Source organism: Pseudomonas lactis (assembly GCF_001439845.1).
Classification (GTDB): domain Bacteria; phylum Pseudomonadota; class Gammaproteobacteria; order Pseudomonadales; family Pseudomonadaceae; genus Aquipseudomonas; species Aquipseudomonas lactis.
Window position 1 is genome coordinate 112,546 of the sequence record NZ_JYLO01000014.1, and the last position, 88,126, is coordinate 200,671.

Here is an 88,126-nt window from a genome sequence, read left to right on the forward strand (position 1 = left end):
TCGGCTGAAAAAGCGCTCTACCGCCGCATTCATCGCCTTGAGCTTGTTCATTGCGCCTCGTCCTTGAAAAAAGTAGAAATCCTAGCTCAACCCTCTATTGCCCGCCATGCTGCATCCGTTAGCGGAGGGCACCGCCGGGACTGGAACGGCCGTAAATACGAAGTAGCGGCATGATCAGGTCAGTTGCTCGATCGATAAATGAACGCCGGCCATCCACTGGCTTTGATTACTGAGCGCCAACACTTGGAACCCATAAAGTGCATGCAGTCGCTGCCTGAGCAATGAGCCAATCATGCTCACGCTTTGCGAAGGGTCGAGGCATCTCATAAGAGATCCGAAGCGCAAAGTTATAGGCGCCAATGACTTCGTTTCCAGTCGGTGTCGCTTCTTTCAATTTTGTGTTGGTTTTTAGCCCTTCTACGGCTCCGTGTAGGGCCAGTGCTTGTTTGGACGTGTCTGCACTTTCTTCCAAGATTTTTACCGCGATAAAGGCTGCATTAGAGCAGCGATCCATCTTTTCCCACTGCTTCAGCTGTGCCTCATCACCCAGCGCTACAGCGGAGGTGAGCAGCATCAGTGAGCCAATCCAAATACGCATAGTTTTGATCCTTCAAAAATTTCGGCATTAATACCCCAACCCTGACCAAATTGCCACCACCATTCACGTAGGACGGCACCTACCTGAGGTAAAAGAAAAAGAAAAAAGGGACAGATATATTTTCCAGAGACTCATTCGCTATATCTAAAAGGGCTCGTCAACCCTATAAATAAATCTGTCCCGTTTTTTGAAAGAACGCATGGGCATTGCTATCTTTGGCGTGCTGCTGAATGCGCTGCTGTTGATGCCTGACGATTTGATGTCTCCGATTCACGCGGGCTCTCCTTGTTCTAGCGGTGTGTGTTCGCAACTATCACCGTAGACCAAGGGCGGCCTTTTTTCTTTTTTTCTAATCAGATCAGCCGGTTAGCTGTTGAGTAAGTGCCATTCAAATCTGCCCCCTTTTTTGCGAATCTATCCGCTTGTCAATGGTTTGCACTATGATTTTTTATGCGCTCTAAGAACTCAGCCATAGCTAGTGGATCCCGCTCCACTAGCTCTTCAATTAAATCTTCTGCTGCCCAGTGCAAAATCATGTCTCCTTCATCTCGATCTTTGCAGAGAATGAGATCACTTGACAAAGAGGAGTCAAGAACATTGACCTCACTTTCACTGAGTGCCATCAACCCACCGTAACCATCATAGGGAATGACCCAGTAAAAGCGCTCGTTCCTTATCCAGTAAATCCCAAAAACCTGCACAGGCTCTTCTCGGCCAATTTCTCGAACAATCATGTCCACATCACTCAATAGTTCTTCCGGGCTGCAGCACAGGCGGCAGCTGCTGGGGCGTCGTGATTTTCATATCATATGCTTTATCGGTAACGGAGTTGTACTGATAGTGAACGGTTATATTTTCTCCGTTAAGCAGCCGCTGACTGGCTTCCATTTTTTTCCATCCTTCACTTCGCGGAAAATCTTTGTCGTCTGCTAATTTCGTATCACGACCAGCCGAGGGATTATCAATCACTCTATTCCACAACGTTTGCTCATTCAAATCTCGCGGCACAGTAGACTGATAGCTCTTTGCTGTTGAATGAGTTGCATAGTTAAGAAGGCCAGCTGAAAATTCATCGGCCGAGTTTCCCTTCCATAGCTATCTCGACTTACTTTAGACCTTTCAGTAACAGCGCTTGGGCTATATGGATCATCCACCACAGCTGGTTTACCGCCACTGAACTCACCCGCATTTCCATCTTTTGTACCGACTAATTATCGACTATGGGCAATACTCAACCATATAACTGCTCCCTAGTTCTTGCTGCATCGATTTGGCCAGTTCCTCTCCCTCTGCTTTATGCCGAAGCTCTGCCTCAGGCGTGGCAAAACAAGAATCGGGCGGGTAGTCGTTGTTGAACGTCGACTGATACTCACCGTCCCACTCACTGATTTTGACCATCAGCTCTGGACAAAGGGGTAAATCTTCAATATCAACGTGCCCCATTCTATCCGGATCTGGGCAGAATATCGGCCCAGCCAAATACTCACTCGTTAGTCTTAACCTGATCATGGCAATGGTTTCCAAGAACTGACCGGATTAGCTCGAACCACGAAGCCGTTTGAGCTAACCCCAACTGCGGTATTTTGCTCAACACCATTGTGCGTGATGCGATAAACATTAGCCGAACCATTGGTCCCGACAACTTTCCCACGCTCAAGAGCACTCATTACAACATTTGGAATGCCATCACGTGAGATGCCTTTGTTGACAAAGTCGGCTTCGTGTCGTTTGTAGATATGTTGCAATCCGGCAGCATCAGTACCCTTTTCCAGCCAGACTGTTCGGCCATCTGGCAACCTACGGATATCAACCACACTTCCTGGGGTGATTTTAGTGCCTACAGGCAATCCCGAAATCAATTCGTCCCTCGTCAGAGCGGACCCCGACACTCCTTTTGCACCAACTTACAAACTACTTAAACGCCAAGCGCCCTCAACAAAGTCGAAGCATCCTTTAATAGTTTGGGATCTTGGCTTAAATTCTTCACTTCGGCCAAAGCGCAAACGGCCTTTTGCGCCGCACTTGTATTTCTCTGCCAACACTCTGCACTCACACTCGCCAGAGCTGCAAGCAGCTCGCCGTCGTATCTCTCTCCTGCCAACACATCATCATGTAGTAATATCACAGCAAAGGGTAATAGCTCATTAACAAAAAGATTTTGCCTAATTGCGCGACATACATCTCCTACACTTAAGTGATCTAGTGGAGTATCGCATACCAAAAGATACCATTCGCTCAACGACGACGGGCTGTCTTCTGGTAACCAACTGATTTGAGTAAGTCTTTCCAATTCACGAAACGTCATATCCCGGCACCATTTAAAGCTGACTCAATACGATTGATAGTATCGACCGCTCGCTGACGTGCAGCTTGCGCTGACGGTTCATTCACCCCTTCAAGGTGTCCGCATGGTTCCGTAAACCTCGAAGAGTGTCGTTCATCTCTTTTAGGTGATCCCAATAACCACCGCCAGGCTTCGGAACAGGATTACCAGCCATATCCTTTAAGGTACCCGTAATATCACTATCCTTGAAATCATGAGAATATTGTCAATTTTTCCGACAACTCTTTTTTGGCCTTGACTCAGCGTAGCCAGAGTGTCTCCAGCCCCTTTTGCACCAACTAATCTTCGACAATTATATCTACAGCTTGCCCCTTGATAGCTACTCGCCCCCAGTCTCCGGTCAGTTCATAGCCATCATCACAACCAACAAAACTGTCTATATTCCCATAATCGAACTCGCCCGAAGCATCTGCATATGCCATAAACCTCCTATCAAGCCATTCGAAAGAATCTACATTTAGAAAGCGCAAAAAAATCTTTCTATAGCAATGTTTCTCTCCTTCTTGTGGCTTTTTATATTTTGGATGACTTTCAGTAAGAACTGCTTCTAACTCAAAGATTAGAGAGTCCTCCGCCTCACGAACAGATAAAACATAGCTATCTTCGAGATAGATATTTGAAAGCGAGGGAATTTCATAATAGTTCATATTTATCCTCACAAATCAAAGTCAATTGACGTGTGATTATCCGGACTTTTTCTTGTTACCGGATTACCAAAGGCGTCTGTTCTTTGACCTGTCGCGCTTTTAAACTCAACATGTGGATCAGCACTTCCTGGCGCCCGCGAACTGCCTTGTTTGATTGTCACACGAGGAATGCCATTCGCGTCAAGATATTTGAGAGTGCCACCACCAGTCTGTACAGGCTTCCAACCTTGAGCTTCCGCATATTGCTTCAACTCGCTAGCTTTTGGCGTTCGACCGGGTTCAAAAATCTTATTAATGCCTTTTGCACCATTAGCAAAAACCGTGCTCCCCGCCTTCACGCCTAAGGACTTAACTTCCCCAAGCACAGCATCCATCAAAAACTCAGTCGCTACAACATACTCATTTCCATGCAAAAGGTTATCAGGGTCGACTTTAGCCTCCTCATGAACCCCCTTCATAGTTTCAACAGTACGATCTGTCAGCTTTGCAGCGAGCTCGATAGCTTTAGATTCTTTGAACTCTCTGTACTGATCCCCCGCTACCGCTTCAGCTGCTGCATGTGCGACAACACTCACTACCAGCTTCATCGGCCCCATCATGGCCTGCACGCTAAGCATCGCAGCCTGAAACTGCTCTGCGGGCAGCTTCTGGGAAAGTTTGACTATATCAACGATGCCATCGAGCGCTGCTTCACCCCCGTTACGCGGTAAGTCATCAATGAGCACGGCCGGCAGCTCGTACCCTCAGCCAGTCTTCGGCTGGGTGGGAGGTGTGGCACGGCAACTGCCATCATCCATGCAGCCCTTGATTTTCTTATCGTAAATTGCCGCCTTTTCCGAAAAATCATTCAATGCGCTTATAACGTCCGCAGGGAGCGCATCCAGAGTCTCAACGAAAAAGGGGACAGATTTATTTTACAGAGACTCATCCGCTACTGTTCAAGACCTTCACAAAACCCAAACTTCAAAAATAAATCTGTCCCCTTTTCTCCAAGCATAGCCTTCAGTTATGCCTTGCGATGCGGCAGTACGGTGCCGATGAACAAAGCGGTGGGGTACCGAATTTACTCAGGTTGATCGCGAGGAAACGCGTCGGAAACCTGCCGGGACGGATTGAGCCTCGCGCCATAAAACGAAGGCCCAAGCCTTACCCGATGCTGATGCAAACGTGTTCAGCGGCAAGGGCCGAGGTCAGGAGAAATGGACATCCGAAGAAGGTTAAGTAAGCGCCATTCAAATCCGCCCCCTTTATCGCCTTTTTTTCGCCGCTCCCCCTTTTATCACACTTTTTTATACACCCTCACTTAAACGGGTCAAACAAAACAGCTTTACTTAAGCTTTGCGCCTTAAATAATAAACCTAGCATCTTTTTAACCAATTCTGAAATCGTAGGATTGATGTTCGCCACAGCAACCAATTCATCAGCAAGCGCACTAATCTGCGCCCCGAAAAATAGGTCATAATCGTCAAAACTCAAGCTGGAAAGCATTGGAAATTGCTCGACATCCAGCCGAAAGAAAAAACTCGCGACATCCAAAGGAATCTCGATACGATCAAGACAGCCATCTCGGCCGACGGCTGCTAAACCTGTATCCCACATCATTAAGTAATACATAATTCAGAACGTCTTCCCAGGAAATGTGTTCACCAAGTTGCCTTGTGAATCAGTAATTACCGTCATAAAACTAGTGGACTGTCCACCTGTTTTGGCATCAACACCAATAGGTCTTCCCATATCAACCGTTCGAATAAAATTACCAGACGTCGGTGATTGGTACGCAGGTGTCTTGACGACCTGGGGCGTTTGCAGAACGATCTTCAATTCGTCCTTTGAAATCGTGAACGCAGATTTATTTTCACCCCAAGCGCCACCGTGCTTTTTCCAAGCGTATTCAAGCCCACTTCCTGTAGAGCTCGCAGTGCCCGTCCGCACATTGACTCTCGAAGCAACAACGCCTTTCGCAGCATTGAGAGCATGATTAGTCTCTACCGCTTGTTTCCCTTTCGAATCATTAGCAAAAATCTTGCTGCCGCCCTTCACGGCTAAAGACTTTACCTCCCCAAGCACAGCATCCATCAAAAACTCAGTCGCTACAACATACTCATCTCCATGCAAAAGGTTATCAGAGTCAGCTTTAGCCTCCGCATGAAATTCCCTCATGGTTTCAACGGTACGGTCTGTCAGCTTTGCAGCGAGCTCGATAGCTTTAGATTCTTTGAACTCTCTGTACTGATCCCCCGCTACCGCTTCAGCTGCTGCATGTGCGACAACACTCACTACCAGCTTCATCGGCCCCATCATGGCCTGCACGCTAAGCATCGCAGCCTGAAACTGCTCTGCGGGCAGCTTCTGGGAAAGCTTGACTATATCAACGATGCCATCGAGCGCTGCTTCACCCCCGTTACGCGGTAAGTCATCAATGAGCACGGCCGGCAGCTCGTACCCTGAGCCAGTCTTCGGCTGGGTGGGAGGTGTGGCACGGCAACTGCCATCATCCATGCAGCCCTTGATTTTCTTATCGTAAATTGCCGCCTTTTCCGAAAAATCATTCAATGCGCTTATAACGTCCGCCGGGAGCGCATCCAGAGTCTCAGGGGCGATGCCCTTTCGCACCAGATTCTTCGAAATTGTCAGCGCCTGCTCATCGCCGAATTTTTTACGAATATTCGCTGAAACATCGTCAATGCTGACGCGCTGAGCCTGAATTGCACGAATTTCGCCCTTGATCTGTTCGAGCGCGCCGGCAACTGCTTCGATCTTTTTCTTTTGGTTGTCTTTGAAATTGACAACGTCTGCAACCAGATCTTTGGCGGCTTTCTCAGGATCCATCACAGCATCAATGGACGAACTACTCGCATACAAATCCGTTCGTTTTTCATCATCCTTGGTGATCTCATAGGCCTTACCCACATCCCGGTTCAACCCGGCCGTAGAGTCAGCCCCCGTCTCAGCATCCTTGCGTACAACGATTTCACCTGCCCCCACCGTGGCGCGGACAATCTGTTCACGTTCTTTCTCGTAGTTCCAACCCTCAACGCTCCAGCCGGTTTGACCTTCCTTGCCTTTTCCCGCCTGGCTGCTGTCTTGTACGGTGTTGCCTTTGCTTTCACTGCTCCCGGCTTTATAGGTACCACCTACGTTCAGGTAGTACCCATGCTCTTTGTCTTGCCCGGCGATATCGCTGAAGCCGAGGGTGCCGGTGTCCAGTTTCAGGTTGCCGTTGTCAGCGGCGATGACGGCTCCGTCGATCTGGGTATGGTTCTCTGTTCTGATATCGACGGCATTTTTGCCGGTGATACGGGTTTGCTCTTCGACCCAGTCCGTTTTGCCTGTGGTCTTGCCAAAGCCGACCGAGCCGCTGACACCCGCACCCGGGCCGATGGTGGCCGTAACGCTGATATCAAACTCTTTGCCCTTGACCTTGCCCGTATCAGCGACCGACGAAACCTTGAGGTCGCCGCCCACACGCCCTACCACTTCATCGCCTCTTAGATTTGCTCCGCCGATGGTGGTGTCTTTGCCACTGGCGAAACCCAGGCGGTCGCCGGCATAGAGGTAAGCCTCTTGTTGGCGTTGGCCTTCTCGCTCCAGGTTACCCTTGCCCATACTGACGCTGACGTAGACGCCAATACCTTCAGAGCCAAACGTCAGGCCTGCTTCCCCGCCGCCACTGTGGCGGTTGTTTTCGCTGTTGCTGTCGTTATGCGCCGAACGAATGTTCAAATCGTTGCCGGCATTCAGCTCGATATCCCGTTGGGCTTTAGCCTGCGCTCCAATCAAGTTCAGGTCATTGCTGGCCTTGAGGTTGATATCGCGACCGGCTTCCAGCTGTGAAGCCGTAGACGAGCCTTGGGAACTCTCGCCCGTAGCCGTGCCGAAGCTACCGCCAGCGCCCAACTTGATCCCGCCACTGGTGCCGCCATGAATGCCGCCCCAACTTTGGGTGTGGGTGGTTTCTTCACTAATCCCGCCCTTGGCCACGTCCAGCGTGACGTCACGTCCTTTGATATTGATGTCACGTCCGGCGTCCAGGTGGCTTCCCTTCACCAACACATCGTTGCCAGCGTTAAGGTGCAGATCGTTACCGGCGCTTAGCGTCGAAGAGCGATTGGTCTGCTCGATAACCTGCTGGCTGTTGGTCTGCTTACTGTTGCCGAACTTCCCGTCCAGCGTCGGCCCACCGACAAACTGACTGACCGAATCAACGGCTTTGAGCGTGCTTGAGCCCTTGCTGACATTGTCCTCGCCTTTCCCTGCTCCGCTGACAGCGTCCTTGGTATTGGCGTAGTTATGGTTGATCGAAACACCCAGGCCGTTGCTCTCTTTCTCGCGTATCTGCTCGGTGAGCACACTTTCACGCGCAGCATCGATATTGATATTTCTGCCCGCCGTCAGCTCGATATCATTGGCAGCGCCCACATCAGAGCCGCGCTGGTTGATATCACGCTTGGCGTTGATCGCCACATCTTGCCCGGCATTTATCTGGCTGCCGGAAGCGGTTTCGTGTTCGACACGGTTTTTCTCCGAACTGCCTTCGGTGCCGGCGAAGAGGCTGATGCCATTACCGTTACTGGAGATGCTGGAACCCGTCTGTTTTTTCTTCTCCCAGCTACGTTCGCTACTGGTGTCTTGAGCGGCGACCACATTGACGTCGCGCCCTGCATCCAGGTTTACATTGCGCCCTGCGCTGATGCCACTGCCAACCAGATTGATGTCGCGCTCAGCCTGCAAAGTTGCATCGCGCTCGGCACTTACATGGCTGCCCACGCTGGTGCTGCTCTGAGCTTCACGACCGGCCTTCTTAGCGGACGAAATGGCAACCGATGTTGGCCTTTCCGTGTAACCAAACTTCTTCTTGTGCTCTTCACTGCGGCTATAGGCCGTGTCGTTCGCAGCAATCAGGTTGATGTCACCCGTGCTATTGACCAGCCCGGAGCGCAGTTCAGTGTCGTTTTCAGCACTGATCTCACTAGCCCGCACCCGCACATCATTACCCGCAGCCACCACAACATCATTGCCCGCTTCCAACTCACTGCCCACTTGGCTCGCAGTGGTCTTCAACTGGCTCTTGCCACTTTTGGACAGCCCCAGGAACCCGGACTTGGTCTTCTTGCTGTAGGAGCCATGTTCCTCGACACCCGACAGCACCGCGATGTCACCGGTGGCCCCCAGCAGCATGTCGCCGCCTGCTTTCAACTGGCTGCCGATCACGGTGACGTCACGCCCGCCGTCGATGCTCATGCCGCCATCGGCTTGCTTGCTGGCGTTGACGGTCAGGTCTTTGCCGGCTTCGACGACGGAGGCCACGTTGGTGCTGTCGTAACTTTCCCGCTGCTGGCTTTTGCTACGACCGAACGAGCCTTTGCTCTTTTTCGAGTAGAACGAAGCGTCTTCATCCAGTGCCGACAGAATGCTCACATCGCGTTGTGCATCAAGGGCCACGTTGCCGCCCCCGGTAATCCGGCTGGCGGTGAGCTCGAGGTCTTTACCGGCATTGAGCGACACATCGCCGCCGGCCGTCAGTACGCTGGAAACCTGGCTGATGTGGTCCTTGGACTGGGTGACTTTCTTGGACTTGCTCGATGAATGCTGCTCGTCGGCGGCCGACGAAATGCTCAGGTTCTCAGTTGTCGTAATGCTCAAGTCACGCTTGGCATCGATGCGGCTGGCAATGGCGGTGAAGTCACGCCCTGCCGATACCTTGAGGTCACGACCAGTCTCCACACTGGCGCCGTTTTGCGTCACGGTTTCGGTACGCAGGCGGTTGCCCAGGTCCAAACCATTGCGTTGCTCAACGGCATCGATGTGCACATCGCGGCCAGCGACCAATGTGGTGTCACGCCCGCTTTGCAGCACGCCACCGGTATTGGCGATGTCACGGCCTGCATTCATCGTCAGGTCATTGGCAGCCTCGATGCGTGACGCACTGTCGAGATAATCGCGGCGTTCAGCAGTGCCGTTGCCGGTACGGGTTACTGCACGGTCGTTGATCACATCACCCTTGATCGCGGTGAGCGTCACATCGCGTCCGGCGATGATGCCACCGGACTTGTTGACGATGTTGTTACCCGCCAGCAGGTCCAGGCGGTTGCCGGCTTCGATCAAGCCGCTGTTGATCAGGTCGTTGCCCGCTTTGGCCGACAGGTTGTTGGTGGCGCGCAGGGTCCCGGCGTTTTCCAGGTTTTCACCGGCAATCAGGTTCAGGTCGTTACCGGCGATCAAGGCACCGTTGGGCGCGAGACGATTGTCGGCCTGGGCCATGTAAAGCACGGGCACCAGCACTTTTTCACCGTTCACTTCGTGCTGTTCGAGCCAGACGATGTCGTGGGTCAGCGCCGCGACCTGTTGCGAGGTCAAGGTAACGCCCACTGCCAGGTTCAGTTGCTGCTTGCTCTGGATCGCATTGTCCATCAGGTACTTGAACAGTTTTTCGTCGGTGTTCTGACCATCGATAAACCGCTGCCCTGTGCGTGCTTGCACGGCCTGCTGGATCAAGCGCTGTTCATACAACCCGTCACCCAGGCGCTTGGCACTTTCGTCCGGGTTGTAACCCAGCCCTGCGAGCAAGTAGTCGGAGCTCATGAACTGCTTGAGGTCCGTGAGCACCGGGTTGGTTTCGATCAGGTATTTATGCGGTTGCGACTTTGGCGCGGTAGGCGTGAAGCCTTGCACGCGGTTGATGGTCTGGCTGGCGACCGGAGTGGTTTGCGCCGTCGCATTGAGCGGCTGGGCAATCACGGCTGCGATCTGGGTTGGGCTGCTGCCCGCACCTTGTGCGACGGGAGTGTTCACTACCGGCTGCACGACTGGCATAACCGGCGTCACGCCTGGGATGTTCAACGTCGGCCGAGCGGGCTCGCCCGGAGTGGCGACCTGAACGTGTGTCTCCCTTTGGGTCAGCGCCAGGTCTGGGTGATTCGTAGGCCCTGTGACCTTCGCCACTGGCGGCGTTGAACCGCTAGACGGATCTTGGGCGTTGATACCGTCGCCCCGGGCGATTTCACCTGGGGTGATCTGGCTGGGCGTCCAGCCACTCTCATTGGCCACATCGCCGGCACCGGCAACGTTAAGCGTTCTGGTGGTGGCGGTGACACCACTGACCTGACGTGCAGTTGGGTCCACCTGACGCGTAGCTGCGCCCTGTTGAGTGACACTTTTGAAATCGAAGGTGCGCGTTTCAAGCGCCGGCTGTGCATCCTGGCGTTGGGCCAGACCGAGGGTCGCACCGCCCATGGTCCAGCTCTGTGGGCCACTGCTGGCTTGGGTGGCCTGGGTATTCTCACCCGCCCGGCTACTGAGGCGGAATAGACCGTGGGTGCCGGTGGGTAAGGTGAAGCCGCGTAGCGTTAAGGGGTTGACCTGTTGTTGGGCCAAGTCTGGTGGCAGCAGTGGCGCGAGTTGCACGACCACCGTTGTCGGGGCGCTGGCAACACCCGTGTCCTCATTGCGCGCAGCGCGCCCGGCCAAGGCGGTGAAGGATGTCTCGATGCTGTTGATCAAGGATTTGGTGGCCGTGATGTTCACGGTACCGGCTGCCTGGATGATCGCGGGTGCCAATGACGCGCCAGCGGTCGATACCAAAGTATCGCCAATCAGCCTGAAGGCTGACAACGCACTGACCGGCAGGCTTTTGGGGCCGGGTTGAGCGTTGTAGGGGTCCATGATGTTACGTTTGAAACGCCAGTAAGTACCATTGGATGATTCCATCCGCCAAGTACGGGTACGCGTTCCGGAGCCAGACGCAGCACCTTTGTTAGTCAGCGTATCAGCGGTGATATTCATGTCCGCGCCGGAAGCGATGACACTGTATTCATTGAGCACATTATTTGCGGCGACATCCATACGGCCGCCCGCCTGGATAGTCGAAGCGGCCGATGTTTTCAGCAGCTCACTTTGATAGTTCTCGGTGCCAATAAAATCGACGACAAAACTGCCCCCGCTACAGTCCCAGCAGATATTTGTAAGCGACCCGCCACTACCGGGTGTTTCTTTGGTCGAAAATTCATCCCGACGGTTAGTCAGGCTGGTAACCTTGAGGGACATGTCTCGGCTGGACTCAATGCTCCCCGATATGTTCTCCAGGCTGACCGCCTTACTCGTACCATCAAGACCGCTTACATCCAGGCGCCCTAGGCTGTAGATATCACCGTACTGGTTCGTGATTGTGTTGCTATGCAAGGTCATGTCGTTGCCGCTGAACAACAAACCATGATCGTTCAACAAGGCGGCACCGGTGACTGTCACATTTTGTGCGCCACCCAATGTCCCGTAGTTGTTCAGCGTACCTGCCGAGAGTTCGAGGTTGGTCGCAGAGGTTAGCCGTCCATAGTTGTTCAATTGACTATCAACGTTGACGTGGGTATCGCCACCGCCAGTAATTTTGGCGCTATTGCTCAGATCCAACTGACTCGCATGCAGGTTGAGCCCCCGCTGACTGGTGACTCGCCCATTACCGCTATAAGCGCCCGCGAGGTCGATATTTAAACTGCCATCACTGGCAATCAACCCATTATTCACCCAACTGCCACCGTTACCTTCCAGGTGCGTCGAAGCCAGCAACTGCCCTGTTTCGGTTTGGGTGAAGTTGTTGACGTTGACGTTCAAACGTCCTGCCTGAATAACGCTGGTATTGGTCCAGGTATCCGCGTTCAGGGTCAGGCCACCACGGGTGACAACGGTGCCGCCGGCGCCGGTAACGTTAGGCAATGAGATGTCGAATGTGCCCTCACCCACATGCAGCAACTGCCCGCCGTTGTTTTGGAAGCTGGCGGCTGCCAGGGTCAGGTCCTGGTTGGCGGTTTCCACCGCGCCGTTGCGGTTATCGAACACACCGCCGATCTGGAACTCGGTCTTGCCCAAGCGTCCCAAGGCGCGCAATTTGCCGCCCTGGTTATCGAGGGCATTGGCGGCCACAGTCAGGTTGTTGGTGCTTTCGATCAGGCCGTTGTGGTTGGTCAGTTGGCCATTGAGGCCGAATGCGATCTGGTCGCCGGCGATCTGCCCGGCGCTGTTATCCAGAGCGCTGCCATTGATGCGCATCAGGCCTTTGGCATACAAAGCACCCTGCTGGTTATTGAGGGTTGCAACCGTGAGCAATGCATTGCTGGTTTGCGCGCCAAGGTAACCGCCCTGGTTATCGAGCTGACCGGCATTGAGTAGTAGACGCTGGCCTTGAATCAAGCCGCCCTTGGGGTTGCCATTGAGGTCATGGCCATTGCGAAGCACTCCCACCACGCCGGCATCGATGGCGCCCTTGAGACTGGCGAGCACACCGCTACGGTTGTCGAAGTTCCCGGCCTTGAGGTGCACGTCACCGGTCTGGCTGATGATATTGCCGCCTTGGTTGTCGAGATCACCATTGACCTCGACCCGCAAGCCGTTTTGCCCCTGCACTTTGCCTTGGGCGTTGGTCAGGCCATAGGCGTTGATGTGCAGGTCGCCTTCCTGGCTGTAGATCAAGCCGTCAGCGTTGTTTTGAACGATGGCGCTGGCATCGATGCCCAGCGGACCTTTGGCCGCGACGGTGCCGCCTTGGCTGTTGTTCAGGCCGCCCATGGCCAATGACAGGCGTCCCTGGCTGGCCAGTTGACCGCCGCGGTTATCCACCTCGATGGCGCGCTGGAGTAGCAACGACCCAGTGCCTGCGATCTTGCCGTTGACGTTGCCAAGGTTGCCTTGCAGGTTGAGCACCAGATGGTCGTTACCCATCAGCGAGCCACCGGTGTTGAGCACGTTGCCGCCCAGGAAGTTCAGGTTGCGCAGGGCCGTGATATTACCGGCACTGTTGTCGAGGTCGGCCGCGCTCAGATCCAGCGTAGAGCCGCTGTCGATCAGCCCACCTTGGGTGTTGTTCAGCGCGCCAAGCACGCTCAGCGTCTGCTGCGCGCCGCTGGAGATTGCACCGCTGGCGCTGTTATCCAGGCTGGCGGCGCTGACCGTCAATCGCCCTTGGCTGGCCAACGCACCTTCGCCACTGTTGAGCAAGCTGCCATTGAGGCGCACATCAAGATCACCGTTGCGACTGGACAGCGTGCCTTTGTCGCGGTTATCCAAGTGAGTGCCGATCAGGTTGAGGCCCTGCCAACCCGAGATCAGGCCGCCGCGGTTGACCACGTCGCCCGCGTTGAGCGTGAGTAATTGTTGGCTGATAAGCGTACCGGCGCTGTTGTCCAGGTTGCGCCCCGTCAAGCTCAGGGCGTTTTGACTGGACAGTTCGCCGCCCTGGTTTTGCAGGTCGCGCATGCGTTGCAAGGTCAGCGGGCCTTTGGCGAAGATCAGGCCTTTGCGGTTATCCAGATCACCGTTTGCCAGGTCCACGCTCAGGCGCTGCTCACCTATCAACCTGCCGCCACGCAAGGCCATGGAAGTGAGTGTGAGGTCCATGTCCCCCTTGGCCGATACCTCGCCGCCGTCACTGGCGTCTAAACGCTGCGCATTAAGCTCCAGGCCGCCCTGGCTGTTGATCAGGCCTTTGGCGCTGTTGTCCACGGCCAACGCATTGAGCGTCAGCGCGCTGGTACCCAGCAGGCTGCCGCCCTGGTTATTGAAGTTGCCCGCATTGACTGTCAATGCTTGCGCGGCGTTGATCAAACCTTGTTGCCCGTTGCTCAGCAGCCCGGTGCTGGTCAACTCAAGGCCGCCGCGGCTGGTGAGCGTACCGCCGCTGTTATCGACCGCGGCCGCTTGCGCACTCAGGCTTGCACCTGCAACCAAACCCTTGACGTTAGTGAGTACCTGGTCGATTCGCAGGGTCAGGCCCTGGTTGCTGAGCAGGCGACCGTTGCTGTTATCCAGGTTGCGCGCAACGATATTGAACGCCTGAGCGCTGGAGACTTCACCGGCCTGATTGTTCACGCCGTTGAGGTGGTTGAGCACCAGCGGCCCATTCGCGTTGATCAGGCCTTGCTGGTTGTTAAGCTGGCCGTTGTTCAGGTCCAGCGTCAGCCCGGCGTTGCTGAACAGCTTGCCGCCTGGCTGATCAAGCCCGTCGACGCTGGCCGTCAGGACCTGGGCACTGCCGATGTTGCCGGCGCTGTTGTTCAGTAGCCCAGCCTTCAGCTCCAAGGTGTCGCCACTGGTGAGACGGCCCCCAGTGTTATCCAGCGCGCCAGTGGTTACACTGACCGCCCCTTTGCCACTGAGCACGCCCTTCTGGTTCCCCAGGCTAGCGCTGCGCAGTTGCAGCGTGCTGTCAGTCACGAGCTCACCGCCCTCGTTGTCCAGAGCCCCCTGCGAACCCAGCACCAACGCGTCGGCGCTGGAAATCCGCCCCTGACGGTTGACTACGCTCGCCGCATCGACGCTCAGGCGCCCTTCACTGTTGAGCACGCCTTGAGTGTTATTCAGCTCCCCTTTCAGCTCAAGTTGCAGAAGCTGCTGGGCGAGCAGTTTGCCGTTGCTGTTGTCCAGGTCCTGAGCGCTCAGCATCAGCCGCTGTGTGTTGAGCTGGCCTTGGTTGCGATTCAGCAGTTGGGTGAGCGCAAGGTTCAATGATTGCCCGGCCAATACACGACCCGCATCACTGTTATCCAGGGTTTGCCCGGTGACGGTCAGGTCGGCGTTGGTCGACAGTTCGCCACCACGGTTGTCGATGTGATCGACCCGCAGTTCCAGCGTTTTATCGGCGCCCACCAGGCCTTTGCGGTTGTCCAGGGACGCAGCGCGTATATCCACTGCTGTAGTGCTGATGAGTTGACCGCCGCGGTTATCGACCTGATCGACATCAGCAGTCACCAAGGCCTTGCCCGATACATCACCGCCACGGTTGTCGAGCCGAGCGGACGACAGCCCCATGGCACCGTCGGCAATCAGCGTGCCGCGCTGGTTATCCAGCGCCTGGGTGGCAGAGACTTGCATGACGCCACGACTGTTGAGCAGCCCATCCGTGTTGTCCAGGCGGGCACTGTTGGCGTTGAGCGAGGCGGCGCTGATCGCACCTTTGGCGTTGCCCAAGGCGTCTTGAATCTGCAGGGTCAGGCCTTGGTTACTGATCAGCTTGCCGCCGCCGTTATCCAGGTTGCGAGCCGCCAGCGTGAAAGCTTGCTGGCTGGAAATTTCGCCACGTTGGTTGTTCACCTCGGCCAGGTTTTTCAGCATCAGCAACGGGCTATTGATCAGGCCGCCCACGTTGCTCAATTGGCCGTGGTTGAGGTCCAGATCGAGCTGCGTGTTGCTGAACAGCTCACCGCCCTGCTGATTCAGGCCGGTGAGGATGGCAGTCAGGTTTTTGCTGCTGGCGATACGTCCACTGTTGTCCACCTGGGTGGCTGCCAGATCCAGGCGATCGGCGCTGGTGATACGGCCATTGTTGTTCAGCGTCCCGGTGGCCAGGGTCAGCTCACCACGGCTGTTGAGCAGGCCTTTGGGGCCGTTGTCCAGGCTTGCGCTGGTCAGGTCAAGGCTGGCATCGGTCTCGATGATGCCGCCCTGGTTGGTGATAGCACCGCTGGCAGCCAGTATGAGTGCGTGCGCCGAAGAGAGTGCACCCGCGTTGTTGTTGAGCGTCGTGCCGGCCAGTTGCAGGGTGCCCTCGCTGCTGATTGTGCCCAGCTGGTTATCCAGCCGGCCATCCAGTTCAGTGCCGGGAACGGCCACCAGCGACATGCTCAGCGATTGCTGGCCCGCAAAAGTGCCTTGGCCGTTATCCAGGCGCGCGCCGTTGAAGCGGTTGTCCCGGGCGAATACCAACCCTTGGGCCTGGTTGATCACATGGGCCACGGCCAGTTCCAATGCGGTACCGGCGATCAGTTTGCCCGCGCTGTTATCCAGGCGCTGCGCCTTGAAGTCGATGCTGCTGCGGCTGGAAATCTCGCCCGCACGGTTATCAACGGCGTCGACCGTGAGTTTCAGCGCTTTTGTGGCGCCTACCAGGCCGCCCTCGCGATTGTCCAGGGAGGTCCCGCTAAGGCTCAGCTCATCCTGGGCGACCAACTCACCGCCTTGTTGGGCCAGTACACCGATAGTTGCCTGCAGATCCGCCTGGCTGGCGATGCGGCCAGCCGCGTTTTCTACAGTGTCGGCCGTCAGCCGCAGGGGCCCCACGGCACTGACCAAGCCCTTCTGGTTGCGCAACTGTTGCCCCGCGAAGCCCAAGGCCGCCTTGCTGCTGAGCGAACCGTGTTGGTTGTCCAACTCACCCACATTGAGTTGAAGGTCCTTCTGGGAAAGGATCACGCCTGAGCGGTTGTCGACAGTCGCACTGTGCAGCGTCAACAGGTCCTGCCCGGTCAGTTGCCCTTCGCGGTTATCCAAACGACCGGCACGCAGTTCCATCGCGCCCTTGGCCAGCACCTGCCCTTTGGCCTGATTGTCGAGTAACCCATCAATCGTGGCCTTGAGTTGGCCGTCGCTGCCCAATTTGCCGGCCTGGCGGTTATCCAGACTAGCGGCGTGCACGTTCAACGAGGTGCCGGCCCCGAGTGTGCCGGCCTGATTATTCAGTGCGCCCTTGACCTTCACGTCCAGGCTGATATCACCGAGCACTTGCCCGGCAGTGTTATCCAAACTGGCCGAATTCAGCTGCGTGTGGCCTGCGCTGACGATTTCGCCCAGGGCGTTAAGCAGGTCCTCATTGACCGCCAGGCGCGCATCCAGAGTGCTGCTGACCTTGCCTTCGCGGTTGTCCAGGCGCGCGGCATCGAGCTCGACACCGGCGGCTGAAATCAGCCCTTTGACGTTAAGCAGCGCCTGTTCGATTTTGAGGGTCAAGCCTTGGTCGCTGAGTACGTTGCCGCCGCTGTTGTCCAGGGTGTCCGCACGCAAGGCAAAGGCCTTGGCGCTGGAGATTTCACCGTTACGGTTGTCGACGCTTTTGAGGTTTTTGAGCAACAACTGCCCTGGCGCGTTGATAAAGCCATCGGCGTTATTCAAGTGCCCCTGGTTCATGTCCAGGGTCAGTTCGCTGTTGCTGTAAAACTCACCGGCTCCACGCTGGTCAAGGCTGGTGAGGCTGGCGTTAAGCGCCTGGTCACTGGCAATGCGGCCCTCGAAGCGGTTGTCTACGTCGGTCGCTGTCAGGTTGAGGCGATCAGCGCTGGTGACACGGCCTTGATGTTGGTTAAGCAATACGCCTGTGGTCAGTTGCAGCGCACCGTCAGCAACAATGCGCCCCTGGCTGTTGTCGACACTGTCCGCCTTCACCGTCGCCGTATCAGCGCTGAGCACCTCGCCGTTCTGATTGGCAAGGCCATTGGCGGCGCTCAACAGTAACGCCCCGCCGCTGCTGATACGCCCGCCGTTGTTACCCAGGCTGGCGCCGCGCAGTTGCAAGGCGGCGTCGCTGCGCATGACGCCTTGGCTGTTGTCAGCCTGTTCGGCCAGGGTTATATCGAGGTTGCGCTTGGCATAGACACTGCCTTGGGCGCTGTTGTCCAGGCTGGCTGCCTTGAGGTTGACATCCTGTTGCGCAGAAATCAGGCCTTTGAGCTGGTTGTTCAGCCTGTCGAGCGTCAACTGCAGCGTGCTATTGGCCAGTACGCGACCGGCATTGCTGTTGTCCAGTTCGCGGCCCGTCATCGTCAGTTCGGTAACGCTGGAAACTTCACCCCCTCGGTTGTCCACTTTGCCAATGGACAGGTTCATGGCCTGGCCCGAGTTGAGCAGCCCGGCCTGACGGTTATCCAGCTCCTCACCCTTGACCCGCAACTGCCCGACCGAGGTGATGCTGCCACCGCGGTTATCCAGACTCCCCACCACCAGCTGCGCGTCCCCCTTGCTGGTCAGGCGGCCCTTGGACTGGTTGTCCAGGCTGGCGGCATTGACCATCAGCATCTGACCGGCAGCTAGCGTGCCTTTGTCATTGTTGACCGCGCCGTGGCTGGTCAAGGTCAAGCGGTTATCGCCCTGGATGCGCCCCTGACTGTTGTTCAGCGCAGCCACTTCGACTGTCGAGTGCTGACCCAGTAATTCACCGTTGCGGTTGTCCAGCACACCTTCTACGCCGAGGTTCAGGTCGGAAACGGCACTCAACTTGCCACCCTGGTTGCCCAGGCTTGCGCTGCTCACCTGCAAGGCCGCGGCAGAAATCAAGCCGCGTGTGTTGTCCAGCGCTTGGGCAATACGCAAGGTCAGGGCTTGCTGGCTGAGTACCTTGCCGTCCGCTGTGTTCAAGGCGGTTGCCGCCAGCTCAAACGCGTGGGCGCTGGAAATTTCACCGCCCTGGTTATCAACGCTGCCCAGTTGCTTGAGCAGCAATTGCCCCGGCGCGTTGATCAAACCACCGTTATTGTTGAGGTGACCACCTTGCATATCCAGGCTTACATCGGCTTGGCTTGCGACATGCCCGTTACGGCTGTTGTCCAGTGCGGTAACCGTCATACCCAACCGGGTCGCGCTGCTAAGGCGCCCGCCCTGGTTGCTCAGCTTGCCGGTCGTGATCTTCAGGTCGCTGGCACTGGATAGTGTTGCGTCATCATTGGTTAAACCGGAGGCATTGATGGTCAAACGATCATCGCTGCGCAGTGTGCCTTGGGCGTTGTTCAACTGGCCGCCGAGGGCCACACCCAATTGACCTTTGGCATACAAACTACCGCCTGCACTGTTATCCAACCCTTGCCCCGTGAGCAGTACCTGCTGAGAGGCAATGCGACCCTTGAGCGAGTTGTTCAGGTCGGTGGCATTGACCTGCATATCAGTGCCGGCACTCATAAGCCCCGCTTGGTTGAGCAGGCTGCCCGCAATACCTGCCGTCAGTGCACCGTCGCTGGTCAAGTTACCTGTGCGGTTATCCAGACTGGCGCTGTTGAGCGTCACGCTGTGCCCAGCGGCCAACGTGCCGGCCTGGTTGCTGACCGCGCCGCCCGCTTGGAGCAGCAACGTCGAATCACCCTGCACCAGGCCCTGGTCGTTATTGAGCGTCCCAACGCCAAGCACAAGGTGTTTGCCCAGAACCTTTGCACTGCGGTTATCGAGTTCGCCATCGACTTGCAAGTTGACGCTATCCACCGCAGCGAGTCGACCGGACTGGTTAATCAGTGTCCCAGCCCGTACATCCAAGGCCTTTGCGGTCAACGCACCTTGGGTGTTGCCCAGGGCGCGGGCAATGCGCACACTCAAGGCTTGCTCGCTGAGCAACTTGCCGGCGCTGTTATTGAGTTGATCCGCATTCAGATCGAAGGCTTGGGCGCTGGAGATTTCGCCGCCCTGGTTATCGACGCTGTTAAGTTGGGTCAGCAACAACTGGCCTGGGGAGTTGATCAAGCCACCCTGGTTGTTAAGGTGACCCCGATTGAGGTTCAGGCTCAAATCGCCTTGGCTGAAGAGTTGGCCGCCATTGCTGTTGTCCAGGCCTCCCACGGTCAACTGTGCGCCTGCGTCGGCACTGAAACTTCCGCTTTGATTGGCAAGCAAACCACCCACCCGGGCGTTAAGCCGATCACGGCTGTGAACTCGACCGCGTTGGTCGTTGATCAAACTGGCAACGTCAATATCCAGGCCGCTGGCTGTAATCAGCCCTGCACCGTTGTTGAGCGTCTGCACGATCTTCAGGCCCAAGGCCTGGTCGCTGAGCAGTTTGCCAGCGCGGTTGTCCAGGCTGTTGGCGGTGAGCGTGAACCCGTGAGCGCTGGAAATTTCGCCGCTGCGGTTGTCGACGCTATTGAGATTATTCAACGTCAGTTGGCCAGCGGCGTTGATCAAGCCCCCGTCGCGGTTGTCGAGGTGGCCGTTGCCCAGGTCCAGGACTGCATCGCTATTGCTGTAAAGGCGCCCCTGTTCATGCTGGTCGAGGCTGGTGACACGGGCAGTGAGGGCCTTGGCACTGGAAATGGATCCTCCTTGGCTGTTGATCACCGGGCCGGCCGTCAGCTCGAGGGTGCCACCGCTGGAGAGCACGCCATGTTGCTGGTTGTTGAAGTTGCCGGCGTTGACCTGTGCAGCGGCACCCGATTCGATGCGGCCCTGCTGTTGATTATCCAACGTGCCGGCAATATTCAGCCCAAGGTCGCCCTGGCTGGTCAGGATGCCTGACTGGCTATTGTCCAGTTGCCCCGCGTTGACCTGCACCATCTGCCCGGCCACCAGACGACCACTTTGATTGTTCACCGCCGCGCTGGCAGTCAAGCGCAGCGCCTGGCCCGCAGATATCAGGCCAGCGACGTTGTCCAGGCTGTCGACCTGCAAGGTGACGTCAGCAAGGCTTGAGAGCTCGCCCTTGCGATTGACCAACCGCCCGATGCGGCCGCTGAGCCCGCGGTCGCCCACCACCAGGCCTGCGTCAGCATTAAGCAACCGGGCGGCATTCACCTCAATGCCTGCGGCGCTCAATACGCGGCCTTGCTGTTGGTTATCCAGTGTTTCGGTCGCCACCTTCAGCTGGTTATGCGCGCTAAGGGTGCCGCTGCGGTTGTCGACAGTGCCATCCACATTGACGGTCAGGTCACGACTGGCGATGACGGTCTTGCCGTTGTTATTCAACTGGGCGGCAGTGACGTGGATATCGCCCTGAGCGTTGCGCGTCTGATCAGCATTGACGCCCGCTTCGATGACGCCGTTGTTGGTCAACACCCCACCGCTTTGCAGCGCCACGCGATCACGCGCAGCCAGGCTTTTTTGATTGAGCAAGTCGCCTTGCGTCTTCATCTCAAGCACGCTGCCCGCCGCGACCACGCCCTGGGCTTCCACGCTGCGGGCCTTCACGTTAATGGTGCCGGCCGCTGTTGTCTGGCCCATGACCACGTGGCCACCGGCATCGATCTGAATATCACCGCCGGCGACCATGTCCCCCGACAACTTCACGCCGACACCCGCCTCGGTCCCCACCAGTTTGACTGCGCCCACATACATGCCGCCCAGCGCCGACGAGTCAATCGCCAGATCCGGCGCCTGGCTGCCATCCGCTGCCCGCGCAGTAGCATTCAAGGTGCGTGCATCTACATCATTACGCCCGGCGACGACGGTGAGTTTTTTCGCCTGGATCTGCGCATTGATGGTGGTGGCGCGGGTGATGATTTCGAACTGATCGACGTTGCTGGCGTTCAGGCCGGCGCCTTCGATAGCAACACTGCCCTGGTCGACCTGGTAGCGATTGATCTGGCCGTTTTCGATCACGGCTTTACCGGTGGTGAGCGTCGCTTGCGGGGTGTTGATAAAGCCGCAACCGTTACAGCTGATGCCATAGGGGTTGGCAACGATCACATGGGCCGATTGCCCGGCCACTTCGGTGTAGCCGCGCAGTTGGCTGGGGCTGCCGCCGTTGACTTCGTTGAGAATGATATTGGCCGCGGTGCCATGGAGATTGGGGTTGCCGACAATGATGCCGCCCAGTTGTGTGGACTGGGTACGGTCGGTGGCGTTATTGAGGATGACCCCGTTGGCGCCGACGTTGTAGTCATGAAATTGGTTGTGCGAGAGGCCGTTGGCATTCGGCGTGGCGATGTTGACGATGGGCACGCCATTGCCTGCTTGCCCGAGCGTCGTACCGGGGGCATTCACCACAATGCCGTCTGCCTGGGCCAGCAACGGGTGCCAGAACATGGCGTTGGCCAGAATCAATGCCAATCCACGTTTAGGCAGCCCCAGGAAATGGGAGCGGCTTTTTACGGCAGCAGAAGGCTGGCGCGCGAGGAATGCGTACTGGCGAACGTCCATGTCATGTCTCGAAGCCCGAAGGCGGTCAAAAATTTAAAGGAAAAAGTCCAGGCGGAAATAGATCGGCGCTTCACGGTCCGTGATCGCTTCCGGTCGTTCCAACGAGTGTGCAAAGGCCACGCTGGCCGCGACATTCTTGCCGCGTGCGAACAACTCCACCGAGTTGCTGCTCATGCGCCCATGCTGCTCGGCGTTGTAGCGGCCATGGCTGATCACGCCCTGGTCGTAGCCCAGGCTGGTGCCGTATTCAATGAACACCGGCTGCATCCAGGCCCAGGTCACCGGCCGGCTCCAGCGCAGGTCGTTGCGCCAATAGCCGCCGCTGTCGCCGGCGAGCATTTGGTCTTTGTAGCCACGAACCGACGACTGCCCACCCAGGCTCATGCGCTGGGGGCTGAACAACACGTCTTCGCTGTGCTGGCCGGTCATCAAGCTGCTGAAGCTGAAGGACTCACCCCACAGTTTGAATGGATACAAATAGCTCACCGTAGCGGTGTACTTGCGATAGCGCGCATCCGGCTGCCCAGGCTTTGGATCGTGATTGGCCTGGGCGTCGAATGCGCCGATGCCGTTTTGCATGCCAAGGTCAATGTTGAGGAATGAACCGCCAATACGCCGACCATGGTTGATGCCCACTTGCGCTTCACTGAGGCGGTTGCTGCTCAAGGCAAGCTTGCTGTCTTCGATAAAGTTGTTGGTGCGAAGATAGGCGATGCCAGTGTTCAAGGACGTTTTGCTCAAAGCGTCACGATGGATCACCCGCTCCAGGCGCAACTGATGAGTCTGGCTGTCGCCGGTCTGCTTGAACTTGAAATTGTTAGCCTCGGCTCGCGAGCGGTATTCACTGTCGATATAGCTGTACGAGAGGTTCCACCAACCGAAAGGCAGGCTATAACTGAGCATCGAATTGCGCGAGGTTTTCTGGTGATCACTGACGGCATCGTGGCCGCCACGCAGCGAAAGTTGGTCGGCCAGGCCCAACGGATTGTCCCAGTCCAGACTGGCGCCCCACTGCTGCTCGCCGGTGCTGCGCTGGCCGCCGTTATGCCGCGACAGGCCGACACGCCAGGGCTTTTGCGCGGTGTTTTTGACCAGTACATCACTGCCCCCCACGGCCTTGCCCGGCGCCAGCTCCATTTGCGCCTGGTTCGACGGCAAGCGGTTCAACTGATCGACCATCTGCTCGATTTCGCGCAGATTGAGCAGTTCGCCCTGCTTGCCGGGGAAACTCATGGTCAATTGGCGGTCAGTGATTCCGCTGCCTTCGGCAGCCTTGAGGCTCTCCAGCTTACCTTCGACCACTTGAATCTTGAGATTGCCGCTGGAAAGGTCCTGCTGCAGCAAATACGCGCGACTGGTGACCAAGCCTTTGGCCAGATAACGGTCGGTGATCACCTTGAGCACTGCGTTGAGCTGCGGCACGCCGAGGCATTGGCCGATGTAGGGCTTGATCAGATGAGCTCGCTCGCCTTCAGTCAGCGCATCCGCACCGCCCAGCTCGATGGTTTTGATCGGGAAGCAGCGCGTGTCGACAGGCGTTGCCGATGTTGCCGGCGCGGCGGACTTGCCGGGCAGGTCTTTGAGTTCTTCAAGGCGCCGTTGCTGCTCTTCGAGCAGGCGGTCCTGGCGGTCACGGATCAGGTCGGTGATGCCGGGAGCGTTCTGCGGCGTAGCCGCTTGCGCCCATCCGGAGGTGCCCAGGCAAAAAAAAGCGGACAACAGGCTTAACCTGGTCCGACGCGGTAAACGCCACACTTTATAGATCCCTCTATATGGCTTTATGCCATCCAATGTGGCGATGATAAGATGTCATTTTGATGGCGTCAATTAAGCGTGCAAATTCGTTCAATCCTTTATGCAGAGCTGCGCGGGCTTGAAATGTAGAGTTTTTTGGGGGTTGAGCCCTACCGCTAAACAATGACGCTGCGTGTGGTATCGAGCCGTTGCGTTAATCAGCAAGCAATAAAAAACCCCACAGCATCAGAGACCCTGTGAGGTTTTTACCTTCCGTTTCGCAGGTGCCGTGTCAGACCACGCTGATCATCTCTGCACTCAACTGCGCCGCATTGAACCCCACCAGGGTGACACTGCTGTCCCCCGCCAGAATCACGCTGTCACTGCCATGCTGGGTCGTGGCACCAAGCACAGCATCGGCGCTGGCGAACAGCGACTTGGCGAATACCAGCAGGTCCTGCCCGTTCTGGTGAATGTTGAAGTCGCTGATCACGTCGTGGCCAAACCCGCGTTGATCGAAAACAAACAGGTCGCTGCCCACGCCACCGCTGAGTTGGTCATTGCCCAGCCCGCCGATCAAGACGTCATTGCCGCTGGCGCCATACAGCGCGTCGTTGCCCGTGCCGCCCAGCAGTGTGTCGTTGCCGTCGCCGCCGTGCAGCAGGTCGTTGCCAGCGCCACCGTCGAGCCGGTCATTGCCGTTCTGGCCGAATATCAGGTCGCGCGCGGCGGTGCCTTTGAGGGTGTCGGCCAATTGGCTGCCTTCGATGGATTTGGCATACGCCTTATCGGCGCCGAACAGGCCTTCGAAGTCGAGTTTGCCACTGGTCACCGTATAGGCCGGCGTGAGGACCTCGCCAATGCCACCGAAGAGCCCGCCGAACACGGGCACATGCCCGAGGCTGTTGGCCAGGCCGGTTTCGAACTCCACATGCTCTACGCCGTGCAATTCCTTCAGGCCGTATTGGCCGCTGCTGTCGTTCAGAAACAACGTGCCGTCGCTGAGTTTTACGGCTTCGTAGGAAGACGAGGTGCCTTTGAGGAAGACTTTGTCGTTACCTTCGCCGCCAGCGACGATATCGGTACCGGTACTCACGCGGAAACTGTCGTCGCCCTTGAACCCGTCGAGGAAGTCATCGCTGCGCCCGTCCTGCAGCTTGTCCGAACTGTCGGTGCCCAGCAGGAACGCCGGTGTGCCGTAGTGGTTGGAAGTGGCGGTCTGCTTGTCGCTGACCCAGGTAAAACTGCGGCTGATGGCGTCGAGGTTGCTGATGATGATGGTGCTGTCGCGTTCGATGTAATCGTAGAAAGTCGATTGGGCGATGCGCTGGATAGGATTGATGAAAATGCCTTCCAGGTGCGCGGCCCATCCTGACAGGTTGGCAATCGAGAACGGACCATTGGGCCAGGTAGGTAGCGCATAGATTGTGTCGAACAGCACGATGTTATCGGTGGTCGAGGTGTAACTGGCGTCACTGCCTTGAAGCGCATCGATGATGGCGCTGCCCACGTCGGTCTCTTGCCCCGTGAGACGGTGGACCACATCGTTTTCAAAGCCGAAGTTGAAGATTCCCTCGCTGTTGCTGGACTTGGGCGACTCCATGCCAAAGTAGTCCGAATCCTTGAAAAAACCGTCGGCCAAAGTGTCCTTGCCGATATACATGCTGTTGGTGACGGAGCCACCCTGGCTGTAGCCGGTTACCAGAACATCTTTGCCGCTCAGGTTGTGGTCGGTGGCGTAATCCTTGATTGAATTGAGCAGGTAGTCATAGCCGTTGATATAAGAGTTATCGATCATCGCCGGCCAACCCAGCAGATCAATTGGCGAGTTAGTGCCGGCAATGGAAAAGCCCATTTTGACTAATTGGCCGCTGTCATCGTATTGACCAAACACTCTGGCCTGGGAGCCGAACACGCCGTCGCCGGTAAAACTTCCTGTGATGTCGGTGTGGCTGCTATCAACCTGCAGTTCGCTCGCGCCGATCTCACGCCAGCCCTTGGGCAGTGCGAAGGTGTTGCCCTCGCCCAGCACAAGCCCCGGAATGTTGTAGAGCGCGCCTACGGTGGCAACACCGCTGGTGTAAGTGGCGAGGGTCCAGGCATCTGAAATCAGGACGCGGGCGTCTTGCCCCTTGTAATCGAATATAGCCATGTCAGTACTCCTTGAGCCCAGCGATCAACACCGAAAGTCAACGGTAATACCTGATGCGTCGGGCTAAACAATATGCATTGAAGTTGTTGTTGTGCATTCTGTTCAGGCTGCTTCGTTTCTTAATATCGAGGTTGACCATTAAGGAAGCTCGTCAACACTAGCCTAGAAGCGCCGCCGTAAAGTGACCGACTATCGGAAGGTAAGGGTATGTACTTAGGGATATAGACGACAAAAGCGCCATAAGCGCTGTTTGTCGAACAGGAAGGGAAGTTTTGCGTTGTTCGTGACTAATGAGTCAAAGAAAATTAAACCCTTATAGCAAGTTGTGAACTGCAATAAGAGTTCAAGAAGTTCAGGTTTCTCTGGCGTTCATGAAGAATAAACCTCAGCGCCTTGGCATACAGGCTGCTTGAACCTGGGCAATTGCTGCCGGGCCAGTTGCGCCTGCACCCCCGCCACCGCTTCAAGCACTCTTTGCGCCCAGTGCTCATCCTGCGGATCAACCACCACCACGCGAAAGCCGTGGTCGTTACCTTCAAGGCGCACGCCCTCGGAATCATCCACGTGCAAATCAATATCGAAGGCCGGCGGAAATTTCGACGGGGTGTTCGACAGCCCATGCACCGTGAGGGCGTGGTTATGCCGCTCGCTGTTGACCACGCCGTCGACACGAATGCCGTACAGCATCAGCCAACGTCTGATGTAGGAAGGCGCTCTACCCGATGAGGTATAGACCCAGATACTGCAACCCTGGCGCCGCAGCTCGCGCGTCAGCGAACGAGTGCCGATACGCAGCGGCTCTCCCCACCAACGATGAGCACAGGCCGGCAGCCAACTGCTCTCGACGTCAGCGTGGTCAAGCTGGCAAGCCAGTGTGTCGTCGATATCAAAGGAGATGCGTACGCGCGGGCGCTTGGCGGCACGCGTGAGGACCGCTTGCTGGACGGCTTGCACGGCTCGGCTGGCGAGTGTTGGATACCAGCGCATTAATGGCCTCCCTGATAGATAGGCTGTGGTATATCGCTCAAGAAAAACGCCTTGGGATCCGGGGCCTGTTCCTCCAGGAAGGCGGCGTATTTTTTCTTGATCTTGGGCAATTCATACAACGCCTTGACCCCATGTTTGGCCGAGTTGCGGATCACCGAGGAAGGATTGAAGTAACCCTCGGCATTTTCCAACGTCAGCACAAACGGTGGCAACCCGGCGCGCATCAGCAGATAGCTGACGATCAGCGAGCCACTGCGGTTGTTGCCTTCGATGAACAATTGCGGCTTGCTGAGGATGCGCACATACACACCGGCCGCACGCTTCCACACCGATTCACTGCGATACGCGCAGTACCAGTTGAACAAGTCCTTGATACCGCCTTCAACGTTGTTGAAGAAGTGCTCCTCGGTGGCGGCCAGGTGCTGCGCGTATTCCACGCGGCGCGCCGGGTCGCTACCGCAGAGCACGGTGGCGTTGATCTCCAGCATCAAGTCCAGATGATGAAGGTCAAACAGGTCAACGCCCCGTGCGACATAGTCGTCAACCAGCGCATAGCCTTCAAGCACGTTGTGCAGCACTTCGTCGGTCAAGGGGTCGCGCGGCTCGGTAAATTGCGTGCTGAGCTCGGCAAAGCGGCTCTGCACTTTACGGAGCGCGCGTTCAATCGCTGACAAATCAAGACGATGCGTTGCAGACATTGGCGTTCCTGGGCTGACGGTAGCGCACGTGTGGTTTCTATCGAACATGGAGTGACTCAGCTGAACTTGCCGCTGATGTAATCCTCGGTCATCTGCTCACGTGGGCTGCCAAAAATCTGCGCGGTCGGGCCCATTTCCACCAGGTAGCCGGTACGCGTGCCCTGGGAAATATCCACCGAGAAAAACGCTGTGGTGTCCGCCACGCGGATGGCCTGCTGCATGTTGTGGGTGACCAGGGCGATGGTGTAGTCCTTCTTCAGTTCCACCATCAGCTCCTCTACCCGGCGAGTCGCAATCGGGTCGAGTGCCGAGCAAGGCTCATCGAGCAACAGCACTTCCGGCTCGGTGGCGATAGCGCGGGCGATACACAACCGTTGCTGCTGGCCACCGGAGAGCGACAGGCCGCTGACCTTGAGCTTGTCCTTGACTTCATCCCACAGCGCAGCGCCTTGCAGGGCGTGCTTGACGCGATCGCCCAAGTCGCCTTTGTAGCGGTTCAGGCGCAGGCCGAAGGCGACGTTGTCGAAGATGCTCATGGAGAACGGGTTCGGCTGCTGGAATACCATGCCGATGTAACGGCGCACTACCACCGGGTCTACACCCTTGCCGTACACGTCCTGCCCCAGAAAATGCACGTGGCCCTCGAAGCGAAAGCCCTTCACCAAATCGTTCATGCGGTTGAGGCTGCGCAGTACCGTACTTTTGCCGCAGCCGGACGGGCCGATAAAACCGGTGATCTTGTTTTTCTCGATCGGCACATGGCTGTCACGCACCGCCATGAAGTTGCCGTAGAAAATCCGGTCCAGCTTGCAGTCCATGACCACAGGCGATTGGGTGACAAACGGAGCGGCTATTTGCGCAGTTGAGACGTTCAAGATTCAGATGCTCCCGTTCTTAATACTTAGGCTTGCCGAAGATACGGCTCACAATATTCACGACCAGCACGATCATCACCAACACCAACGAGGCCGCCCAGGCGAGCTCCAGCTGGTTGTCGAAGGGCATGCCGGAAAAGTTGTAGATCAACACGGCGAGGGAGGCCGTGGGGTTCATCACCGCCAGGTCGCCGTCGTGGTAGATCCAGTAGTTGCTGAACAGCGCGGTAAACAACAACGGCGCGGTTTCGCCTGCGGCACGTGCCACAGCAAGCATCACGCCGGTGAGGATCGCCGGTAGGCCGGTCGGCAAGATGATCTTCCAGATCACCTGCGAGCGGGTGCAGCCCATGCCGTAAGCCGCGTCCTTCATGATCTTGGGCACCATGCGCATCGACTCTTCCGCCGTCAGCACTACGATGGGCAGCATCAGTACCGCCAGGGCCACGCCGCCTGCCGGTGCCGAGTAGGTGCCGGTGGTCATCACCACCAAGGCATAGGCAAACACGCCGGCCAGGATCGAAGGCAAGCCGGTGAGCATCTTGGCGGCAAAGCGTGCAGCGTTGGCCAGTTTGCTGTCCGGCCCCAGTTCGGCCAGGAAGATCGCGGCCATGATGCCCACCGGCACTGCGATCGCCGCAGCGATACCGACCATCACAAAGGTGCCGGCCATGGCGTTGCCGAAACCACCGCCCGTTTCAAAGCCGGTGGGCGGCAACTCGGTGAACACCTCCAGGCTCAGGCGTGCGCCGCCACGGGTGATCAGCATGTAGAGCACCGAAATCAGCGGCACACTGGCCAGCAGCGCGCCCAGCCATACCAATGTGGTCAACACCAGGCTGCGCAGCGCCCGGCCTTCGAACTTGCGCTGCAGGCTCGGTACAGCGGTTATAGGGGATGTGAGATTAGTCATCATCGGTTACCCCGTTGGGCGTAGAGCATGATCATGGAACCGATGACATTCACCAGCAGCGTGATGAACATCAAGACGAGGGCGGCGTACATCAAGACCTCCACCTCGTTGGGCCCGGCTTCGGGGAAGTTCAGCGCCAACAAGGCTGCCAACGTGTTGGCCGGCGCGAACAGCGACAGGGAAATGTTGTTGGCGTTGCCCACCAGCATCGCCAGCGCCATGGTTTCGCCCAGCGCACGGCCGAGGCCGAGTACCAGGGAGCCAAAAATACCGGTGGCGGCAGACGGCACCATCACCTTGAGGATCGCCTCCCAATGGGTGGTGCCCATGCCGTAGGCGGCCTGCTTGGTTTTCATCGGCACGCTGGTGAGCGCGTCCTGGGACACGGCGGCAATCGTCGGCAGAATCATGATGGCCAATACCAGCGCCGCTGGCAGCAACCCCGGCCCGCTCAAGGACGTGCCGAAAAACGGGATCCAACCCAGTTCACTGTTCAACCAGGTAGTCAGTGGCCGGATCGCCGGGATCACCACGTAGATGCCCCACAGGCCATACACCACGCTGGGGATGGCCGCGAGCAGTTCAACGATGGTGCGAAACACCGCCGCCAGCTTGGCCGGCAGAAAGTCCTGAGTCAGGAAAATCGCCATGCTGACACCGAAAAAGCCCGCAATCAGCAGCGCGATAAAAGCGCTGTAGAGCGTGCCCCAAATGGCCGGCAGGATCCCGTACTTGCCCTGGTTAACGTCCCAGACACTGCCAAAAAGCACATCGAACCCGTGCTTTTCCATGCCCGGCAAGGCCTTGCGTCCCACCTCGAATACCAAGGCCGCGACCAACGCCAGAATCAGTACCACCCCGATTCGCGCGAGCCCACGGAAGGTGCGATCAACCAGGAAGTCCTTGGCGGAGGGAGGTTGGCAGGCAGAATCCCGGTTAACCGGTACGACGAAAGGTTTGTTCATTGGCTAATTCCGGAACAGGGGGGAAACGCCCCCGGCGCGGCAAACAGCCCACACCGAGAGCGGCCTCACGGGTGTTACTGAATGTTGGCGGAAGCTTTGCGAACCTGCTCTACCACCGATGGCGGCAGCGGGATGTAACCCATCGAGTCGGCGATTTTCTGCCCCTCGGTCAGGCTGTACTCAACCATTTCGCGCATGGCCTTGGCCTTGGCAGGGTTGCCGTTGTCCTTGCGGAAGATCATCCAGGTGTACGAGGTGATCGGGTAAGACTTGGCACCGTCCGGGTCCGGCAACCAGGCCACCAGGCTTTCCGGCATCTTCACGGCGGCCAGGGCCTCGGCGCCGCTTTCAGCGTTTGGCACCACGTACTGGCCGGCCTTGTTCTGCAACTGGGCGAAGTCAACCTTGGCCAGTTTGGCGAAGCCGTACTCGATGTAGCCAATTGCGCCTGGGGTCTGGCGTACGGTGGCGGTCACACCATCGTTCTTGGGCGACTTGATGAATTTGTCGCTGGCCGGCCAGTTGACGGTGTTGCCCTCCCCCAGCGCCGTTTTGAATTCAGGGTTGATGGTGGCCAGGTGTTTGGTGAAGACCGCTGTGGTGCCGCTGGAATCTGCACGCACAACCACCGTGATCGGCGTGTCGCTGAGCTTCAGGTCCGGGTTGGCGGCGACGATCTGTGGGTCGTTCCACTTGGTGATCTTGCCCAGGAAGATATTGGAGTAAACATCACGTGGCAGCTTGAGGCCCTTGGGATTGCCCGGCAGGTTATACGCCAGCACGATTTCACCGGCGGTCATTGGCAGCAACTGCACGCCTTCGGCGACCTTGGCGATGTCTTCGTCTTTCATGGCCGAGTCACTGGCGGCGAAGTCGACGGTTTTATTCAGGAAGTCCTGCACACCTGCGCCGCTGCCCTTGGATTGATAATCCACGGTGACGCCAGCGGTCTTCTTGCTGAAATCCTTGAACCAGGTGAGGTAGATAGGTGCAGGGAAGCTGGCGCCAGAGCCGGTGAGGCGCACGTTTTCGGCGGCGAAGGTCACGGAGGAGGCACACAGGGATACCGTAATGGCGAGTGCTGCGGACTTCATCAAGCTTTTCATTAAAAGGAACTCGTTGTGGTGACGGGCTCCCGAACTGTGAAGCAGGGTTGTTACATTTTTATGAAAATTGAATGGCGAGAGGGTGTTTTGTCCTGCTTTGCCGCCGCAGGGCTGAATTTTTAGGACATGGGTTAGTAACAAAATAAGACTAAGAACCTGCACGCGCCGCTTTTTTGGCGCCTTTTTTGGACAGCGTGAGGTGAGCTTGAAGACATACAGCTCACCTCGCCCTGTCACAATCGGGTTTAAACTTCAGAAGTGCCACTCAAGGTGGAACGTCGGCGCATGCGTATCGGTACCCGGTTTATTGATCGCGCCATACTTGTGTTTCCAGTACTCATAGCCCGGACCGACCAATAGGGTATTTTTGCGACCCCATGCCAGTTGCCCGACATCGACCATCAATGACGCGCGCACCAGGCTTTCCTCGGCCGTATCCTGCTTGAAGTAATCCTTGCCCTTCTCGGTCTTGTAGCTGGCAAAACCCTGGAATTTGAGGGGCACGCCGGCCACCTGGAACGGGATGCCCCAGACCATGTGCAACACATAGTACGGGTCGAACTGGATGTTTTCGGCCTGGCACGCATTCAACCCGCAGTGGTTCCATTCCATGGCATACAGCAGGCTGATATCCAGGTAACCGGGCACGTCGAACTTGAGCGTCGGACCGGCCACCAACATGCGCTTGCGGGTAGCGAACTCGGTGTTCTTGTAGTTGAGCTCAACTCCGCCGCTCAGGGCCACCTCCTTGACCGGACCAAAGGCCATCGACCGCTCGAACACCTGGCTGAGGAACAGTTGATGGCGGTACACCAGATAGGCCTCGGTCGCACCCGAATCGCTGTCTTTCTTTGGATCGTTACTGTCGGACTTGAGTACGTCCAGGTTGAAGAAATTGGAACCGGTCTCATTGCCGCTGGCATGGCCCAGTTGGTAGATCTCCTTCTGGACCTTGCCACGGATGCTGGGTTCGGTGAAGTCGGTACCGTAGCGAAAACCGATGAAGGTATCGCTCCAGTCCTTGGCCTGTGCCGGGCTTGAGATCAGACTCATTGCACCCGCGGTTATCAAAAGAGCCTTGCAATACGTTTTTTGTAATTGTTGTACGTACATGTTCAGCATTCCATCACGTCAAAGTTCCAGCCATCCCGGTTTCCAGGCATGCGCAAGCCTTGCCCGGACGACCACCAGGGCCGGGTTCAAGTTGCCAGGGGTGCTATGGCTTAGCGGACGTTAGCCATGGGTATGACGAGTGGATTGCCAGGCAATCATTTGCCAGCCGTTATTGCCCGCCTTCCACACGCTGATGTAGCGCGAGTTGAGGACCATGGGCTCGCCACGGATCACCACGTCCATATCGATCAGCCCGGTAACGACCACGCATTCCCCTACCCTGCGCATCTGCTCGTCATGGCTGGTGAAGCCGCGATAGCGCCAAACGCCCTCTCGCATGCCCTGCAGGTAGCTGCTCTTGCTGTCGCTCTTGCCGTCGGAGTGGCTGTAGGTCAAGTCTCGGGTATAGATACTTTCCAGGAAGTCCATATCGCCCTCGACCATGGCCTGGCGGCGGCGCAATTCCAGGGTTTGGATCTGTTGTTCTACGCGTTGCTCTGACATCGTTTGATACTCCAGTGTTGATCTCAAACTTCAGGAATCCGTGGTTTTCAGCGCCCCTCCCGCGCGAGCGGGCACATCTGACTCCACCTGGGGCATAAACAACAGCGTGACAGTGGCCAAGGCAAAAAAACCGGCGCACACCAACAGGCCCCACGCCAGGCTGTAGTGGGTGGCGATACCACTCAGCAGGAGCGGCGCAAAAGCCGCCAGGCCCCGGCCAAAGTTGAAGCAGAAGCCCGCGCCGAGAGTGCGTACCCGCGTGGGGTACAACGCACTGAAGTAGGAGGCAAACAAACTGGCAAAGGCATAGAAGAAGGCATAGATCGGCCCTAGCCAGAACAGAATGGCGTTATCGGTGGTGAGTGCATAAATCGATAACATCAGCGCGCTGCCGAGCAATGACAGGAGCGTGGCGTTGCGTTTACCGATGTGGTCAGCGATGAAGCCGAAGGCATTGATACCGATAAAGGCGCCGATGTTGAGGATCGCCATGAAGTTGGCCATCATCCCAATGTCCAGTCCGCGCTCCTTGATCAAGTAGGTGGGCAACCAAGTGCTCGCCCCCCAGAAGCCAATCACCGCAAAACTCGCCGCCAGGGTACCCAGCAGGGTCAGGCGCAGCAGTTCGGGGGAAAATATTTCGCGTATCGAGACATGCTTGTGCTGGCTGGGGCCGGCCATGTTGCGGATTTTCTGCGCGGTCCATTCCGGTGACTCAGGCACAAAGAAAAACAGATACGCCAGCGGGATCAAGGTGGAGATCCCCGCCACCATGAACAGGGTTTGCCAGTCTGGCAGGTAGCTGGCCGCCACCATTGCCGCGATGGCGGCGCCAATCGGGAATGAACTCAACACGAACCCGATCGCTCGTGCCCGTTGATGGGCAGGCCAGGTTTCCGTTACATAGGCTGAGACAATCCCCCACACCCCGCCCAAGCCCAGCCCGGACAGAAACCGCAGGAGCAGGAGCAAGCCCCAGTTGTGCGTGGTAGCGACCAGCGTGGTCAACACGCCGAACACGATCAACGAGATCAGCAGGGCTTTGCGTCGGCCGTAGTTGTCGCAATACCACCCCGTGGTAATGCCGCTCAAACCGATCCCCAGCAGGGTTGCCGAGGCGAGCATGCCAGCTTCATTGAACGTCAGGCCCAGGTCCTGGCGGATCACCGGGAGCGCAATGGTGAGTAGGATGATCTCCATGGCGTCAAACAGATACGCAAGGAAACCGCCGATAAGTACATGCCATTTGGATAGAGCTCGCATTGCAGGTTTTCCTTATTGTTGTTGTTTTGCCAGGCCGATCGACAGACGTGATGCATCGCAGCACGCTTGATCGGCCTGGAGGATTTACGGGTGCGGTCAGTCAGTTACAGCAGGGCGCAGGCCTCGTCGAAGCCCAGCCGCGGGTTACGGGCAAAGAGTTTTGCGGGGTCGCCATAGCCGAGGTTGCACAGGAAGTTCGTCTTGATCTTCATCCCGGCAAAGGCCTGCATGCCCTCGGTCCCTGGAGCAAAGAACGTCTGGTCGACCTGTGCGTGGTCAAACCCGGACATCGGCCCGCAGTCAAGGCCCAGAGCCCGGGCCGCGAGAATGAAGTAGCCGCCCTGCAGCGAACTGTTGCGAAACGCGGTGGACTCAAGCAAATCCGGCTGGTCGGCAAACCAGTCGCGTACTGTGGGGTTGTGCGCAAACAACCTGGGCAACTGCGTATGGAACTGCGTGTCGTAGCCAATGATTGCCGTCACCGGGGCGCCCAGGGTCTTCTCGACATTGCCGGCGCTCAGGGCTGGCAGCAAACGCTGCCGGGATTGGGCACTGCGTAAAAACACAATGCGCGCAGGGCAGCCGTTGGCGCTGGTCGGGCCCCAGCGCATCAGGTCGTAGAGTGCCTTGAGGGTTTGATCATCCACCGGTTTATCCAGCCAGCCGTTCTGGCTACGGGCCTGGCGAAACAACTTATCGAGCACCTGCTCGCTGATTACCTGACTCATGGCATCTGTCCTCAACTGCGTCGTTGACGGTCTGAAGTCGACCGGGGCAAGGTCTGTTCAGCGGCACACTCGCCGCCTAGGAAGAACTCCACCGACATCGGCGGGCCCCACTGGTAGAGGCTGGCGTCGCACGCCTGGGTGTAACCCGAGGGCGAGTCCTGGTTGAACAGGTCGCCATCGGTGAAGTGCTCGATAAGGTTGCCGGACGGGTCCCGCCAATAATCGAAGATCTGGCTGCCCAGCATGTGCCGGCCTACCCCCCAGAACGGCGACCAACCTTGCAGGGTCATCCACTCGTGGCCCAGGCACTGCGCGTCAAAATCCTGCACCTCGAAGGACACGTGATGGACGAAGTCCTTCGGTGCCTGGAACAGGGCGATGGTGTGATGGTCAGTCCAGGCGCTGCCACGGTTCAACCGCAGGAAGGCCGCGCTCGGGCGGTCCCGGTCAGGCTCCTGAACCACAAGGTCCGAAGGCAGCATGCCGAGCACTTGCTGGTACCAGGCCAGGTGCTGCGGCATGTCCTGCACGCCAATCGCCGCATGACCCAGGCGCAGGACTTGTGCCGCGCCCTTGCCGGGCCGCTGCACATCGCCAAAGCGTTGCTTGTGATGGGCCGAGTTGAGGGTCAACGCAGCACGCTGGGGCAGCGTGCCCACGGCTTCGATACCGTGGGCCAGCTCGATGCGCCGCCCCGAGGGATCATGCAAGGCGACGTACTGCCCTCCTCCGGGGCCTTCCAGCGGCCGGATCGCCGAGGCCCCCGGCAACCGGGTAGCCTGGTGCAAGTCATCGAGGCTTTCGACGGCGAACGCGATGGCGCCAAAGCTGGCTTCAACAGCCTTCTCGGCGATGTACACATAGGGCAGTGAGCAGGTACCGCGAAAATACAGGCGTTGCTCGGTACGGTGCATAACCACCAGGCCGAAATCGGTCAGGAAACGTTCGACCACTCCAAGGTCGGGATGACGGTAGAGCACATGGTTGATGTCTTTGATCTGCAGCACGGTAGTTGCTCCTGGGCATTCAATGGGCAGGACAACCGGTGGTCAAAACCAGGGCAGCCGGGATCGCTGCCCACCGTAGTGACGGTGGGTCGGTTGTGCTGCGCGCTCGAAAAAACTGAGGCGTGGACTCAGGCCGCTGAAGGCTCGTCGGCGATCAGGTTGCTCAAGGTGCCAAGGCCTTCGATCTCCACGGTGCAGAGGTCGCCAGGCTTCATGAACAGTGGCGGGCGTCGCGCCCAGCCAATCCCTGCCGGCGTGCCGGTGACGATCACGTCACCGGGTTCCAGGGTCACCGCTTCACTGAGCACGGCGATCAGTTCGGCGACCCCAAAGATCATGTCGGCGGTATTGCCCTGCTGCACCACCGTGCCATTGAGGCGGGTCACCAGGTTGAGGCCGACTGCCCCCGCTGGCAGTTCGTCTGCACTGACGAAGGTCGGACCAAACGCGCCAGTGGCGTCGAAGTTCTTGCCAATGGTCCATTGCGGCGATTTGAACTGGTAATCGCGAACCGAGGCTTCATTGAAGATCGCGTAGCCCGCCACATGCTCCAGGGCCTGCGCGCGCGCGATATGCCGGCCCCCAGTGCCGATCACTACCGCCAGCTCTCCTTCGTAGTCCAGTTGTTCGGAGACACGCGGGCGCAGGATGGGTTCGCCATGGCCGACCAGGCTGGTGCTGAAACGCGGAAAAAAGGTCGGATAGGTCGGCTGTTCATAAGGGCTTTCCTTGGTGTGATCGGCGTAATTCAGGCCGACACACACAATCTTGCCCGGGCGCTCCAGCGGGGGCAGGTAACGCAGCTTCGATGGATCGAGCAAACGGGCGTCGCTCAAGCGCTGATGAGCCGCTTGCAGCGCGTTCGGACCGGCCTTGAGCAAGCTCTCCAGGGCACCCGGATAACCACTTTCCTGTTCGGTCAAACCTCGCAGCGCGCCTGCTTTTTCAATGGCCAGACCTTTGGTGGAGCCTTCCAAAAAGTGTACGAAACGCATGATCACTACCTCTGTTGTTGTTATAGTTCGGTACGGTACGTTACCGTACCCTTTCGTCGAAAATGCGCCCAAATAAATAACTCGTCAAGGGTCATCAAAGTGTTTTTACAAAAAACATTCCGGGGCAATCGCTTGATTCGTCCCTCTGCGCGGCTGGAAGGCTTGTGCAGAGCGGCGTAGGCTAGGAGAACTTTTGAATTGTTCTTTTCAGGAATAGCCGAGCCACATGCAAACCCCTACCCCGAGGCAAGCAGCAAAGCGTCAAAGTATTCTCCAGGCTGCGACTGATATGTTTCTCGCAGAAGGCTATTCAGGGGTCAGTGTTGACGGGATCATCGCCAACATTGGCGGCTCCAAACGCACGCTCTATGCCTACTTCGGCGGCAAGGAAGGGTTGTTCGCCGCGATTATCGAGCAACTGTGCGCAGAAAACGTCAGCCCGCTGACTCACATGACCCTCGCTCAGAAGCCTCTACAGGAGGCACTGACGACCATTGCACGGGTCTTTCTCGATGTGGTGCTGTCGCCTCGCACCCTGGCCCTGCATCGCCTAATCGTGTCCGAGGCCCTGCGCGCGCCGGAGGCTGCAAAGTCGTTCTTCGAGGCTGCCCCCGCAACGGCCTATAGCTGCCTGGCCGATTACTTTACCTGGGCCGAGGAAGCCGGGCTGGTCATGCCGGGCAACCCGCAGACCCGCGCGAAGATCTTCCTTGATGCGCTGACCGGCGACATGCAGTTGCGCTGCCTGCTCGGGCTTAGCTCATGCCCTGGAAAAGCCGCGCGCGAGCACCTGATCAGTGAGACCACAGCGATTTTCATCAACGGGTTGTCAACTGACAGGCACTAGAACCCATGAAGGTAACGTAGCGTCAATTGGGTGCCCTGCGCGCGGTTTTCAGCGCCACTTTCAAAATACAGATTGGCGAAGAATGTCTGGCTTCCCTGCTGGTACATCACCCCTGGCCCGATCCCTGTCACCTGTTCCCTGGAGTCACGCTGGCGATGCCCATCAATGCGGTCATCGCTGATCTGATTGAGTTGATAGCCTGCAACGCCGATACGCCACTTCTCGGCAACGGCATAAGAAACCGACAGGTTGCTATGAAACGCCTCTCCCGGCTGGATACTGCCGGCTTGCAGGACTGACGCCGGATCGTTATTGCGGCTTGACCACGCATAATTGAAACGACCACTGACCTCCAGGCGGTCAGTCAACTCCCAGGTGAACACGTAATGGGGGTTGAACACCCAGACATTGCTCCCGGTATTGAGGCTCGAATCCTTGTTATAGGAACCCGTCGGCAAGGAGAACACGAAATTCAAGCGCTGCCAGTACGGGCGGCCGAAGAACGACACCGGGGCCCACTGCAACAGAAACGGACTGACGATCATGTCACCCTGGCGAGTCCGTCGTCCCTTGGGGCCCTGATCGATCTCTATCTCCAGGTTCACCAGTGGCAATAGCACTTCGGCGCCATAGTTCGCTCCCAGCAGAGTCTTGTCGCTGAAGTAAGCCAGGTGCGGCAGTACCGTGGTGCTGTGCACCTGCTGCCGCCCCGGCAACGCATGTCCATGGGCATCGTAGGCCGAGTTGCTGCGGTAATACTGCACCGGTAACTCGAACAACGCACCGGGGCCGGCGACCCCATCCATGAAACTGGCATTGCCCAGGGCCAGAGGTGGCAGGCTGATGCTGTCAGCCTCGCTCGTGGCGCAGGCCAGTGCCGAGCTGATGCCCAGCACCCGAATCCATTGGGTTTGACTCATACAACACCTTCATTGAATAACGACTAGAAAACACTGAATGGGTAATCGACAATCACCCGGTACTCATCGGCGTTTGAATTGCCACGGGTGTTGCCCGGTGCGGTATACCCCTGTGCCGAACGGTGTGCGGCCCAGCGCAGGGTGATATTCAAGCCTTTGGCCTTGCCGTCTGGCACGGCATAGCGCAGGGCAACGTCCCGCTCCCAATGGTGTGCATCTTTGCCGGCGGCGTTATAGATGTAGCCGTAGCCCGTGCTATTGGGATCGACCCGGGTCAGGTCCGCTTCACCGCGAGTGTATGAAGTGCTGAGCTGGAAATCCGGCGCGTTGATAAACGCCAGGCTGGTCTGGTATTGAATCTTCCAGGACTTTTCGCCAGGTGCATTGAAGTCTGCGTATTGCTGGGAGTTGCCCAGGTAAAGGAAGGTCCGGTCGTCCTGGACCATGTAGTCGAACGGCGTGTCGCCGTCCACCTTCTGCAGCCCCAGGGTCAGGCTCTGGCCTGCGCCTGACAGCGTCAGGCCACCGCTATAAGTGTTGTTGTCGATATAGCCCAACTGGCGCTGGCCCTGATCGCGGGTTTTGAAGTAACGCAGGTACGGTGTCAGCGTAAGCCCAGGCGTCAGCTTGAATGGCTGGCTGACCCCGGCGTAGTACTGGTTCCAGATATCACTCAATTGGCCGCCATACAGGGTCACTGTTATTGCGCCGGGCACCGCGTAGACGCCGCCCAGCCAACTCATGGACGCGCTTTCACGATCAGCGGCCACCCCAGCCTTGTTGCCGGTGCCGTAACTGGTGGTCAAGTGGCTTTGGCCGCTCTGGTTGCGCTGGCGTGTTGAGTCGATCCAGCCAGTGTCCAGTGTCAGGTGTTCCAGGCTGTAGTTCTTGAGCGTGACACCACGAAATGTCTGGGGAAAGACTCGGCTGACGCCACTGGCGATCAGCGGGTTTTCTAAGTACTGATCACCTGCCTGCATCAGGCTGTCAAACCCGCGCAACTTGAGCGCCGCGCCCGCAGCCGAGAAGTCAGACTCCGACGCGCCTTTTGAGTCCAGCGGCAGCAAGCCGGCCCCGCCGCTGCCCCCTCCTCCATCCAGCTTGAGCCCATAAAAACCATGCACGTCGAGCCCGACACCAATGGGTGTGTCGGTGTATCCCGAACGAAAGGACAAGTACACGCCCTGCACCCATTCGCGCTGGTCACGCCTGGACGGTGTGTTGTGATTATCGCGGCCCAGGTAGTAATTGCGCAGCAAGCCGTTAAGAGACGAGCCGCTGACAAATCCCGGCGTGACCGACAGCTCAGCCTTTTGGCGCTCATTGATACCGGTGCTGAGGTTATCTCTCTGGTCCATGGAGTTATCGGCATAGGCCCCTGTCGCCGACAACGAGACAGTCAGCGAGATTGAGACCCTTATAAGCCGGCGCAATGACACACTCATCAGCGTTGCTCCTGTTGTTCAAGCACCGTCACCGTCGCCGTAGTGCCTGCGCGCAAGCGGTCCTTGGCGGCATAGGCAGGATCGATCCTGATTCTTACGGGGACCCGCTGGGCCAGCTTGACCCAGGTGTAGCTGGGGTTGATGTTGGCCAGCAAGCGACTGCCAGGCGCGTTCTCCCGGTCGGTGATGGCGAAGGCGATGCTCTGCACGGTTCCGCTAAAGGTCTCGCCGCTCATCAACTGGATCCGCACTGGGTTACCTTGTGCGATACGCGGTAACTTGGTTTCCTCAAAGTAGCCACTGACATAAAACGAATCGCTGTCCACCAACGCCAGCAAGGCACCGCCGGCACTGGCGTAATCGCCTTGGCGGGTCAGCAGGTTGGTCACATAACCACTGACGGGTGCCACCACCCGGGTGCGCTGCAGGTCGAGTTCGGCCTGGGTCAAGGCAGCCTGTGCCAGCTGCACATTGGCTTGGGCCAGCCCCAGGTTGGCCTGGTTGCTGAGCAACTGCGCCTGAGCGATAGCCACGTCGGTATTGGACTTCTCCCACTCCTCACCGGAGATGGCGAACCCTTGTTTGAGGCTACGCCGGCGCCGCTCTTCACTTTGGCGCTGTTTGAGCTGCGCCTGGCTGGCAATAATTGCAGCCTCCGACTGGCCCATTGCGGCCTGGGCCACTTCAACAGAGCGTCGTGCGTGCTCGACTGCCAGGGCATAGCGCGCCGGGTCGATTTGCAGTAGCAGGTCCCCTTTGCTCACATGCTGGTTATCCTGAACCCGCAAACTGGCGATCAGCCCGGAGACGTCCGCCGACAAGGTCACCACATCAGCGCGCACCCTGGCATCGCGAGTCCAGGGTGAACGGGTGTAGTGCTCCCAGGCGAACCAGCCCAGGACCAGCGCCAGCAAGACAACCGCCAGGGTAATCAGTTGGGCGATGTATTTTTTCAAGGTGACGAGGCTCCCATTACTAGAATCACAACAGCACACACGCAGACATAGAGCGCGCCTTCGAACAGCGCCTCATGCCACACAAACCGCAGCACGCCCAGCCGACGCAAGGACCAGCCCAGCACCATGAAAATCGGCAGCGCCAGCAACAAAGCCTGCGCAATGGGCGGCAGGTAGACGCCACCTACCTCAAAATCAATGTGCAAGAGACGGCACTCCTTTTTCATCGAGCTCAAGAAATTCGCGGTAGCGCTCAATAAACGAGGCAACGATCAGCAGTGCCACGCGAATGCGAAACACCGACCAGAGCTGTTCATGCCCGGACGAAAGCTCAGCAGCATGCAGTTGGTCCAGGTCATCGCCCAGGTGCCGCAATGCATCGGTCAATGCCTGCCAGTCGACGGTGGGCCTTCCCGCCACATAACGGCCTGACTGGTCCAGAACCGACTGCAAACGGGCCTGGGTTTGCGCCGTCAGCAATGTATTGTTCTGCCCTTGTTGCTTGAGCTGGTTCAACGCCACGCCCAGGGCCATGCAGGCCAGAGTGACCTCGAACAGCGCATGGGCTCGCGGGTCTTTGGTCGAGGGCAACAAACCCAGCATCATGGTCAGGCGATCCATCATCCGGCTTTCAAAGGCGAACTGCTGCTGATCCGTCGCTGAGGTCTTGAGCAATACGTAGACCTGCTCCCGGCTCTCATCGAACAGACGGTGAATGCGCCGGGCCGGATTGAATGGAAACACCCAGGAGTACACCAGTAACGACAAGGTGCAAGCTCCGATATAGGCACCGGCAAATTCGAACCACTGACTCGCGGTGTTTTGCCAGGCCCCGATATTCTGCGGGCCCACCATCAGGAAGGTCGAAAGCCCCAGGCCCATGCCTATCCCCGCAGTCAGTGGGCTGGCCAGGCCCACAGCAATCACATAGAGCAACGGCGCCAGAATCAACAGCAGCATTTCGACGTCGCCAATGGCGGGCACCAGCATGAACTGATAGACCGCTGAAATCACCAGCGACAGGCCAAACCCACGTGCGTAGTTCTGGCTTGCCGCCAAGGGCCGTGGAAAGGTCGCCATCAATGAGCACAGAATTCCCACCAGGATCATCCCTGCCCGGGCGCCATCCCAAGCCGTTTCGATCCAGATCAATCCACACACAAGCAAGGCAATAAACGCACGGGCAGCGTTCATTCCCGCCAGGCGCCAGTCCAGGTACAGCGGATTACTTCGGCTCTGGCGGTGCAGGCAGTTGGCCGGACGGCCCTCCTGAATGGCATCACTCAGTTGCAGGATCTCTTCCAGTTGTTGCAACAGCCTGGCCTGCTCCCAACGCAAGGCCCACGCCAGCGCGCGTAACGTACCTGTTATGGGCTCATCACGTTGCTCAACCTTATTGGCCTGCTGGTCAAAGCGCTGCTGCAACACGCTAAAGCGCTGGCGCGCCTGCGTCGATAATGAACGCCCCGCCACTGCCAACTCATCCAGGAACGCGAGTTCGTCAGCGCGCAGCTGTTGAATGTCTTCGGGAAGCTCACCTTGCCAACGCTCATCGATCAGCGTGCGTTGACGACGCAGCACTGTCAGACGTGAAGTCAGCAATACCAATTGATTACCCAGCAGTTGCACCAGGCCGTTGGCACTGCGCAACCGTGGCGCATCGAAATACAAATGCCGGCGCAGGCCTTCCAGTGCGTTGATTTCTCCGAGTAACTGCATCTGGCGCTTACGGAAATCGGCCTCGCTCTCCTCGGTACGAATCACCGCCGCCGCATGGGCCGCCATCAATTTCAGGACTTGATCTACTTTGGCAAAGTACCCCCGGGCGACCGCTTCCGGGCGCGCCGTCAACAGGCTGACCACGCCGACACAGGCAACCGCCAACAGCGTCTCAGTGAGTCGGGTGATCGCCAGCATCAAGGTATTATCCTGCTCCGGTACAGCAAGCAGCCCAACGACGACCGCCGTGAACCCGCTGAGCACAAAGGCGTGGGAACTGGTGTAGCGCAGCAACGTGCCACCCGCCGTGCAGAACGCCAACCACAGCGACAAGGTAACAATGAATGGGACCGGTGCCTGGGGGAAAACGCCCATGATCAGCACCGCCACTGCCGCGCCGACCAGGGTGCCGATAATCTGTGAAAAACTACGCTGCAACGCCATGCCACCCAAGGGTTGGCTGACGATAATCACCGCCATCACTGACCATTTTGGCTGGTCTAGGTCGAAGATGAAGGCCAGGTACAAGGTCAACAATCCAGCTGCAACGGTGCGCAACGCAAATAGCAGCGCGCCCATACCTGGATTGAACACCACTTTGAAATAGTTGATCAGGGGCTGCATAAACGGCTCAAGCGGGCTGCCAAGGCCTGCGGACCGAGACACAACCTTTGGTCAAAAGCTGCGCCCAATTCATAACAGGTCGTTAGCTGGAAACCGGTTCATGCTCATCTGAACGCACCTGGTGCTAGGTTGAAATGAGGACTGCCTGTCGCAGCACAGCCCCCATGCTCGGGCTTACTTGCCTTCAGTCAAGGCGTTGTAGCTGGTGAACAGGTTGCGGTAGTCCGGAATGTGGTTGGAGAACAACGTCCCCAAGCCCTCGATGTCGTTGCGCCAGTCGCGGTGCAGCTCACAGGCCAGGCCAAACCAGGTCATCAGTTGCGCGCCGTTGGCCGACATGCGGGCCCAGGCGGACTGCTGGGTCAGTTCGTTGAAAGTGCCGGAGGCGTCGGTGACCACGAACACTTCAAAGCCTTCGGCCAGGGCCGACAGCGCCGGGAACGCCACGCACACTTCGGTCACGACGCCGGCAATGATCAATTGTTTCTTGCCGGTGGCCTTGATGGCCTTGACGAAGTCTTCGTTGTCCCAGGCGTTGATCTGGCCTGGGCGCGCAATGTACGGCGCATCCGGGAACAGTGCCTTGAGCTCGGGCACCAGCGGGCCATTGGGGCCGGTTTCGAAACTGGTGGTGAGGATGGTCGGCAGCTTGAAGTACTTGGCCAAGTCAGCCAGGGCCAGCACGTTGTTCTTGAATTTGTCCGGGTCGATGTCACGGACTAGTGACAGCAAGCCGGCCTGATGGTCGACCAACAGCACAGCGGCGTTGTCTTTGTCCAAGCGAACGTAAGGTGTAGACATCGTGGTACTCCTGATAAAGAAGGTGACGCCCCGAGTGGGCGCCCCGTAAAGAACCCAGCGTGTTTACTTGCGCTGTGAGTCTAGTACTTCGTGGTTGTTTGCCACTTCCTGAGCCTTGACGTAGCTCTCGATGAGAAGCTGGTAGTGCGGCATGGCCTGGGTGTAGACGTTGGCCCACTCCTGGGCATCCGGGCGGTTCCAGGAGCCTTGCAACTCCGACAGCGTGCCCATGATGTCGATCGGCACCACGCCGGCCTGGGCCAGGCGTGCAACGGTCAGGTCGGTGGCCAGCCTGGAGTGGTTGCCCGAGGCATCGACCACCGCGAACACCTTGTAGCCTTCATGCACCGCCGCAATCGATGGGAACGCCAGGCACACGCTGGTCAGGGTGCCGGCGATCACCAGGGTCTTCTTGCCGGTGGCTTTGACGGCGGCATGAAACTCCGGGTTGTCCCACGCGTTGATTTCGCCACGGCGGGCCACGTACTGGGCGTGCGGCGCGGCTTCGTGGATTTCCGGGATCAACGGGCCGTTGGGTCCTTGCGGCACCGAAGCGGTGGTGATAACCGGTATTTTCAGCAGGGTTGCGGCCTTGGCCAGCGCGATGGCGTTGGCGCGCAATTGAGGAACATCAATGTCCTTGACGATCTGGAACAGACCACTCTGGTGGTCGATCAGCAACATGGCGGTGTCAGCGGGGTCAATCGTCGGCTTTTGACCATTGAAGTTTGCAGCGTTACCTGATGCAGTCATTTGCATTTCCTCTTGCTTGGCGATACCTCCCTGGCGTGTGCGCCGGAACTGCGCCCGGCCGTGCCTGCACTTCCTGTACAGACACGCTTGGGCAACGACCTGGACGTGTGTCAGCAGGCCCACCCAAAAAAACAGTGGAACCACCTTAATCATCGCGTTCAGGGTTAGGTAGTGGCTGAAACGGGCCGCTCCATCTCAAAAATGGAACAATGCAGCCGCACGGTGGCAAGGGCACTTGGACGTGCCGGTCGTTACAATGCGATCATCGGCTCCATCCCGTGGATTTCAGGCACTTGCGCCAATCATGACCGTTCACTTATTTCCAGGCAGGTGCCTTCATGGACATCAAACAACTTAAATTCCTGATCGCGCTGGAGCAGACCCGCCATTTCGGCCAGGCCGCCGCCCGCTGCAACATCACCCAGCCCACCCTGTCGATGCGCCTGCGCAACCTGGAGGAAGAACTGGGCCTGGAACTGGTGACCCGTGGCCAACGCTTCGAAGGCTTCACCCAGGCCGGCGAACGCGTGCTGGCCTGGGCCAGGACTTTACTCGCCGCCCACGACGGCCTGTTCGCCGAAGCCGCTGCGTGTCGCGGCCAGTTAGTCGGTAACCTGCGCCTGGGCCTGGTGCCCCTGAGCGGCTTCAACCCGATCAGCTTCATCCAGGGCTTGTCCCACAGCTTCCCGGAACTCAAGTTCAGCCTCACCTCCATGAGTTCGGACAAAATCATCGAAGCCCTGGGCACCAACCAGTTGGACCTCGGCGTGTGCTACCTGGACCACGTCAGCCCCAACTACCTGGAGTTTTTCGAACTGGGCGAAACCCGTGTCGGGCTGCTGTACGACACCCGCCACTTCCACTTCGAAGGCACCCAGATGAGCTGGGAAGAAGCCGCCGGACTGCCTCTGGGGATGATCAGCAATGGCATGCACTACCGAAAATCCATCGACCTGAGTTTCCGCAGCCGCGGTCTCGATCCCCAGCCGATTCTGGAAAGCGACTCCACCTATCAACTGTTCCAGGCCATTCACGAAGGCTTCTGCTGCGCGATCATGCCGTTGGACAGTGGCCTGGAAAGCCCGATTGAGAACCTGGCGTTTATCCACCTGCCGGATGCCAGCGTCCTTGCCCCCCTGGGCATGGTGATGCGCAAGACCGAACCGCGCTCGGCCATCGCAGAAAAATGCTTTGCCGAGGCCAGGCAGTTGTTTGCGCCCAATACCCAGGCTTAGCGGGCCTGGGTTTGCAGCGCACACAAAAAAGGCGCTCCGCAGAGCGCCTTTTTTACCGCCGATTGTTTTACTGCAAGCTGACCTGACGCAGTTCAGGTTTGGCCTCGCCACCAATCATGATGCGTTTTGGCTTGGCCTCTTCAGGCACTTCACGCAGCAGGTCGATGTTGAGCAAACCGTTGGTCAGGGATGCGCCACGTACTTCGATATGGTCCGCCAAGCGGAACGACAACCGGAACGCACGTTGGGCAATGCCCTGGTGCAGGTAAGCGACCTTATCGTCGGTTTCGCGTTTACCGCCAGAAACCGTCAATACACCCCTCTCGACCTGGATATCCAGATCCTCCTCGGTCAGGCCAGCCACGGCGATGACAATGCGGTACGCGTCGTCACCGTGCTTTTCCACATTGTGAGGTGGATAGGAATTCGGAGCCTCGCTGCGCAGCGCCGACTCGAACAGGTCATTGAAGCGATCAAAGCCCACCGATTGACGGAACAGTGGGGCCAACGACAGGGTAGTAGCCATTTTAAAATCTCCTGAGTTTCTCCAAGTGATTTAGTACGCGACCCGGATTCGGCATCGCGTGATCAAAAATTTATGGACGCGCAAAAGGAATTCAAGAGGGTTGATAAAAATTTTCTTGCGCAAGGGGCGAACACCGAAACCCTAGTGCGGCGGCCTGTGCTCTAATCACATTGCCAGGCGTGCTTTACCCCGTGAGCGCCTGAGACAGCCCTTGAGGTACAAAAAAATGAAAATGACATTCCCGGCCCTGGCATTGGGCATCCTGATCTCCCAAGGCGCCCTGGCCGCTGGAGATGGTACCGCCGCGCTGGGCGGCGGTGTAGGCGGCGTGTTGGGCAATGTGGTCGGCCAACAGCTCGGTGGCTCGACCGGTGCAGCCATCGGTGCAGGCGTAGGTGGCGCAGCCGGGAGTGCGGTGGGTGCGCAAAAAGGTAATAAAACCGAAGCGGCGATTGGCGGCGGTTTGGGCTCGGCGGGCGGCTCGCTGATTGGTAATCGCCTGGGCGGTAGCACCGGGTCGACCATTGGCGCGGGCGTGGGCGGCGCAGCCGGCGGCGCGTTGGGTAACAACCTGGCCGATGACGAGAGCGGTCATCGCTCAAGTGGTGGCAAGCACAAAGGCAACAAGCATAAGCACAAGAACAAGCACCACTGATCGTCTGGTTTACCCTGTAGGAGCGAGCTTGCTCGCGAAAAAATCACAAACGCCGCGTTTATTCAGGAAGCACGCGTTATCGTTGACGTTTTTCGCGAGCAAGCTCGCTCCTACAGGCGATTTACATCGGCGTGCTGCTCACCACCCGCAACGCCAGCCCTTCATAAGCGTCCAGCGTGATCGTGAACGCGCCCTCCTCGGTCAAATCTCCCTCCACCCGCTCATTGATGATATCTACCACCGGCCCCGGTGCGATGTTGGGCAGGTGCAAGGTTTCGGTGATCGGCGTGGCACCGAAGTTCAACGCAGTGATTTGCGTGCCCTTACCCGCCGGCAGTTCGTGAACCATGATCAACAAGCCGGGATGCTCGACATCCGGCACCAGGATCTGCCGGCTGGCGGCGATGTCGTAGGCGCGGCGCACGGCGAGGATTTTTTGCAGTTGGGAGGCAAAGGACTCTGGATCCTGCAGTTGGCTGTTCAGGCTGCCATACAGGCTTTTGGAGCGCGGCATTTGCCCCGCCGACAGCTCGGCGTCGGGGTTCAGGTCCACCAGATCATAGGCGCCACGGTGGATCCAGCGCGTGTCGCCATCGGCCATCAGGTGCGCCACGTCTTCGGCCGCCAACGGCAGTGCGCCCACCAGGTCCCAGCCGGACAAGGCAAACACCCCAGGTTGCATGGCGTTGTACATCACCAGCAGCAAGTGGATCTGGCGAATCTGCTGGATATCCGCCGGGGTGATCGCCTCCAGGTCACGAATACCCAAGGCCGCAGTGATGATGCTGACCGTGGTGCAGGACACGCCGTTGGTCACGAACTTGAGGTTGTACGGCGCATGTTCACCGGTCAGGCGTTCGTACATCTGCTCGCGGATATGCTCGCGCAGGATGTTGCCGGGGAAGGTCTGCCCCTGGAACATGAAGCTGTCGTGGGCGTGCAGCGTCCAGAAGTGCACCAGTTCCAGGGTCAGTTCATCGTGGTTCTGTAGCGCGTGGATCAGCGATCCTGGGTCGATACCCAGCGTGTGCATCTGGCGCAGCATCAGGCGCAGAAATTCTGTGTCGCCCATCAACAACGCGTGCTGGTAGGCAGGCCGGGTGATGAAATCATAGGACAGGTCGGCGCCGCCATGGGACATGGAGGCGATGTCGTCCACAGTCAGGTTGAGTTCCTGGAAACTGAAACCACCGGCCTTGCGAATCGCCCCGCCGAGCAACTGGTTGCCGGTGATCGACAGCGGGTGGCTTTCCGACCAGGCCGTACCGTCCAACTTGCGCTCTACACCGAGAAACCCGTTGGCGTCCAGGCGCAGGATCTTCGCGCCCATCACATCAATGGCGTGCAGCGCGTCGCCGATGATCATCTGCTGAGCCGCGAACGAGGGATCCAGCCAATTGAGCGACGGCTGGCCTTCCTTGAAGTAATGCAGGTACACCCAACGCCGTGGTTTGCCGTCTACGCCGACCACTTGCGGCGTGGCGCTCCAGTCAGTTTCCTTTACCCCCGGCTCGAAGAAGATCACCCGCTGCAACTGGCCGACGATGTAATGCTTGTCGCGCAGCGCATCCACCTGTTGCGGGCTGAGGTTCTGTGCATCGCGGCCTTCGGCGACATCCGGCAGCAACGACCAGTCTTCCTCACGGATTTCCACCATATGGTAGAGCCCCGGATAGTCCTCATAGGCCATCTCAGCCAGGCGAAAGTCCGCGCCCTTGCCGGTATGGGACGGGATCACGTCGTCGATGATCACCGCATTGTGCGCGGCGGCCATGCGCGTCAATGCCTGTAACTGCGCCTCGGTGCCCAGTTGCGGGTCGATGTCGAAGCTGATGCGGTCGAAATTGCCGTCGATGGTCGGCGTGTGCTCGGTACCAGACAAGCCACCGGACTTCTTCAACGGGCCGTTGTGAATGCCTTGGATGCCAATCTTCGACAGGGTATGCCACAGGGTTTCGTCCCCCAGCGCTTCCAGTACGGTGCCGCCTTCGCGGGTGACAATCGACGCGGGGTAGGCAGTGAACCACACGGACGATAAGGCTGAAGCGTCACGCGGCCGGGTCTGCGCATAGGGCTGCTGCCACAAGCGCCCTTGCCCCGAATAAAGCTTGGCCCGCTGCCGCGCTGCGTGGAGCATGGAATGTTGCACCAGCCAGTTCACATGATCGTTATTCGCCGCGGTCATAAGCTCGGTACCTGTCGTGGTGAAAAGGGTCGGTGTAAGCATATGAGGAGCGTGGGCGCCATTCGTTGCATCGCAATAGAACGCTTACCCTGTAGGAGCGAGCTTGCTCGCGAAAAACCCACAGGCGCCGCGTTGATTCAGGACGCCCGCGTTATCGTTGAGGTTTTTCGCGAGCAAGCTCGCTCCTACAGAAGACATTCACCTGCGCTGCCGCCTTGCGTGGCTTGCCGGTACTGCCTCGGGGTGAAGCCGGTAGAAGACTTGAACTGCCGGGTAAACGCACTGTGGTCGGTATACCCGCATTGCAGCGCCACCTCGGTAATCGGCAACTCGGTATGCAACAACCGCCGGGCATGTTCCAGCCGGACTTTCTGGATCATTTGCCGGGGCGTGAGGTGGAACACGCGCTTGCAGTAACGTTCCAGTTGCGCCACGGAAATCCCGGCGATGCGGGTCAATTCACCCAGGGTGACGCGGCGGTTGAAGTGGCTGCGGATGTGTTCGTCCACCGCCGCCAGGCGCTGATAGGCCGGGTGGGTTTCGCTGGCTGATTGCAGGTCTACCGAGATCCCGGCCAGGCCGATGATCGCACCGAGCCGGTTGTACAGCGGCCACTTGTGGGTCAGGCACCAGCCGGGTTCGCGGGTGCCGTAGAGGTGCAATTCGAGTTGGTCTTCCAACACCAGGCCCTGCCTCAGCACACGACGGTCCTGTTCGGTATAGCCGGGGCCCAATTGCGCGGGAAACACTTCGGCGCTGGTCTTGCCCAGCAGCGGTTGCAGCTGCTTGAGGCCGCAGCGTTGCACCAGGGTACGGTTGGCGAGCACGTAGCGGGCGTCGATGTCCTTGATGAAAATCGCGGCATTGGGCAGTACATCAAGCATCGGCAGCAACTGCTCTACCCCGCTCAATAACTGCTCGATGCTGTGGGGTCGGCTGCCCTGGAAAAGGCTCGCGAACGCGCTCTGCAACATGACTTTATCTGCCCTTTTATTCGTCGACAGCCAGCAGATTGCGCCATGGGGCGAGCGCTGTCGAGCGCGGCAAATTGTGCTGAATTCGTCATCCATCGCCGCATAAAACATCAATCCTCAGCCAGGCCTGTGGGTTCAGGATAGCGCCACTGCATGCCTATCCAATAACTCACAAGAAGGCGCCGCTATGTCAGGCCAAGGCAAGTTCAAGAAACAGCTGTCACTGATGGACCTCACCTTTATCGGGTTGGGGGCCATCTTCGGTTCGGGTTGGTTGTTCGCCGCCAGCCACGTGTCTGCCATCGCAGGCCCGGCGGGGATTTTTTCCTGGTTGCTCGGTGGTTTCGCCGTGCTGCTGCTGTGCATTGTCTACTGTGAACTCGGCGCCGCCCTGCCCCGCGCCGGTGGCGTGGTGCGCTACCCGGTGTACTCCCATGGCCCGCTGCTGGGCTACCTGATGGGCTTTATCACGCTGATCGCGTTTTCCAGCCTGGTGGCGATTGAAGTGGTCGCCTCGCGCCAGTATGCGGCAGCCTGGTTTCCCCAGCTGACCAAGGCCGGCTCCAGCGACCCGACCACCCTGGGCTGGCTGGTGCAATTTGCCTTGCTGTGCCTGTTCTTTGTGCTCAATTACCGCAGCGTGAAGACCTTTGCCATCGCCAATAACCTGGTGAGCGTGTTCAAGTTCATCGTGCCGTTGCTGGTGATCGGCGTGCTGTTCACCTTCTTCAAGCCTGCGAACTTCCAGGTGCATGGCTTTGCACCGTTCGGCTTGTCGGGCATCGAGATGGCCGTGTCCGCAGGCGGGGTGATCTTTGCCTATCTGGGGCTCACGCCGATCATTTCGGTGGCCAGCGAAGTGAAAAATCCACAGCGCACCATCCCCATCGCCCTGATCCTCTCGGTCCTGCTGTCGACCGCCATTTATGTGCTGCTGCAAACCGCGTTCCTCGGCGGCGTGCCTACCGAAATGCTCGCCAATGGCTGGGCCGGCATCAGCAAGGAACTGGCCCTGCCCTATCGCGATATCGCCCTGGCGCTGGGCGTGGGCTGGCTGGCCTACCTGGTGGTGGCCGATGCGGTGATCTCCCCCAGCGGCTGCGGCAATATCTACATGAACGCCACCCCGCGCGTGGTGTATGGCTGGGCGCAGACCGGCACCTTCTTCAAGGTCTTCACGCGCATCGATGAAAAGTCCGGCATCCCGCGCCCGGCGCTGTGGCTGACCTTTGGGCTGTCGGTGTTCTGGACCTTGCCGTTCCCGTCCTGGGAAGCGCTGATCAACGTGGTGTCCGCAGCCCTAATCCTCAGTTATGCCGTGGCCCCGGTGACGGTCGCCGCCCTGCGCCGCAATGCACCCGACATGGCGCGCCCGTTTCGGGTCAAGGGCATGGCGGTGCTGGGCCCGCTGTCCTTCATCATCGCTGCGCTGATCGTGTACTGGTCGGGCTGGAGCACGGTGTCCTGGCTGCTGGGCCTGCAAATCCTGATGTTTGTGGTGTACCTGTTGTGTGCACGCTGGGTGCCGACCGCGCACCTGAACCTCAAGCAACAAGTGCGCTCTTCGGCCTGGCTGATCGGCTTCTACGCCGTGACCATCCTGCTCTCCAAACTCGGCAGCTTTGGCGGCATCGGTGTGATCAGCCACCCGTTTGACACCCTGGTGGTGGCGGCCTGCGCCCTGGGCATCTACTACTGGGGCGCCGCCACCGGCGTGCCCGCCCATTTGGTGCGCCTGGAGCAGGAAGAGGATGAAAGCGAAGCCGTCAGCGACGCGCACTACAGCGCCCCACTGTCCCCGACCACCCACTGATGGAGCGCCTTATGAAACGGCTGCACGTGATTGACTCGCACACCGGCGGTGAACCTACGCGCCTGGTCATGAGCGGTTTCCCCGCGCTGGTTGGCGACACGATCGCCGGCCAACTGGAACACCTGCGCACCCACCACGATCAATGGCGCCGCGCCTGCCTGCTGGAGCCACGGGGCAACGATGTACTGGTGGGCGCGCTGTACTGCGCGCCCGTCACGCCGGGGGCGACCTGCGGGGTGATCTTCTTCAACAACGCCGGCTACCTGGGCATGTGCGGCCACGGCACCATCGGCCTGGTTGCCTCGCTGCACCACCTGGGACTGATCCAACCGGGCGTGCACAGCCTCGACACGCCGGTCGGCCCGGTCGCGGCCACCTTGCACGAAGACGGCAGCGTGACCCTGCGCAATGTGCCCGCTTACCGCTATCGCAAACAGGTGCCGGTTGAGGTGCCTGGGCACGGCGTGGTGCTGGGCGACATCGCTTGGGGCGGCAACTGGTTCTTCCTGGTGTCGGACCACGGCCATGAGTTGCAGATGGATAACGTGGAGGCCCTGACCGACTACACCTGGGCGATGCTCAAGGCCCTCGAAGCCCAAGGCATCCGTGGCGCAGACGGTGCGCTGATCGACCATATCGAACTGTTCGCCGACGACGCCCACGCCGACAGCCGCAACTTTGTGATGTGCCCTGGCAAAGCCTATGACCGCTCCCCCTGCGGCACCGGCACCAGCGCCAAGCTCGCCTGCCTGGCCGCCGACGCAAAACTCGCCGCAGGAGAACCCTGGGTACAAGCCAGCATCACCGGCAGCCAATTCCTCGGCCGCTATGAGTGGGACGGCGAACGCGTACGCCCCTTCATCACCGGCCGCGCCTACATGACCGCCGACAGCACCCTGCTGATCGACGAACAAGACCCGTTTGCCTGGGGCATCTGAGCCCTTGATCAATTCAACTGAAACCGGAGTTAGCACCATGAGCGACAACATCTTCACCGGCTGCATGCCCGCCCTGATGACCCCTTGCACCGCCGAGCGCCAACCAGACTTCGACGCCCTCGTCGCCAAGGGCCGCGAGCTGATCGACATCGGCATGAGTGCCGTGGTGTATTGCGGTTCCATGGGCGACTGGCCGCTACTCACCGAGGCCCAGCGCCAGGAAGGCGTGGCGCGCCTGGTGGCGGCGGGTGTGCCAACCATCGTCGGCACCGGTGCGGTGAACAGCCGTGAAGCCGTATCCCACGCAGCCCATGCCGCCAAAGTCGGCGCCCATGGTTTGATGGTGATTCCCCGCGTGCTGTCCCGAGGGGCTTCGGTCACTGCGCAAAAGGCCCACTTTGCAGCGATCCTCAACGCCGCCCCCAACCTGCCGGCGGTGATCTACAACAGCCCCTACTACGGTTTCGCCACCCGCGCCGACCTGTTCTTCGAACTGCGTCGCGAACACCCGAACCTGATCGGCTTCAAGGAGTTCGGCGGCGCCGCCGACCTGCGCTACGCCGCCGAAAACATCACCTCCCAGGATGATGATGTGACCCTGATGGTCGGCGTCGATACCCAAGTGGTCCACGGCTTCGTCAACTGCAACGCCACCGGCGCCATTACCGGCATCGGCAATGCACTACCACGCGAAGTGCTGCAACTGGTAGCCCTGAGCAAAAAGGCCGCCAAGGGCGATGCCAAGGCGCGTCGCCAGGCCCGCGAATTGGAAGCTGCGCTAGCGGTGTTGTCATCGTTCGACGAGGGCTGCGACCTGGTGCTGTATTACAAGCATTTGATGGTGCTCAACGGCGACCAGGGTTACGCCCTGCACTTCAACGAAACCGACGCGCTCAGCGCGGCCCAGCGCCGCTATGCCGAGCAGCAATACGCGCTGTTCCGCCAGTGGTATGCCAACTGGTCGGCAGAACAGAACGCCGCTTGATTCTTTGTAGGAGCGAGCTTGCTCGCGAAGAACGTTAACGATAACGCGCTCACCCTGAACGAACGCGTTGTAGGCACGTTTTTCGCGAGCAAGCTCGCTCCTACAACACCTCTTTTGTTTTCCAGGATTTCACCATGACTCTGACAGGCAAGCTGCTGATCGGTCAGCAATCCATATCCGGCCATCGCGATGCGATCCGCGCGATCAATCCCGCCACCAACGCCCCACTGGAACCCGCCTACGCTGGCGGGGATGAGCAGCACGTAGAACAGGCCTGCGCACTCGCGTGGGCCGCGTTTGACGCTTACCGCGAAACCCCCTTGGCAGATCGCGCCACGTTGCTTGAAACGATCGCCACCCACATCGAAGCCTTGGGTGATGAGCTGGTCGAACGCGCCTGCGCCGAAACCGGCTTGCCTCGCGCACGCATTGAAGGTGAACGCGGCCGTACCTGCGGGCAACTGCGCGCTTTTGCGCGCACCGTGCGCCTGGGCGAATGGCTCGACGTGCGCGTCGATACCGCACAGCCCCAGCGCCTACCTCTGCCCCGCGCCGACCTGCGCCAGCGCCATATCGCTCTGGGCCCGGTGGCGGTGTTCGGTGCCAGCAACTTCCCTCTGGCCTTCTCCGTGGCGGGCGGCGATACCGCGTCGGCCCTTGCCGCCGGTTGCCCGGTGATCGTCAAGGCGCATAACGCCCACCCCGGCACCAGCGAACTGGTGGGCCGCGCCATCGCCCAGGCGGTGAAACACTGCGGTTTGCCGGAGGGTGTGTTTTCACTGCTCTATGGTGCGGGTAACGAGGTGGGTATCGCACTGGTGAGCGACCCGCGCATCAAGGCTGTGGGCTTTACCGGTTCGCGCAGTGGCGGCATTGCCCTCTGCCAAGCGGCGCAGGCACGCGCGGAGCCGATCCCGGTGTACGCGGAAATGAGCTCGATCAACCCGGTATACCTGTTTCCTGCTGCACTTGAAACTAGGTGCGAAGCCTTGGCCGAAGGGTTCGTGGCGTCGCTGACCCAAGGCGCCGGCCAGTTCTGCACCAACCCTGGCCTGGTGATCGCCCTGCAAGGCGCCGCTCTGGACCATTTTATCCAGTCCGCCAGTGAGCGGCTCTCGCGTTGCCCGTCCCAGACCATGCTCACACCGGGTATTTTCAGCGCCTATGAAACCGGCGTGAAGGCCCTGGCCCAGCACGCCAACATCGCCGCCAAGGGCATGCCAGCGACCGGGCCGAACCTGGGCCAGGCCCATCTGTTCGTGACCCAGGCCGAGGCGTTCCTGAACAACGAACAGCTGCAAGCCGAAGTATTCGGCGCCGCCTCGCTGGTGGTGGCATGCCGCGATGTCGAGCACATGCGCCAGGTGTCCGAACACCTGGAAGGCCAACTCACCGCCACCCTGCAGATGGATGACTCAGACCTGCCCCAGGCACGGGCGCTGCTGCCGGTGCTGGAACGCAAGGCTGGGCGCCTGCTGGTAAATGGCTGGCCAACCGGCGTAGAAGTGTGCGACGCCATGGTGCATGGCGGGCCCTTTCCGGCGACTTCGGATGCGCGCAGTACCTCGGTGGGCACGGCGGCTATTCTGCGGTTCCTGCGCCCGGTGTGTTATCAGGATTTCCCGGACGCCTTGCTGCCCGCCGCCCTACAACACGACAACCCGCTGCGGTTGCGGCGCCTGCTCGACGGCCAACGAGAAGCATAACCATGGCCGATCCCAATCAAGCAGACATCGTAGTAGTCGGCGCCGGCATTATCGGCGTCGCCTGCGCCTTGCAGTTGGCACGCCAAGGCCGGCGAGTCGTCGTGCTCGACGCGCAGGCACCCGGCATGGGCGCCTCCTACGGCAACGCGGGCCACCTGGCGACGGAGCAAGTCTTCCCCATCGCCGACCTGTCAATCCTCAAGCGCTTGCCCGCCATGCTCCTGGACCCCATGGGCCCACTGCGCCTGGACTGGGCCTACCTGCCCCGCGCCCTGCCCTGGTTTATCCGCCTGCTGTTGAACCTGCGGCCAGCGCGTTATCAGCGCACCGTGGCCGGCCTTCGCGCGCTGAACGAAGGCAGCCTGGGCGCGTGGCAACGCTTGCTGCAATCGATTGGACAAGCTCAATTGCTGCGTGAAGACGGTTCGCTATTGGTGTTTGAGCGCGCCGAATCCCGCGCTGCACTGGATGCAGTGCAGCAACGCATGAGGCAGCAAGGCGTCGCCGTGGAGTCCTGGAGCGGCGATGCGGTGCGCAAGGCTGCGCCGCAACTGAGCGACGCCATACAAGGCGGTTTGTTCTTCCCGGCTACCGGACACTTTCTGGACCCGTACACGGTGATTGGCGAACTGGTGAACGCAGCCAAGGCCGAGGGGGTGCAATTTCTTCAGCAGCGGGTTCTGGATGCGCGCCTGGAGGGCAGCGGCGTTTCCCTGATGACCGACCAAGGCGTAATGACAGCACCGCACGTGCTGATCGCCTGCGGCGCCCACTCGGCCAAACTCACTGCTGCACTCACCGGCAAACAAGTGCCACTGGACACCGAACGCGGTTACCACCTGATGCTGCCCCAAGAACAACAACGACTGCCCTTCGCGGTCACTTCGCTGGAGCGCAAATTCATCATGACGCCCATGACCGGTGGCCTGCGCCTGGCCGGCACGGTCGAATTCGCCGGCCTCGACCGCCCGGCCAATATGCAACGCGCCTGGCAGCTGCACCGGTTGAGCAAAGGGCTGTTCCGACACGACTTGAGCCACAGCGAAGCCACACCCTGGATGGGGTTTCGCCCTTCCCTGCCCGACTCACTGCCAATCATTGACCGGGTGTGCGAGGGCAAGGTACTGCTTGCGTTCGGTCACCAGCATCTGGGGCTGACACAAGCAGCGGTGACGGCCGAGAGGGTTGGGCAGCTTGCGGCGGGTGAGCGTGTGCCAGAATTACAGCCTTATCGGCTGGATCGTTTCTGAAAACACCGAAAACCAAATGTGGGCTACTTGACCAACCGCTTCTCCTTCGAGGGGCGATAGCCGAAATACGCGCTGTAGCATTTGCTGAAATGGCTCGGCGAGACAAACCCGCACGCCACCAGCACATCCACCTGGGATAACTCGGTGTGCTGCAACAGGCGTCGCGCTTCAGTGACGCGCAGTTCCATGTAGTAGCGTTGCGGCGTGGTGCCCAGCTGTTCTTTGAACAGGCGTTCCAACTGGCGGCGGGAACGGCCGGCGTAGACGGCGAGTTGATCGAGTTCCAGAGGCTCTTCGAGGTTGGCGTCCATCAACTTCACCACCTCGCGCAACGGCGCGCTGACACACATGTTTTCGGTGGGTTTGATGCGGCGGTAGCGCGACTCTTCGAACGCCAGGATATCTTCGATGCCTTCAACCAAGGCTTTGCCATGCAGGCTCTTGATCCAGTCCAAGGCCATATGGAAAGCCCCCGAGGGGCTGGACGCAGTGAGGCGATCGCGGTCGATCACGTAGGGCTCGCTGGTGACCTGCGCCGCCTTGGACACTTCGGCCAATGCCGGGCGATGCTCGGGATGGATGGCACAGCGGTAACCCTGCAACAGCCCCGCACGCCCGAGGAACCACGAGCCGTTCCACAAACCGGCGAGGCGCACGCCCGCTTCACCCGCGCTGCGCAGCCATTGGATAAACGGCTCGCTGGCCTTGAGTTCGGTGCGAAAACCACCGCAGATTACCAGTAGGTCCAAGTCCTGCAACGTCGCCAGCATCAGGTTCGCATCCGGGCGAATGACCAGGCCCAGGTCGCTGATGACTTCGCCCTCACCCCAGCCGAAGGTGCGCGTAGCGAACAGATCGGGGCGCAACAGGTTGGCGGTCACCAGCGTATCGAGGGTCTGGGTAAACGCCGGCAAGGAGAAGTGTTCGAGCAGCAGGAAACCGACACGGGTGACCGAGGTTGATTGCTGAGGGTTATCACTGAGGTAGCGCAGGTTCTTGCCTTGCATGCCACCGCTGAACTGGCGTCTTTCCATCGAGGGTCGGCCCACGCTTATTGTTGTGCAGTGGGCGCTATCTTAGGGGCAAATGCCGTGTCTGTCTCAGGTGACGCTCAAGGCGGACAGCGGCCATGGCGCTGATCTTGATAAAAACTGTTCGCTTGAAAAGCCACGGCCCAGGCGCTGCGCGGTGATCTGATACGGTTTTTTCTTTTCGATCTGCGCCTGTATTGAAAACCGCTTGAGGCGGACAATAGCCCCATCCCGACATTCCTGTCGTCCCCTTCCCCTCGGAGGCCTTATGACCAAGATGGCGATTTTCCTGTTTGGCTTTTTGGTGTTGACCATTGGTATCGGTATGTTGGCGACCATCTCACCGGTCTAAGCCCGCGCTACTTCCCCTGTGGCGAGGGAGCTTGCTCCCATGACGGCCTCATACCCGACGCTTATCTACCTGACGCCCCACGATCCAACTGTGGGAGCTGGCTTGCTCGCGAAGGCGGCCTGGCAGGCGACACTGTTATACCGAGTACATATCCATTCCAGCGGTAACGGCTACTTGGGGTTCCGCTCTGACAGCGGGTCACTTTGGAAAAGCCGGAATGCCGGGCCAGCCCAAAGTAACCAAAGGGCTCTTGCCCCACCCCTCGGCACCTCGCTTGGGCTCGGTGTGCCCGTAATCCGCCAGTGATTTGGGGGGCCGCCGCCACGCGCCATCCATGGCGCGGGGCGGCTAAACCGGCATCCCTGCCGGTTTACCCCCCAAATCCCTGTCGAATTCCGGCCAGCGTGGTTTAACGGGGCGCCTGAGATCAAGATCACAAGCAGAGCAAGATCAAGAGCGACTCGCTTCGCATCGTGGTTACCTATGCCACCTCAGCCCACAAACAGCATCGGATACAGCGACAGCACCAACAGCCCGGCCATGGACCAGTTGAACATCCGCAACCAGCGCGGCTCACGCAGCAAGTTGCGCAAGCCGCTGCCACACCCCACCCACACGCACACACTCGGCAGGTTGACCACTGCAAATACCAGGGCGATCACCAGTACATTAGTCACATAACCCTCGGCCGGCGTGTAGGTAGTGATCGCCCCCAGCGCCATAATCCACGCTTTGGGGTTGACCCACTGGAAGGCCGCCGCACCGAGGAAGGTCATCGGCTTGCCATGTTCATCCGGGTTATCAGACATGCCGCCCGCATTGGCAATCTTCCACGCCAGGTATAACAAATACGCGGCGCCGACATACCGCAACAGCGTGTAGGCCCACGGGAACACCTTGAACACCTCGCCCAAGCCCAGCCCCACACAAATCACCAACAGCATAAAGCCAATGCTGATCCCCAGCGCATGGGGCATCGAACGGCGAAAGCCGAAATTCACGCCTGAGGCCAGCAACATGGTGTTGTTGGGCCCTGGGGTGATCGAAGAAACAAAAGCGAACAGCACGAAGGCTGATAACAGGCTGGTAGACATGAACATGGCGCGGCATCCAAGCGGTGGTGATGTGCCTGCGACAGTAGTGGGTTATGGCGCGCTGCGCCCCGTACAGCTAGGGGTGGATCGAGGCATACACTTGCACAGCCTTCATCGAGAAGTTGCGCTTACCGAGGCGCATCGGGAATCGGTGTGGGAACCTGCCACGCCGGTTTTTTGCCCTCCTGACTGTCGAAAATACGCCGAGCCTTGCGAAAGTCCTCCACGTTTTCCACCACCCAGGTCCAGATAGGCGACATGCGAATCAAAAGCTCTCGGCCCAGGGGCGTCAGCTCGTACTCGACGCGGGGCGGAATCTCACCGAACTCGCGCCGAACCAACAAACCATCGCGCTCCATGGCGCGTAGAGTTTTGGTCAACATGCGCTGAGTCACACCTGTCATCTGCCGTTTTATCTCGGCATGACGCATCGCACCGTACACACCCAAGGCATGCAAAATGCCCAGTGACCAGCGGCTACCGGCGTGAGCCAGGACTTCACGCCTGACGCCATCGTCTTCTTCCCTGAGCGACTGGCAGATAACTTCTGCCTGGCTGAGCGTTTCATGATCGGTCATTTCTACCCCTGGTATCACCCGTGTGCCTTCTTATGAGCGCTGCCGAATCGTGCCAGCATGAACTCATCTTATCGCCAACAGGTCTGCGGAGAAATCATGCCTGAAATGACCCCACTTCCCTCTCAATCGATCCTTGTTCTAGGCGCCGGCGAGCTCGGCCTGCCGGTTTTGCGCAATCTGGCGCGTGAGGCCAAACGCGCGCCCGGCTCCACCCTCAGCGTGTTGCTAAGGGAGTCGACCATCAACACGCAAGTGCCCGAAAAAAAGGTAGAGATCGATGAGCTGCGCGGCCTGGGCATTCAGATGGTCGCCGCAGACCTGGTGAACGACTCAATCGATCAACTTGCCAAGGTCTTCGCACGCTTCGATACCGTGATCGGCTGCGCGGGCATGGTCGCGGGCCGCGAAACCCCGATGAAGCTGGCGACCGCCGCGCTCAAGTCCGGCGTGAAGCGCTACTTCCCGTGGCAGTTCGGCGTGGATTTCGAAGTGATTGGCCGGGGCAGCCCCCAGGATCTGTTCGATGCTCAGCTCGATGTGCGCGAGTTGCTGCGCGCCCAGGACAACACTGAATGGGTCATCATCTCGACAGGCATGTTCACCAGCTTCCTGTTCGAGCCGGTGTTCGAGGTCGTCGACTTCGACAACAACACAGTCAACGCCCTGGGCAGTCTGGAGAATAGCGTGACGCTCACCACGCCAGACGACATCGGCACGCTGACAGCGCAAATCGTGTTCTTCGAACCGCGCCTGCGCAATCAGATTGTCTACCTGGCCGGCGACACCGTGACGTATGGGCAGGTTGCGAGCATGCTGGAGCGTGTTCTGGATCGTTCGTTCAAGCGCAACGTGTGGACGGTTGACTACCTCATGCAGGCACTGGAGCAAGACCCCACACACCACATCAAGAAGTACCGTGCCGTATTCGCACAAGGCAAAGGTGTGGCCTGGCCTAAGGCGGCCACCTTCAACGAGCAACAGTCGATTCCGGTCACCACTGCCGAGCAGTGGGCTCGGGAAAACCTTGCAGACCTTTGAAAGCCGGATTCTGAGGCCAGCCGTAAAGGCTGGCACAGGTGAAGGGACGGTTAGCGGCTTTGAGCTTCACGCTGCTGGCCAGAGGCATGTTGTTTTTTTACATGCTTGCGCGACCTGAGCTCGTATTGATGGTGAATAAACCAGGCGATCAACAACAACCCAGTGACGCCAAAAACCAAGACCAACAGCTCTAGCGCAGTACCTTCATGTGAAAACATTTTTCGTTCCTCGTCCTGAAGCCGTATGACCGAAAAAACAGCCACACCGAAATTGTTTGTAATAATTCAAACATTTTCAGGGTAGTCGGCAAATCCTCTGGTGACAACCCCGATCGGGCTATGACCCTTGATCTAGACGTGTCACTCGTCGAAAAACGGGTAAATCACAGGCAATAAAAAACCCCGTAGACGCTAATCTACGGGGTTTGCGCGAGCTTACTTGCTGCCAGAAGCGTCCTGCTCGACCACCATATCCAACACGTAGACCGTGGAAGGCGCATCCGCTGGCGGATTCTTCCATTCGTACTGCTTGACCCGCAACACAGTGCGCACGCCGTCATGATGCACGAAGCCTTCGATAGGCTGGTACAGCGGATGCCAGGTGTCTTGGGTCGCCAGTTGCAGGCCCGCGTCGTCATAGCGACGCTCACGCACTTGCAGGCACTGATAATCTGGAATCAAAGGATGGCTGCACTTGACCGTCTTGGCCGCCACTTCCAGAAACTTGACCTCACCCTCGCTACCGTAGCGGGTCTGCGGGGTGGCCTCGCCTTGCAACTTGAGCACCGAGCCGTCTGCTGTCGTCAGTTGCAGCATCGGCGCCCTGTTATCGCCGGTGATCACAGCGCGCAGATCGCCCTTGAACAGCCGCCCTACCTGGGCGTCAAGGTCCATCAGGCTCTTGTCACAGGCCATCAGCGTAGAGGCCAGTGGCTGAACCTTCAGAACCCCGTCCTGATAGTGATAGCCGCCGAACTGACGATTGCAGCCGCCGCTGATGCTCAGGTTGTTGTCACCAAAGGCAACACGCAACTTGCGCTCGATGCCTTTGTTCATCGCCACGAGAGGCTTGCCCGACGCATCCGTTGCCGAGACCAGGTTCCAGTCGTAAGCAGATAAGGTTGGCTGGGCTACAGCGGCTGAGGTAGTTGGCATCGAAGGTGATTCTTCATGGCTTTTGGAAGGGGCGGCACAGCCTTGGATGAGTGCAGCACACACGGCTACAAGAAGAATTTTTTGTTTCATGGTTCACTCTGTCAGCTTTGATGAGTGCGGGCGTTATTCTGCGCTGGCAGGATAAGCGCGCGGCTAAAACGGCGTGAGGAGGTCGTTTGAGGCTTTAATGAGCGTAGACCCAATGCGCGCTTGGCGGACCTCGTCCTTGGCCGATAGCAATCGGACATCATTTGCTTCGATCAGTTTCACCCAATGAGGTCGGTGGCGGTATTGCTAAATCCCAGGCAATAAAAAACCCCGTAGACGTTAACCTACGGGGTTTCTAAGAGTGGAGGCCGAGGTCGGAATCGAACCGGCGTAGGCGGATTTGCAATCCGTTAACAGGTCTCTATTTCATTGGGCGTCTACGGCGGAGACCCCGTATTTAGAGGGCTTTTGGCAACAATACTGTATGCCCACACATGGATATATGGGACATCCGGTGTCCCAGGATTGTCCCGCGCAATCCAGACTCTCACCTTCCCAGGCGTTCTGCCGACGAACACCACTCCCCAAACCTGCCACACCTCGATTACTGTACGCACATACAGTATTTGAGATTCACGCTATGAACGTAGACATGGACACCGATGATTGGCTCGGTTGCCCCACTCCACTTGAGATGTACCAGCACCAATGCTCAATTCTCGTAGATGAGCTGGTGGAGACCGAGCGCATGCTGCGTCGAGCGCGGGCGAATATCGCCGGCCTGGTGCAGATGAATGATCTGCTGATGACGGGAAAGGCCGAGACAGAAGCAAAGCTCGCTGCGGCTGAGGAAAAGATCAGCACGCTTGAACAGCAGTACTCGTTTGCCTCAGTGCAAAGCGTGAAGATCATCACCGGACAGCGCGACCATCTGCTCAGGGAGAATCAGCGATTGCTGCTCGAGCTTAGCGTTTACAAGCAGCCATTAGCCTAACTCGTCGGCATAGGCCGCAACTGCTTCCTCAGTCAGCTCGCGCCACTCACCTTCGTTGATCAGCCCCTGCTGCTTGAGGTCGTCAGCCAGGGCCAGTCGCGTTTCGTAGCGCTCCTCCGGTGTGGCCGATATGAAGGCTGGATCGTTACGCAGCGCAAACCACGCCTCCATTGCGTTCACCTGATCAACGTTGATCATCATGACGAATACCTCGAGCCAGTGTCTACATTGTAGAGATTGGCCGGGGACCGGCTGTTCATCGGTGCCGACGAGCGGAGATGCTTATGTGCGGGAGACTTTCGCAGTACCGGGGAATCCACGACTTCGTTGCGGCGCTGAGCATGCCCAATGCTCTGGCGAACTCTGTGGGCGATCAGCCGATTGAGCGGTACAACGTGGCGCCGTCAACTGCGGTTGCGCTGCTGCACCTGCAGGGCGAGCTGCTCCACGCCGATCCGGTGCGCTGGGGATGGCGGCCGCATTGGGCGAAAGACCGGGCAGCGCCGATCAACGCACGAGTAGAAAAAGTTGCACACGGCCCCTTCTACCGGGCGATCTGGCCGCACCGTGCAATCACGCCTATCGACAACTGGTTTGAGTGGGTAGATGAAGGCGGTCCAAAGAAGCAGCCCTACCTCATCCGCCGGCGGGATGGTGCACCGATATTCTGCGCCGCCATCGGCCAGCTACCGGATGCTGATGAAGGCCCAGGCGAGCATGATGGCTTCGTGATCATCACCGCCGACAGCGCCGGCGGCATGGTGGACATTCACGACCGCCGCCCGGTGGTGCTTACCCCGGACCTGGCGCGGGAATGGTTGGACCCGGCCACGCCCAAGGAGCGCGCCGAGCAAATGGTCCTGCACCAGGGCGAGCCGTCCGAAGTGTTCGAATGGTTCAAGGTCAGCATGGCCGTGGGTAACGTGCGGAATAAGGGACCAGAAGTGATACGACCTTTAGGTTAATTGTCGTAGAAATACCACATGACAGACGCCACTGTGACGACCCATCCAAGGGTGAGCAGTATTGACAGCCCCGCAAGCCGCTTATCCATGGTGCCCTTCAGTTACCAAAATGATCGAAGTCAGAGCGCACCCGGCAATATTAGCTCAACGCACTCATCGTGCAATTGCGCGGACATAGGCCTGGCACGCGCGCAAGGCGATTATGGCGTTATCCCCGTCGTCGGTGATGGCGACAATTCGTTGCGCATGCGCTGGGTCAAGTTGGGCTCGACGGGCTGCATGAACCACGCCGCCGGCGCCGGGGGTGGCAGGCAGGTTGCAGCTACTGGCTGAATCCTCGGCAAGGAGGACTGACAGCCGGACATCAGCAGTAGCAAGCTGGTCACGCAGGCGAGCCTGGTTGCGCTGGGCATCGGATAATTCCTTGGAGTGTTGTTGGTCCTGGGTCGCGAGCTGTTGCTCGATGGACAGGCGCCTGTCCTGCTCGGCCTTTTGCTGACGCCAGGCCTCGTTGGTGATGGCGTCGAGCTGGCCCTGGTGCGCGGCGCTCTGCGCGGATAGCTGTTCAGACAGTTGCTTGCCCATGCGCCAGTCCTGCACCTGCCAGGTGACTCCCGCAGCACCAGCCATCAGCAGCAGGATCAGCACCGCCAGGCCTGCAAGCTTCTGTAACGGCGTCATGCCAGCACCTTCAAGGCAGCGTTATAGAAAGCCATCCGCTCAGCCAGGCCGTTGATACCGCCATTGATACGGCGAGTGATCATCTCGAACGATCCGGAGTCGGCCAGCTTGTTAAGGTCGCGGGAGTTCCAGAACCACCCGGCAGACTTGGCCGCCCACTCTGCCTGCTCAAGCAGTTCAGGGGTGCGCAGTAGGCGGTCATCACCGAACAGCGCCTTACTGCACGCCAGGTAGTTGTCGCGCCCAGTGATCTGGATCAGGCCTCGCCCGCGGTACTTCTGCCCGTCCCCGTCAGGCTCTGGAGTATTGCCCAGACGCTTGGCCAGGGCGCCAGTGTCGTACTTGCTCAGGTACTGGTCACCACCCAGCTCGCGCACGTACCGGAACTGGCCAGACTCGTGGCCGACCTGGGCAATGAAAGCGGCCATTCTGAGCTTGGTATTGATCTGGTACCGATCCATGGCGAGGGTCAGCGCAGATGCAAAAACGCCGGCTTGGCGGCCGGCGTTGGGGAGGATGCGCAGCAACTGCTGCTCACTGATGGGCATACTTTTCTCCAGGCGTAAAAAAGCCCGCTCAATGGCGGGCTACTATTTCTGATTGTCGAATCAGTCGTCAGGTGGCAGGCGTTTGGCCGGCTGATTGGTTGATCATTGCTCGATCGCGTCTGATCTTTTTCCGATCCGTGAACAGGAAAAATACCAGAGCCATCAGAGCGGTCAACTTTATGAGTGACCACCATGAACTTGATATCTGATCGCTGAAAAGCGAAAGCACGATGGACGACATGAAAAACGACGCAAGCATCATGTAGTAAACATTGCCTGCCTTCGCTTTAAAGTACGTATAAGTCGATATAACTGAGTACATCGAAAGGAAAGCGATTACGCCGAGAACACCAAATTTTGGATATAAGGAAAAGTACATACTGTACACATTACCCTCCAGATCTGGAGCGTACCTGTTGAAGGCCAAATGCTGAGGGTCTGGCATGCATAGACCGACGAATGAAAGCATGTGGCATATAGAGCTGAATGGAGACCATAGAGGCTCTAGGCTTATATCCCCATCAAAATAACGAGCAAACAGAACAGGACCCTGAAACGCATAACCTGCGAAGTGCTCTAAAAACGCATAAACAAAGTCTCCAGCACTTTCGTCCGAATCAAGAGCCACCTTTGCCGTAGCAATCGCGCCGCCAATCAACACAAGAAGAAAGCATCCACCAACCCATATTACTAACTTGGCAGATAACTTGCCGCGCACGATAACCCATATGAACAACACACCTATCAGCAGCTGCAGAAGTCCGGAACGCCCAGAAGCAAGCAGAATAAGCAACGACCATGGGGCTGATATTATTAGGAGCGAAGACGCTGAGCACCACTTTTTCAGATAGCAAACAACAAAAAGAGGGATCAGCATTGTGCCGACCTGTAGATAATTTGAAGCCGCCCAACCTAGTACGTCGTCACCCTCAACGCTTCTCTGCCTTGCAATGTAAGCAGCTTGAACAAGGTCCGGTGACAGACTTGTAAGGTCAAAATATATACTTGGCAGTATTGCCACATGGAGAACGCAAAAGAAAAACACCATTTTTCTTGCGTTAATAGGTCTGTAGAAGTAACCAGATGCCACACTCGTAGAGTTAGACCTGCGCAAAATTTCAGATGTAGCAATGCTGACGACAGAAAATACAATGCCCCCTGCGATGAACAGAAGTAGAGATTCTGATTCTATTGGGTAGAACCCTAGCAACTCAGATGCGCTTACTCCCCAAAGGCCGAAGGCCCAGGTGAATGGGAATACCGCAGACGGGTGCCATTTGTCCTTAGAAAACAAAGACGCCAAGATCCCGATCAGAAGAAATATCATACCAACAGCAAAGCTATACATCCTAGTCAAGTCCCTTCGATGTGACCCCAAGTGAAATTGCTTGCGAAAGCATTATTGCACCCAAGCCCTTTCGCAAGCACGATAAAAATATCGAATTGACGGTGCTAGCTTCGGTATTTCTTCATACCTACCTGACTAGGTAGGTCAGCGAGGCTGAAAGCCTGTCTCCCACAGCCCACGAGAATGGCGTACCGGCCCTGACGCCTGCCCCATTACGGCCGAAGTTCAACAGGCTTCCGCCGCCAGGGATCTGCCCAAACACCACAAAGTCGGTTGAGGCGCTGGCGTCAAAAGCGTTACCAGCCATCCCGTCTGCATTGATGTTCGGAGTCGCCACAAATGGCAGGGCGAACGTCCAGGGTGCTGCGCCATCACCAGCTGTAGTTGTTGAGCCGAACTCAAGTCTAAGCTGTACCGTTACGATCCTCCCAGATCGTACGTAATTCAAGGTCAGCGAGCCGTTTCCAATCGAAGGCGCCGTACCTGACGCTTGTGTCCAGCCAGTGTTAGTAATGGTGCCGCGAGCGTCGAACGAGTTCGAGTTGCTTGCGGAATCCTCGGTTATCTCGCCTTCACATCCTGCAAAGCGGTGTCCTACGCCAGAAACGATATTCACTGCGCCTGCAAAAGAGATGCCAGTAAATGTGGAGCCGCCGCCGCTGACAATGAGGGGCGAGGTATTCCCGAAGCGGCCATTTGCGAAGTGCATCAAGCCAGCACCGGCACCGTGCTTGAGCGTGGTCATGTAAAACTCGCTCATGCTGCAGCCGTTACCTGACCCAGTAACGTCAATAAATCCACCAGAACACCAAATACCCCTCAAGAAAATAGGCCTGACGGTTGATATGCCACCGAAATCAATAGCAGCAACCGTTGCTGGCTCAAAAGTGCTCCCCTCAAACGAGGTGATATTCCAGCCTCCTGCATTACCGGGGAAGCAGAGGGCAAAGCCCTTCATCAGGTTTGAGCGGCAGCGCTCCACACTACCAGAGAAACCTTCGCAAATAATTCCTCTGCCAGTGAAGGTTGCGCCGACCCCTTCAAAGTTAAGATCTGAAATACGCGATAGGTTTCCGACGTAAATAGCGTCACAGTTGGCGATTTTGGTGAAAGTGGTACCGCGCTGACCGCCTGCCCCATGCCAGAATTGGCACTCCGGTACGGTGAGTCTGACCGCCTGCAGGTATCCCCCGTCGTCCAGGAAAAGGTCCGCACCGGCCCCCTCGGCCGCCATCCGAGCGTTTATCGCGGCCGCGTCATCAGAGCCGCCCCCAATCGGGGGGATAAATATAGCGCGCCGTAATAGTGTTTTTATCGCGTCCCCGACAGTGCCAGATGCATACGTTTGAGCTTCGCTGAAGCCGACCATGCCCGAACCTGCAGCTGCGAAAAGCTCAGCACGCAGTGTTTCGTCAAGAGCCTCTTCTTTGATATCCCGGATTACCTGTTTGAGATTCGGAATTGGGCCTGAGTCGGTCGGAATTTCAGCAGCGTCTAAAGCGTCGTTATTGAATTTATAAGTGATGTTGCTGCCGATCTCCGCGCGAACTGTGGCGATCTCAAGCCGCTGAGTCTGGTCAGTCATGTCGTTTCCTTGGGGCGTGTTTAATGAGCGCAGCCGAGTTCGGCCAACGAAAGTTGGGGCGGTTTAGGGTTTTCGCTTAAAGCCAGTTGCCGGAGAAGAAGTCGCCGCTGTTGCTGATGAGCATGTCCGCGACTGCGTCGAACATGGTGTCTACCTGGTCGTCGTGGTCGTGGCTGTCGTCGGCCGTGAAGGCTGATGCTTCCGTAAGGAAAGGGGCGACCCATTCGGTGCTGGCGATTGTTTCGCCTCGATGGTCCTTGACGTGCTCGATCTTTCGTCCTTGGTCATCGAAAATTGCCGGGACGAAAACCCGACCGGACTTGATCCAAGGCACCGCATCCATGCAGCGGGTAACTTTGTTGGCTGCTGGGCCGCGCGGCTGAGCTTCGATTGGAATAGAGCCCTTCTTGCTGATGGTTTGAATCAGGCCAGTGCCTGACGATTTGTCCTCGACGCGCATGTATCTGAGTGCTGCAGGTCGGAACTGGTCCCAGTCTTTCCATTTCTGCCAGACGCGCAGCGCTTCCGTCTCAAGATCCCCTGCATCCCATTTGCCGCGGTGCACCTCAATGATGTAGAGGTTCCCATCGACTCCAAGTCCGCAATGATTGAAGACAGAGAAGTCGTGCTGCTCACCTGTTTTCTGCGCGGTGTCGACGTAAACGCCGCGCCACACCAGAAACGGCAGCTGTTCGTATGTCTTGAACCAGTCGGCATCTATCATGCCGCCAGTAAGAGCCACGGGCTCCTGCTGGTACTGGCTGACCATGGTGTACGGGTCCCTGTCCCACAGGGCCATCAGGTCGTCGACGGTTTCCTTGGCTGGCCAGTAAGACCAGTACTCGACGCCGCCGCGGACGATTGACGGACTTCCGAAAACATCGCGCTCGGCGTGTTCGCGGATCTCATCAGGCAAGCTTGCGATGTAATCGCGAGTGACCAAGGCAGGAACCTTGATGTGTGCGAAATCAAGACCCATGCCGCCCTTGAGCAGGAAGCCCGACACGTCGTCCGTGTGCAGGCGTTGCTGGGTACAGATGACAGGGGTATCTGGCGAAGCCCTACGACTGCGCAGAGTGTTGGTGACAATCCGCTGGGCCTTGGCGCGCATGGTCGCGCTAAAAGCACTGTCGGCCTTTTCCGGGTCATCCAGGTTAATGAATCCGGTGAAACCTTCGGAGATGTAGCCGCCGCGCACGCCGGTGATCTGTCCGCCAGTGGAGCGGCTGAAGATCTGATGCTTGTTGCGCCCACGATCGTCGGTGATGACCCAGTTGGCCACATCGGCCTTCCCTAGGTCGCACGGCCACAAATCCTGATATTCATCGCTGGTGATGATGGATTTGATGCGGTTTGAGTTCTCTTCAACCAGTGCCTTTGAGTAGGAAACGTTGAGCGTGCGCGTGCGGTCGAACTTGGTCATGGCGTATGAAGGCACATGGATTGACCAGAACTCGGTCTTCGTGCCCCCAGGCGGCATGTTGAATACAACGTTTTTCAGCTCACCAGACAGCACCCTCAAGGCTGTGTGATCCATGTAGCGATGGTGCCAGTTGCAGAGCATCTTCATGCCCTGGTTCAGCTGGAAAAAGACGCGCATGAACGACAGCGGTGAATGCTCGCTTATGAGTTTTGCTGCTTGTCGTTCTGCGCTGCTCATTACATCCCAGTCGAGCAGCTTGCTCATAGGCAGTCCAGCACAGAACTCAGGGCCTTCTGGTCAACCGTGACCGTGGAGCTGGTTTCAATCGGTGCGCCGTTCTTGCCGGTGAGCTCCACGATCTTCTTGTCCAGGCCCAATAGCTTGGCCTTGCCCATCGTGGCCGATACAGCGGCGGATGTCTGAGGCGTTTCCGCGCCCAGCGCCGCTGTCCTGGCCTCTTCCAGCTCGGCAAGGAGCGTGTCCACGGTGATTTCGTGACGCTCCATGACTTTCTTCCTTAATTCTTCGAGCCTGGCCTGGACCTGGGGCTTCTGTAGGGTGTTATAGCCTTCACGGCCGATAGTGGCCGTGGCCATGTTTTCAGTGTTGTAGGCGATTCGATAGGACTCCGCTGCGTTAGCTGTCTCGACGTAGGCAAGGCAGAACTTTTCCATCTTGTCGCTGAAGTGACGCTTTCGCTTGCGTTCCATAGTTCACCTACATATCAAGGACTTTCCACTTGTAGCCCGACCAAATGGCTTTCTTTCCAGGCCCAATAGCCGGCGGAGCCAGCTCAACGCAGCCGCCAGGAATCAGCCAGACCCCAGGATTTTTGGGGTCGGGGTCTGCCACAGTTGTGCCGACAAGAAAACCATCTTGATCAGTCTGGTAAACCAGTCGCTGACCCGCCTGAAGTTTTGTATTCATCAGTATTTAATCCAGTAACTGACAGTTCGATTGACTGGCCTTGTTTCGCTGCCGCCGGTGTTTTCTGTGTAGCCGAGAAGTTCATTTGCCTGGTTGAATCTTGCGTCAGGCGTCCCCCCCTGAAGAGGCTGGGCGCCTATCAAGTCACTCCGGAGTTCATGCCGGTGAGACTTCAACTCGTCCGCCTGAAAAGACCCAAATGTGCGACCAGAGTCAATCGAGCTTCCATCAGAGAATCCCCTGAGAAATACCCCCCTGAAATCAGGTAGGCGGAATTGCAAAGATGTCTCGCCTCCGGAATTCCAGATCGTCCCTATGGAATCAAAAAGAAGTGCATACGATGCTCTGGTAAGTAATGCGCCATTGCACTTTAACCACCCAGCAGTAGGGATGTTGTTGTGCGCTACCATCTTCAGATCGCCAGGGACGTGACCTGAAAAAAATGAAGGTCCGCAGTAACGCCAGAACCCGGCTGTTGAGGAAGGGTTGTTACCGGTATTGTCGGCGACGATGCTTTCGTAGTAGTTACCATCTGGACCATAAGTTGGCGCGCCCATTCCGTATATGGCCTGAGGGTGCCAGGACATGACGCCGTTTCGCTCAACACCCTGCAAGCCGGTATCCACTCGGTTATGCCACCAGTTTTCATGACCAGCAGGCGGCGCATCCTTGTCCTGTCCACCCTCCCATCCTGAGTTGATTCTCACATCGCCAGGGGCCTTGAAGGTGTTCAGGTTATCTTGGGACTCAACGCCTTGAGCCCAGCGATTATTGAAGGGCTGTCTTGCCATCAGGCTAAATCTCCAGGGAGGGTGAAGTTTCCGTACTCATAAATATGCGATGAGGACGATTCTATTTCGTTAATTTCGGGAGGAAGTACAAATACCTGGCCAAGCCTGTGCCCCTGCGGCCTTGGTATCAGGTCGAAATTATAAATTAGATAAAGCGTCGTGTTGTCCAACTGAGAAGCAACCCCCAAATCAAAAGACTTATCGCCATTATCGACAAGCGCAGTAACTTTCACGCCTATGATTATTTCGACGAGCTGAATGATGCTGTCGGCAGTCCCATCGCTTATGTTTCTTGCGATCTTCGCCTTGATCAGCTTACGGTACAGATCATTATTAAGTGGCGCGTCAATGGCCTCGCCATCACCGATATATGGGGCGATGTTGTAATTGGTGTAGCTATCGTTCCCGGCATATCCAAAGACATCGAACTCAGCGTCACGCAGTATTGGTCGATCAACCCCAACGATTCGACCAATGATGTCAAGCATCTCTCCAGATACTGTGTCTACGTCGTAGCTCCCATGAATTTGATCAAGTGGGCGCTCGACGTGATCGTTCGAAATTTCTGGTGCAATGGTCACCCATCTAACCATTCTGTTCTTGCCGCGATACTCATTAATGATTCGAGTTTTCGCGCGCTCGACGTGGTCCATATTCATGGAATCACCGTGACTTGAATGTTGTCAGGGTCAAAAGTTGCTATCTGGGCAATCGTCGGCTGTATCGGTGTTAAGCCTTGAGCTACCGCGCTAATCCCAATCGTCAAGGAAGTGATGTAACTGTCACCATACTGACCAAGCACCTTGTTGACTGGTGTGTATATCCGCCCTGGCGGAACCTTCTCGCCGATGTCATACCCGCCCCTGTTAAAGCCAGTGGTGGTCTCGCCACTGAATAGGCTTCGGGTCGAATCGGCGATAACCGCTTTTTTTATGAGATCTTCAATGTTTGAAGGCAGATCGCCCTCGCGCTGGATCGTGATGGCAACGAATATCGGAAGCCCGGTAGCGCGTTGGAAAGTCATGACGGCCTTATTGCCCGTGACGGGTGATGTCACGTCGACCTTGACTCCATTAGCACCAGGCGGGTCAACCCAGGTGTCAGTCTTCGAACTGTACCGCGGGAGCATCGGCGTGCCGGGATTGTGCTTTTGATACATGGCCAGGCCAATATCAGCATCAGATCCACCATTCACAATCACTGCAATGCCCGTGTAAGGGACGCCGTCGACGTCGAAGGGCGAGTCACTGCTGTTCTCCAGGACCTTGACGTCGGTAACGCCTGGAACGCTGGCGATGTTGGCCTCCATGTTGTCGCGCATGTTGCTACCGGCGCGGGACACACCGTTATTCCTGCGGATACGAAAGTCTTCGTCGCTTTCCGCCGCAACACCGGCAGCGGCCTCCCCGTTAGTGACTGACGCCCAGCCGCCAATCGGGGTTCCGATTACCGTAAGCTCGCCAGGAGATGCGAGGACACGGCCAGAGGTTGTGCACGTTGCGAAGCCGGTGGCGGTCTGCCCGACACCTATGACTATCACGGCCGTTGTTAGCCAAACGGTGTTATCAATCCTGCTTCTGACCTGCGACTGAGCAGGAATAGGGGTTCCTGTCTGACCGGTTACGGTAATGGGTGCGACTGAATAGGTCGCCTCTCGGATCGGTATACCTGAGATTTTTCCGATGTCGCGCAGAGCTTCGCCGGTGGCGCTGTCCGGGTCCTTGCTGCGATAGGCCGCGACTACCGCCTCGTCAAGGTTGGCGAACATCTCGGCTTCGATGCCGATCCGCTGCCCGTCAGGGCTGTCTGGGTCAATGTTCCATTCAGGGTCAATCGCCAGCGTCTTTTCTTTAATGTCGCCGAGGTACTCGTTCAGAGAGCGCCCCGTGATTCCTTGGTCCGTGATCTGAGCCATTAGACGACCGCCTGAACAAAATTGATTTCTGCGTTATCGCCTGAGGTGCTGACGATTGACGCGGTGACGGTGAGTTGCCGGGTATCGATGTCTGTGGTCAGGCTGAACGACGTCATTCCCGCGCACCCCGGGGTCAGCAGGATGCGGCGACGGATCACCGACTCACGAGACGCCAGGACAGACCCTTTTCCCAATACGCTGCCGAACCAGTCCGTTCCGTCGGTTGTATCCAGAAACCATTCACCAAGGAAGAACTTGAGCCGGGTAACCACGTTCTGCGCGACTTCCTCGGCGGTATAGCCTGTCAGGAACTCCTGAGGCCCCAGGGCCAAGTCGCCGTCGGCGTCCAGTCTTCGTACAGTCATGGGGTTGGCACTCCGCTTACTCCATTGCCAGGTTGAACCTGAGACGTTTTATGCAGCTTCAAGCTGATTAATCCCGCCTGCACGTCATTCGCCGTATGGACCAGGCCCGCAGGAGTGATCGTCACGCCGTTGATGTTTACGACCCCGTCAGCGCCAATGGTGATGCTTCCAGCCCCATTGCTGAGCCCGATGGAGGCATCATCTTTCAGCCATACATACCGAGAGCCGTCATTGCTTCGTAAGCGGATTCCGTCATTTGCGAAACTCGTGATCGCACCAGGGATAGATCGGATGCCAGGGATAAAGTAGGCATCGTTGATCGAGAACCGGCGAGGCTCCGACTTAACGGCCACGCCGCCTTGATCCACCCATGAGTCAATGCACTCCTGGGAGAAGAACAGGACGCCTTCGGTGTTGCTGGCAACCCTGCATTCAAGCGTGCCGCCTGCGGCTCCCCAGAACTGAACTGGAACATGGATGATTGGGCGGCGTGGCTGCTGCGAGCCAAGGCGGTCTTCCAGCATCAGGCCGATCTGAACCTCTGCCATCTGCGTGGCCGGGTCGAAGCTAAGGACGTGGCCTGGCACGCTGGTGCGCATGTTGTCTTTCAGGTACTCACCGAATATGCCTCGCAGCATCTTGGAGTATTCAGCCTGCGTTCTTGAGGAGAGCGGATCACTCATCGCGTTGCCCTTTCTGAAATTCCGGCCTGGGCCGCCGCGCTGAGGCGTAGACAGCTGATCTGGCTTTCCCACTGGTCGCCGTGGGAGTCGCCCGCGAACACCAACGAGTTGACCTTGTAGTAGCCCTCGCCAATGGTGCGAGGCACGTCGTAGAAGAACGCCCCGGAGAACTCGAAGCGAGGCGCCATAGATTCAAGCTTGATGGTGTCGCCGAGCTTTATCTTGGGGTTTAGCGTGTAGCGGATGCCTACTTCGGTGTCGCTAACCACTGGCGAGCCGATCATCCCGGTGCCTGAGCTGATCACGTAGACCTGATTGTCCAGCGCAAAGTCGCGCTTGATGATCTTGATCGCGCCGTTCTCGACCATCCAATCGAATGCGAAGGTCTCGCCAAGCTCATTCATGCAGGAGGTCGGGCTGCCCTGCAGGACCGTTCCACGCGAGCGGCGCTTGAGTCCTGAGAAATCCCCATAGAACTGGATCTCGGCGCCGAACACTGAAGCGCATTCCTCAATGATCTGGACGGGGTCCGTCTCAGGCGCCAGGGTTAAATTGATCAGATTTTGATCGCGCTCTTTCGCGGAAGATTTGCAGAAGAAGCGAATCCCGCGGGTAGAGCCGCCATCCTCAAGGTGAATCTGAACGTTGGTGATTTGGCCCACGAATATCGAACCAAACAGCCCGTCGTAACCAGCCTCCAAGGAAATGAACTCATATTTCCCCGTTGAGCCGTCACCGAGCATCTGCCTGGATGCGTAGCGCGACACGTTGTAGATGGTTATTTCGGCAACGCTGAACGCCCCGCCGGCGAAGTGGGTGACCTGGAATGTGAGGCGCAGCCCGTCCTGATCTGGGCTGGTTTCGCTGGGCCGCATCTCGTAAACACGAGAGCCCGTGCTGCGCCCGATCTTCAGCCGGTAGTTGCGAAGAAAGATTTCATCATTCATCTGACCATACCAGAACGTTGTCGATGCCCAGGTTATCGGGCGTTGCCGGGTCTCCCTCCAATACGAGCGACCCGTAGGAAATGGATGGCGGTGGGTAAAGGCCGGCCAGAAGGTCGATGTTCGGCAGAAGGAATCGCCCCATCGTGAGGGGGGAGTCCAAGGCGGTCAGGATGTTCACGCGGAACACCTCAAACCGTGCCATCCATTGCAGCTCTACGGTCACAGTGTTTTTGCCAAGGCGCGCAGTGAAGGTCTGAGCCGGCAGTGCTTGGACGGCAACGCTGTAACGGCTCATGGCATTACCTCTACGGCAGCATCGCCGGCGGAGATCATCGGGGCGCCCTGGGTGGACACCGTGTCGTTCTTCATGAGCTGATCAGCCGACGTGACGCCTCGACCAACCGTTGAGCGAACAATCCGAACCTGCTGGAGCTCAGCGATAAACACCAGGCCATCCTCATTCTCAGGCCGCGTACGCTCATCAAGCCGGATGATCATCATGTCGCGCATGATCTCCTTGCCCGTGTCCAGATCGAACTTGGCGCGCGCCTCCATGATTGCGGTGAGAGATGCCCAGGCAGTTGACGCCCGGGTGTCATCACCGCCAGACAGCAGGTATGCCGACACAGCCGTGATTGCCGCCCCGCCAACACCGCCGACTGCCGTAGCAATGGCGCCGGCACCCATCATGCCAATGTCATCCAGGCCGAGGCCGAGAGGGCTATTCGATACGGCTCCGGTGAGCAGGTATCGGTTCGGCATGAGGATCGCGTGGTCGTTGGTGTTGGCGCCGAACTCGACCGGATATTGGGTCAGGGTGATCGCCTTGCTGGTGATCCCTTCCAGCTTTGCGTCGAACTCAAGAGGGCCGATCTTCGGCAGCGTCTTGGTGAAGATGCTCATCAGGCTCATAGTTCTGGGCTCTTGAAGTCCTGCATGGTCTGCTCGGTCATCTGGCCCATTTGCTCATTGAGCACCTGCTTGACCTTCTCGGTGTCGGCGCCGCTGATGTGGTACACGCGGTTGTCGGTGTATCCAGCAGCGCTTGCTCCGCGCCTGGACGCCTCGCCAGCAGCGTCTGCCGGGCGCTCATACTCGCGGGAGACAATCGAGGCGGCATCGTAGGAGCTGGTCGCGGCGCGTAGCTTGGTGCCGGCCGACTTCTCGTTGCCCCGGGTCAACTCGTGGTTGATGAACTCAAGCTGCTCGGCGCCAGTAGATTTGCGGATGTCCTTGCCGTACTGCTTGGCGAACTCGGCCTGGCGATCTGGGTGCCACTGGGCCAGTCCGTATGCCTGACCGCCGTCACCGGTGGCGTTTGCCTTGAATCCGCTCTCAGCCTCCAGGTTGGCGGCGATCCCTTCGGCCTGCTCCTTGGTCCACCCCTTGGACGTGAAGTAGTCCACGACAGCGCCAATAGCCTCGCCGCCGCCTTTTTTCAGGCGGTTGTTCAGCAGCTCTGTGTCTTCGCCGCTGTTCAAGCTGCTGGAGTACAGAAGCGCCGCAGCACTTCCTCCGGCAACCGCGAGCATAGAAGCGCCGCCAGCAGCCGCTGCGCCACCAGCAGAACCGGCGGCAGCAACACCGCCAAGACCAACAATGGCGCGCAGAGCGGCCAAGCCCTTGAGCGCAGCACCTCCACCCAGGAGTGCCATGGCAATGGCGACAAGCTCAATGTTGTCAGCCAGGCCACCGAAGAACTCTTTCAAGCCAGAATCGACGAGCTCTTTGTTGTTTCGGTAGAAGGCGACGAAATCCTCAGCCATATCTGCCAGGGCCGGAGTTAGCTCGCCCGCAATGGTGTTGCCGATATCGGTGAACACCTGGTCAAGCTCGCTGGTCGCTTTCGTCAGGCGCGCAGAGTCATCGATTTGCTTCTGGGTCATCACGGCAAGCTTGCCGCGGGAATCCAACTGCTTCTCCACCTCGTCGCGGCCACGCATGAGCAGTCGAACCGTGGAGTCATCCAAACCCAGGGCCTGGCCCGCGAGGCGCTGGTTGAGCGCGCTCATGTGCTCGAACTCGCCAGCAATACCGGCCAGGGCGTCAGCCGTGTTCTGCGCGCCGATGATCACGTCCGGGTTAAGCCCGAGCTTAGCCACGTCACCAAACCATCCGGTGTCACCGGTGATCGGTGATGCCATCAGGTCCTGAATCTTCTTCATTGCAGAGAAGGCATCAGAGGCGCTGCCGCCCTGGGCCTTCAATGCCTGGCCGAGGGATTGCACGTTTTGGGTGCTCAACCCGGTCAGCTTGTTGAAGTTGTTCAGCTCGGTACCGGCCTGCTTGAAGTCGCCCACTACCTTGTCGATGGCCAGCTTCCCGGCAAACACAGCGCCAAGCTGTAGGGCTGATTTGGTCAGGCCACCAAACGCCGCATCAGCCTTCTGGAATGACTTTTCATCGACCTTCATGCCGAGGGCGATCAAGAAGCTTTCGAGAACTTTCAAATTTCAGCCCCTTGAAAAACAAAAGCCCCGCGAGTGCAGGGCTATTTCGGTCGATTGGCTTCAGCCAGGTGGCGGGCGTAGATCATTTCATCCATGACCAGGTTGGCCCGTTTTACCCATCCCAGTGAATGAGTGCCGTCCGTGAGCTGGCTATACGTGCACAGCGGCGGACAAAGCCCGGGTATACCAACGCAAGGGCGCCACAGCTCCCAATCGACAGCCGGGTTTAGGCGCTCTCCTGACTCGAATCCGGCGCCTCGGCTGAAGCGGTAGATTTCTGGAAGGGGGTCAGGAGTCCGGAAAAATCCTCGAAGGCATTCCCGAGAGCCAGCACAACGATCGTGAAGTAGGTCTTCAGACGGCCGGAAAAGTCTTCCATGGTCAGCGGCGTTTGGCTGCCTTCCTTGAATAGCTTGCCCAGCATAGAGTCGCAGACGAAGTTGAAGTCATCCTCCGGCATGCGCGAGAGCATAGAGCCGACGATGCCGCCGGCAACGATGAACGAGGACGCGCTGCCAAGCTCGGCCAGGGCCAGGCCCTTGATCATTGGCTCTACACCGTACTTGCCCAGGCGGAACAGAACCGCCCGCTGTTTCTCTGCGCTTGGCATACCGAAGCGATAGGTCACACCGTCATGCTCAATGGTGCGGATATAGGATTCAGCCTGGCTCATACGATATTGCCCTTGTTGAACTCGATCACGAAGGTGGCGTCATTCATGCCTGGACCGCCGCGAGCCATGGACTTTCCGCGAGTAATAACGCCTTCAGAGAACACGCTACCCTCAAGGCCGGAGATTGAGGCATAAGAACCTGAGATTTCAGCCCGGGCCGTTACCTGGGCCTGCATTGCGAGTGCTTGAGGACTGCCAGGCATGAAGTTCACCGTGAGCCGCAGGCCGGGGTTCTTGCGATGAAACCGAACAGCGTTACCACCCAGGCCGCGACTCAGGTTCGCTACGTCATCGATGTTCTCAATCGTGAACGGCGGGTCGGTACGGCCCCAGTCGTCCAGCACGCCGACGCCAGTGATGACCACAATGGTGTTTTCTACAGAAAGATCAGCTAAAGACATGTGGGCGATCCTTATTCAACGTTGGCGGTCAGGTCGACAGCATGGATAGCGCCAGCGCGGAAGATGCGCATGCGGATTGGGGCGGAGTCACGATTGGCGCGCTCAGCATCGGAAATCTGGAGGATTTCATCTGCCTTGGTCAGCGTCTCGTAGCCTCGGCTCAGTTTCTCCTCACCGGTTTGGTCGTCGGTGTAGTAACGCTCGCCCAGATAACCGTTATCGATGAAGACCTCGCCAACTTGGGATGCAGCATTGAGAAGCACCTGCTGTCCTGGCGGAGTCTGACGCAGCTTCGTCGGAACCCTGGTTAGCGCGTTGTACAGCGCCACACGCTCGAAGTTGACGAAGGCGTCAAGGTTGAACACATCGTCGATGTACTCGCCGAAGGTGGAGGTGGTTTTGGAGTTGATGATTCGCCCCATGTCCTTCTCGCCACCGGTTTCGACCACCGTGTAGAAGATTGCGCCCTTCGACTTCATAGTGCTGTAGGCGGTCGGCGTCAGGCTTTCGGCGTCGATCCCCGGCAGCTTTTTGAATTCGCCGGTGATGGTCGAGTTGGCTGCATTGAAGTTAACGCGACTGAACACAGCCGCCAGCTCAAACCCGGCGTAGGGCTCGGTAGCATGGCTCACAATGAGCATGCGGCGAGAGCCCTGCACAAATGCCTTGCTGACGATGTCGGTGGTTACAGACGGGTCTCGAACGGCTGCCTGGTTGGTGGTGAAGGCAAAGAACTTGCTTGCGGCATCGCCAGCAGCCGCCAGGGCCAAAACATCTGCATCCACGGCACGGATAGAGGTTTCGAACTCGTACCAGTAGAACCAGATGCCCTTGCTGATCGCGTCATTAAAAGACTCGACCGGGGCGTCTTCCTCAATGCGCAGGTAGATTCTCAGTGTCTTCGGCTTGGGAATAGCAGAGAACCAAGCAAGCGCGGCAGCGTATGGGTCGGAAGCGATGTTGAAGTCTGCCGCCACCTGGGCCGCTGTGCCGTAGTCCCGGTAGGTGCCACCAAGGAACGTTGCATCACTCGATGAATCGAAGTCCGCAAACACCATGCCAGCGCCGAAGTTGGAAGTCCCAAGCCCGGCCGAGTTGATCAGGACGTTGATGTTGATGATGTCTTCAGCCGGATAAGCCATTTACTTCCCCTTGCGCGATGGCGCCAGATTGTTCGGTTTCCACAGAGAAGCCGGCGCGGTAGATCCGCTGTACGCGGTCTTCTGCGATGGATTCGCCATACAGGTAGAGGGTGAGCTGGGATCGCTCTTCCATGGCGGCCTGATATAGGCCGGTCAGGTTGTTGATTGGTGACACGCGTGACCAGCCAAGCTTCGCGGCGCGCAGGATGGCCTTCACCGGTTCTCGCTTGTTCGCCTCACACAGGGCGGCGGCATACATCACGGCGCCCGCCCGGTAGAAGTTGATGCTGAACCCCAGCGTGAACTGGGTAGCCACCTTGGCGATGATGTCCTCGTATTGAGGGTCGTCCTGGGCCGGCACGTTGGTTTGCGAGTTGAGCGCCTGGCCGAATTGCTCAGGGTTCTGCAGCCGAACCGCGCAATAACTGCCAGATGGCGCAGCGGTGTTGTTATCGGCAAGGATCACCTTGTCGGCCGGCAGGCCAGTAACAGCCACGACAATCCGGCATACCGCCTTGGATAGCGCTTTGGAGTCAAGCATCGGCATGCGCCTCCAGGCTGGCTATCTCGGCAGGGTCAAGCTTGGCCACCACGGCGCGGCAGAAGTTGTGCCAGGGCCTGAAGTCTGTGGCGATGGATTTCCACCAGGTGGCAGGCTTGTCGGGCGTCTCTGCAAACACCAGGATATCGGCCAGCTTGCCAGGGGTCGAAACCTCGATACCCTTACCGTCGTTGCGGTGGATCACCCGAACGTCATTGATGCGCTCGGCACCGATGTTCAGGAATTCGATTTCCTTGTCACTGACTGGCTGCACGTTTGCATCGAACGCGTCTGTGTAGGTGATGGCCAAGACAGGCTCAAAGTCCACTATCTCGCTTGAGTACCGGTTGAGCACCACACCCTTGTGGGTGATGAATGGCCCGCTGACGTGGCCGCGCATGTTCAGGCCCATTACAAGCCCTCTTCAATTTGGTCGCCCTGTTCGGCGATGACGTAACGAATGGACTGGCGGAAGGCGCCGGTGTCAATCAGCGGACTGTCAGAACCCTTCTTGGCAATGGTCGACGGCGCGTTGGGCGGGCTGTCAATGTCGGTGATTTCCTGCTTGATGTGACCCTCGGCCAGTTGGCCCATCTGCTCAAGCAGGGTGGTCATTGCCATTTCGCCGCTGAGTACTTTAGGGATCATCACCTCGGCAAGGCGCTGGTACTGAGGTGCACCCTTGGTAATTGCTGGTTCAAGCACTGGGCGGGCCGGGATGCGGCCATCAGCCGAACCGAAGTTGTTCACCGCTGCGATTGTCGCCAGCGTCAGACCATCCTCATAGGTGCCGGCCCCCTCGGGAACGCCAGCAAGAACACGAGTTTCGCCGGAGAGTCGCTTGGCGAGCTGCTTAAGCGCTTCCTCGACCTGCTGCGTACCGATCAGGCCTATGGTTGGCTCGATCATACGCAGATGGCTCCCATGCCAGCCCGGGAACGCAGGTGCAGGTATTCGACACCGTACGGGGTCAGCGCCAGGGCCGCTTCCCAGGTCGTAAGCGAGGCGTTCGCGCCTGGAATGGCGTAGGACACCGACTCGTCGCGTACGCTCTTGCTGGACTGAGCGTAGGGCGTCGATGCGCTACCGTCTGCCGATGTGGCATCGGTTGCCAACTTGTTCCAGGTCAGGTAATGCGCTGCGAGAGCGAACCAGCCGCGCTGGAGGAATGAGTAGGGCTTGTAATCCCCCCATCCAGCACAGCCACAGCCGCCAAACTCGCCGCGTGCGATGTACAGCGCCCGGGTGATGGATGCATCAGGCCAGGCGGTGACATTCGAAAATTCAGGGTAAAACGCTCGGAAGTCCGCAATGATCGCCGGCGTCACTTCAATGGTCAGTTCAGCCACGGGTCAGACTCCAGAATGAAGCAGCCCCGCGCTGGGCGGGGCTATAGGTCCGATCACTCTTTATGAGGGATCTGCTTTTTCAGCTCTTCGACTTCAGCCAGCAGCGCGGACTTCTCGCCGCTGACGTTGAGCAGTTGAGCGCGCAGGGTTTCAATCTCGGCGCTCAACACTTCGATCTGACCAGCACCGTCATCGGTCAGAGTCGGCGCGCCAGAGACCAGCACACCATGCTCTTCCCAAAAGGAGCCCTCGGCGAACTCAGCCTGCTCTGGGGTGGTTTGCTCACCAGCCCCCACAGTGCTGCCATCGCCCAGGACCACGGGATTCTTGCTGATATTGGTCCAGACAGTCGATTCCGACGAAGAGGTCTCGTTTGCCTTGCCTTGTTTGCGAGCCATGAGACCTCCTTAGATGCCGTCAACGTACAGGTGAGACATCGGAACACGCAGCTCAGTACCAGCAGTGCGCACCACGCCAGCGGCTTCGAAGCGCAGGCCGCCGTGAGACGGGATCGGCGCGTTCAGCGTGTAAGGCATTGGGAGGTGGAATTTGGCGAACTGGGCGTTCTTGGTGTAGACCATCATGCGATTGCCGCCACCAGCGCCGGCGGTGGACGCCAGCAGGATTGGCTCAATCTTGATGTTCAGCACACGCTCGAGGTAGCTGACCAACGTTTCCGAGGTGTTCGGGATTCGGAAGGTGGTCAACAGGCCGTATTCAACCAGCGGCAGCAGGATGTGTGTCGGGCGGAAAATAGAGTTGGTCTGAGTAGCGTAAACACGCAGGATCGCGTTGTTCAGCAGGGTCAGGATCTCGTTTGCAGCCGTCTCACCACCACCGGCCAGGATCTGGGCGATGGTCTTGTTCGCGCCACCCAGCAGAGTGCCGGTGGCAACTACTGGCACACCTGGATACTTCAGCAGGCCGCCAGTGGTCAGCGAAGGCCAGCGAGCGTCACCAACGAATGCCACGCGGTCCAACCACTGCTCGGTCAGGGTGCGGGTTGCGATTGGCTTCTCGGCCAACAGGTTGATCGCACCGCCGAAACCGACAGAGTTGGCGATTTGCATGGCCTTGCCGACTTCGATCTGGGTGTAGGTGTAGCCCAGGCCAGCCTGAACCACGTCAACACCGCCTACCTTGGCAGCGATTTCAGCCAGCGGGAAGTCGTGGGAAACGTCACCGATTGGTGCCGGCTCACCCTTGTAGTCGAGTACCTTGAAGGCGATCGACTCGGTGTAGTCCGGCGCCGAGGTGTCCACGGTCAGGATCGACGGGTATTTGATTTCTGGGTACGGCTGGCGCAGGACTTCCTGTTCAACGTAGGTCAGTTGACCCAACAGGAAGCCCAGTTGCGCCTGGGGGGAAGCGTCGAAAGTCTTCATTCGATCTGATCCTTAAGCGGCGATGGTGGTGGTGACGTCGGACTTGACCTGTACCAGCGCCAACTCACCCGCCGCCGCGGTGGTCTTGAATACGCAACCAGGCAGAAGGTGATTGCCTGCTGTAGCGGCGTTGGTCAGTTCGCCTGTCAATGGCACGGCGTAGACCTGGGCGCCCTTGGTGGCACCGGCCAGGGTCTTGACCCAGATACGGCCAGTGCTGAGCAGGCTGACTTCTTCGTTCAGGCGATAGCCGCCAACTGCGTTACCGCTGTCGGAGACTTGGCCGGTCATGTAGCTGCCGCTCACGCCGACAGGTTTGCGTACGGAGATGCCCAGGAAGAAACCAGCACCAGCGGCTGGCAGTGCGCCTTGCTTGTCGACAGTGGCGGAAACCACGGCGCGCGCGAATGGAATAGCGACCGAGGCGACTGCGGTAGTGACATCCGCCATGCTCAGGTCATTGATCTGGCCCTCGTAGGCCTTGCCGGCGTACTGGCTGAAGGTATCAATTGCAATGCCCATTATTTGCCACCACTCAGGAATTTGTTGTAGGCGTCGGTGCCGTCTTGGGTCGGCTTCAGGCCGCGCGCGGCTGCGTCCTTGGCGAACTGGCGGAGGCTGTCGTTGACTTTCGACTTGTCGTCATCGTTGTCTTCGTCCTCGGTTTTCTTCTCTTCAGCTTCGTCAGCCGCAGCGTCGAATGCGGCGGTTACGTAGGCCTCGGACTTGGAAGCCCAGTCGCGAGTCGGCTTGAGCTTGGCCATCGCGGCGCGCTTGATCTCCAGGGGGGAGACCAGGCCTTTGGCGTCGAAGGACTTAACGACCTTGGCTGCCAGTGCGATGGTGTCGAGGGTTGCTTTCACGCGCAGGCCGATAGCAGCGTCGGAAGTTTCCTTCTTGGCCTCTTCCAGCTCTTCCTCTGCCGAGTCCTTGGTGGCTTCGGCCTTGTCTGCGCGCTCAGACTCTTCGTCAGCGAACTTTTGCAGTACCGCGAAGGCGTCCTCAACAATGACTGCTGTGTCTTCGTCGAGCACGACGGAGCGTGTTTTTTTGGAGTCCAGAAAAAGCTTCCGGGTCGCCATAGTGGTAGTACCTTTCGGTTTGTGATCAAAAATACGGGCGACCTTTCCGGCCCGTGCTGCTTCTACAACGGCGTTGTGATTGATTTGAATGTCACGCTGCTCGTATTCGTAGGCGGTGCCTGATACAGGGTCTACGCCGGGGGCTTCCACGTATTCAGCGAGGTAGCCTGGGGATAGTTCGGCCTTGCCGGACTGGATGTCGTCGATGGCTGACTGATCCTTGATGATCATGTCCACCACCAGGTTGTCGCCGTCACGCTCAACGCCGCGCACATGACCTACCGACACTTCCTTGAAGGTGGTCGAGTCGACCAAGTCGTCCGGGTGGTCGTTGGTCACGTCCTTGTCGAGGTAGGTAGCCATCGACTCAGGCTTGAACACTTCTTCCGGCGACCGGTAGACGTTCACGATTCGCTCGGGGCCGTCCAGATCCAGCTCGCTCGACAGGTACTGATAAACCCCTGTGCGGGCCGCGATGCCCTTCACGCAAAGGAATCCTTCAGGCGTGAGCGTTCGCGACGTAGGCTTGAAGGCCTCATCGATGGTCATTCTTTGCATTGGGTTACCCGTCTTTGGGGAAGTAGTTCACGCCGGGGATCATGGCGATGGCGATGCAGCGGCAGAGCGGGTGATGCTTGCCCGGCTTCAATCCGGTCTTGCCACCCCATGACGCGCCGACGCCGACCTTGTAGATTCCAGGGCCGTAGCCGATGTCTTGCCGGGCGATGCCGTAGCAACTGATCTTGGCGTTGGGATACTTCCCACCAGGAGCGCCGGATACACGCTGATCACCAGCATCCTCAGACTTGTAGAACTCGATACCGGCGGCGGCCTGGCGCTTCTCGGTCAAGTCGGCGTTGAGCTGCGACACCTGATCCCGAGCAATGAGCTTGGCCCGCCTTGCACTGACACCGGTCTGTTCCTGTATCTGCTTGGCGATGGCGGTTGGTGCGAGACCGTCCTTCATGCCGCCCAGTACGATCGTCTCGACGTTTTTGAAGTATTCGTCGGGAATCGACTTGATCAGGTTTACGTTTTCAGCGGTTGAGGCTTCCAGATAGTCCTGCATACCCTTGGGCAGGGTGATTAGCTGGAAGTCCACACCGACTGCCTGATTGACCGACTTTCGGAAGTCCTCGGCGTTGTCAGCTTCGGCTCGGCTGATAGTGCTAGCCGCCACCCGCTGGATCTGGGATTCGAACAGGGATGAGCTGAACCGGCGCGATACCCCGCGTATTGCTGCGAGGATGTCGTCAGTCCAGCCGTCCAAGGTGGGCTTGGCGTCGGCAATGTAGTCGCGCTTAAGGCGCTTCAGCTCAGGCTCGAGCGCCCTGATCAGTTCACCAGCCATCAGCCTAACCATGCCTCGAAGCTGGCCGCTGTAGTAGCGCTCAGCCTCTTGGCTTGGCAGAACAGGCTTAGGGGCGCGGGGTTTCTTTTTCCGCTGCTCCATCATCGCCAGGTTTGTCGCCGTCAGCTTCTCCAAGATCGAAGCCTGGGAGGTCTTTGCCGTCGTCGCCGATTCCATTGTCTTGATCCTTCTCGATCTGTTCTTGGGCGGCGATCTGTTCGTCGGTGATGGCGTACGTGCCTTTCGACTGAACGCGGCGCATGGCATGGCTCGGGCGAATGACGCGGGATTCAATGCTCAGCGCGTCGGCCTGGGCGTCCGCCAGATCCTCCTGGGCCTGTTCAGTCCCTGTAGGCAGGGATAGAGGCTTCCATTCGAATTCAAGATCTTTTGGGTAATCGCCCAGGGCAGAACGGATCAGCACCTGGTCGAGCGCCTCAAGGTCGAGACGCATCTGGCCGTCTTGCTTGCCCTTGATGGTGCCTTCGTAGGTCTTGCGGTCGCCTTCGCCTGTGGCGCTTAAGCCTGAGGCCGATTGACCCCATAGCTCGGTCACAGGCATCTCAGCTGCACCGGCAGTCCACACCATGAATTGCTCCATGATCTGGCTGAGGCCGGAGAACGAGATGCTGTTGCGCTCGTAGGTCTCGTTGTCAGCATCCAGCAGCCCCAGGTTCACCAGGGACTTCATCATGCCGAACAGGCGGTAGCGCTCGGTGATCTTGTCGCACTGAGCACTGGCAAGAGCGGTTTGCAGACCCTTAACGCTGACCGTGTCGACGTTGGCTTCCAGTACCAGGGAGGCAATGCCGCCCTTTGTAGCCACCACGTCACGCAGGTCAGACATACAGCGACGTAGGCGACTGTCACCCCAGCCTTGCTCGAACATGCGCATGCGGCGCGGCAGGCGAGCCCCGGTGCGTCGAATGATGTGGCTGTAGTGAATACGCTGCTCGCCATTCACCATCATGTAGAACTCGGGGAGCATCCAGTTCGGCTTGAGCGGGTCGGTCAGGTTGAATTCGGTTGGCTGGATATCCCAACGGTCGAGGACTACCAGGTTCTTCAGGTCGCCCTTGCCTATCTTCTTCAGGTCGAGGGGCTCGCTCAGGTCTTCCCCGGTCACCATCAACAGCGCGGCGCCCCCGTATAGGTCAGCCCAGCAGCACGTATCAAGGTAGGCCTGCTGAACACCAAGACGCCGCTCTTCGTTCGCGATGTCCTTGGCCTGCTTGCCATTGAACGTGCGCCACTCACGCAGTGCGTCCTCGTTCGGCTTGTCCACGATACGGCGGGCAATCCAGTTCGACTGATACGCCGCCTCAAGCTCGATCTGATTGACGAACTCAAAGCCGAATACGTTGTGGGTGCGCTTATCTCGGTTGGTGCCGATGTTGGCCACCATGTTAGACAAACTATCAGTTGACACGACCTTACCGGCCTGAATCTGAATTCGCGGTTTTGATGTGGTCATTGATTGTCAACCATTTTAATTCTAATTCCGCGCATTGCGGTGCTGACGACCTTTTCGTAATCAGGGGTGAGGCCCGTAAGATCGCCGAACAATTCGACCGCGCTGATGTATGGGGCCACCCACCAAGCAAAGGTGACAGCAAGGCTGATAGTCATCTTCGCCATTGGTCATTACCTCGCGCCACGAAACGGCGGTTGTGAAAACGTGGCGCGGATTACTGTTTACGCCGCTCGATACCCTCAGGCGCCTTTGGGCAACCCATGCAGTGCTCGCAGTTGAGCGTCTTGCACAGCCAGGCCTTGACCGCCTGCCAGTAAGTGACCAT

At 58.2% G+C, this 88,126-nt stretch carries 82 protein-coding genes (1 of these 82 cut by a window edge); 11 read left to right on the top strand and 71 right to left on the bottom strand.

Translation table 11 applies throughout. The features are described 5' to 3' along the window. The 25 genes from TX24_RS23745 to TX24_RS23855 all read right to left on the bottom strand — a co-directional run. Positions 1-51: the 5' portion of a hypothetical protein gene (locus TX24_RS23745; protein WP_003191494.1), read on the bottom strand. It extends 156 nt beyond the left edge of the window; only the first 51 of its 207 coding nucleotides appear in the window; its start codon is at positions 49-51; its stop codon lies off the left edge, out of view. A 175-nt stretch (positions 52-226) separates the two neighbouring features. Further along, the gene (locus TX24_RS23750; protein WP_122993389.1) at positions 227-598 is read right to left on the bottom strand and encodes a hypothetical protein; all 372 of its coding nucleotides are present in this window, start codon (positions 596-598) and stop codon (positions 227-229) included. Between the two features lie 425 nt (positions 599-1,023). Beyond that, positions 1,024-1,338: a hypothetical protein gene (locus tag TX24_RS23755; RefSeq protein ID WP_240520848.1), complete on the bottom strand. Its 315-nt coding sequence runs from the start codon at positions 1,336-1,338 to the stop codon at positions 1,024-1,026. Between the two features lies 1 nt (position 1,339). Further along, complete coding sequence (locus TX24_RS32625; protein ID WP_244175914.1) at positions 1,340-1,567, bottom strand: hypothetical protein; 228 nt, start codon at positions 1,565-1,567, stop codon at positions 1,340-1,342. 249 nt (positions 1,568-1,816) lie between these two features. After that, positions 1,817-2,122 carry a hypothetical protein gene (locus TX24_RS23765; protein WP_137203694.1) on the bottom strand — a complete coding sequence of 102 codons (306 nt, stop codon included), beginning with the start codon at positions 2,120-2,122 and terminating at the stop codon, positions 1,817-1,819. After that, the gene (locus TX24_RS31945) at positions 2,104-2,457 is read right to left on the bottom strand and encodes a hypothetical protein (protein WP_157255566.1); all 354 of its coding nucleotides are present in this window, start codon (positions 2,455-2,457) and stop codon (positions 2,104-2,106) included. Before TX24_RS31945 ends, TX24_RS23765 begins: the two co-directional genes overlap by 19 nt. A 56-nt stretch (positions 2,458-2,513) precedes the next feature. Next, entirely contained in the window at positions 2,514-2,903 is a 390-nt protein-coding gene (locus TX24_RS31950; RefSeq protein ID WP_137203693.1) for a contact-dependent growth inhibition system immunity protein, read from the bottom strand. A gap of 317 nt (positions 2,904-3,220) precedes the next feature. Further along, entirely contained in the window at positions 3,221-3,589 is a 369-nt protein-coding gene (locus TX24_RS23770; RefSeq protein WP_003191502.1) for a hypothetical protein, read from the bottom strand. 8 nt (positions 3,590-3,597) lie between these two features. Further along, positions 3,598-4,314, bottom strand: coding sequence for a hypothetical protein (locus TX24_RS23775; protein WP_003191503.1), 717 nt, complete (start codon positions 4,312-4,314; stop codon positions 3,598-3,600). 574 nt (positions 4,315-4,888) lie between these two features. Next, complete coding sequence (locus tag TX24_RS23780; RefSeq protein WP_003191504.1) at positions 4,889-5,203, bottom strand: hypothetical protein; 315 nt, start codon at positions 5,201-5,203, stop codon at positions 4,889-4,891. 3 nt (positions 5,204-5,206) lie between these two features. Next, complete coding sequence (locus TX24_RS23785) at positions 5,207-22,174, bottom strand: hemagglutinin repeat-containing protein (RefSeq protein ID WP_057711358.1); 16,968 nt, start codon at positions 22,172-22,174, stop codon at positions 5,207-5,209. A 33-nt stretch (positions 22,175-22,207) separates the two neighbouring features. Beyond that, the gene (locus tag TX24_RS23790) at positions 22,208-23,929 is read right to left on the bottom strand and encodes a ShlB/FhaC/HecB family hemolysin secretion/activation protein (RefSeq protein ID WP_082628865.1); all 1,722 of its coding nucleotides are present in this window, start codon (positions 23,927-23,929) and stop codon (positions 22,208-22,210) included. Between the two features lie 271 nt (positions 23,930-24,200). Then, on the bottom strand, positions 24,201-26,060 hold the full coding sequence (locus TX24_RS23795) for a calcium-binding protein (protein ID WP_034135053.1): 1,860 nt from the start codon (positions 26,058-26,060) through the stop codon (positions 24,201-24,203). 369 nt (positions 26,061-26,429) lie between these two features. After that, positions 26,430-27,047 (bottom strand): hypothetical protein, encoded by a 618-nt coding sequence (locus TX24_RS23800; protein WP_034135054.1) that lies wholly within the window; start codon positions 27,045-27,047, stop codon positions 26,430-26,432. Then, positions 27,047-27,745: a hypothetical protein gene (locus tag TX24_RS23805; RefSeq protein ID WP_034135055.1), complete on the bottom strand. Its 699-nt coding sequence runs from the start codon at positions 27,743-27,745 to the stop codon at positions 27,047-27,049. The genes TX24_RS23800 and TX24_RS23805 overlap by 1 nt, the downstream gene beginning before the upstream one ends. A 56-nt stretch (positions 27,746-27,801) precedes the next feature. Beyond that, entirely contained in the window at positions 27,802-28,563 is a 762-nt protein-coding gene (gene pstB, locus TX24_RS23810) for a phosphate ABC transporter ATP-binding protein PstB (protein WP_019817112.1), read from the bottom strand. Positions 28,564-28,639: 76 nt separating this feature from the next. Next, on the bottom strand, positions 28,640-29,533 hold the full coding sequence (gene pstA / locus TX24_RS23815; protein ID WP_003191515.1) for a phosphate ABC transporter permease PstA: 894 nt from the start codon (positions 29,531-29,533) through the stop codon (positions 28,640-28,642). Further along, positions 29,533-30,498: a phosphate ABC transporter permease subunit PstC gene (gene pstC / locus TX24_RS23820; RefSeq protein WP_003191517.1), complete on the bottom strand. Its 966-nt coding sequence runs from the start codon at positions 30,496-30,498 to the stop codon at positions 29,533-29,535. The genes pstA and pstC overlap by 1 nt, the downstream gene beginning before the upstream one ends. Positions 30,499-30,572: 74 nt before the next feature. Next, positions 30,573-31,604 (bottom strand): phosphate ABC transporter substrate-binding protein PstS, encoded by a 1,032-nt coding sequence (pstS, locus tag TX24_RS23825; protein WP_003191519.1) that lies wholly within the window; start codon positions 31,602-31,604, stop codon positions 30,573-30,575. A 252-nt stretch (positions 31,605-31,856) separates the two neighbouring features. Beyond that, positions 31,857-32,657: a hypothetical protein gene (locus TX24_RS23830; RefSeq protein WP_019817113.1), complete on the bottom strand. Its 801-nt coding sequence runs from the start codon at positions 32,655-32,657 to the stop codon at positions 31,857-31,859. Between the two features lie 180 nt (positions 32,658-32,837). After that, the gene (locus TX24_RS23835; protein WP_003191523.1) at positions 32,838-33,221 is read right to left on the bottom strand and encodes a nuclear transport factor 2 family protein; all 384 of its coding nucleotides are present in this window, start codon (positions 33,219-33,221) and stop codon (positions 32,838-32,840) included. A 30-nt stretch (positions 33,222-33,251) separates the two neighbouring features. Next, positions 33,252-34,484, bottom strand: coding sequence for an MFS transporter (locus TX24_RS23840; protein ID WP_003191525.1), 1,233 nt, complete (start codon positions 34,482-34,484; stop codon positions 33,252-33,254). Between the two features lie 104 nt (positions 34,485-34,588). Beyond that, on the bottom strand, positions 34,589-35,212 hold the full coding sequence (locus tag TX24_RS23845) for a malonic semialdehyde reductase (RefSeq protein WP_014718567.1): 624 nt from the start codon (positions 35,210-35,212) through the stop codon (positions 34,589-34,591). Positions 35,213-35,223: 11 nt separating this feature from the next. Beyond that, positions 35,224-36,219, bottom strand: a complete 996-nt coding sequence (locus TX24_RS23850; RefSeq protein WP_003191528.1) for a VOC family protein — start codon at positions 36,217-36,219, stop codon at positions 35,224-35,226. Between the two features lie 128 nt (positions 36,220-36,347). Beyond that, on the bottom strand, positions 36,348-37,214 hold the full coding sequence (locus TX24_RS23855) for a fumarylacetoacetate hydrolase family protein (protein ID WP_057711360.1): 867 nt from the start codon (positions 37,212-37,214) through the stop codon (positions 36,348-36,350). Between the two features lie 226 nt (positions 37,215-37,440). On the opposite strand from TX24_RS23855, the gene TX24_RS23860 reads away from it, so the two are divergent. Beyond that, complete coding sequence (locus tag TX24_RS23860; protein WP_014718568.1) at positions 37,441-38,061, top strand: TetR/AcrR family transcriptional regulator; 621 nt, start codon at positions 37,441-37,443, stop codon at positions 38,059-38,061. Here TX24_RS23860 and TX24_RS23865 read toward each other — a convergent pair. The 7 genes from TX24_RS23865 to TX24_RS23895 all read right to left on the bottom strand — a co-directional run bounded on the left by TX24_RS23865 (position 38,058) and on the right by TX24_RS23895 (position 45,279). Further along, positions 38,058-38,981 (bottom strand): SphA family protein, encoded by a 924-nt coding sequence (locus TX24_RS23865; RefSeq protein WP_003191531.1) that lies wholly within the window; start codon positions 38,979-38,981, stop codon positions 38,058-38,060. The two genes, TX24_RS23860 and TX24_RS23865, sit on opposite strands and share 4 nt — an antisense overlap. A gap of 23 nt (positions 38,982-39,004) precedes the next feature. Beyond that, complete coding sequence (locus TX24_RS23870) at positions 39,005-40,426, bottom strand: OprD family outer membrane porin (RefSeq protein WP_003191533.1); 1,422 nt, start codon at positions 40,424-40,426, stop codon at positions 39,005-39,007. Continuing rightward, positions 40,426-41,382, bottom strand: a complete 957-nt coding sequence (locus tag TX24_RS23875) for an HlyD family secretion protein (protein ID WP_057711362.1) — start codon at positions 41,380-41,382, stop codon at positions 40,426-40,428. The genes TX24_RS23870 and TX24_RS23875 overlap by 1 nt, the downstream gene beginning before the upstream one ends. Further along, on the bottom strand, positions 41,379-41,588 hold the full coding sequence (locus TX24_RS23880; protein WP_003191536.1) for a DUF1656 domain-containing protein: 210 nt from the start codon (positions 41,586-41,588) through the stop codon (positions 41,379-41,381). Before TX24_RS23880 ends, TX24_RS23875 begins: the two co-directional genes overlap by 4 nt. Next, entirely contained in the window at positions 41,578-43,725 is a 2,148-nt protein-coding gene (locus tag TX24_RS23885; protein ID WP_057711364.1) for an FUSC family protein, read from the bottom strand. The genes TX24_RS23880 and TX24_RS23885 overlap by 11 nt, the downstream gene beginning before the upstream one ends. A gap of 174 nt (positions 43,726-43,899) precedes the next feature. After that, positions 43,900-44,526, bottom strand: coding sequence for an isochorismate family cysteine hydrolase YcaC (ycaC, locus tag TX24_RS23890; RefSeq protein ID WP_003191542.1), 627 nt, complete (start codon positions 44,524-44,526; stop codon positions 43,900-43,902). Positions 44,527-44,589: 63 nt separating this feature from the next. Beyond that, positions 44,590-45,279, bottom strand: coding sequence for an isochorismatase family protein (locus TX24_RS23895; RefSeq protein WP_003191543.1), 690 nt, complete (start codon positions 45,277-45,279; stop codon positions 44,590-44,592). Positions 45,280-45,617: 338 nt separating this feature from the next. Between TX24_RS23895 and TX24_RS23900 the strand changes: the two genes are divergently transcribed. Further along, a complete protein-coding gene (locus tag TX24_RS23900) occupies positions 45,618-46,514 on the top strand; it encodes a LysR family transcriptional regulator (protein WP_057711366.1) in 897 nt (298 codons plus the stop codon). Positions 46,515-46,581: 67 nt separating this feature from the next. Here the strand turns inward: TX24_RS23900 and TX24_RS23905 are convergent, their stop codons facing one another. Then, a complete protein-coding gene (locus tag TX24_RS23905) occupies positions 46,582-47,040 on the bottom strand; it encodes an Hsp20 family protein (RefSeq protein ID WP_003191546.1) in 459 nt (152 codons plus the stop codon). A 226-nt stretch (positions 47,041-47,266) separates the two neighbouring features. On the opposite strand from TX24_RS23905, the gene TX24_RS23910 reads away from it, so the two are divergent. Beyond that, positions 47,267-47,695 carry a glycine zipper domain-containing protein gene (locus tag TX24_RS23910; protein ID WP_003191547.1) on the top strand — a complete coding sequence of 143 codons (429 nt, stop codon included), beginning with the start codon at positions 47,267-47,269 and terminating at the stop codon, positions 47,693-47,695. A gap of 121 nt (positions 47,696-47,816) precedes the next feature. On the opposite strand, the gene treS is transcribed toward TX24_RS23910, so the two are convergent. Together treS and TX24_RS23920 are read right to left on the bottom strand one after the other, a co-directional pair. Continuing rightward, a complete protein-coding gene (gene treS / locus TX24_RS23915; RefSeq protein ID WP_057711367.1) occupies positions 47,817-49,880 on the bottom strand; it encodes a maltose alpha-D-glucosyltransferase in 2,064 nt (687 codons plus the stop codon). Positions 49,881-50,065: 185 nt separating this feature from the next. Then, positions 50,066-50,854 (bottom strand): AraC family transcriptional regulator, encoded by a 789-nt coding sequence (locus TX24_RS23920; RefSeq protein WP_003191551.1) that lies wholly within the window; start codon positions 50,852-50,854, stop codon positions 50,066-50,068. Between the two features lie 187 nt (positions 50,855-51,041). Here TX24_RS23920 and TX24_RS23925 point away from each other — a divergent pair, with 187 nt between their 5' ends. The 5 genes from TX24_RS23925 (at position 51,042) to TX24_RS23945 (ending at position 57,546) form a co-directional block, all read left to right on the top strand. Beyond that, positions 51,042-52,667 carry an APC family permease gene (locus TX24_RS23925; protein WP_057711369.1) on the top strand — a complete coding sequence of 542 codons (1,626 nt, stop codon included), beginning with the start codon at positions 51,042-51,044 and terminating at the stop codon, positions 52,665-52,667. An 11-nt stretch (positions 52,668-52,678) separates the two neighbouring features. Beyond that, on the top strand, positions 52,679-53,605 hold the full coding sequence (locus tag TX24_RS23930) for a 4-hydroxyproline epimerase (RefSeq protein ID WP_057711372.1): 927 nt from the start codon (positions 52,679-52,681) through the stop codon (positions 53,603-53,605). A gap of 37 nt (positions 53,606-53,642) precedes the next feature. Beyond that, the gene (locus tag TX24_RS23935; protein WP_003191556.1) at positions 53,643-54,590 is read left to right on the top strand and encodes a dihydrodipicolinate synthase family protein; all 948 of its coding nucleotides are present in this window, start codon (positions 53,643-53,645) and stop codon (positions 54,588-54,590) included. A 134-nt stretch (positions 54,591-54,724) separates the two neighbouring features. Then, entirely contained in the window at positions 54,725-56,296 is a 1,572-nt protein-coding gene (locus tag TX24_RS23940) for an aldehyde dehydrogenase (NADP(+)) (protein ID WP_057711374.1), read from the top strand. A 2-nt stretch (positions 56,297-56,298) separates the two neighbouring features. Then, positions 56,299-57,546, top strand: coding sequence for an NAD(P)/FAD-dependent oxidoreductase (locus TX24_RS23945; protein WP_057711376.1), 1,248 nt, complete (start codon positions 56,299-56,301; stop codon positions 57,544-57,546). A 23-nt stretch (positions 57,547-57,569) separates the two neighbouring features. On the opposite strand, the gene TX24_RS23950 is transcribed toward TX24_RS23945, so the two are convergent. From TX24_RS23950 to TX24_RS23960, 3 genes are all read right to left on the bottom strand, one after another. Beyond that, on the bottom strand, positions 57,570-58,553 hold the full coding sequence (locus TX24_RS23950; RefSeq protein WP_044274164.1) for a GlxA family transcriptional regulator: 984 nt from the start codon (positions 58,551-58,553) through the stop codon (positions 57,570-57,572). Between the two features lie 867 nt (positions 58,554-59,420). After that, on the bottom strand, positions 59,421-60,029 hold the full coding sequence (locus TX24_RS23955; RefSeq protein WP_003191561.1) for a LysE family translocator: 609 nt from the start codon (positions 60,027-60,029) through the stop codon (positions 59,421-59,423). Positions 60,030-60,151: 122 nt separating this feature from the next. Continuing rightward, on the bottom strand, positions 60,152-60,601 hold the full coding sequence (locus TX24_RS23960; protein ID WP_003191562.1) for a winged helix-turn-helix transcriptional regulator: 450 nt from the start codon (positions 60,599-60,601) through the stop codon (positions 60,152-60,154). A gap of 96 nt (positions 60,602-60,697) precedes the next feature. Here TX24_RS23960 and TX24_RS23965 point away from each other — a divergent pair, with 96 nt between their 5' ends. Next, positions 60,698-61,639 (top strand): aromatic alcohol reductase, encoded by a 942-nt coding sequence (locus TX24_RS23965; protein WP_034135740.1) that lies wholly within the window; start codon positions 60,698-60,700, stop codon positions 61,637-61,639. Positions 61,640-61,689: 50 nt separating this feature from the next. On the opposite strand, the gene TX24_RS32205 is transcribed toward TX24_RS23965, so the two are convergent. Further along, positions 61,690-61,857: a hypothetical protein gene (locus tag TX24_RS32205; RefSeq protein ID WP_167348429.1), complete on the bottom strand. Its 168-nt coding sequence runs from the start codon at positions 61,855-61,857 to the stop codon at positions 61,690-61,692. A 216-nt stretch (positions 61,858-62,073) separates the two neighbouring features. Continuing rightward, the gene (locus TX24_RS23970) at positions 62,074-62,793 is read right to left on the bottom strand and encodes an META and DUF4377 domain-containing protein (protein WP_244175916.1); all 720 of its coding nucleotides are present in this window, start codon (positions 62,791-62,793) and stop codon (positions 62,074-62,076) included. A 628-nt stretch (positions 62,794-63,421) separates the two neighbouring features. On the opposite strand from TX24_RS23970, the gene TX24_RS23975 reads away from it, so the two are divergent. Then, positions 63,422-63,775 (top strand): hypothetical protein, encoded by a 354-nt coding sequence (locus TX24_RS23975; RefSeq protein WP_057711381.1) that lies wholly within the window; start codon positions 63,422-63,424, stop codon positions 63,773-63,775. Here TX24_RS23975 and TX24_RS23980 read toward each other — a convergent pair. After that, a complete protein-coding gene (locus tag TX24_RS23980; protein WP_057711383.1) occupies positions 63,767-63,976 on the bottom strand; it encodes a hypothetical protein in 210 nt (69 codons plus the stop codon). The genes TX24_RS23975 and TX24_RS23980 overlap by 9 nt on opposite strands. A gap of 83 nt (positions 63,977-64,059) precedes the next feature. On the opposite strand from TX24_RS23980, the gene TX24_RS23985 reads away from it, so the two are divergent. After that, positions 64,060-64,740, top strand: coding sequence for an SOS response-associated peptidase family protein (locus TX24_RS23985; protein ID WP_057711385.1), 681 nt, complete (start codon positions 64,060-64,062; stop codon positions 64,738-64,740). A 153-nt stretch (positions 64,741-64,893) separates the two neighbouring features. On the opposite strand, the gene TX24_RS23990 is transcribed toward TX24_RS23985, so the two are convergent. The 30 genes from TX24_RS23990 to TX24_RS31955 form a co-directional block, all read right to left on the bottom strand. Next, complete coding sequence (locus TX24_RS23990; RefSeq protein WP_057711387.1) at positions 64,894-65,421, bottom strand: lysis system i-spanin subunit Rz; 528 nt, start codon at positions 65,419-65,421, stop codon at positions 64,894-64,896. After that, positions 65,418-65,969: a glycoside hydrolase family 19 protein gene (locus TX24_RS23995; protein ID WP_057711389.1), complete on the bottom strand. Its 552-nt coding sequence runs from the start codon at positions 65,967-65,969 to the stop codon at positions 65,418-65,420. Before TX24_RS23995 ends, TX24_RS23990 begins: the two co-directional genes overlap by 4 nt. Before the next feature lie 67 nt (positions 65,970-66,036). Then, the gene (locus TX24_RS24000) at positions 66,037-67,317 is read right to left on the bottom strand and encodes an O-antigen polymerase (RefSeq protein WP_057711391.1); all 1,281 of its coding nucleotides are present in this window, start codon (positions 67,315-67,317) and stop codon (positions 66,037-66,039) included. 127 nt (positions 67,318-67,444) lie between these two features. Then, positions 67,445-68,902: a hypothetical protein gene (locus TX24_RS24005; protein ID WP_057711393.1), complete on the bottom strand. Its 1,458-nt coding sequence runs from the start codon at positions 68,900-68,902 to the stop codon at positions 67,445-67,447. Between the two features lie 76 nt (positions 68,903-68,978). Then, positions 68,979-70,589 carry a phage terminase large subunit gene (gene terL / locus TX24_RS24010; protein ID WP_057711395.1) on the bottom strand — a complete coding sequence of 537 codons (1,611 nt, stop codon included), beginning with the start codon at positions 70,587-70,589 and terminating at the stop codon, positions 68,979-68,981. Next, positions 70,586-71,035: a terminase small subunit gene (locus TX24_RS24015; protein WP_057711397.1), complete on the bottom strand. Its 450-nt coding sequence runs from the start codon at positions 71,033-71,035 to the stop codon at positions 70,586-70,588. The genes terL and TX24_RS24015 overlap by 4 nt, the downstream gene beginning before the upstream one ends. Before the next feature lie 7 nt (positions 71,036-71,042). Further along, positions 71,043-71,252, bottom strand: coding sequence for a hypothetical protein (locus TX24_RS24020; protein ID WP_057711399.1), 210 nt, complete (start codon positions 71,250-71,252; stop codon positions 71,043-71,045). After that, positions 71,252-72,043 (bottom strand): phage tail protein, encoded by a 792-nt coding sequence (locus TX24_RS24025; protein ID WP_057711403.1) that lies wholly within the window; start codon positions 72,041-72,043, stop codon positions 71,252-71,254. The genes TX24_RS24020 and TX24_RS24025 overlap by 1 nt, the downstream gene beginning before the upstream one ends. Next, positions 72,043-72,702 carry a baseplate wedge 1 family protein gene (locus TX24_RS24030; RefSeq protein WP_082628866.1) on the bottom strand — a complete coding sequence of 220 codons (660 nt, stop codon included), beginning with the start codon at positions 72,700-72,702 and terminating at the stop codon, positions 72,043-72,045. The genes TX24_RS24025 and TX24_RS24030 overlap by 1 nt, the downstream gene beginning before the upstream one ends. Further along, a complete protein-coding gene (locus TX24_RS24035; RefSeq protein WP_057711408.1) occupies positions 72,699-73,958 on the bottom strand; it encodes a baseplate J/gp47 family protein in 1,260 nt (419 codons plus the stop codon). The genes TX24_RS24030 and TX24_RS24035 overlap by 4 nt, the downstream gene beginning before the upstream one ends. Further along, a complete protein-coding gene (locus TX24_RS24040; RefSeq protein ID WP_057711410.1) occupies positions 73,958-74,323 on the bottom strand; it encodes a contractile injection system sheath initiator in 366 nt (121 codons plus the stop codon). Before TX24_RS24040 ends, TX24_RS24035 begins: the two co-directional genes overlap by 1 nt. Beyond that, complete coding sequence (locus TX24_RS24045) at positions 74,320-75,006, bottom strand: Gp138 family membrane-puncturing spike protein (RefSeq protein WP_057711412.1); 687 nt, start codon at positions 75,004-75,006, stop codon at positions 74,320-74,322. Before TX24_RS24045 ends, TX24_RS24040 begins: the two co-directional genes overlap by 4 nt. Further along, a complete protein-coding gene (locus TX24_RS24050) occupies positions 75,003-75,953 on the bottom strand; it encodes a baseplate hub protein (RefSeq protein ID WP_057711414.1) in 951 nt (316 codons plus the stop codon). The genes TX24_RS24045 and TX24_RS24050 overlap by 4 nt, the downstream gene beginning before the upstream one ends. Next, positions 75,946-76,248 carry a phage baseplate plug family protein gene (locus TX24_RS24055; protein WP_057711416.1) on the bottom strand — a complete coding sequence of 101 codons (303 nt, stop codon included), beginning with the start codon at positions 76,246-76,248 and terminating at the stop codon, positions 75,946-75,948. The genes TX24_RS24050 and TX24_RS24055 overlap by 8 nt, the downstream gene beginning before the upstream one ends. Then, positions 76,245-76,865, bottom strand: coding sequence for a phage baseplate protein (locus TX24_RS24060; RefSeq protein ID WP_044274816.1), 621 nt, complete (start codon positions 76,863-76,865; stop codon positions 76,245-76,247). Before TX24_RS24060 ends, TX24_RS24055 begins: the two co-directional genes overlap by 4 nt. Further along, positions 76,862-78,403 carry a phage tail tip lysozyme gene (locus tag TX24_RS32350; protein WP_057711418.1) on the bottom strand — a complete coding sequence of 514 codons (1,542 nt, stop codon included), beginning with the start codon at positions 78,401-78,403 and terminating at the stop codon, positions 76,862-76,864. Before TX24_RS32350 ends, TX24_RS24060 begins: the two co-directional genes overlap by 4 nt. A 226-nt stretch (positions 78,404-78,629) precedes the next feature. Further along, positions 78,630-79,076 carry a phage tail assembly chaperone gene (locus tag TX24_RS24070; RefSeq protein ID WP_044274818.1) on the bottom strand — a complete coding sequence of 149 codons (447 nt, stop codon included), beginning with the start codon at positions 79,074-79,076 and terminating at the stop codon, positions 78,630-78,632. Continuing rightward, a complete protein-coding gene (locus TX24_RS24075; protein WP_044274820.1) occupies positions 79,073-79,477 on the bottom strand; it encodes a hypothetical protein in 405 nt (134 codons plus the stop codon). Before TX24_RS24075 ends, TX24_RS24070 begins: the two co-directional genes overlap by 4 nt. Before the next feature lie 11 nt (positions 79,478-79,488). Then, on the bottom strand, positions 79,489-80,619 hold the full coding sequence (locus tag TX24_RS24080) for a DUF3383 family protein (protein ID WP_057711421.1): 1,131 nt from the start codon (positions 80,617-80,619) through the stop codon (positions 79,489-79,491). Further along, positions 80,603-81,160: a phage neck terminator protein gene (locus TX24_RS24085; RefSeq protein ID WP_057711423.1), complete on the bottom strand. Its 558-nt coding sequence runs from the start codon at positions 81,158-81,160 to the stop codon at positions 80,603-80,605. Before TX24_RS24085 ends, TX24_RS24080 begins: the two co-directional genes overlap by 17 nt. Further along, positions 81,153-81,572, bottom strand: a complete 420-nt coding sequence (locus tag TX24_RS24090) for a hypothetical protein (protein ID WP_057711425.1) — start codon at positions 81,570-81,572, stop codon at positions 81,153-81,155. The genes TX24_RS24085 and TX24_RS24090 overlap by 8 nt, the downstream gene beginning before the upstream one ends. Further along, complete coding sequence (locus TX24_RS24095) at positions 81,572-82,069, bottom strand: hypothetical protein (protein ID WP_057711428.1); 498 nt, start codon at positions 82,067-82,069, stop codon at positions 81,572-81,574. The genes TX24_RS24090 and TX24_RS24095 overlap by 1 nt, the downstream gene beginning before the upstream one ends. Next, positions 82,066-82,509, bottom strand: a complete 444-nt coding sequence (locus TX24_RS24100; RefSeq protein ID WP_057711431.1) for a DUF4054 domain-containing protein — start codon at positions 82,507-82,509, stop codon at positions 82,066-82,068. Before TX24_RS24100 ends, TX24_RS24095 begins: the two co-directional genes overlap by 4 nt. Before the next feature lie 53 nt (positions 82,510-82,562). After that, entirely contained in the window at positions 82,563-82,907 is a 345-nt protein-coding gene (locus TX24_RS24105; protein ID WP_057711432.1) for a hypothetical protein, read from the bottom strand. A 9-nt stretch (positions 82,908-82,916) separates the two neighbouring features. Further along, a complete protein-coding gene (locus TX24_RS24110; RefSeq protein ID WP_057711433.1) occupies positions 82,917-83,894 on the bottom strand; it encodes a major capsid family protein in 978 nt (325 codons plus the stop codon). A gap of 12 nt (positions 83,895-83,906) precedes the next feature. Further along, the gene (locus TX24_RS24115) at positions 83,907-84,416 is read right to left on the bottom strand and encodes a structural cement protein Gp24 (protein WP_057711434.1); all 510 of its coding nucleotides are present in this window, start codon (positions 84,414-84,416) and stop codon (positions 83,907-83,909) included. Further along, positions 84,416-85,534 carry a DUF2213 domain-containing protein gene (locus TX24_RS24120; protein ID WP_082628867.1) on the bottom strand — a complete coding sequence of 373 codons (1,119 nt, stop codon included), beginning with the start codon at positions 85,532-85,534 and terminating at the stop codon, positions 84,416-84,418. Before TX24_RS24120 ends, TX24_RS24115 begins: the two co-directional genes overlap by 1 nt. Positions 85,535-85,538: 4 nt before the next feature. Then, positions 85,539-86,462 (bottom strand): phage head morphogenesis protein, encoded by a 924-nt coding sequence (locus TX24_RS24125; RefSeq protein WP_244175918.1) that lies wholly within the window; start codon positions 86,460-86,462, stop codon positions 85,539-85,541. Continuing rightward, positions 86,395-87,756 carry a DUF1073 domain-containing protein gene (locus TX24_RS24130; RefSeq protein WP_157255567.1) on the bottom strand — a complete coding sequence of 454 codons (1,362 nt, stop codon included), beginning with the start codon at positions 87,754-87,756 and terminating at the stop codon, positions 86,395-86,397. Before TX24_RS24130 ends, TX24_RS24125 begins: the two co-directional genes overlap by 68 nt. A 41-nt stretch (positions 87,757-87,797) precedes the next feature. Further along, complete coding sequence (locus tag TX24_RS31955) at positions 87,798-87,965, bottom strand: hypothetical protein (RefSeq protein WP_157255568.1); 168 nt, start codon at positions 87,963-87,965, stop codon at positions 87,798-87,800. Positions 87,966-88,126: the final 161 nt, after the last annotated feature.

Excerpts from the sequence above, each read along its gene's own strand:
- TX24_RS23750 (WP_122993389.1), bottom strand. The coding sequence starts at position 598 with ATGCGTATTTGGATTGGCTCACTGATGCTGCTCACCTCCGCTGTAGCG.
- TX24_RS31950 (WP_137203693.1), bottom strand. The coding sequence starts at position 2,903 with ATGACGTTTCGTGAATTGGAAAGACTTACTCAAATCAGTTGGTTACCA.
- TX24_RS23770 (WP_003191502.1), bottom strand. The coding sequence starts at position 3,589 with ATGAACTATTATGAAATTCCCTCGCTTTCAAATATCTATCTCGAAGAT.
- TX24_RS23780 (WP_003191504.1), bottom strand. The coding sequence starts at position 5,203 with ATGTATTACTTAATGATGTGGGATACAGGTTTAGCAGCCGTCGGCCGA.
- TX24_RS23785 (WP_057711358.1), bottom strand. The coding sequence starts at position 22,174 with ATGGACGTTCGCCAGTACGCATTCCTCGCGCGCCAGCCTTCTGCTGCC.
- TX24_RS23795 (WP_034135053.1), bottom strand. The coding sequence starts at position 26,060 with ATGGCTATATTCGATTACAAGGGGCAAGACGCCCGCGTCCTGATTTCA.
- TX24_RS23800 (WP_034135054.1), bottom strand. The coding sequence starts at position 27,047 with ATGCGCTGGTATCCAACACTCGCCAGCCGAGCCGTGCAAGCCGTCCAG.
- TX24_RS23805 (WP_034135055.1), bottom strand. The coding sequence starts at position 27,745 with ATGTCTGCAACGCATCGTCTTGATTTGTCAGCGATTGAACGCGCGCTC.
- pstB (WP_019817112.1), bottom strand. The coding sequence starts at position 28,563 with ATGGACTGCAAGCTGGACCGGATTTTCTACGGCAACTTCATGGCGGTG.
- pstA (WP_003191515.1), bottom strand. The coding sequence starts at position 29,533 with ATGACTAATCTCACATCCCCTATAACCGCTGTACCGAGCCTGCAGCGC.
- pstC (WP_003191517.1), bottom strand. The coding sequence starts at position 30,498 with ATGAACAAACCTTTCGTCGTACCGGTTAACCGGGATTCTGCCTGCCAA.
- pstS (WP_003191519.1), bottom strand. The coding sequence starts at position 31,604 with ATGAAAAGCTTGATGAAGTCCGCAGCACTCGCCATTACGGTATCCCTG.
- TX24_RS23830 (WP_019817113.1), bottom strand. The coding sequence starts at position 32,657 with ATGAGTCTGATCTCAAGCCCGGCACAGGCCAAGGACTGGAGCGATACC.
- TX24_RS23835 (WP_003191523.1), bottom strand. The coding sequence starts at position 33,221 with ATGTCAGAGCAACGCGTAGAACAACAGATCCAAACCCTGGAATTGCGC.
- TX24_RS23840 (WP_003191525.1), bottom strand. The coding sequence starts at position 34,484 with ATGCGAGCTCTATCCAAATGGCATGTACTTATCGGCGGTTTCCTTGCG.
- TX24_RS23845 (WP_014718567.1), bottom strand. The coding sequence starts at position 35,212 with ATGAGTCAGGTAATCAGCGAGCAGGTGCTCGATAAGTTGTTTCGCCAG.
- TX24_RS23855 (WP_057711360.1), bottom strand. The coding sequence starts at position 37,214 with ATGCGTTTCGTACACTTTTTGGAAGGCTCCACCAAAGGTCTGGCCATT.
- TX24_RS23860 (WP_014718568.1), top strand. The coding sequence starts at position 37,441 with ATGCAAACCCCTACCCCGAGGCAAGCAGCAAAGCGTCAAAGTATTCTC.
- TX24_RS23865 (WP_003191531.1), bottom strand. The coding sequence starts at position 38,981 with ATGAGTCAAACCCAATGGATTCGGGTGCTGGGCATCAGCTCGGCACTG.
- TX24_RS23870 (WP_003191533.1), bottom strand. The coding sequence starts at position 40,426 with ATGAGTGTGTCATTGCGCCGGCTTATAAGGGTCTCAATCTCGCTGACT.
- TX24_RS23885 (WP_057711364.1), bottom strand. The coding sequence starts at position 43,725 with ATGCAGCCCCTGATCAACTATTTCAAAGTGGTGTTCAATCCAGGTATG.
- ycaC (WP_003191542.1), bottom strand. The coding sequence starts at position 44,526 with ATGTCTACACCTTACGTTCGCTTGGACAAAGACAACGCCGCTGTGCTG.
- TX24_RS23895 (WP_003191543.1), bottom strand. The coding sequence starts at position 45,279 with ATGACTGCATCAGGTAACGCTGCAAACTTCAATGGTCAAAAGCCGACG.
- TX24_RS23900 (WP_057711366.1), top strand. The coding sequence starts at position 45,618 with ATGGACATCAAACAACTTAAATTCCTGATCGCGCTGGAGCAGACCCGC.
- TX24_RS23905 (WP_003191546.1), bottom strand. The coding sequence starts at position 47,040 with ATGGCTACTACCCTGTCGTTGGCCCCACTGTTCCGTCAATCGGTGGGC.
- TX24_RS23910 (WP_003191547.1), top strand. The coding sequence starts at position 47,267 with ATGAAAATGACATTCCCGGCCCTGGCATTGGGCATCCTGATCTCCCAA.
- treS (WP_057711367.1), bottom strand. The coding sequence starts at position 49,880 with ATGACCGCGGCGAATAACGATCATGTGAACTGGCTGGTGCAACATTCC.
- TX24_RS23920 (WP_003191551.1), bottom strand. The coding sequence starts at position 50,854 with ATGTTGCAGAGCGCGTTCGCGAGCCTTTTCCAGGGCAGCCGACCCCAC.
- TX24_RS23925 (WP_057711369.1), top strand. The coding sequence starts at position 51,042 with ATGTCAGGCCAAGGCAAGTTCAAGAAACAGCTGTCACTGATGGACCTC.
- TX24_RS23930 (WP_057711372.1), top strand. The coding sequence starts at position 52,679 with ATGAAACGGCTGCACGTGATTGACTCGCACACCGGCGGTGAACCTACG.
- TX24_RS23935 (WP_003191556.1), top strand. The coding sequence starts at position 53,643 with ATGAGCGACAACATCTTCACCGGCTGCATGCCCGCCCTGATGACCCCT.
- TX24_RS23940 (WP_057711374.1), top strand. The coding sequence starts at position 54,725 with ATGACTCTGACAGGCAAGCTGCTGATCGGTCAGCAATCCATATCCGGC.
- TX24_RS23945 (WP_057711376.1), top strand. The coding sequence starts at position 56,299 with ATGGCCGATCCCAATCAAGCAGACATCGTAGTAGTCGGCGCCGGCATT.
- TX24_RS23950 (WP_044274164.1), bottom strand. The coding sequence starts at position 58,553 with ATGCAAGGCAAGAACCTGCGCTACCTCAGTGATAACCCTCAGCAATCA.
- TX24_RS23955 (WP_003191561.1), bottom strand. The coding sequence starts at position 60,029 with ATGTTCATGTCTACCAGCCTGTTATCAGCCTTCGTGCTGTTCGCTTTT.
- TX24_RS23960 (WP_003191562.1), bottom strand. The coding sequence starts at position 60,601 with ATGACCGATCATGAAACGCTCAGCCAGGCAGAAGTTATCTGCCAGTCG.
- TX24_RS23965 (WP_034135740.1), top strand. The coding sequence starts at position 60,698 with ATGCCTGAAATGACCCCACTTCCCTCTCAATCGATCCTTGTTCTAGGC.
- TX24_RS32205 (WP_167348429.1), bottom strand. The coding sequence starts at position 61,857 with ATGTTTTCACATGAAGGTACTGCGCTAGAGCTGTTGGTCTTGGTTTTT.
- TX24_RS23970 (WP_244175916.1), bottom strand. The coding sequence starts at position 62,793 with ATGCCAACTACCTCAGCCGCTGTAGCCCAGCCAACCTTATCTGCTTAC.
- TX24_RS23975 (WP_057711381.1), top strand. The coding sequence starts at position 63,422 with ATGAACGTAGACATGGACACCGATGATTGGCTCGGTTGCCCCACTCCA.
- TX24_RS23980 (WP_057711383.1), bottom strand. The coding sequence starts at position 63,976 with ATGATGATCAACGTTGATCAGGTGAACGCAATGGAGGCGTGGTTTGCG.
- TX24_RS23985 (WP_057711385.1), top strand. The coding sequence starts at position 64,060 with ATGTGCGGGAGACTTTCGCAGTACCGGGGAATCCACGACTTCGTTGCG.
- TX24_RS23990 (WP_057711387.1), bottom strand. The coding sequence starts at position 65,421 with ATGACGCCGTTACAGAAGCTTGCAGGCCTGGCGGTGCTGATCCTGCTG.
- TX24_RS23995 (WP_057711389.1), bottom strand. The coding sequence starts at position 65,969 with ATGCCCATCAGTGAGCAGCAGTTGCTGCGCATCCTCCCCAACGCCGGC.
- TX24_RS24000 (WP_057711391.1), bottom strand. The coding sequence starts at position 67,317 with ATGTATAGCTTTGCTGTTGGTATGATATTTCTTCTGATCGGGATCTTG.
- TX24_RS24005 (WP_057711393.1), bottom strand. The coding sequence starts at position 68,902 with ATGACTGACCAGACTCAGCGGCTTGAGATCGCCACAGTTCGCGCGGAG.
- terL (WP_057711395.1), bottom strand. The coding sequence starts at position 70,589 with ATGAGCAAGCTGCTCGACTGGGATGTAATGAGCAGCGCAGAACGACAA.
- TX24_RS24015 (WP_057711397.1), bottom strand. The coding sequence starts at position 71,035 with ATGGAACGCAAGCGAAAGCGTCACTTCAGCGACAAGATGGAAAAGTTC.
- TX24_RS24020 (WP_057711399.1), bottom strand. The coding sequence starts at position 71,252 with ATGAATACAAAACTTCAGGCGGGTCAGCGACTGGTTTACCAGACTGAT.
- TX24_RS24025 (WP_057711403.1), bottom strand. The coding sequence starts at position 72,043 with ATGGCAAGACAGCCCTTCAATAATCGCTGGGCTCAAGGCGTTGAGTCC.
- TX24_RS24030 (WP_082628866.1), bottom strand. The coding sequence starts at position 72,702 with ATGAATATGGACCACGTCGAGCGCGCGAAAACTCGAATCATTAATGAG.
- TX24_RS24035 (WP_057711408.1), bottom strand. The coding sequence starts at position 73,958 with ATGGCTCAGATCACGGACCAAGGAATCACGGGGCGCTCTCTGAACGAG.
- TX24_RS24040 (WP_057711410.1), bottom strand. The coding sequence starts at position 74,323 with ATGACTGTACGAAGACTGGACGCCGACGGCGACTTGGCCCTGGGGCCT.
- TX24_RS24045 (WP_057711412.1), bottom strand. The coding sequence starts at position 75,006 with ATGAGTGATCCGCTCTCCTCAAGAACGCAGGCTGAATACTCCAAGATG.
- TX24_RS24050 (WP_057711414.1), bottom strand. The coding sequence starts at position 75,953 with ATGAATGATGAAATCTTTCTTCGCAACTACCGGCTGAAGATCGGGCGC.
- TX24_RS24055 (WP_057711416.1), bottom strand. The coding sequence starts at position 76,248 with ATGAGCCGTTACAGCGTTGCCGTCCAAGCACTGCCGGCTCAGACCTTC.
- TX24_RS24060 (WP_044274816.1), bottom strand. The coding sequence starts at position 76,865 with ATGAGCCTGATGAGCATCTTCACCAAGACGCTGCCGAAGATCGGCCCT.
- TX24_RS24070 (WP_044274818.1), bottom strand. The coding sequence starts at position 79,076 with ATGAGCCAGGCTGAATCCTATATCCGCACCATTGAGCATGACGGTGTG.
- TX24_RS24075 (WP_044274820.1), bottom strand. The coding sequence starts at position 79,477 with ATGTCTTTAGCTGATCTTTCTGTAGAAAACACCATTGTGGTCATCACT.
- TX24_RS24080 (WP_057711421.1), bottom strand. The coding sequence starts at position 80,619 with ATGGCTTATCCGGCTGAAGACATCATCAACATCAACGTCCTGATCAAC.
- TX24_RS24085 (WP_057711423.1), bottom strand. The coding sequence starts at position 81,160 with ATGCTTGACTCCAAAGCGCTATCCAAGGCGGTATGCCGGATTGTCGTG.
- TX24_RS24090 (WP_057711425.1), bottom strand. The coding sequence starts at position 81,572 with ATGGGCCTGAACATGCGCGGCCACGTCAGCGGGCCATTCATCACCCAC.
- TX24_RS24095 (WP_057711428.1), bottom strand. The coding sequence starts at position 82,069 with ATGATCGAGCCAACCATAGGCCTGATCGGTACGCAGCAGGTCGAGGAA.
- TX24_RS24105 (WP_057711432.1), bottom strand. The coding sequence starts at position 82,907 with ATGGCTCGCAAACAAGGCAAGGCAAACGAGACCTCTTCGTCGGAATCG.
- TX24_RS24110 (WP_057711433.1), bottom strand. The coding sequence starts at position 83,894 with ATGAAGACTTTCGACGCTTCCCCCCAGGCGCAACTGGGCTTCCTGTTG.
- TX24_RS24115 (WP_057711434.1), bottom strand. The coding sequence starts at position 84,416 with ATGGGCATTGCAATTGATACCTTCAGCCAGTACGCCGGCAAGGCCTAC.
- TX24_RS24120 (WP_082628867.1), bottom strand. The coding sequence starts at position 85,534 with ATGCAAAGAATGACCATCGATGAGGCCTTCAAGCCTACGTCGCGAACG.
- TX24_RS31955 (WP_157255568.1), bottom strand. The coding sequence starts at position 87,965 with ATGGCGAAGATGACTATCAGCCTTGCTGTCACCTTTGCTTGGTGGGTG.